Consider the following 85,945-nt stretch of genomic DNA (forward strand, 5'->3'; position numbering starts at 1 on the left):
GATCGTTCCGCCCGGCTTGAGCTTGCCGTCCTTTTCCGCATCTTCGACCATTGCGAGGCCGATACGATCCTTGATCGAGCCGCCCGGATTGGCACGCTCGCTCTTCACCCAGACCTCGTGGTCGGGGAACAGGCGAGCGAGGCGAATGTGCGGCGTACCGCCAATGGTTTCTAGGACTGACTGGGCTTTCATGGGATCTGCTCCTGCAGCTTTTCTTCGGGTGTCTGTTCTTGCAATTCTTCAGGCGGGTCGAAGGTCCTCGTGGTGCGAAGAACGGGAAAAATCTTTGTCCAAGCCGCCACCGTGATGATCGCACCCGCCCCGCCGCTCACGACCGCGGCTACCGGGCCTATCGCATATGCCAGGCTGCCGGAAAAGAAGTCGCCGAATTCATTCGAGGCGCTGATGGTCAACAGGCTCACCGAAGATACCCGCCCTCGCTTTTCGTCTGGCGTGTGCAATTGGATCAGCGACTGGCGGATGTACACGCTGAACATGTCGGCCGCGCCGACGATGAAGAGCATGGCGAGGCTAAGCGGCATCGAGGTCGAAATGCCGAAAATGATCGTTGCCACACCGAAAATAGCGACGGCCCAGAGCATCTTGGGCCCGACCTGTGTCCTGAGCGGGCGGAAGCTGAACCATAGCGCCGTGAGCGCAGCTCCGACAGCGGGCGCCATTGCCAATTGCGCTAGCCCGGTTTCTCCGACTTGTAGAATATCGCGGGCATAAACGGGAAACAACGCCGTCGCGCCTGCGAGGAATACTGCGAAGAGGTCCAGTGTAATTGCACCTAGAACCATCTTGTTGCGCACGACATAGCGCAGCCCTTCGACCATCGCGTGGATCGGGCGCTGATTCTGCGGACGGGGCGGCTGCGGAACCTTGCCGATAAAGGAAAGCGCGGTGATCGAGACCAGAAACAACCCGCCGGCGACTATGTAGGGCAGGGAAGGAAAGACGGCATAAAAATAGCCGCCGACCGCGGGACCGACAATCATGCCGACCTGCCATGAAATGCTCGAAAGGGCGATGGCATTGGGAAGAATCGCCTTGGGAACGAGATTCGGAGCGAGCGCCGACAGCGCGGGACCTGCAAATGCGCGGGCTATGCCAAGCAGGATTGCGACGCCGAAAATCCAGGGCAGAGCAATGGCATCGGTCCATGTCAGCCACGCCAGAATTGCTGCGCAAAGCAGTTGCAGGAGGACGGTCAGTCGCCCGAGGTTTCGGCGGTCGAAATGATCCGCTGCCCAACCGGAAAAGGGCGTCAGCAGGAACAAGGGGACGAATTGCAGCAGGCCGATCAAGGCCAATTGGCCGGAGGCTTCACCAACGGACATCCCGCCGTCGCGCGCAATGTTATAGGTCTGCCATCCGATGATCAGCATCATCGCATATTGCGCCAGCGTCATCGACAGGCGTGAAAGCCAGTAGGCGCGAAAATTGGCTATGCGAAGCGGCGATGTGTTGGGGGAGGCGATGTCTAACGTCACCCCAGACGCATGGCAGGCGCCCCTTCGCTTGTGAAGAGACGCCTGCTTGCTCGATTAAAAAGAGATGTTGGCGTTCAGCGCAGCTTGCGCAGGCGCGGGTTCGGCTGCAGCGTGTCGATCATCGACAGGAAATCGTCGACACGGATGATGCGTTCGAACTGGAATCCGGCACGGTTGTCGCGGCACCAGATGCAATAGGCTTCGATGCGGCCGATGACCGGCAGGCGCACGACGACACGCTCGCCCCGATTGATGGCATCGGCATCGTCGATCATGAAACCGTTGGCGGAAATGTTCGCGATATGCATCCGCATGTCGCCCTTGCCGAAATGCTCGGCGATGACCGGGTGGTCGACCGGGTGCCGCGCCATCCGGCGCTGGTCGGTTACGCTGAGTTGTGCTCCGGCGCTCATGCGGTGTGACCCTTTTGATGTTCTCGTGACCCGCACCTTATCGCTCAAAATGCCGAAGAAATAGTAAACCGAAAGGGCGATTTTCTAAAGGATTTGGTACCCGCAGGGCTGCTACTGTCTGATAATCGCGTGTCTCTTCTTTCCCAGTGACAGCTTGGCCTCTTTGCCTGCTGCAATCTCGACAAGATGCCCCGGATCGGTCACTGCGACACCATCGATCTTCACGGCGCCTTCGGCCAGCTTGCGCTTGGCTTCCTTGCCAGAGGCAACGAAATTCAGCGCAGTAAGCACCGCACCGATCCGCATTCCTTCAGTGCCGACAGTGATCGAAGGAAGGTCTTCGCCTGTTCCGCCGCCGGCGAAGGTCTCTGCTGCGGTTTTCTCTGCCGATACCGCTGCGTCCCGTCCGCGGACCAGTGCCGTGACTTCATTGGCGAGAACCGTCTTCGCCTCGTTGATTTCGGCTCCTTCGAGAGCTTCGAGTTGGGAAATCTCGTCAAGTGACAAGTCCGTAAACAGGCGCAGGAAACGGCCCACATCCCGGTCGTCCACATTGCGCCAGTATTGCCAGAAATCGTAGTTGGGGAGTTGGGCTTCGTTCAACCAGACCGCACCGGCAGCGGTCTTGCCCATCTTTGCTCCGTCCGCAGTGGTCAACAGCGGCGTGGTGAGGCCGAAAAGTTCGCTGCCGTCCATCCGGCGCGCCAGTTCCATACCGTTGACAATGTTGCCCCACTGATCGCTTCCGCCCATTTGCAGGCGGCAGTCATAACGCTGTGCGAGTTCTCGGTAGTCGTAGGCCTGGAGGATCATGTAGTTGAATTCGAGAAAGGTCAGCGGCTGCTCCCGATCGAGCCGTAACTTGACCGAATCGAATGTAAGCATGCGATTGATAGTGAAATGCGGTCCGACGCTCCGAAGAAGTTCGATGTAGCCGAGCTTGCTGAGCCACTCGTCGTTGTCGACCATAATTGCATCGGTCGGACCGTCGCCAAAGGTAAGCAGGCGTTCGAACACCTGCCGGATTCCGGCAACATTTTCAGCGATGATCTCGTCGGTCATCAGGCGCCGGCTTTCGTCGCGTCCGCTAGGATCACCGATCTTGCCCGTTCCACCGCCCATAACGACAATGGGCTTATGCCCGGCCTGCTGGAGCCTGCGCAGCATCATGATCTGCACGAGACTGCCGATGTGAAGCGACGGTGCGGTGGGATCGAATCCGATATACCCAGGAACGATCTGCCGTGCGGCAAGGGCGTCCAATCCCTCCGCATCGGTAATCTGGTGGATATAGCCGCGCTCTTCGAGCAGACGCAGGAGATCGGATTGGTAGGTGCTCATGATGGAGCGCCCGCTAGCATGGGGATTTGGCTTTGCAAACGCATGAACTCATCGCTCACGGGGCCTACCCGCCACTGGAGGTATCTGCCGTATCCGCGCGGGTCGTCTCGCTAGATGGCAACTGGTTGCGACTACGCTGGAGAATCGAGGGTTCAGGCAAGCTGATGGTGCCTCCCTTCGCGGGGAAGGGACGAGCTGACGAATTGTGGCGTACAACCTGCTTCGAACTGTTCCTGAAACCCGATGGCGGGGATGCCTATTGCGAGTTCAACCTTTCCCCATCTGAGCGTTGGGCGGCTTATGACTTCTCCTCGCCCAGGGAAGGCATGAAGGACAGGTCTTCTCCACGCGAACCGGAGTGTACCATGCGGCAGGGCAGCAGCTTTGCAATCTTCGACGCGGCGATACCTGCGGGCGCTCTGCCCGCAGGCGATTGTTTTGCCGGAATAACTTGCGTGCTGGAAGAAGAAGGCGGGATCAAGAGCTTCTGGGCGCTCGCACATTCACAGGACGAACCGGACTTCCATGATCACGCTTGCTTCACCGCTCGCCTTGTTGCACCCACGCCCGCATGAAATTCGGGATCGATCGCCTCATCACTGAAGACGAATTGCGTGCGCCCCTTGAAGGCAAACGCGTTTCGCTTGTCGCCCATCCAGCCTCGGTCACTGCTCAGCTCGAGCATTCGCTCGATGCGCTAATAGGCCGCGGGATCAACGTGACCTCTGCTTTCGGTCCGCAGCACGGCCTGAAGGGCGACAAGCAGGACAACATGGTCGAGACTGCGGATGAGACCGATCCGCGATATGGCATTCCCATCTTCAGCCTTTACGGCGAAGTGCGCCGGCCGACTGGCCAGATGATGTCGACCGCCGATGTCTTCCTTTTCGACCTTCAGGATCTTGGCTGTCGGATCTATACCTTTGTCACAACGCTGCTCTATCTGCTTGAGGAAGCTGCGAAAACGGGCAAGTCGGTCTGGGTGTTGGATAGGCCCAACCCGGCGGGAGGCCCCGTCGAAGGCACACTGCTTCTCCCCGGACAGGAAAGCTTCGTTGGCGCTGCGTCCATGACGATGCGCCACGGCATGACGATGGGAGAGATGGGCCACTGGTTCGTCGAGCATTTCAAGCTCGATGTCGATTACCGCGTCATAGAGATGGAAGGCTGGAAACCGGGCAAGGCGCCCGGCTTTGGCTGGCCCGACAACCGCGTGTGGATCAATCCGAGTCCCAACGCAGCAAATCTGAACATGGCTCGAGCCTATGCCGGTACGGTCATGCTCGAAGGCACGACGCTGAGCGAGGGCAGGGGGACGACCCGGCCACTCGAAGTGCTTTTCGGTGCGCCCGATATCGATGCCCATGCCGTGCTGGAGGAGATGAAGCGCGTTTCGCCCATGTGGCTGCGTGGATGCCGCCTACGCGAATGCTGGTTCGAACCGACCTTCCACAAGCACGCAGGCAACCTATGCAATGGCTTGATGATACACGCTGAAGCGCCGTTTTACGATCATCACGAATTCAAGCCTTGGCGCTTGCAGGCGCTGGCCTTCAAGGCGATCCGCACCCTATATCCGGATTACGAACTCTGGCGCGATTTCCCTTACGAGTACGAGTTTGATCGCCTTGCCATCGATGTGATCAACGGCGGTCCAGTCTTGCGCGAATGGGTCGACGATACCGAGGCCGAACCGGGCGATCTTGAAGAGATTGCCGGAACCGATGAGGAAAGCTGGCGCGAAACAATCGCGCCGCATCTGATCTACAGTTGACCCCCTATCGAGTGGGATCCGACTGCCTCTCAGCCTTGTTTTCGGCTGAGTTCGCGCATCGCATCGTCCAATCCGTCTAGTGTGAGGGGATACATCCGATCGTTGACGAGGTGCTTCATCACCTTGGTCGATTGCGAATAACCCCACTGTTTTTCCGGCACGGGATTGAGCCATACAGTTGCCGGATAGGTGTTTGTCACCCGCTGCATCCAGGCGGCGCCGGCTTCTTCGTTCATGTGTTCGACGCTGCCACCGGGATGGGTAATCTCGTAGGGGCTCATCGCGGCATCGCCGACGAAGACGACCTTGTAGTCGTGTCCGTACTTGTGGAGTATATCCCAGGTCTTGGTACGTTCTTGCCACCTGCGTCGGTTGTCCTTCCAGACGCCTTCGTAAAGGCAATTGTGGAAGTAGAAGAATTCGAGGTTCTTGAACTCGCTCGTAGCGGCGCTGAAAAGCTCCTCGGTAATCTTGACGAAAGGATCCATCGATCCTCCGACATCGAGGAAAAGCAGGAGCTTCACCGCATTATGCCGTTCTGGCCGCATGCGGATGTCGAGCCATCCCTGCTTGGCCGTGCCCTCGATCGTCGCATCGAGATCCAACTCGTCCGCCGCACCTTCGCGGGCGAAGCGGCGTAGGCGGCGCAGCGCCATCTTGATATTGCGCGTGCCCAGTTCCTTGGTGTTGTCGAGGTTTTTGAACTCTCGCTTGTCCCACACTTTGATCGCGCGCTTGTGCTTGCTTTCGCCCCCGATACGCACACCCTCGGGGTTATAGCCCGAATTGCCGAAGGGTGAGGTGCCTCCGGTGCCGATCCACTTATTGCCGCCCTGGTGACGCTCGTGTTGTTCTTCCAGCCGCTTCTTAAGCGTCTCCATGATTTCGTCCCAGTCTCCCAGGCTCTTGATCTTTTCCATCTCCTCTTCGGAAAGGAATTTCTCGGCGACTGCCTTCAGCCAGTCTTCCGGAATATCCACCGGATTCTGGCCGTAATCGGTCATGATTCCCTTGAAGACCTTGGAGAAAACCTGGTCGAACCGGTCGAGAAGGCCTTCATCCTTCACGAACGTCGCGCGGCTCAGATAATAGAAGCTTTCCGGGGATTGCCCGATCACTTCCCTGTCGAGCGCCTCGAGCAGGGTAAGGTGCTCCTTGAAACTCGCGGGAATGCCTGCTGCGCGCAGCTCGTCGACGAAATTGAAGAACATCGTTCTTTCCTAACCCGCACATCGCCGACGCGCCAGCCCCCGCCAGCCACCAATTCTTCGAATGTGCAGTTAGACTTAACGCTCCCCTAACCATTCGCCCCTAGAGTGCAGGGCGAACATTCCAAAACAGGGGTCACGACAGATGGAAGTGAGCGCAATCGATGCACGGGGAGCATCGGCCCTCGACCGCATTCCGGAAGCCTGCGGCAAGGTCACAGTCGGGTGCTCCGATGTCGCCGGTATCGTCCAGGCGGTTCTCGACAGTTCGGGTGTCCTGCGGGCAGAGCACATCGAGCTTCAGGGAACGGTCAAGGAGCTCGAAGCCGATCAGCGCAAGGTTTCCGAGGCCAGCGACGAGGCGCGACTGCTTTCGGCGCGGGCGATCGAGCGGCTCAACATGGGCACCAGTCAGATCCAGTCCTCGCTTCAGCAAATTACCAATCTGCTCGATCTCGTGGAAACGCTTGCCACCCATGTCACCGGTTTCGCTGCTGCGATGGATCAGGTGAAGCGATGCTCGCAGGATATCGAGCAGATCGCGGAGACGACCAACATCCTCGCGCTCAACGCCACTATCGAGGCTATGCGTGCGGGTGATGCGGGGCGTACCTTTGCGGTAGTTGCCAATGAGGTGAAGACCCTCGCCGGCGAGACACGCAAGGCGACCGACGAGATCAGCGACGTCATCGAAACGCTGGGAAGCGAAGCGGCAACCGTCATCGAAAGGATCGAAGCGGGTGCCAAGGCATCCAATGAAGCGAAGACTTCGGTTGCCAGCATCGACGCAACTATTTCTGGCGTTAGCCAGTTGGTCGAGGAAGTCGACCAGCAGAACGACCAGATTACTCGCGCCACCGGTATGATGACCGAACACGTCGACCGGGTATCCAGTGTGATCGATAGCTTCGACCGGGCTGCCAATGAAAACGAGCACCGGCTTGAAACCGCGCACGAGCGGATCGAGGAGCTCGAACTGACCGCCAGCGAAATGTTCGACCAGATCGTGAAGGCCGGCCTATCTCCGCAGGACAGTCAGATGGTTGAAAAAGCGCAGCACTTCGCTGCCGAAGTCATCGCGACCGCGGAAAAAGCCATTAACAGCGGCTCGCTGAGCATGGACCAGTTGTTCGACGACAACTACCGGCTCCTCGAAGGCACCAACCCGAAGCAGTATCGCACGGCGCTGAGCGATTGGGCCGATGCCCACTGGCGCCCGATCAACGACCGGGTCGTAGGCGAGGGTGGTCCGATCATGATGTGTTCGCAGGCCGACATGAAAGGCTTCCTGCCCACGCACATCACCGACCGGTGTCGCAAGCCGACCGGCGATCTGACACATGATACCACCTACTGCCGCAACGGGCGGATCATGCTCTACGCGATCGACAAGAAAGCGAAGCAGCAGAACGATGCCTATATGATGGCCGTCTATCGCCAGGAAGGCGACGGGAAGAATTATGTCGTCGTTCGCAACGTCTATGTGCCAATCGTAATCAACGGTCGCCGCTGGGGTGATTTCGAACTGGCGTATAGCTTCCGTTGATCAGAGCGGTGCTTTTCGAAATGAGCTGACAGCGCAACTTGTTCTCAATATGTTCTCATCGCGAGCGATTCGCGAAGGAGGACGATTGCGACAATGTTTGCCCGTACCGGGCCGCACGAATTGCGGTACCTGTTCATCGACTTCAATGCCTATTTTGCGAGTGTCGAACAGCATGACGAGCCTGCGTTGCGCGGCAGACCAGTCATCGTCACGCCGCTGAAGTCCGAGTATAGCGGTGCAATTGCGGCCAGTTACGAAGCCAAGGCATTGGGTATTTCCCGCGGCACTTCGGTGGCCGAGGCACGCCGTCTCTGTCCAGACATAGCCGTGCGTCCGGCACGCCATGATCGCTATGTCGCGATCCACAAAGAGCTGATGGTGGAAATCGAACGGCACATCCCGGTCGAACAAGTTTGCTCGATCGACGAATGCTTGTGCGAGCTGGACCGGACCGAGACGACGAGACTTGCTGCAGAGGCAAAGGCACGGGATATCAAGCGCGGGATCGCGCGCAATATCGGTCCGATGCTGAAGGCTTCCATCGGCCTGTCGACAAGCCCGCTCCTTGCCAAGCTCGCCAGCGAACTGGTCAAGCCGGATGGGCTGACACTGATCGACAATTCCATGCTGCCCGACGCGCTGGTGGATTTACCGCTGCGTGCCATTCCCGGTATCGGGGAAGGCGTCGAGACACGTCTCGCCCGAGCGGGAGTGAACGATTTCACGGGTCTGTGGAAGCTTCAGCCAAAACAGGCGCGCGCGCTATGGGGTTCGGTCGAAGGAGAGCGCTTTTATTACGGCCTGCATGGATACGACATTCGACGCGAGACGCCTGCCGCAAAACGGATGATCGGTCATAGTCGCGTCCTTTCGGGCGAATACCGACGGTCCGACGGTGCGCGGATCGTCGCCCGCGCGCTGATCCTCAAGGCGGCGAGCAGGTTGCGATATTACGACCTCCACGCAGGCGCCATGCATTTCACCGCCAAGCTCGCAAGCGGGATCGCGCTTGGCCATGAGGCTGTTTTCCGTCCAACGCAGAATAGCTGGCGTTTTCTGCGCGAACTTGACGCATTCTGGCCGCAAATAATGGATGTTGTGCGCAGTAGCGATGGCGCGAACGCGGAGCTCAAGCTGGTATCATGCTATCTTCACGATTTACGCGCGGAACCGCCGCCGCTCGACCTGTTTGTCTCGCGCGAAGAAGATGCCCGCGATGCCCGCCAGGCTGCGCTATGGTGCTGCATCGACGACCTCAACCGCCGCTATCGCAAACAAGCCGTGGTCCTGAGTTCACAATATGGACTCGATCTCAACTATCTCGGCGTGAAAATTGCCTTCAGCCGCGTGCCTGAGGCGGCGGAGTTTGAATGTTGATCGGCCTCAGGTCTGACGCCGGGCCATGAAGGCAAGCCGCTCGAACATCATCACGTCCTGCTCGTTCTTCAGCAATGCACCATGGAGTGGCGGGATGGCGCTGTTCGGATTGCTGTCCTGCAAGACTTCCAGCGGCATGTCCTCGTTCAGCAGTAGCTTGAGCCAGTCGAGTAGTTCACTGGTCGAAGGCTTTTTCTTGAGGCCGGGTACGTCGCGAAGTTCGTAGAAGATTTCCATCGCCTTGCTGACGAGGTTCTTCTGGATACCGGGGAAGTGGACCTCGATGATGTCACGCATCGTCTCGCGGTCTGGGAATTTGATGTAGTGGAAGAAACAGCGGCGCAGGAAAGCGTCGGGCAGCTCTTTCTCGTTGTTCGAGGTGATGACCACGATAGGCCGTTCTTTCGCCTCGATCCGCGTATGCGTCTCGTAGACATCGAAACTCATGCGGTCGAGCTCCTGCAGGAGGTCGTTAGGAAACTCGATGTCGGCCTTGTCGATCTCGTCGATCAATAGGACTGGCAGCTCGGGTGAAGTAAAGGCCTCCCACAGCTTGCCTTTCTTGATGTAATTCGAAATGTCGTGAACACGCTCGTCACCAAGCTGGCCGTCGCGCAAGCGAGCTACCGCGTCATATTCATAGAGGCCTTGCTGCGCCTTTGTCGTCGATTTGACGTTCCATTCGATCAGCGGAGCATCTAACGCTTTCGAAATTTCATGAGCCAGTACGGTCTTGCCCGTCCCCGGCTCCCCTTTGACCAATAGCGGACGACGAAGCGTAACGGCTGCATTGACGGCGACTTTCAGGTCTTCGGTGGCGATATAGGACTGCGTACCTTCGAAGCGGGTCGTTTCGGACATCGGTTTTCCCTTGCAACTTTACGGATGCGTTAGGGCGCTGGCACTTCAAGGGCAAGGGGGCGTTGTAGTGACAAGGCCAAGGAACGACGGAGGGATCATGCCGACGGAAAATATCACGATTACCACGGATGCGGGACACGACCTGACCGGTTCGCTTGAGCTTCCTACCGGACTGGTGCGAGGGGCTGCCCTTTTCGCCCATTGCTTCACCTGCACGAAGAACAGCAAAGCGGCAGTTGCCGTGGCAAGAGAGCTGGCTGGCCAGGGCATCGCCTGCTTGCGCTTCGACTTCACGGGGCTTGGAGGGAGTGGCGGCGATTTCGGAAGAGCGGGCTTTGCCGTCGACGTGTCAGATCTGGTGGCAGCCGCCCAGGAACTGATCGACAGATTCCCTCAGCCAATCCTGCTTGTGGGACACAGCCTCGGCGGTGCGGCAGTCCTTGCTGCTGCGGACGAACTCGGCTTCGACAAGGTCGCGGCGATTGCAACCATTGGGGCACCATCGGATGTGCCTCATGTCCTATCGAATATCGATGGTGATCTCGAAAGGATACGCGACAAGGGTGAGGGCGTGGTGAAAATTGGCGGCCGCGAATTTACTTTGGGCCGCGAGTTTATTGAAAAGGTCGAAAATACGGACCTGCTGGCCGAAGTCGGTCGCTTACGGAAGCCGCTCCTGTTTCTCCATTCCCCGACAGACGACATCGTCGGTATCGAACACGCTAGTGCACTGTTCCAGGCGGCCCGGCATCCGAAGAGCTTCATCAGCCTGGAAGGCGCAGACCATCTCCTCTTGAAAGAGCAAGACGCGAAATTCGCCGCGAGCGTCATCGCTGGCTGGGCCGGGCGCTATCTACCGCTTCGCGAGGACTGGCCGATGCCTGACAAAGGCGTGGTGACCTGTATGGGTCATGGCAAATTCGGCACGGAAATCCACACGACCAGCCACCGGTTCATCGCCGACGAGCCGAAATCCTACGGTGGCGACGATACCGGCCCCACGCCATACGATCTGTTGCTAGGCGCCTTGGGCGCGTGCACCTCGATGACCCTGGGGATGTACGCCGAGCGCAAGAAATGGCCGCTCGAGGGCGTTAAAATCAATCTGGTTCACTCGAGCAATCATGCCAAGGATTGCGAAGAATGCTTGGCGGAAGAAGAGGGAATGCCGCATCAGCTCATTACCCGTGAAATCGTTCTTAGCGGGAATGATCTCTCCGAGGAGCAGCGGACACGTTTACTCGAAATTGCCGACAAATGCCCGGTTCACAAGACCCTGGAAGGTAGGATTTACGTAAAGACGCGGCTTGCCGAATAACTAATTATTTCGGGCATACCCATACGGCCCTTCCGGATCACGGGTGTCAGGCATCAATCATTTCTCGGTCGAACTCGCCTGCATTGTTCTGGATGAAATTGAAACGGTGTTCGGGATTGCGGCCCATGAGTTGATCGACCAGTTCCTTAACCACTGCACGTTGCTCGAATTCGGCAGGCAGCGTGATGCGGATCAGGCTGCGCGTATCCGGGTCCATCGTGGTCTCGCGTAGTTGTTGAGGATTCATCTCGCCAAGACCCTTGAAGCGGCCGACGTCTACCTTCTTTCCCTTGAATACGGTTTCTTCGAGCTCCTTGCGATGTGCATCGTCACGCGCATAGCGGCTCTCCTTGCCTGATGTGAGACGGTAGAGCGGAGGCTGTGCGAGGTAGAGATGTCCGCCGCGTACCACTTCGGCCATTTCCTGAAAGAAATACGTCATAAGCAGCGTGGCGATATGCGCGCCGTCGACATCGGCGTCGGTCATGATGATGATGCGGTCGTAACGCAGGTTCTCCGGGTCGCAATCCTTGCGTGTGCCGCAGCCCATGGCGAGCGTCAGGTCGGCTATTTCACTATTGGCGCGGATCTTGTCGGCAGTGGCGCTGGCGACGTTGAGAATTTTGCCGCGGATAGGCAGGATCGCCTGTGTTTTGCGGTTGCGAGCCTGTTTGGCGCTGCCGCCTGCACTGTCGCCTTCGACAATGAACAGTTCGGTTTCTCCGTCGCCTTCGCCGGAGCAATCGGTAAGCTTTCCGGGCAGACGCAGTTTTTTGGCATTGGTTGCGGTCTTGCGCTTGATCTCGCGTTCCTGCTTGCGGCGCAGGCGCTCGTCCATCCGCTCCATAACCTGGCCCAGCAGAGCCTTGCCTCGGTCCATGTTGTCGGAAAGGAAGTGATCGAAATGATCGCGCACTGCGTTCTCTACCAGTCGAGCTGCCTCGGGTGATGTGAGGCGGTCTTTGGTCTGGCTCTGGAACTGCGGATCGCGGATGAAGACGCTGAGCATGACCTCGGCACCGACCATGATATCGTCAGCCGTGAGGTCCTTTGCCTTCTTCGTGCCGGTCAGTTCGCCGAACGCACGCAGCCCCTTGGTAAGGGCCGCACGGACACCTTGCTCGTGCGTACCGCCGTCGGGCGTGGGCACCGTGTTGCAGTACCAACTCGTCGAACCGTCAGAATAGAGTGGCCATGCAATCGCCCATTCGACGCGGCCCTGTTCCATGCCGTCCTGCTCGGGAAAGTCCTGCGATCCGGCGAATGGCTGGGCAGTGACGCATTCTCGTCCGCCGATCTGCTCGGCGAGGTGATCGGCCAGGCCACCTGGAAACTTGAAAATTGCCTCTGCAGGGACTTCTTCCGAAGCCAGACTTTCGGTGCATTTCCAGCGGATTTCCACGCCCGCGAACAGATAGGCCTTAGAGCGGGCGAGCTTGAATAGCCGTTTGGCGCTGAACTTGCGGTCACCGAAGATTTCGCTGTCGGGAACAAAAGTTACCGTTGTCCCGCGCCGATTTGGGGTAGGGCCAAGTTCTTGGATATCGCCCTTGGGCGCGCCCTTGGAGAATTCCTGCGCATACAGCGTCTTGTCGCGCGCTACCTCGACCCGTGTGTAGTCCGACAGAGCGTTGACCACGCTGACGCCCACGCCGTGGAGACCGCCGCTGGTAGCATAGGCCTTGCCCGAGAACTTGCCGCCCGAATGGAGCGTGGTGAGGATGACTTCCAGCGTCGACTTGCCCGGATACTTCGGATGCTCTGCCACCGGCATCCCGCGCCCGTTATCAGAGATGGTGATGCGGTTGCCTTCCTCGACCCGGACCTCGATCCGGCTGGCATGGCCGGCGACCGCCTCGTCCATCGAATTGTCGAGCACTTCGGCGACGAGATGGTGCAAAGCCCGGTCGTCAGTCCCGCCGATATACATGCCGGGGCGTCGGCGCACAGGCTCAAGGCCTTCGAGGACCTCGATGGAAGAAGCATCATAGTCGCCGGAAGATGTCGGCGTATTTTCGAACAGGTCGTCGGACATTGCCGCAGGCTATATCGCTCGCAGTGCTCGCCGCAAGCTGGACGGTAAGGTTATCCGCCTGTCAGAAGCCCTTGGGGGCAGCCGAGACAACCTCTACGTCGCCATTGGTTACCCGGCGTACTTCCATCGAGCGCTGAATCACGCCGTTCCGTTGAAAGCGAAAGGGGCCATCGATACCGTCGAATCCCCCCGACTGGAACAGAACATCGGTAGGAAATGGACGGCCGAAGCGCCATTCGCGTGCTGCCCGAAGCGTCAGCAGGACAGCGTCGTAACCAAGCGTCGCAACGCGATAAGGCTGTCCGCCGAACCGTTCCTGATAGCTACGCACAAAGCCGGCGTAGCGAGCATCGCTGACAGCGGAGAAGAGCGCGCCGCGCAGTGCGGAAGACCGTAGTAACGCACTGTCGCCGCTCCAACGTTCGGTCCCCAAAATCCGGAGGCCAGCAGACTTCACGGCTTCCGCACCCCGGATCGAATTGGCACCTCCGTCAGCGATCAGGATCGTGTCGAAGCCGCCGCGCTGCTTCAACCGGCCCGCGGCACTGACGACCGAAGTATTGCTGCGGGTATAGTTTTCGCTCGCGACGAGGTTCCCGCCGTATTCGGAAAGAGCCGAACGCAGCGCTGCGTCGGCGCGCACTCCATAATCACCGTCGGGCGCGAGTATGGCGAAACTGTCGGCTCCATTGTCGCGTGCATATTCCACACTGCGCGCAATCGATTGTTCGGGAATATGACCCATCACGAATACGCCAGGGCCGGCCACAGTCGCATCGTTGGAAAAGCTGATAATCGGCACGTTGGCTGGAGCGGCCTCGGCGCGGACCGAAACGACGTTGCTGCCCAGCAAGGGGCCTATTATCAGCTTGCTGCCGTCGGCAATCGCCTGCCTAGCCGCTGCCTGCGGACCTTCGGCAGTGTCATAGGTGGTAATGCGCAAGTTGCTCGCTTCAGTGTCGAGGATCGCCATGGTCGTTGCGTTGGCGATCGATTGTCCCACTTCGCCGTTCTGGCCGGAAAGGGGCACCAGCAGTGCAACTCGGTGCAGGTTCTCGTCCTGGGGAAGGGTGGTCGCGCTCGGCTCCGGTGTGGGGGTGCCCACGGTAGGGGCATCGCCGCCTTTCGGAATTATCGAACAGCCTGAAAGCAGGACTGCGCCTGCCGCCATCATTACGTTACGCCGGGTGACAAATGCGCGCTTCATTCTTGCCGCGTCCCTCTAAGGTAGTTCATGGGGAGAGAGTGAGCGATGCCGCCCAGCCTCTACAGGACCGCCTTACACCCGGTCTTTACCTTGTTGCCACCCCTATCGGCAATCTGGGCGATATCACCATGCGAGCCGTGGACATTCTGTCACGCTGCGACGCGGTTGCTTGCGAGGACACGCGGGTCACCGGCAAGCTTTTGAAGCATCTGGGTATTTCCAAACCGCTTTGGCGGTACGACGATCACAGCGAGCATCGCGACCGATCCCGCCTTGTCGAATCCGTCCGTACGCGCGCGGTCGCGCTGGTGAGCGACGCGGGGACACCGATGATCTCCGATCCAGGATACCGGTTGGTGAACGATTGCCGTGCGGAAGGCATTCCTATCACGAGCCTGCCCGGTGCATGCGCTGCGATCGTAGGGCTGACGCTTTCCGGCTTGCCGAACGACCGATTTCTCTTCGCCGGTTTCCTGCCGGTCAAGGACAAGGCCCGGCGCGAAACACTCGAGGAACTGTCTGCCACCAATGCGACACTGGTTTTTTACGAAACAGGGCCACGCCTGCTCAAATCGCTGAAGGTACTGGGCGAGGTCCTGCCCGAGCGGGAAATCGCAGTTGCGCGCGAACTCACCAAGTTGCACGAGGAGTGCCGCCGTGGACTGTCCGACGGATTGATCGCCTATTACGATGCTAATCCTCCGAAAGGAGAAATCGTGCTTCTCGTCGGACCGCCGCAAGATCATGCTCCCAGTGATGCGGATGCGGACCATATGCTCCGTGAAGCCATGCAGACGATGAAGGCAAGTCAGGCCGCCGGACAGGTCGCGAAGGCGACCGGTCTGGATCGCAAGGCGCTCTATGCTCGCGCGATGGAGTTGAAGTCCGAATGAACCGTCAGCAGGCCGAGCGCAGCGGTCGCGATGGCGAGACGCGTGCGGCGCTCTGGCTGCGGGCGAAGGGGTGGCAGATTCTCGACCGGCGCATCAAGACGCCGGCAGGAGAGATCGATCTCGTGGCGAAACGCGGCAGGCTGATCGCTTTCGTCGAGGTGAAATGGCTTAAGAAGCGCGAGGAACTAGACTACGCGATTGACCAGACGCGCTTGACCCGCGTTGCCGCAGCGACCGAGGCCGTGGCGCATCGATATGCACAGGAGGGGGAGGATATCCGTGTCGATGTAATCCTGCTTGCACCTGGTGCCTTCCCTCGCCACATCGCCAACGCCTGGCAGCCCTGATCCTGCGGCGGGCTCAGTATAACCGGAGTTTGAGATGACCCTACGTGTCGCCGTACAGATGGACCCGCTCGAAAGCATCAAGATCGCGGGAGACAGCAGCTTCGCTTTGATGCTCGCAGCGCAGGAGCGCGGGCATGAGGTCTGGCATTACGATGTCGCAAGTCTCGCCTGGCAAAGCGACGGTACGCCCGCGGGCCAAATCACAGCGCATGCCGCACCGGTCAAGGTTCAGCGGGTCGAAGGCGCTCACTTCACTGCCGGGGAACGCCGCCGTATCGATCTTGCAAGGGATATCGACGTCGTGTTGATGCGGCAGGATCCCCCGTTCCATCTTGGCTATATCAGTGCCGCTTTTCTGCTCGATCGGTTGAAGGGCACTACTCTGGTCGTAAATGATCCGCGCGAAGTGGTGAACGCGCCCGAGAAGATGTTCGTGCTCGATTATGCCAGGTTCATGCCACCGACCATGATCGCGCGGCATCTTGACGACCTCAAGACCTTCCAGCGTGAGCACGGTTCGGTGGTTGTAAAGCCGCTCCACGGCAATGGCGGCAAGGCGATTTTCCGCCTTGATGAGAGCGGTACAAACCTGTCGGCACTCAGCGAGGTATTCGACCTTACCTGGCCAGAGCCGCATATGTTGCAGCCATTTCTCCCGGAAGTGGCGGAAGGCGACAAGCGTATAGTCCTCGTCGATGGTGAATTTGCCGGGGCAATCAACCGCTTTCCCGGAGAAGGTGAGTTTCGTTCGAATCTGGCGCAAGGCGGTCATGCGGAGGCTGCGACATTGACCCCGCGTGAAGAGGAAATTTGTGCTGCAATGGGGCCCGAACTGAAGAAGCGCGGTCTGGTATTTGTCGGGATCGACGTGATTGGCGGGAAGTGGTTGACGGAAATCAACGTTACCTCGCCAACCGGAATCGTTGCAATCGACAGATTCAACGGTACCGACACGGCCAGCCTTATCTGGGAAGCGATCGAGCGCAGATACGCGGACCAATAACTCCGATCGGCCGTTAGACGCACTGTGAACGATTTCATCCTAAGTGCTATCGCCAGCGGCGGATATTTCGGCATCTTCATCCTGATGGCGCTGGAGAATATCTTTCCGCCCATGCCGTCGGAAATTATCATGGGCTATGGCGGTGTGCTGGTTGCACGCGAGCAGATGTCCTTCATGCCGCTTCTGATGATCGGCACGCTGGGCACGGTGGCGGGAAACTATTTCTGGTATTGGCTCGGTTATCGCTGGGATGAAGATCACCTCAAGAATTTCATCGAAAAGCGCGGGCGCTGGCTGACCTTCGAATGGGAAGAATTCGAAAAGGCGCGCCACATGTTCCGTCGCCACGGTGACTGGATCGTCTTCCTGCTGCGCTTCTCGCCGTTCCTTCGCACCATTATCTCTTTGCCTGCCGGGCTTGCCAGGATGAAGCTCTGGCGCTTCCTCCTCTTCACCTTCCTCGGATCGCTGATCTGGAATGGAGCGCTGATCCTTGGCGGCAGTGCTCTGTCCGGCCTGATCGACCGGTACGATGTCTATGCGAGCTGGGCGGTCGGCGGTTTCATTGCCATGGGTGTAGCCTGGTATGTGTACCGGGTGGCCACGTGGAAACCGGCGAGCAGAAAGTCCTAGTCCGTCTCTCGCGGGTGGGCGCTGCGGTAGGTATCCAGCAAGCTCGCCGCATCGACCTTCGTATAGATCTGGGTCGACCCGAGACTGGCATGGCCGAGCAGCTCCTGCAGGCTGCGTAGATCGGTCCCGGCGCCTAGCAAATGCGTTGCGAAACTATGTCTCAGCGCGTGAGGAGTGGCGGTATCGGGAAGGCCAAGCACACGCCGCGCACGGGCGGTGACTTTCTGCACCACGCCTTGTGAGAGCGGCCCGCCCTTGATGCCGCGAAAGAGCGGATCTTCGCCGGAAAGAGACCACGGGCATTGGCGCACATAGGCATCGACCGCCTCACGGATCAGTGGGACGAGCGGGACCATCCGCTGCTTGTTGCCCTTGCCGGTAACCGTGAGCGTTTCACCCAGCGGCAAGTCGCTGCCCTTGAGCGAAAGCGCCTCCGAAATGCGCATACCTGCGCCATAAAGCATCAACAGCACTGCCCGGTCGCGTGCGCCGACCCAGCCTTCGGCGGCGAGCGCTTCTACCGTTTCGGCCAGTCCGATCGCGTCGTCGGGGGTAACCGGGCGAGGCAAACCTTTTTTAAGGCGCGGTCCCCTGATGCGAGGGGATTCGGTCACCTCGTATCCCGCCTGCGCACGGGCAAAGCCGATGAAAGCTTTGAGCGCCGAGAGTTCGCGCGCGGCGGAGGCGTTGGACAGTCCGTCGACCCGCCGTGCAGCCAAGTGGGCGCGCAGTTTGGCAGTCGAAAGGCTGGCGATTTGTTCGAACCCGGTTATTTCGAGACTGGTCAGTAAGCGCTCGGCGGCCTTGTGATAGGCGCGCACGGTATGTGGTGACCGCCGCAGGCCGAGCGCAAGATGGTCATGCCACGCGCCAAGAACATCCTGCCTGCTCAACTGCTCACGAGCTCCTCGGGTACGAGTTCACCGAGAAGCCCATCTAGCAGCGGCATACCCGCTTCGGACACACCCAGCCGACCGTCCATGGTCCATATCAGTCCGAGATTTCGATAAAGAGCCAGCTTCTTTTCATCGATCAGGCCACCGCGGGAAATGCCGAAGCGGGATTCCAATTCGGCGAGGTCGATGCCATCGGCGAGGCGCAGGCCCATGAGTATGGCTTCCGAGGCCTGTTCGCGATTATCCAGAATTCTGTGCTCGGCGATACCGTCACCTTGCCTATCGATGGAGGCGAGGAAATTCTCGGGTTTCTTGTGGCGTGTCGTTCCAATACCGCCGCGCCGCCCATGCGCGCCCGGACCGATGCCGTGGTAGTCGCGGTATCGCCAGTAGGTGAGATTGTGACGGCTTTCCTCGCCCGGCTTCGCGTGGTTGCTGATTTCGTAAGCCGGGAGGCCAGCCTCGTCGGTCATGGCGCGGGTAAGGGCGAAGAGGTCGGCCGCCGGATCATCCTCCAACGGATTGAAACGCCCCAGTCTAACATCCGTGGCGAAGCGCGTCGTAGGCTCGATGGTCAATTGGTACAGTGACATATGCGACGTTCCCAGCGCCAGCGCCTCCGAGAGTTCCTGCCGCCATTCGTCCGGCGTCTGATCGGGCCGGGCATAGATCAGGTCGATCGAAACGCGGCTGAACAGTTTCTGCGCTGTTTCGAGCGCATCAAGCGCTTCATTCGCACCATGGAGCCTCCCCAGAAAGCGCAACACGTCGTCACGCAGGCTCTGTACACCAAGCGAGACACGGTTGATCCCCGCGCTAGCAAGATCGGCAAAGTTCGCGGCTTCCACCGATGAGGGATTTCCTTCGAGTGTAATCTCGATGTTCTCCGCAAAGCCCCACAGTTTTTCAGCTTCTCGCAGGAGAGACGCCACGAGGGCAGGCGGCATGAGCGAAGGTGTTCCTCCACCGAAAAAGATACTTAGAAGCGACTCTTCATTTTCTACCGAAGCAAACTCGGCGCGCATATCGGCCAGCAATGCAGCTTCCCATACGGCCATGTCGGTGCGTCCGCGAACGTGGCTGTTGAAGTCGCAATAGGGACATTTCGCCAAGCAGAATGGCCAGTGGATGTAGAGAGAACGGGCCAATTCTTGGCTTCACCTCAAATTAAGCAGGAATACGGTTATAGCATTGCCATGGACGGGTCTAAAATTCTGATTGCGGCAAGCGCCGCATTCGCTGCGCTATGTGCCACGGGCATCACGGTTGCCGCAAGCGCTAGCAACAGCGGCAATGGGTACCGAACCGGAACAGCTTACGACAATCGCATGGATGATAGGCTCGCCTTGCGCATGCTCGACGCGCATAATCGTGAGCGGCAGCGCCTCGGCTTGCCCAAGCTGAAATGGAACCGCGCGCTGGAGCGCGAGGCACAGCAATGGGGCCGCGAACTCGCCAGACGTGGACGGCTAGAACATGCCGACCGCCGCACGCGCAACAGCACGGGCGAGAATCTATGGATGGGTAGTCAGGGCCAATGGGACGTGCTTGTCGGGCTCGAAATGATGATCGATGAAAAGAGGCATTACAGGCACGGTAATTTTCCCGAAATTTCCTCGACGGGAAAGTGGGCCGACGTAGCGCATTATACCCAGATAGTCTGGCGCGACACCAAGGAAGTTGGCTGTTCGGTAGTCAACGACCGGGGCTGGGACGTGCTGGTGTGTCGCTACTGGCCCGCCGGCAATGTTTGGGGTCAGAAGGCTTACTGACCGAACTGTTCGTTTACGAGTTTGGCGAAGGCATCGGCGCGATGGCTGATCGCGTGTTTTTCTTCCGGTGCGATCTCTGCGAAAGTTTGCTCGCGTCCCTTGGGAACGAAAACCGGATCGTAGCCGAACCCCATTTCCCCGCGGGGCGGCCACGTCAACTTTCCGGGTGCCGTACCTTCATAGACGGCGTGCTCGCCATCGGGCCAGGCGATTGCAAGTACACAGTGGAACGCGCAGGAGCGATCGGCATCGGGGCCTTTCCGCTGGAGCATTCCCTCGACCTTGCCCATGGCCATGTACCAGTCGCGGCCCGGATTGCCCTCGAACCACTGCCGTTCCGCCCAGTCTGCGGTATAGACGCCGGGGCGTCCGTCCAGTGCATCGACCGAAAGACCGCTGTCGTCGGCAAGGGAAGGGAGGCCCGAGGCCTCGGCTGCTGCGCGCGCCTTTAGCAGAGCGTTCTGGACGAAAGTCGTCCCCGTTTCCGCCGGTTCGGGCAGGCCCAGAGAGCCTGCGGAGATGCACTTCACCCCATGCGGGGCGAGCAGCGCGGAAATCTCCTTGAGCTTGCCCGCATTATGCGTGGCGATCACCAGGCTGCCCGAACCGATGCGGCGTGTCATTTGCGCGTAGCCTCGTCCTGCGCCTTGAAGATTTCGGCACAGCCCATCTGGGCCAAACGGAGGAGCCGCAGGAAGGCTTCTTCGTCATAGGGCGCGCCCTCTGCGGTTGCCTGTGCTTCAGCGATCTTGCCGCCTTCGATTAGTACGAAATTGGCATCGGCATCTGCCGAGCTGTCTTCGGGATAATCGAGGTCGAGCACAGGTGTTCCCTTGTAGATTCCGCAGGATACCGCGGCAACCTTGGCAGTAATCGGATCCTCGACGATGTCGCCCGACTTCATCAGCGCATTCACGGCGAGGCGCAGGGCGATCCATGCGCCGGAGATCGAGGCTGTGCGTGTGCCGCCATCGGCCTGGATGACGTCGCAATCGAGTGTAATCTGACGTTCGCCAAGTTTCCTGTGGTCGACTACAGCACGCAAGCTACGACCAATAAGGCGCTGTATTTCCTGAGTTCTTCCACTCTGTTTTCCCTTGGCTGCCTCACGTTGGCCGCGAGTATGGGTTGCGCGTGGCAGCATTGAATATTCGCCGGTGACCCAGCCTTCGCCTTTGCCGCGAAGCCACGGCGGTATGCGTTCTTCGACGCTGGCGGTGCACAGCACCTTGGTATCGCCGAAACCGATCAGGCAGCTGCCCTCGGCATGTTTGGTGTAACCGGTCTCGATGGTAATGGCGCGCATTTCATCGGGCGCACGTCCTGAAGGTCGCATAAAATCTCCAATGCAGTCGAATCTCTCGGGCAGGCTTTGGCCGAAGCCCCTTGAGGCCGCAAGGGGAGCGGCTAGATAGGAACAATGAACTCGCCGCCTCTACCTGACATGTCCGACCGTGCTCGCGAGATATTTCGCCTCGTGGTCGAGGGATATCTCGAGAGCGGCTCGCCGGTCGGTTCGAAAGCTCTTTCGGGCGAGGGAGGTGTGAACCTCTCACCCGCGTCGATCCGGTCCGTTCTGGCGGAATTGGAACAGCGCGGGCTTCTTGCCGCTCCGCACACCAGCGCAGGCCGTATGCCGACGGACAGCGGACTTCGTCTCTTTGTCGATGCGATGATGCAGGTGGCCGAACCGACCGCGGAGGAACGCGCCGCCATCGAACAACGCATCGCACAGCCGGGTCCTATCGAACGTGCGTTGGAGCAGACCAGTGCCTTGCTTTCCGACCTTTCGGGTGCGGCGGGCATGGTCATGGTGCCGAGACGAGAGCCGCGCCTTGCGCAGGTCTCGCTTACCCCGCTCGATGCCGGCCGGATTCTCGCCGTGCTGGTTGGTGAGGACGGGCATGTTGAAAATCGTGTCTTGCCTATGCCGGTCGAAGCGCTCGGCACCTCGCTCGAACAGGCGAGTAATTTCCTTACAGCCCAGACTGCGGGCCGGACGTTGGCAGAGGCGGCACAGCTGATAGAACGCGAAATCGCCAGCGGTCGCAGTGCATTGGACGAAGCCAGTCGCGACCTGGTGGAGCGCGGTCTCGCCGTGTGGACCGAAGATGCCTCGAACCGTCCGGTCCTGATCGTGCGGGGGCAGGCTAACCTGCTCGACGAAAGTGCGCTGTCCGATATCGAAAGGGTCCGTTCGTTGCTGGACGACCTCGAAAACAAGCAGTCGGTTGCCTCGTTGCTGGAAAATGCGCGTGAAGCGGAAGCCATGCGAATTTTCATCGGTAGCGAGAATCGCTTGTTTTCGCTTTCGGGCTCGTCCGTCATCGCCGCGCCCTATCGCGACCGGGAGGGAAAAGTGGTCGGGGTACTCGGTGTCATCGGTCCAACTCGGTTGAATTACGCGCGTGTCGTCCCCATGGTGGATTTCACGGCCCGATCCTTGGGCAAGAGAATTGGCTGACAGGGTTTTCAAGTGAACAACGAGAACACGAACGAACCGCAGGAAAAGGCGGTCGACGATGAAGTGGCGCGCGAAATGGAAGGCGTGCCGGAACACCTGCGCGAAGGCGCGGACGAAGACAAAAGCGAAGGTGAAGACGCGGAGGAAGCGCTGGAAGATGCGCTCGCCAGCCTTCGCGGAGATCTTGAAGCAGCGAAGCAGGACGTACTTTATGCTCGCGCAGAGACACAGAATGTGCGTCGCCGCATGGAGAAGGATATTCAGGACGCCCGCAATTATGCTGCCACCGGTTTCGCGCGCGATGTGCTGAGTGTGGCAGACAACCTTGCGCGCGCACTCGATGCGATCCCGGACGAACAGCGGGAAGACGAGAAGCTCAAGGGTTTTATCGCGGGTATCGAGGCAACCCAACGCGAACTGGAGAAGGTTTTTTCGCAGAACGGCATTACGCGCATAGCCGCCAAGGGTATGCCGCTCGATCCGAACCAGCATCAGGCAATGATGGAAGTGCCAACCGACGAGGTCGAACCCGGCACGATCGTTCAGGAGATGCAGGCCGGCTACATGATCAAGGATCGTCTGCTGCGCCCGGCAATGGTCGGCGTAGCAAAGAAGCCGGACTGATCAGAACACTTTCGGGAGAGAATCGATGAGGACTGCCATTTTCGGAGCGGCGGTCCTCGCCGTCTCCGCTTTCGCTAGCCCGCTTGCAGCTCAGGACACAGCCGACGAGCGGCTCATGGCACTGGCCGACGAATATCATGACTTCCAGTTGGCGGAATATGGACTGACGGAACGGGACGACGGAGGCACCGAACAGGGCGACCGGCTATGGTCGGTGACTCCCGAAGCGCATCGCGCACGCGCGGCGCAATTCGCCCGCTACCTGGAACGTCTCGAAAACATCAATTCCTCGGACTTGTCGCCGGAAGCCCGCACCAATGCGATGGTCCTTCGCACACTTCTCGAAAGCGACATCGGCGATGCGCGCTTTGCCGAATGGGAAATGCCCTTCGACAGCGACAGCAACTTCTGGTCCTATCTCGCTGCGAGAAGTGCTTTCAATACAGTCGAGGATTATGAGAATTACATCGGGCGCATGCGCGATTTGCCGCGCTATTTCGATGAACAGATCGCCAATGCCGGTGCAGGGCTGGAACGAGGTTTCAGTGTTCCGCGCGTAACGCTCGAAGGTCGGGATGCTTCGATCGAGGCATATGTCGTCGATTCCCCCGAAGAGAGCCCGTTTTGGACGCCCTTCGAGAGCTTGCCCCAACGGTTCTCGGCCGAGGATCGCGCGCGGCTGGTGGCAGAAGGTCGCGCTGCGATCGAGGAAAGCGTCACGCCTGCCTATCGCGAGTTGCTGACGTTCTTCCGGGAGATCTATTTGCCCAACGCCCGCACCACATTGGGTGCTCGCGAGTTTCCAGATGGCGCGGCCTATTACGCGCAGCAGATACGGCAATATACCACGCTCGACCTGACCGCAGAGGAAATCCACCGTATCGGTCTGGGAGAGGTCGCTCGAATCACTTCGGAAATGGAGCAGGCAAAGGCGGATGCCAGTTTCGAAGGCACGCTGGCGGAGTTCATCTCTTTCCTGCGCACCGACGAACAATTCGTGGCCGATACGCCCGATGAGCTGATGGGCGTCGCCGCTTACACTGCCAAGCGTGTCGACGACAAACTGGATGAGTACTTCGGTTTCCTTCCGCGTTACCGTCATGGACTACGTCCGGTCGATCCCGCGATCGCACCTTTTTACACTGCAGGGCGGGGAGGGCTCGAATATTGCCAGATCAACACGCATGACCTGCCGTCGCGACCGGTGTACAACATCCCGGCGTTGACCATGCACGAATGCGCGCCGGGACATTCCTTCCAGGCTGCGATTGCGCTCGAGCGTGAGGATGCACCGCGCTTTCGCCGTCAGACCTATTTCTCAGGTTTCGGCGAGGGGTGGGGCCTGTACACGGAATATCTCGGCAATGAGATGGGCATCTATCGCGACCCCTATGAACGGTTCGGACAGCTGTCCTATGAAATGTGGCGCGCGGCACGGCTCGTGATCGACACCGGCATCCACCACTATGGCTGGACCCGTGAGCAGGCGGTCGAATATCTTTCCAGTCATACGGCGCTTTCGGATCGCGAAGTCGGGACCGAGATCGACCGCTATATAAGCTGGCCGGGACAGGCTCTGGCTTACAAGCTGGGCGAGATGACCATTCGGCGTGTGCGCCAGAAAGCGGAGAACGCGCTTGGGGAAGACTTCGACATCCGCAAGTTCCACGATGTCGTTCTATCGCTGGGCTCGGTCCCCCTGCCTGCGCTCGAAGCTCGCATCGACGCCTTTATCGCTGATGGTGGGCAAGGTTTGCCGGGGGTAAGCTACGACTGATCGGGAACGGTCTGGCCAACACTCCGTAGTTTGACCAACAGGGAAATTGACGGAGAAATGCCATGAGAAGCAAGATACTAATCGTGCCGACGCTCGCACTTTCGACACTCGGCCTTGGCGCTTGTGCGCAGAACTATGGCGTTGAAGGTGCGGTTGCCGGGGCAGCTGCCGGTGCGGGTCTGGCTGCAATCACCGATGGTGATATTGAGACCTATGCGCTTGCCGGTGCGGCAATCGGTGGAGTTGTCGGCTACGCTACGGACAAGAACGATCGGTGCGATGGCTACTATGGCAATGGTCGCTATGTGGACGACGATTGCCGTTATGATGACCGTTACGCACGTTATTGGTAGAACTGGTCAAGCTTTGAACAGGGCCGCTCCCAACGGAGCGGCCCCTTTTTGATTGATCAGACTACCTGAGCGCGGTTTTCGTCCCGATGCTTTTTGAGGTATTTCATGAAGGGCGTACCGCCCGTACCTACATCGGGGTCGTTACCCGCGATTGAGCCGGCCTGCTTGTTGATATAGCTCGCCGCATATTCGAGATGCCGTGTGCGGAAACGCGCCGACTGTTCAAGACAGGCGTTGAAGGCATCCTTCAGTTCCTGATTATCGCTGCCACTGACGAAGTCCCGCAGTGTCGACTGCCTGGCGAGATCCTCGATGAAGCGACGGTGTTCGACGGGGCGATACTGGTGGAGTTCGTCGAGGAACTGGCGCAGGGGATCGTCGCTGTGATCGACCTGGAAAAGCGCATCCATCGCCGGAACGATCGAGCTTTGCGAACCCGTTTGCCCGCGGAAAGCCTGCGGCTTGCCTTCGTAACGGTCCATCCCCTCGTAGATAAGACCGCCGCCTTCCAACGCGGGATTGTTCGCCCAGCCGTGGATATAGGGGCGCACCCGGTGGAAATAGATGTATGGGTCGCACTGTTCGGGCATGCGGGAAAAGTGCGCGTAGATGCCTTCCCATGCTTGGTCCATTTCCCTGAGTAGGCGTGTGGCCTCGGCTGCGTTGCCATCCTTGGCAACCGAGACCAGTTTCGCCGCATTATCCAGCAGCACGCCAGCTTCGGCCTCGATTGCGACATGGACCAGCACAAACCAGTTCTCATCGGCCCCGCCGAAGAAGTTCTGGTACATTGCGATATTGTCGAGTGTGATCGGCCCCGATTTGTCGAGCCGGTACCAATTGTCGAGTACATAGCCCGAATAGGGAAGAAGTGGCGCCTGGCCTAGGCGATCGGCAATCTCGCACATGGGGCGGCCGAGATTCGCGGGCAAATGCTTCGGTGGTTCTGGTTCTCCCCAAACATAGGCCTGCACGAGGAAGGAATAATGCACCATCGCAGTGCGTACTTCTTCTTCCGGCGCAGTCTTGACCCATTCGCCGATTAGCGGATCGGGCAGCGCGTCGAGCCAGTGACGAACGCGGCCGGTGGTCAGTAGTGCGGAGAGTTTGCCCGCAGCGTCCAGGATGGGAGCGAATTGCTCCGGAAGGGTGATTTCGTCGATTTCGTAATGCGAAAGATAGCCGCGTTCGCGGCTCATACCGTAATCTTTAAGCTCCATGTGATGACTCATCGCCGGGCGCGGGTTGGGCCGCCCGATCAATGCGCGCATTCGTATCCATCCGTGGCGATCTTCTCAAGCATCGGCGTGGAAAAGTTCCGAACGCCGTAACGTCAGGCAGCTTTTTCCGAAAATCTTACCAGCAATTCATATGCTTCGGCCGATGGGGCACCTGCAATCTTCACGCCATTGCGCAACCAGAAGGCGTGCTTCACGATTTCCGCCTGTTGCTCGATCCCATATTGCTCGAGCCGCCATCCAGGTTTGAGGGAATAATCATAACGCGCCCACGGCATTCGGTGGGTAACCAGGTACCAGTTACCTCTTGTCTGGGTTTGCCAGACATGGACCAGTTCGTGGATCAGCAGGCCTTGCCGGATCAGCCCTTCACGAGAGAAATCATCGCAATAATATTCAGATCGGGGGTGGAAATGCAGGTGCCCGCGCGGAGCCATGGTGACGCGGCGAGGTTGAAACGGAAACCACTTTCGTCGCCTTATGGTGACCCGGTCATAGTCGATGGCGTCACCGAAAACTGTCCGGGCCAAAGCAATTTCGCCTTTTGTCAGGCTGCGTTCCCCGCCCGCCGCGCATTGCGGCGGGAGAGGGTCATCGTGGCTTTCGACGCCAAGTTTGTCGCGCAGGTCGTTCAGCGATCGTCCCCGGCGGACCGTACAGTCGCCTCGAACGTGTGGCGCCTGTTTCCCGCGGCGATGAGAGTGACTTCGGTCGTAGCGCCTTCTGCGATATTCTCGGCAAGCTCGAAGACCATGATGTGCTTTCCGCCTGGTTCGAAGCTCACGGTACCGCCGCTTTCCACCAGGATCGGAGGCGCCTCTCCCATCACCATCTTTCCATCTTCCATGATCGTATCGTGTATTTCGGCGCGACCGGCATCGGCGACCTCGGCGTTGCGGAAAGCCAGGTTACGGTCGCCATTGTTGGCGAGGTCGAAATAGATAGCAGCAGGGTTGCCGGCAACGGGCGGAAGCACAAGCCGCGCATTCGTTATCTCGACCCCGGCTATCGCATTTTCATCGACAATTGCGGCGGGCTCCTCCGTCTCGTTGCCGCAGGATGCCAGCCCGAGAGATGTTCCGGCAAGGAGCAGGGCGGCGTAGATCGATTTGGTCATTGTATATCCCTCCTGTGAATTGGTCGAAAATCTAGCGGGACCCATCTCTTGTGCCAAGGAAAAGCGAACCTATATCGCCCCTGTAATACACCGTTTTAATGAGCCGCCGACCGGTTTTGCCAGTTCTGGGAAACCAGCTGTGCGGCGTCCAACGATTTGAAACAGATGGGGAATCCATGAGCAAAGTTATCGGTATCGACCTCGGCACCACGAATAGCTGCGTTGCCGTGATGGACGGCGGCAAGCCCAAGGTCATCGAGAATTCCGAAGGCGCGCGTACGACGCCCTCGATTGTAGCCTTCACCAAGGATGGCGAACGCCTGATCGGTCAGCCGGCCAAACGCCAGGCTGTCACCAATCCCGACAACACACTTTTCGCCATCAAGCGCTTGATCGGTCGCCGGTTCGACGATCCGATGACCAAGAAGGATATGGATCTCGTTCCCTATGACATCGTCAAGGGCAAGAACGGCGATGCCTGGGTCGAAGCTGGCGGCGAAGATTATTCGCCCAGCCAGATTTCCGCCTTCATCCTCCAGAAGATGAAGGAAACAGCCGAAAGTTATCTCGGCGAAACCGTGACGCAGGCGGTCATTACCGTGCCCGCATACTTCAACGACGCACAGCGCCAGGCGACGAAAGACGCGGGCCAGATCGCCGGCCTCGAAGTGCTGCGCATCATCAACGAGCCGACTGCGGCCGCGCTGGCCTATGGCATGGACAAGGACGACGGTAAGACCATTGCGGTCTATGACCTTGGCGGCGGTACTTTCGACGTTTCGATCCTCGAAATCGGGGACGGCGTATTCGAAGTGAAGTCGACCAATGGCGACACTTTCCTCGGTGGCGAAGACTTCGACAGCGCTATCGTCGAATATCTCGCGGACGAGTTCAAGAAGAAGGAGAACATGGATCTCCGGACGGACAAGCTCGCCCTGCAGCGTTTGAAGGAAGCAGCCGAAAAGGCCAAGATCGAGCTGTCGAGCTCGGCCCAGACCGAAGTCAATCTTCCCTTCATCACTGCGCGCATGGAAGGCGGCAGCTCGACCCCGCTGCACCTCGTGGAAACGCTGACGCGTTCGAAGCTCGAACAGCTTGTCGGCGACCTTGTGAAGCGCACGCTCGAGCCCTGCAAAAAAGCACTGGCAGATGCCGGCATCGACAAGGGCGGCGTTGACGAAGTCATCCTCGTCGGCGGTATGACCCGCATGCCCAAGGTGCGCGAAGTCGTGGAAGAATTCTTCGGCAAGAAGCCGCACACCGGCGTGAATCCAGATGAAGTCGTGGCCATGGGTGCCGCCATCCAGGCCGGCGTGCTTCAGGGCGACGTCAAGGACGTGCTGCTGCTCGACGTGACCCCGCTTTCGCTGGGTATCGAAACGCTTGGCGGGATCATGACGAAGATGATCGATCGCAACACGACGATCCCGACCAAGAAGAGCCAGACCTACTCCACTGCAGAGGACAACCAGCAGGCGGTGACCATCCGCGTGTTCCAGGGTGAGCGCGAGATGGCCGGCGACAACAAATTGCTCGGTCAGTTCGATTTGGTCGGTATCCCGCCCGCACCCCGCGGCGTGCCGCAGATCGAGGTCACCTTCGACATCGACGCCAACGGCATCGTCAACGTCTCGGCCAAGGACAAAGGCACCGGCAAGGAACAGCAGATCCGCATCCAGGCTTCGGGCGGGCTGTCGGATAGCGACATCGAACAGATGGTTCAGGACGCCGAGAAATTTGCCGACGAGGACAAGAAGCGCCGCGAAAGCGCCGAGGCTCGCAACCAGGCCGACAGTCTCGTCCACGCGACCGAAAAGCAGCTCGAAGAGCATGGCGACAAGATCGACGCTTCGTTGAAGAGCGAAGTTGAAGAGAAGGTTGCGGCGCTCAAGACGGCGCTCGAAGGCGACGACGCGACCGATATCAACGCCAAGGCCCAGGATTTGTCGCAGAGTGCGATGAAGATGGGCCAATCGATCTACGAGCAGGAGCAGGCGAAAGCCGCTTCCGACGCGCCGGAGGGCGGAGACGCCGCTTCCGACAGCAAGTCTGACGAAGAAGTGGTCGACGCCGAATTCTCCGAAGTCGACGAAGACGCCAAGAACTGAGACGCCTGATGGAAACACTGCCGCCACCGGTGCCGATATGCGCCGGTGGCGGCTGAGTTTTGGGCGGGGAAAGTAATGTCAGCTACCGAAATCGATTTCTACGAATTACTTGGTGTCAGCCGCGATGCGGATGGCGCTGCGATCAAGAGCGCCTACCGCAAACTCGCGATGAAGCATCATCCGGACCGCAATCCCGGCTGCAGCGAGAGTGAAGCCAAGTTCAAGGCGATCAGCGTCGCCTATGATTGCCTGAAAGACCCGCAGAAACGCGCTGCCTATGATCGCTATGGTCACGCTGCTTTCCAGAACGGCGGCGGTCCCGGGGGTGCGCACGGCAATGCCGATTTCGGAGATATTGGCGATATCTTCGAGACGATCTTTGGATCTGCTTTCGGCGGTGGCGGGGGTCGCCCACGGCCGCGGCGCGGCGCGGACCTTCGCTATGACATGCAGATCGGCCTCGAAGAGGCTTTTCACGGCAAATCGACAGAGATCGAGATCGAAGTCAGCAAGTCCTGCGACACATGTCACGGGTCAGGCGCCCAGCCGGGAACGCACGCGCGCACTTGCAACCTTTGTGGCGGACAGGGGAATGTTCGCGCAAAGCAGGGTTTCTTCGTTGTCGAACGACCCTGTCCGAATTGTCACGGTGCAGGCGAAGTCATCACGAGTCCCTGCCGCGATTGCCGAGGTGAAGGGCGGGTCGATGTACCGCAAAAGCTCCAGGTGGATATTCCGCCGGGCGTCGACACCGGCACACGCATTCGCCTGTCTGGCAAGGGCGAGGCCGGGCCCCGGGGCGCGCCTTCAGGCGATCTGTACATTTTCGTCCATGTGACGCCGCACGAGATATTCCAACGTGAGGGGACCACACTCGCCACCCGCGTGCCGATCAGCTTCACCAAGGCCGCTTTGGGCGGCTCGATCGAGATACCCGGCATCGATGGCGAAGAACTGACCCTGGAGATTCCAGCAGGCATCCAGTCGGGCAAGCAATTGCGCCAGCGCGGTGCAGGCATGCCCGTCCTCCAGGGCCGCGGCCGCGGAGACTTGGTGGTGGAGATCGCAGTCGAAACCCCGACGCGGCTCAGCAAGGAACAGCGGAGTCTGCTCGAACAGTTCCGCGAACTGGAAACGGGCGACGAATGCCCGCAGAGCCAAGGGTTCTTCGACAAGATACGAAGCGCTTTCGGAAGCTGACCGTCAGATCATCCTTGCAAGCACTTCGCTTCGGATCTGGTCAATCAGAGCCTCGTCGCAGCGCAGTATCTCGGCCTCTTCGTCGAGGATGGCGAGGAAAGCCCGACGCTTGAAGTCGCGCACTGCAGCGTCGTCGACTTTCCCTTCCAGCGTCGAAAAGACGAGGTCGATCATTCGCTCGGCCCCGTGGAGGCGGCCCCACAAATAATCGTTCTCACGATAAGCCCGGCTGAAAAAGGCCCCGAAATTGTAGAATTCGATCCCACGCAGGGTGGCCGGGGTGCCGCCTTCGCGAATGCTTTTGGCATCGTCAGGACTGATGCGGTCGACCTTGACCGGGTCGAATTCGGTCAACCCCTCATGGCGGAGCAATGGCAAGGTCGCGACATCGTAGAAGGGGAAACCGAGATAAGCGAACAATATGCGTCGCTTGAGGTTTGCGGGCATGGCCGAAAGCGCGTCCGCCAACAATTCTTCCGCGCGTTCGTCGATTTCTGGAAGGAGCCTCCTTGCCTCTACATGGTCAAGCAGCGCGCCCGGATTGTCCAATACCTGCCCGGCGATCTTCTGGAATTCGTCCCCTAGGGCTGGCAGGCCCTCCTTCTCGAAGTACATGGCCATGATCGTGAATATGGCATCGCGGCCGGCTTCCAGCGCCTCGTCGGGAATTTCCGGATCGGCTTCCCAGTCGCGTGCGAGCCGTCGGGCCAGAAGGCGTAGGCGGCGGATACGGAAACCAATGTCATGTTCGCGGAAGAAAAGGATCGCTTCGGGCGTCGCGCCGCCCTTGGGCGCGCCGAGGCTGTCGAGGCCGCGGCGCCGCAACTCTTCGCGCAAGATCTCGGAAATCGGCGCATGGTCCGAAAAATGAAGTGGCGGGGCGACCTCCCAGGCCAGCTTGGCAAGCCGGGTCACAATCCCGCTCAGCTTGCTCTGCGCATAAGAGTGGAAAGCGTAACCGGCTTGTTCGGCGGCGGCCTGTTGTGCCTTTTGCCGCCACGCCTTGAGCCGCTTGGGCGTGGGGTTGTCTAGGAACAGTGTGTAGCCGAACAGCCTCTCGACCGTCCGTTCGACTTCCGGGCGTAGCGCAGCGATTATCCTGCCGAGCCTTTCGGCCTCGCGGCTTTGTTGTTCAAGCTGTTCGAGATTGTCGCGTATTGGCTGCTCGCGGGGGATCGTCGAAAGCGATCCGAAGATTGCGGAAAAGAACCCGACTTCTGCTTGCCCTTGCGCATGGCGTTTGCTGAAGCGGTCGGGGCGCGGATCGACATAGACGAACCGCCGATCAACCTCACGCTGGGCAGGCCGCCCCCGCAAGGCGGCGATGGCCCCGGCAAAGGGTTTGTTCACGAGTACCGAACCGTCGATCAAGGACACATTTGAAACGGTGTCCCGCATCACGTGAACCGGCATTATCCGTTCGAGGAACTCTTCCCGCGAATCCCAGGACCGTCCCGACTCCGAAGAGAGCCTATCGATTTCCGTGACCTGCAAGGGAGGAAAGGCACCGGGAAAGCTCGCAGTCGCTCTTGCCGCGAATACGAGCTCAAGAGGGTTGGCTAGATCTTCGCCGCCAGCATAGGGCGTTTTCCTTCGGATCGAGATCGGCAATCGGTGTTCGCTGTCCTCCACCACCGGGGGGCTATGGAGATGCAGCAATTCCAGATAGCCATGGAAATCGGTGGTTGTGACATAGAGATCCAGCGGGTGACCCGGTGGTAGAAGCGGTGCTTCGGGCTCGGTTTCAGACATCGCCGTGAGCGCGCGTTCGAGTAGTTTGGAAAAGCCGAGCCCCGAGAATGGCGGCTCGAACCAGCGCCCGCGGATGAGGTGGGATACCTTGCGCCGGACCTCGTCACGGGTCTCCGGTGCCACTTCCGTCGCAATCTCGTTGCCCGGACGACTAAGCAACCAGTTTGCCAATGGCTGCGCCCAGATCTTGCTGCCCGACCAGCGCAGCTTTGCATCGGGGTGGGTCAGTTCATCGACATCCGCAACCTCCAGCCAGAGATCGGTCAGCGGTTCGAGGCTCTGGCCGGAAAACACGGCCTGGCCCAGGAAGACGGCGTTGATCCCGCCCGCGCTTGCGCCGCTCATGATATCGGGAATGACGCGCAGTTTGAGCTCGTGATGTTCCTGAATGTGTTCGAGGATATCCCGATAAACCGAATGGACGCCGCCGCGATCCGGACCGCCAGCGTGAAAATCGCGGCTGGCTCTGGCGAGTTGCCACAACTCGCGGGTTACCCCGTGCATATAGATGGCCAGACTGACCCCGCCGTAACAGACGAGCGCAATCCTGAGTTCCTTCTGCCGCATCGCTCTACCTTCTGCACAGCATCACTATCGAAGGCAATTGCGTTCCACAAATGTTCTGTTAGTGAATCCCTATGGCGAAACCCAAGAAACGCTATGTCTGTCAGGCCTGCGGGTCCGTATCTCACCGCTGGCAGGGGCAATGTGCCGACTGTGCGGAGTGGAATACGCTGGTCGAAGACGCACCGGCCACGGTCTTCTCACTGAAACACGACCTGTCGAGCGGGGGCAGGGCGGTCAAGTTCGTGGATCTCGACAAACCCGGCGCAATGCCTGTGCGCCAGAAAACTGGTCTCGCGGAATTCGACCGCGCTCTTGGTGGTGGTTTGGTGCCGGGTAGTGCGATTCTGATGGGTGGCGATCCGGGCATCGGAAAATCGACCTTGCTGTTGCAGGCAGCGGCCAAGGTAGCGCGGGAAGGGCATGGCGTAGTCTATGTCAGCGGCGAGGAGGCTGCCGGCCAGGTGCGCATGCGTGCCGCTCGGCTTGGCCTTTCGGACGCTCCGGTCAAACTCGCAGCTGCTACGGGCGTGCGCGATATCCTCACCACGCTCGGCGGGATGGATACGCCCAAATTGCTCGTTATCGATTCGATCCAGACCATGCATTCCGACACGATCGAAGGAGCTCCCGGCACCGTAAGTCAGGTTCGCGGGTGCGCATTCGAATTGATCCGCTATGCCAAGGAAACTGGCGCCACGCTGGTACTGGTCGGCCACGTCACGAAGGACGGAAATATCGCCGGTCCTCGTGTGCTCGAACATATGGTCGATGTGGTGATGAGCTTCGAGGGGGAACGCAGCCATCAGTATCGTATTCTCAGGGCGCTCAAGAACCGGTTCGGCGCGGTCGACGAAATCGGTGTCTTTGCCATGGAAGGTGACGGGCTGGAGGAAGTCGACAATCCTTCCCTGCTGTTTCTCTCGGGGCGCGAGCAGCCGATGGCGGGCAGCGCGGTATTTCCGGCAATGGAGGGCACGCGCCCCGTGTTGGTCGAGATACAGGCGCTGATCGTGCGCCTGCAATCGGGTGCCACCCCCCGCCGCGCGGTCGTGGGTTGGGACACCGGCAGGCTGGCGATGTTGCTGGCCGTACTTGAATCGCGTTGCGGACTGTCTTTCAGTTCGGCCGAGGTTTATCTCAACGTGGCCGGCGGATACCGTTTATCCGATCCGGCGGCAGATCTTGCCGTAGCAGCTGCGCTGGTGAGCGCGCTGGCCGACAAGGCTCTGCCTCAGCGGAGCGCATGGCTCGGCGAGGTAAGTCTGGCCGGAGAGGTCCGTCCGGTGGCCCATGGCGGCGTGCGATTGCGCGAAGCAGCCAAGCTCGGTTTCGACCGTGGCTTCGGCCCGCCCGATGCCAAGAACAGCTCGGCGGAACTGGAATATGTGGGCGTGGGACAACTGGCAAACCTCGTTGACCGCGTGATGAGCAGTTAATACACCTAAAACCCCTTGGGTTTATATGGGTTTTATGACGGGTTTCGATCTCATTGTTCTGCTCATCGTGGGTGTGGCAGCAGTAGGCGGCTTTTTGCGAGGTTTCGTGCAGGAAGTCCTGTCGCTGGGCGCGTGGATATTGGCTGCATTCGCAATCCGTTATCTCCATACACCGCTTACCTTGACGATGCAGGATTTTCTGGGTTCGGGCGTGACCACTTCTGTGCTCGCCTTTACCTTCCTTTTGCTCATTCCCTACGCCGCAATGAAGTTGATCGCGAACAACGTCGGTAAGGCCTCCCGCAATTCCGTCCTCGGTCCAATAGACCGCGTGCTTGGGTTCGGCTTCGGTTCGCTCAAGGGCCTGCTGATCGTCATCATCGCCTTTTCGGTGCTGGTGCTGGGTTACGATACGGTCTGGGACTATCGCGGCCGGCCGGTCTGGATAACAACCGCCCATAGTTACGAGCTGGTCGATGCCGGTTCGCGCTCGCTGGTCGAAGTGCTGGCGCAGCGTCGCGCGAAATTGCTGGGTGAGGAACCCGCGGCAATGGAACCCGTGGAAGCAGGGGCCGAGTGACCGGCAGTACTCGCGCCGCGCTTTATTCCCCGCAATTGCTCGCCCTTGCGGTGGAATTGGCCGACTACCCCTTCGATCCTTCAGCTCCCAGTTTGGGGGAGGCGAACTCGCGCACCTGCGGCAGCAGCATCCGCATGTCATTCGAAGGCGACATGAGAGATGTCGGGGTGAAAGTTTCGGCCTGTGCCGTCGGGCAGGCCAGCGCAGCAATCTTCGTGCGTCACTGCCTCGGCAAAAGCGAAGCAGAGTTGGCGGACTTCCTGGCACAGATCGAAAGCTGGCTCGAAGGAAATGCGAGTTTGCCGAATTGGCCCGATATTCATCTGATCCAACCGGCGCGTGATTATCCGGGACGGCATGGCGCGATCCTGTTGCCGTGGAAGGCCGCACTGGCCGCGCTTTCCAATGGCGCAGACCGGCGCTAAATCCGCCCAGGCGTACAGGAGAGGGGACTGGAAAAATGGCGGCTGCGGAGGGCATGCAGAGGGAACCGACCGAAAAGGAAATCCGACTGGTCATCGCCGCGAGCAGCGCGGGCACGATCTTCGAATGGTATGATTTCTTCATCTACGGCACACTTGCCGGGCTTATTGGTGCAGCCTTCTTCCCGAGTGGGAACGAAACGCTGCAGATCCTGCTCGTGTGGGCGGGTTTTGCGGTAGGTTTCGGCTTCCGTCCGCTTGGTGCGATTCTGTTCGGTTTCCTGGGTGACAGGCTGGGCCGCAAATACACCTTTCTCGTTACCGTCACTTTGATGGGTGTCGCCACGGCAGGCGTGGGCATGATCCCAAGCGCTGCGAGCATCGGTATCGCTGCGCCGATTATCGTTATCTGCCTGCGCATCCTTCAGGGCCTTGCGCTCGGCGGGGAATACGGCGGTGCGGCGATCTATGTCGCCGAACATGCTCCGCCCGAGAAGCGGGGATTCTACACCAGCTTCATCCAGGCCAGCGTGGTCGGCGGTTTCGTCCTGTCGATCCTCGTCGTGCTGGCGTGTCGCGCCATTATCCCGGCCGATGATTTTACCGAATGGGGCTGGCGCATACCCTTCCTGCTCTCGATCGCATTGCTGGGCATTTCGCTCTGGATGCGATTGAAGCTTTCCGAAAGCCCGGTCTTCCAGGCGATGAAGGAAGCCGGCGAAACGAGCGCAAATCCGTTCAAGGAAAGCCTGACCTATCCGGGCAACCCCAAGCGCATTTTTGTGGCACTGTTCGGCATCACCGGCGTGCTGACGACTATCTGGTATACCGCCTTCTTCTCATCGCTCAGCTTCCTGCGGCGCGATATGCGGGTGGATGAAAGCACGGTCGAATGGATTCTGCTGATCGCCGGATTCATCTCGATGAGTTTCTATGTGATCGTAGGCAAATGGTCCGACCGTGTGGGACGCAAGAAACCGATCATTATCGGTGCCGTGGCCGCGCTGGCGCTGCTTTTTCCGATCTTCTGGACGATGGGCAATCTCGCCAATCCGGGCCTGGCGCAGGCGGCTAGGGAGAATCCGGTAGTCGTTACGGGTCGGCAGTGCACTACCGATCCCTTCGCCGTACTGTTCGACAAGGAGCAGACCGATTGCGGAAAAGTGCTCGAAACGCTGACTGCGAGCGGCGTCGCCTATAGCGTCGAGCCGGGGGATGACCTTGGGCTGGCCGTTGGCGGAGAGCAAGTGGCAATCGATGCCGATTGGCTGGAGGATGCAACCGCCCGCCGCGATGGTATCCAGACAGCTCTCGCCGGGCGCGGTTTCGACTTTGCGAAGCAGACGCCGCCCATGGCCAATATTCTGGGTATCGGGGCGCTGATACTGGTGATGGGAATGCTGTCGGCCTTGACCTACGGTTCGGTCGCCGCACTGCTTTCCGAGATGTTCCCTGCCAAGATCCGCTACAGCTCGATGTCGATCCCTTACCATATCGGAGCCGGGTATCTTGGCGGGTTCCTGCCGCTTATCGCCGGTATCATCGTCGCGCGTACTGGCGATGTTTACGCGGGACTGTGGTATACGATGGCCGTAGTCGGCTTCGGCCTGCTCGTCGCCTGGTGGGGGCTTTCTGGCGGGCCGCCGCGTGACTTCGAGGAATCCGACGAGGCACCGCCCGTAGGCCCGGCTATTCCGTGACTGTCATTTGATTGTGCCACCGTCCCCCACTTTGCGGCTCGATATCGACCGTCAGGCACTCGCGCATAACTGGCGGGCGCTCGATCGCATGTCGGATAAGGCAAGAGCGGGAGCAGCCGTAAAGGCGAATTGCTATGGGCTCGGCGTCGATCAATGCGTGCCGGTGCTGCGCGATGCTGGCTGCCGGGATTTTTTCGTCGCCCACTGGAGCGAAGTCGAACCGGTTCTGAAGCATGTGCCTACGGACCAGTTGGCTGTCCTGCACGGCCCGCTCGATGCCGGCGAAGTTTCCTACGCCCGGCAGGCAGGTGTCCGGCCGGTCATCGATTCCGTTCGGCAGGCGAAGCTCTGGCTGGAGGGCGGAGGCGGGCCCTGCCATCTCATGGTCGATAGCGGTATCAACCGCCTCGGCATTTCTCCGCGTGAAATCTCCGATCCTTCGGTGCAGCAACTCGATGTTCAAATCCTGTTGAGCCATCTCGCCTGTGCCGACGAAGACAGCGTAATGAATGCGCGCCAACTCGAAATTTTTCGCGATGCCATTCAGCGCATCCGGCATAGTAAGACGAGTCTCGCTAACAGTGCAGGTATCGCGCTCGGTCCCGACTACCATTTCGATCTTACCCGGCCCGGGCTGTCACTCTACGGCGGCATACCGCGCGAAGAGCTGGAGGATGAAATCCGGCAGGTGGCTCGGCCACAAGCTGCGATCATCCAGACGCGGCAGCTTTCGGTGGGTGAGACCGTGGGATATAACGCCACCTTCACCGCACCGCAGGATATGCGGATCGGCGTAATCTCCCTCGGTTATGCGGACGGCATATTGCGCAGCTGGGGAGGGGCGGCCCTTCGCCATGGCGAAAAGGTGCTCCCCATTCTAGGCAAGGTCTCGATGGATATGATCGTGCTGGACCTCACCAATGCGCCCGAACTGGGGGAGGGCGATTGGGTGGAGCTACCGTACCACCTCCCCGATGCTGCGCGGCAAACCTCTGTTTCCCAATATGAACTGCTCACCGTGCTGGGCAATCGCTTCCAGCGCTGAGACGCGTGTTGCGCTGCACATTGTGCAAGTGCTAAGCCTGCTTGCATCGCACAATGGGGAGAGCGCGCATCATGGCTAAACGGACCGCCGAGGGCGAACCGATCATCATTAAGAAATATGCCAACCGGCGGCTCTATAATACCGACACATCGAGCTACATCACGCTCGATGATCTTGCCAAAATGGTCCGTGAGAATGTCGATTTCCAGGTGCTGGATGCCAAGACGGGCGAGGACATTACGCATACGATCCTCACCCAGATCATCGTGGAGGAAGAAAGCAGCGGCGCGCAGCAATTACTGCCGGTCAGTTTCCTGCGCGACCTGATCTCGATGTACGGCAATTCGATGCAGTCGATGATGCCAAGCTATCTCGAAGCCAGCATGGCGAACTTCCGCAAGAACCGCGAACAGCTGCAGACGGCTTTTGCCAAGGGTCTCGAGGCGAATCCGCTGGCCAAGATGGCCGAAGCCAATTTCAAGATGATGCAGAATGCGGCGGAAGCCTTCATCCCGGCCACCCGCAAATCTGCGGATGCTCCGAAGAAGGACGAGAAGGACGAACTCGCCCAGATGCGCGAGCAAATGGCGGCAATGCAGAAGAAGCTCGACGAGCTGAGCAAATGACCCAACCCCGGAAAAATCTCTGGTTCCGTGCGCCCTGAGCTTGTCGAAGGGTCATTGTTTTCTTTAAGGGCGGCGCCAGAAGTAAGGACGGTGCTTCGAAAGGCTCGGCACGATTGGGTTGCGAGCTTGTCGCCAGTGCCGAAAACAAGGCTCGTCTCTCAATGTCCAACATTCGCCATGCCCTCACCACCCGCCGTGCCGACGATTTCGCCGCTTGGTACCAGGAAGTCATCTCCGCCGCCGAAATGGCCGAGGAATCTGGCGTACGCGGCTGCATGGTGATCCGGCCATGGGGATATGGCATCTGGGAGCGGATGCAGCGCCTGCTGGACGATCGGATCAAGGCGACCGGGCATTCGAACGCCTATTTCCCGATCTTCATCCCGCTTTCCAACTTCGAGCGGGAGGCGGAACATGTCGAAGGTTTTGCCAAGGAAATGGCGGTTGTCACCCACCACCGCCTGATCGCGGGCAAGGATGGCGGCCTGATTCCCGATCCCGAAGCGAAGCTGGAAGAGCCGCTGGTCGTGCGTCCGACTTCGGAAACCATCATCGGCGATGCCATGGCGCGGTGGGTGCAGAGCTGGCGCGACCTGCCGCTCAAGCTCAACCAGTGGGCCAATGTCGTGCGCTGGGAAATGCGCACCCGCATGTTCCTGCGCACCAGCGAATTCCTCTGGCAGGAAGGGCATACTGCCCATGCGGAAGAGGCAGAGGCCAAGGAGCACACGCTGCGCATGCTCGAAGTCTATCGCGCCTTTGCCGATGAAGACCTCGCGCTGGCGGTAATTCCGGGTGAGAAGCCGGAAAACGAGCGTTTCCCGGGCGCGGTCGAGACATGGTCGATCGAGGCGATGATGCAGGATGGCAAGGCGTTGCAAGCCGGCACCAGCCACTATCTGGGCACCAATTTCGCCAAGGCTTCGGGCATCAAGTTCCAGAACCGCGAGGGCAGCGAAAGCCTCGCGCATACGACCAGCTGGGGTGTTTCGACCCGCATGGTCGGCGGCGTCATCATGACCCACGGTGACGATGACGGTTTGCGCCTTCCGCCCAAGATCGCACCGCAGCAGGTCGTGATCCTGCCCATGCTGCGCGAAAAGCCCGAAGACCAGGACCTGATCGACTATTGCGAGACCTTGCGCGCCACGCTTGCCAGCCAGCACGTCATGGGCGAACCGCTGCGCGTCCTGCTCGATACGCGTCCCGGCAAGGCAGCGCAGAAGCGCTGGGACTATGTCCGCAAGGGCGCGCCGATCATCATCGAGGTTGGTGGCCGTGACATGGAGAACGGTGTCGTTTCGATGCTGCGCCGCGATCGCCTTTGGGATGAAGAGACGGGCAAGCCTGCCTTCCAGACCCCGACGCGCGAAGTGGCCGGGCAAACCATTCCCGATGTCCTCGCGGACATGCAGAATGCCTTGCTGACGCAGACGCAGGAACGCCGCGATGCCAATATCACGCGGGGCGTGACCGAATTCACCGATGTCGAGAAACACTTTGCCGCTTCGCGCTATCCGGGCTGGATAGAGGTGCAGTGGTCGAAGCCGACCGGCGAGGCGCTCGAAAAGATCGTCGAGCGGCTCAAGGAACACAAGCTCACCATCCGTAATGTGCCGATGGATGCGGTCCCGGTGGACGGACCCTGTATTTTCACCGGTGAACCGGCGGTGGAGCGTGTGCTTCTGGCCAAGGCTTACTAGCTTGATCTGACGGCGTTTCTGTTCGACACAGGGGCAATGAGAAAACTCATCCCGCTTGTCGCCCTCGTCGCATTCCCGATCTCTGCGCAGGAAACGTCACCGTCGGATCCGGCTGCCGGCGTTTCACAGGAGAGATTGCGGGCCGATATCGATACGCTGGTGGGTTTCGGTACCCGCCATACATTGTCGGCACAGGACGATCCCGAACGCGGTATCGGGGCCGCAGTTGATTGGGGCCTGGCAGAGTTTGGCCGGATTTCCGAAGATTGCGGATCGTGCCTCGAAGTCCTCGCGCCCGAACGCACCGAACCTGAAGGCGGGCGCCTGCCCCGGCCGACCCGTATCCGCAACGCGGTGGCCATACAGAGAGGCACCGAACGCCCGGATGAGGTCATTATCGTCCAGGCGCATATCGACAGCCGGGTAAGCGACGTGATGGATTGGGAAAGCGATGCCCCGGGCGCGAACGATGATGGTTCGGGCACGGTGCTCGTGCTGGAGGCTGCCCGAAACCTTTCGCGTAACAGCTATCCTGTGACCATCGTCTATGCCCTGCTTTCGGGCGAGGAGCAGGGCCTGTTCGGCGGACGTCTGATGGCCGATTATGCCGAGGAACAGGGCTGGGACGTGAAGGCCGTGCTCAACAACGATGTCGTCGGCAACAGCTGCGGCAGCGATGGTTATTGCGACCCCGACCATGTCCGCGTCTTCTCCGAGGGGCCGCGCGCCGACCTGACCGATACCATTCGCGCAGCCCAGCGGCGCGAGGGCGGAGAGAACGACAGCCCGAGCCGCAATCTCTCGCGCTGGCTCGACAATCTAGCCAGTGAGACCGAAGGCGGGCTCGATGTGCGGCAGATCTGGCGGGTCGACCGGATGGGCCGCGGCGGCGACCAGATTCCCTTCATGGAAAAGGGCTATCCCGCAATCCGCATCGCGGTGGCGGTCGAGGATTACGAACATCAGCACCAGGATCTGCGGACCGAAGACGGGATCGTCTACGGAGACACTGCGGACGAAATGGACTTCGCCTATCTGGCCAAAGTGACGCAGTTCAACATCCGCGCGCTGGACAAGCTTGCCCGTTCCCCTGCGCCGCCAGCCACCAGTGCCCAAGCGGCCGTGCAGACTTATACCGACATCAGCTGGAGCGAAGTGCCCGGTGCGGTAAGCTATACCGTGTGGCAGCGCCGGACCGACGAGCCCTATTGGCGCGACGAGCCGGTTATCGAGAACGTGGTCGCCACCAACGCCAGGCTCGAAGGCGTTCGCGGGGATGACTGGATATTCGGGGTTAGCGCGACCGGCGAAAGCGGGGTTATGGGGCCCGTCTCCAGCGCAGTTCCTGCGGGTCAATTCGCGCCTCTTGCGGCGCCAGAGGATGACAGCGAGTAAGCGCGTCCCCATATGGCGGGGATGACAAGACAGAATAGAACCGGAAGGAAGCAGGGGCTTCCTTCCAAGACAGAAATACTCGAATTCATCCAGACCTCGGAAAAGCCGGCCGGAAAGCGGGAAATCGCCAAGGCTTTCGGCATCAAGGGGCAGGAAAAGATCGCGCTGAAGAAGCGCCTCAAGGACATGGCCGAAGAAGGCCTGATCGACGGCAGGAAGACCGCCTATCACCAGATGGGCGGCCTACCGAAGGTGACCGTGCTCAAGGTTCTCGAAATCGAGGACGGTGAGCCCATCGCCGTGCCCGAAAGCTGGGACCCCGACAGCAACGAGAAGCCGCCTCGTTTGACGGTCAAGGAAAGCAAGAAGGTTGCTGCGCTCAAGCGCGGCGACCGCTTCCTGGCGCGGACCGAAGAAAAACCGCGCGGGTGGATCGCCCACCCGATGAAGAAACTGCCGGCCCGCACCGAAGGCCTGATGGGCGTCGTTGAATTCGACGGCAGCGGCAAGCCGTGGCTCGCTCCGGTGGACAAGCGCGTGCGCAATTCCTCGCCCATTTCCGATCTCGGCGGTGCGGAAGAGGGCGAGCTGGTCCTTGCGGAAAAGGCCGGTAAGTCGGCCCGCTCTGCGGTAAAGGTGGTCGAGGTTATCGGCGATCCGCTGGCGCCCAAGAGCTTCAGCCTGATCGCCATCGCCAAGCACGGCATCCCGCACATCTTCCCCGAAGAGGCGCTGGCGGAAGCACAGGCCGTTTCGGAACTGCCGCTGAGCGAGGACAAGCGCGAAGATCTGCGCGGCGTGCCCATCGTGGCGATCGACCCTGCCGACGCGCGCGACCATGACGACGCGATCTGGGCCGAGCCGGACGGGGAAGGGGGCTACAAGGCCATCGTCGCGATTGCCGACGTCAGCTTCTACGTCCGCCCCGGCAGCCAGCTCGACCGTGAAGCGAGGAAGCGCGGCAACTCGGTCTATTTCCCAGACCGCGTCGTGCCGATGCTACCGGAAATCCTCAGCGCTGACGTCTGCTCGCTGGTCGAGGGCGAAGACCGCGCGGCGATGGCATGTCACCTGCGCATCGCGCCCGATGGCAAGATCACCAAGTGGCGCTTTACCCGCGCCATCGTGAAGCTCGCAGCGAATATCGCCTATGAGGACGCGCAGAAGGCCATCGATGATGGCAGCGCGGACGAAAACCTCAAGAACCTCTGGGGCGCCTGGGACCTGCTGTTCAAGGCCCGCAATGCCCGCGATCCGCTCGATCTCGAATTGCCGGAACGCCAGGTGCGCCTCAACGACGAGGGCGTGATCGAGGAAATCGCCGTGCGCGAACGCCTCGACGCGCACCGCGTGGTGGAGGATTTCATGATTGCCGCCAATGTCGCTGCGGCAAAGGCGCTGGAGGAAAAGGCCGCACCGGTGGTCTACCGTGTCCATGAAACGCCAAGCCGCGAGAAGCTGGTGGCGTTCAAGGAATACCTTGCGAGCCAGGGCCGGTCCTTCGCCATGGGGCAGGTAATTACCCCCGGTCTCTTCAACCGGATGCTCAAGGACATATCCGAACCCGCTGAAAAGGCGCTGATAATGGAGGCAGTTCTACGCAGCCAGACGCAGGCCTATTATGGCCCCGCCAATGCCGGGCACTTCGGCTTGGCGCTGGGCAGCTATGCGCATTTCACCTCGCCTATCCGCCGTTATGCCGACCTTCTGGTCCACCGTGCGCTGGTCGATGCCTACAAGCTCGAACAGCCGAAGCCGAAAGGCGATATTCCCGAGCACAGCGGTCTGTCGGACCGGGACCGCACGGCACTCAACCAGATTACCGATGCGATCAGCCAGACCGAGCGCCGCGCCATGGAGGCGGAGCGCGATACCATCGACCGTTATGTCGCCGCCTGGCTCTCCGGCCGCGTGGGCGAAGTGTTCGACACGCGCATTACCGGCGTTCAAGGATTCGGCTTCTTCGCGACCATCGAGCAATTGGGCGGTGACGGCCTCGTCCCCGTTTCGACCTTGGGCCGCGAGTATTTCCGCTATGACGAAGGTGCGCGCGAACTTGTCGGCGAAAGTACCGGCACGACTTATGCCGTAGGCGACAGGCTCAAGCTGAAGCTGGCCGAATCCAACCCGCTGACCGGTGCGCTCAAATTCGAGATACCCGACAGCGAGGGCGCACCGATCGAAAAGCGCGGTCATCGCCCGCCGCCCAAGAAAAAGCCGCTCCAGAAGGACAAGGGCGCCCCGCGTCAGAAGCATGCCCAGGGGCAACGCGGCAGGCCCAAGAACATCCGCCGTCAGGGCCGCGGGAAGAAGCGTTAGGCCAGCTCGTCCAGCTGTTCACGGGTAAGGTTGCCCGGCACGAGATAGAGCGGGCAGGGCAGGCTGGCGGCATGCGCGGCGAAATGCGCCACCAGCGGGTCTTTTCCGCCTTCCTTCGCAGTGCCGAGCACCAGCGCCGCGATGGAGCCGTGTTCCTCGAGATATTTCGCGATCACGTCGGCCGGCGATCCGGGGCGTACGGCGATCACCGGCATCTTGCCCATTTCGCCGAAGATGTTGCCCGCGGCGTTATTGGCCATGACCTCGGCCCGCTCGCGGGCTTCCTGCTCGATCGTGGCCTGCACGCCGCCGAAGGCATTGAAGGTCTGCTGCGGCACGAGCGCGAGGATATGGACCGAACCGCCCGTCTTCATCGCACGCATGGAGGCGAAGCGGAGCGCCTGCTTGGCCTCCTCCGTCTCGTCCATGACGACCAGATATATGCGCATGTCCCCGGCTCCCTTTCCGCGCACCGACTACAGGCTAATTCGTATTCTGTGCAAGGACCTTGCGGGCGCGCGGCAAATTGGCCAGAGACGCCCGGAACACTCTCCCCAGCGAGGACGTAACGTCAGAACATGCCCACGCCGATAAAGATGCCCGCCCTGTCGCCCACCATGGAAGAGGGCACGCTCGCCAAATGGCTGGTAAAGCCGGGCGATACCATTTCCGCCGGTGACATCATGGCCGAGATCGAAACCGACAAGGCGACGATGGAATTCGAAGCGGTGGACGAAGGAACGCTCGCTTCGATCGAGGTCGAGGAAGGCAGCGAAGGCGTGAAGGTCGGCACGGTCATCGCCATGCTCGCCGAAGAGGGTGAGGATGTGGAAGAGGCCGCCAAGGCTGCGCCTTCGGGTGATGCGAAGGCGGAAGAGAAACAGGACGCCGCCAAGCCGGAAGCGAAGTCCGAGCCGGCTAAGGCAGAACCTCGCGAAAGCGCTGAACCCGCGCGCGCCACCGAGGATGATGGCACCAAGGCTCCAGCCGCACCGAAAGACGACAGCGGCGCACGCATCAAGGCCTCGCCGCTCGCGCGGCGCATTGCCGAGCAGAAGGGCATCGATCTGAGCGCCGTCACCGGTTCCGGCCCGAATGGCCGTATCGTGAAGGCCGATGTCGAGAGCGCGAAGCCCGGCGAAGCTCCGGCGAAGGGTTCGGCAGAATCCGGCGCACCGGCTCCGGCCAAGGCTGCGACGCAGGGCGGCGATCTCGATGCGCCTTACGAAGCGCAGAAGCTCAACAATGTCCGCAAGGTCATCGCCAGGCGCCTGACCGAGGCGAAGCAGACCATCCCGCATATCTACCTCACCGTGGACGTGCGCCTCGATGCGCTGCTCAAGCTTCGCGGCGAACTCAACAAGAGCCTCGAGGCGGACGGTGTGAAGCTGTCGGTCAACGATTTGCTGATCAAGGCGCTCGCCCGCGCGCTGCAGCGTGTCCCGGCCTGCAATGTCAGCTTCCAGGGCGACGAATTGTACCAGTACACGCGCGAGGATATCTCGGTCGCGGTTGCCGCGCCTTCGGGCCTGATCACTCCGATCATCCGCGATGCGGGCAAGAAGGGTCTCGCCCAGATCAGCACCGAGATGAAGGAGCTGGCGGGCAAGGCCAAGGACGGCAAGCTGCAGCCGCATGAATACCAGGGCGGCACCGCCTCGCTCTCCAACCTCGGCATGTTCGGCACCAAGCAGTTCGACGCGGTGATCAACCCGCCGCAGGCGATGATCCTTGCAGTCGGCGCGGGTGAACAGCGTCCCCATGTGATCGACGGCGCTCTGGGCGTCGCCACCGTGATGAGCGCCACCGGCAGCTTCGACCACCGCGCGATCGACGGCGCCGACGGCGCGCAGCTGATGGAAGCGTTCAGGCAGCTTTGCGAGAACCCGATGGGACTGGTGGTTTGAGCTCGATCGATTGGGCTGCAACTGGCGCGATGATAGCGGGTCTCGGCACTTTTGCTGGTGCCGGGGCAATTTTGGTCGCAGCGCTTCTCGGAAAAAATGCACTTTCGGACTACCGAGCGCAACGCATCACGGACAACCAGATCGAGGTGGCAGATAGGGCTCTCACCGGCGCATATCGCGCGTTGGATGCGATCAGAGGAATGAGGGCGCGTTGGATGCCTGCCGCAGAATTGCATGCGACTGAGGAGCAACTGAAAGAGCTCGGAATGAAGCTAGACGGTATGCCCGACGAGCTAAAGTCGGCGCAGATCACAAAAGGTGTGGTCTATCGCCGGGCCGAATATTTTAAGGACGATTTTGACGCCGTATTCGCAGTAATCCCGTCTGTTCGTGCCTACTTTGGCAAAGAGTTGGTCGAGGCGATGGAAGCTTTTCCGAAGGCTCGCAATCGCATTCTAAGCAGTGCTGATATGCTTTACATGGTTGAGCGGCGAGGCAGAGACGAAGACGACAAGTTTTCAATCAATATCCGTAAAGATGTCTTCGGATCATGGGGAGAGGAAGACGAAGACTCCATCTCTACAAGCCTCAAGGACGCGATCTTAAAGCTAGAAAAAGTGCTTTTGCCAATCATCGGCCGCGAGCTCGAAAATGCCTGACCGCACCCCCCTCATTCGCGTCACGGCCATGCCTGCCGACACCAACCCCTATGGCGGGGTTTTCGGCGGGTGGCTGATGAGCCAGATGGCCCTCGGCGCAGGCTCGCTCGCCAGCCGGTTGGGGCAGGGTAAGGCGGTCGTCGTCTCGGCCAGCGATTTCGCCTTCCCCGGCGCAATGGCGGTGGGGGACGAACTCTCGGTCTTCGGCGAGGTCACGGCAACCGGAACCACTTCGATGACCGTGCAGGTCGAAGCCATTGCGCGCAAGCGGAACAGCGAGGTGACGACGCGCGTCGCCGAAGGGACGTTCAAGTTCGTCCTGCTCGACGAGGAAGATCGCCCGCGCCCGGTGCGCGAAGCCACGCTGTCGCGCCAGCGCGAGAACGACAATGGCTGATCGGCTGTCCTACACGGCGGGCCATCTGGCATGACTGCGGTGATGACCTGCGGATCCACCCCCTTGGCGACCGGCGCCAGTCGCTTTCGCCAAGCTGACACGGCAGTTTGCGAAGCCGACAGTCGCGGCCTGCAAACCGACATGCCTGCTCCGCAAGCCGACACCAATTCCCGGCAAGCCGACGCTGATGCGCGCAAGCCGACTTCTTTTGCCCTTGGAAGGTGTAACACCCGGTCCATGTCTCGGGCGAACACGCAACTGACAGGTACGAATCATGGCTGACACCCAATATGACGTTATCGTTCTCGGCTCCGGACCCGGCGGCTATGTCTCGGCGATCCGCTGCGCGCAGCTGGGGCTGAAGACCGCCATCGTCGAACGCGAACTGCTGGGCGGCATATGCCTCAACTGGGGCTGCATCCCGACCAAGGCCCTACTGCGCTCGGCAGAAATCCTGCACTATGCCCAGCACGCGAAGGATTACGGCCTCAAGATCGCGGGCGCGATCGAAGCCGACCTGGAAGCGGTGGTGAAGCGCAGCCGCGGCGTGGCCAAGCAATTGAACCAGGGCGTCACGCACCTGATGAAGAAGAACAAGATCGCGGTGCATATGGGGGAGGGCACGCTGACCGGCCCGACCAGCCTGACGGTGAAAGGCGAAAAGGGCGAGGAAAAGCTCACCGCCAAGCACGTGATCGTCGCCACCGGCGCGCGGGCGCGCGACCTGCCCTTCGCCAAAGCAGACGGCAAGCGCGTGTGGACCTATCGCCACGCGATGACGCCGAGCGAAATGCCCAAGAAGCTGCTGGTAATCGGCAGCGGCGCGATCGGGATCGAGTTCGCCAGCTTCTACAACGACATGGGGGTCGACGTGACCGTGGTCGAAATGCTCGACCGGATCGTTCCCGTGGAGGACAAGGACGTCTCGGCCTTCCTCGAAAAGAACCTGACCAAGCAGGGTATGACGATCATGACCGGCGCGGGCGTGGAAGACCTGAAAGTTTCGGACGGTGGCGTGAAGGCCAAGATCAAAGACGCGAAGGGCAAGACTTCGGAAACCGAGTTCAGCCACTGCATTGTCGCCATCGGCATCGTGCCGAACACCGAGAATATCGGCATCGACAAGCTGGCCGAAATGGACCGCGGCTTCATCCAGATCGACGATTACGGCCGCACGAAGTCCAAGGGCCTCTGGGCCATCGGCGATTGCACCCCCGGCCCCTGGCTGGCGCACAAGGCGAGCCATGAGGGCGTCACCACTGCCGAGGCGATTGCCAAGGAACTGGGCAACAAGGACGTCCACCCGCACCCGCTCGACCGCAACAACATCCCGGGCTGCACCTATTGCCACCCGCAGATCGCCAGCGTCGGCCTGACCGAAGCCAAGGCGAAGGAAGCTGGCCACGAAGTGAAGGCAGGCACTTTCCCCTTCATCGGCAATGGCAAGGCCATTGCGCTGGGCGAGGCGGAAGGCTTCGTGAAAACCGTGTTCGACGCGAAGACAGGCGAGTTGCTGGGCGCTCATATGGTCGGCGCGGAAGTGACCGAGATGATTCAGGGCTTCGTCGTCGGCAAGACGCTGGAGACCACCGAGGCGGAACTGATGCAGACGGTCTTCCCGCATCCAACCATCAGCGAAAGCATGCATGAAAGCGTGCTTGCGAGCTACGGCAGGGCGCTGCATATCTGAAGCCTGATCGGGTGAGGGCAAGACTAGAATGACCAGCTTCCTGACACTCGCCTTCGTCCTGCTCGTAGCAGGGGTGGTAGCGGTTCCGCTGGCCAGCCGCTTCGGACTCGGCTCGGTGCTCGGCTATCTCCTGGCCGGCATGGCGATCAGCCCGCTGCTCGGCGCTTTGCGTGTCGATGTGGAGGCGCTGCAGGTTTTTGCCGAATTCGGGGTGGTGATGATGCTGTTCATCATCGGGCTTGAAATGGAGCCTAAGCGCCTCTGGGCCATGCGCGGCAAGCTGCTGGGCCTTGGCGGGGGGCAGGTGCTGCTGACTACGCTGGCAATTACCGGGATTGCCCTGCTCGATGCGCAGCCCTGGCAGACGGCGCTGGCTATCGGCATGGTGTTGGCGCTGTCCTCCACGGCAATCATCATGCAGACGCTCACCGAGAAGAAGCTGCTGAAGAGCGAGGGCGGGGAGGCCAGCTTCTCCGTGCTGCTGGTGCAGGACGTGGCCGTCATCCCGATCCTGGCATTGCTGCCACTGCTCGCCATGCCCGATCTTTATGGTGGCGGGGCCGCACACGGGGGCGGAGGGCATGGTGGAATCGACCTGACCGAACCGATGCCCGTCTGGCTCGCCGCCGTATCGCGCATCGCCGCCGTCGCGGCAGTCATCGCCATCGGCATATTCGCGATCCGTCCGCTGTTCAGATATATTGCGGCTGCAAACCTGCGCGAACTCTTCACTGCGGCGGCCCTCGTGGTGGTGATCGGCATCGCGCTGCTCATGTCGCTGGTCGGCCTCTCGCCCGCACTCGGCGCCTTTGTGGCCGGTGTGGTCCTCGCGACGAGCGAGTACCGCCACGAACTCGAAAGCGATATCGATCCCTTCAAGGGCCTGCTTCTCGGGCTCTTCTTCATCACCGTGGGCGCGGGCATCGACTTCGCACTGGCCAGCGAGATGTGGGGCAGCGTGCTCTTCTGGGCCGCCGTCATCATTGCGGCAAAGTTCGCTGTCCTGCTCTCGGTAGGATGGCTATACGGTCTGCGCAGGCAGGCCCTCTGGCTCTTCGCCCTCAGTCTGCCCCAGGCAGGCGAATTCGCCTTCGTGCTGATTGCCTTCGCGGTGGGCAATGCCGTGTTCCCCGGTGCGCTTGCCGACCTCCTGCTGCTCGTCGTCGCGCTGACCATGCTGGTGACCCCGCTGCTCTTCATCCTGTACGATAAGGTCATCGCCCGCGCGCTGTGCGAAGGGGAAGGGCGAGAGGCCGATACGATCGAGGAGGAGAACCCCGTCATCATCGCGGGCCGCGGGCGCGTTGGAGGAATAGTCGACCGGATGCTGCAGGCGGCGGGCTATTCGACGACGGTGATCGATTACGACAGCAAGCAGCTGGAAATCGGTCGCAAGTTCGGTTTCCGCACCTATTTCGGGGATGCCACGCGGCCCGACCTGCTGCATTCGGCGGGGATCGATAAGGCCAGGTTACTGGTGGTAGCCCTCGACGAGCGCGAGCAGATCGACCGGCTTGTGAGGTACGTTATCCAGAACCACCCGCAGGTACATGTCACTGCGCGCGCCATCGACCGCAACCATGTCTACGAGCTATGGGCCTATGGTTGCCGCGACGTCATCCGTGAAACCTACGACAGCAGTCTGCGCATCGGGCGTTCCGCCTACGAGGCGCTGGGCATGACACGCCAGCAGGCCATGGCCGCCAAGGATGCATTCGAGGACATGGACCGGCAATCCATGCGGCAGGTCGCAGAGCTGTACCGGCTCGACATTCCCTATCACGAGAACGAGGAACTGATCGCCAAGGTGAAGGAACTGCGCAAGGACTGGGACCCGGTGCTGCGCGAACAGATGGATGCCATTCTCAGGCGCGAGGGCCACTAGCGGCCTGCGTGCAATTAGGCGCTGCCCGATAACGCCTGGTCGCAGTCTCTGGCGCCGTTCTCCCCGACAACCGTTTGGTTTTCGAGGAGTTAGAGCAATGGAATACGAAATTCTGGATGAACCGCAGGGCCTCGACGAGGACGACGAAGCAACGCGCGACGGCGGCCTGATCGAAGACCACATTGCGCTGAAGAATCAATCGAACGTGGGGCCGCAAGATTATCCCCGTCCGGATCGCCGCGATGGCTCACTCATCGTACCCAAGCAGGCGGAATAGCTGGCGGACAGGGTGGGATTCGAACCCACGAAGGGCTTGCACCCTTGCCGGTTTTCAAGACCGGTGCATTCAACCGCTCTGCCACCTGTCCGCGAGCGAAAGGCGGGCTAGCCAAATCGAATTGGAATGTCACCTGCGAATTGTCGGAACCCAGTTCTGCCTCCCAGCGTAAGGCTCTATGACATTTGCCATTCATCTAGGGCCTGCAAGAACACACTCATGAAATTTCGAAAGCTACTTACTCTCGCCAGTGCTGCGCTTCTCGGGCTGCCAGCTGCTCCCCTGGCCGCGCAGGACATGTCCTTCGACGCCTATTTACAGCTTTTGATGGCGCGGGCTCGGGCAGAGGGAGTAAGCGAAGCGACGATCCAGCGCATGACAGCGGGCCTTACGCCCAATCAGCGGGTGATCGAGCTGGATCAGACTCAGCCTGGCTCTTCCAGCGGTTCCGGCTATCCCCCCCTCGCGCCCTATATCGCAACCCATGTCGACAATGCGCGCATTAGCGGCGGGCGGCGCGAATTTGGCAATTGGCGCACCACCCTTTCCGCAATCGAGCGCGAGTATGGCGTGCCGGGCGAGATCATCGTCGCAATCTGGGGGCACGAAACCGCCTATGGCCGGGTCAAAGGCGGGTTCGATCTGTCGCGAGCCCTGGCGACCCTCGCCTGGGAAGGTCGCCGACGCGAGCTTTTCTCCTCCGAGTGGGTGGATCTCATGAAGGTGGCCGACAAGGGGTACTCGCGCAGAGAGCTGCAAGGAAGCTGGGCTGGCGCGTTCGGAAATCCGCAGTTCCTACCAAGCGTTTACCTTCGCCTTGCGACCGACGGCGATGGTGATGGCAGAGCCGACATCATGAACAACAGCGCCGACGCGCTGGCATCGATCGCGAATTATTTCCGCGATGCGGGTTGGCGCGAGGGACAGCCTTGGGGTGTAAGGGCCTACGTACCTTCCGGCTTCGATGTCGACCTGTATCGAACCGATCTGGTCGCTCCGGTCTGCCCCCGGGTTCACGAGCGACACAGCCAATACAAGACCGCAGCCGAATGGCGCTCTCTCGGTGTGCAGCCCCAGCGTCCGCTCGCGGACGATACGTTGGCGTCGCTTTTCCAGCCTGACGGACCCGGTACGCCCGCCTGGTTGCTGACGAGCAACTACCGCGTCATCCTCGAATACAACTGCTCGAATTACTATGCGATGAGCGTCGGACTGTTGGCTGATGAGATCGCGCGATAATCTGCTTCGGTGGAAACGCCTTAGGTGCGCTCGCCAAGGGGTGACAGGCTGGCTATAACAGCCCGCTATTGAAACTCTGATCAGGGAGGCGTCGTCGAAGAGCGGCGCCGCACACCGCTTGGGTCCGAAATTGCGAAAATTTTCTGCGCTCTGTCTTGCGATATCATTCGCCGTTGCACCGGTTTCCGCGCAGGAGGAGCCACTTCCTACTCCTCCGAATGCGAAGGAAGCGCCGATTGCGTTTCTTTTCGACGTGACCAGCGGCCAGGTGCTGTTCGAACGCGAAGCGGACCGGCGCTTCATGCCCGCATCGATCGCCAAGGTCATGACAACCTTTCTTGCATTCGAGTGGATGGAAGAGGGCAAGATTACGCCGCAGCAAAGCTTTTCGATCAGGCCGGAAGTCTGGAAGAAGTGGAATAACGTCGGATCCACCATGTTCCTGCCCCATGATGCACGGGTAACGGTGGATGATCTCGTTCACGGCGTTACCACTGTATCGGCCAACGACGGTGCCGCTGCCCTTGCGGACGGTGCCGCAGGCTCGATCGAGAAGTGGGTTTCCGCGATGAACGCAAAGGCCAGCGAAATCGGCATGCGTGATAGCCATTTCGGAACGGCAAACGGTTGGATGGATGAAGGTCGTACATTCACGACTGCACGGGATCTGACCACTTTGGCGACGGCCATGCTCCGGCGCCACCCGGCGAAATATCGCCATTTCGTGGGGCATCGCGAATATAGCTATAACGGGATCACCCAACCAAACCACGATCCGATCAGCGGCGTGGTAGAGGGCGCAGACGGGATCAAGACTGGTTTCACCAATCAGGCCGGGTTTGGCTTTCTGGGCTCTGCAGCGAGGAACGGGCGCAGGCTCGTCATGGTCGTTGCAGCAAGCCCTGACCCGCGTGATCGAACCCGTGCATCGCGCGATTTGATCGAATGGGGGTTTTCGAATTTCGAGCAGGTTCGCCTGTTTACCCCTGATACACCCGTTGCATCGGCGCAGGTCCAGGGTGGAAGCACGAGGGAGGTCGAGCTTGTTGCGGCGGATGGAGTATATGTCGATCTGCCGAAAAGCGCGTCGCGAGACGTCACATTGAGGCTCGTTTACGAGGGGCCACTACGCGCTCCGATCCGGAAGGGTGAGCGAGTCGCGGAGCTTGCGGTTTCGATCGACGGTATGCCCGATTATCGCGTGCCGCTGGTCGCCCGTGAGGAAGTGAACGAGGCTGGTTTCGCACGCCGGATGTTGAACGGCTTGCTGGGCTGGGTTTCCTGATGCGCGGTAAATTCATCGCGTTCGAAGGAGGGGAGGGCATGGGCAAATCCACCCAAGCACACCTGCTGCGCGACTATCTCGAGAAGCGCGGCATCGAGGTTGTGCTGACCCGCGAACCCGGCGGGACACCGGGCGCTGAGGCGATCCGTGATCTGCTGCTGCATCCTCCCGGCGAGGGCTGGGGACCGCAAGCTGAAGCCCTGCTTTTTGCCGCAGCACGTGCCGATCATGTTGCACGATTGATCCGCCCGGCGATCGAAGAGAAAAAGTGGGTCGTGTGCGACCGCTTCATCGACTCCAGCCGAGCCTATCAGGGAATTGCGGGTTCCCTCGGTGATCATACGATCCGCAAATTGCACGAGATCGGCAGCGACGCACTACTACCGGATTTGACGCTGCTCATCGGCGCTGACACGCGCGAGGTCGAAAAACGCCTTCGAGCGCGTGACGGCGGGTCTTCAGATGCAATAGGCGGGAGGGATGATTACTATCACGCTGCAGTAAACTCGGCTTTTGAAACTTTCGCCGAAAAGGAGCCGGGACGCTTCGTTCGGATCGACGGAAGCGGCACGATCGAGGAAGTACATTCCCGCGTGGTGGCAGCGATTTCGCCGCTTTTCGAAACTGCTGCCTCGTGATGTTACTTGGTCACGAGAAGGCCTGGGATGCATGGCGGAGTGCCATGGCTGGCGATCGTATGCATCACGCATGGCTTCTGGCGGGCAAGAAGGGGCTGGGCAAGGCGAATTTTGCACGAGCAGCTGCACGATTGCTCGTGGATGCGGACTGGGAAGGTGAGCACCCGGACATCCTGACGCTTACTTACGGCGCAAAGAACAAGGACGAAGCCAAGAAGCGGGACGATGGAAAACCTTTTGAATTGGCGCGCGGCATCAAGGTGGACCAGGTGCGCGATATCCAGCGCAGGCTTACTACGCGGCCCACGATGGGAACGAAGCGAGTCGTAATCATCGATCCCGCGGACGATATGGAAGTTTCGGCTTCCAACGCGCTGCTCAAGAGTCTCGAGGAACCACCTCGGGGGACCTATTTCATGCTTATCGCGCATAGCCCGGCACGGCTCCTGCCCACCATCCGCTCACGCTGTCGCACGGTGCGCTTTCCGGCTCTTGCGCACGAAGAAATGGATGGACTTTTACGCGAACTTGCTCCCGGCGCGGACATCGCCACCCGAGACGCCGCGATCGCGGCTGCAGCGGGATCTCCGGGAGCGGCGCTTTCCTTTGTCGACCTTCAACTCGGTAAAGCCGCGCAATTGATGCGCGCCATCGCAACGCATGGGGATCCCGATTTTGCCCTGCGGGGCGAACTCGCAGGCGTAATTGGCGCCAAGCAGGACATTCCGCGTCTCCAGGCCATACTCGACCTTGCCCGCGCGATCCTTGCGGAACGGATCGACGACTCTCATGATGATCCCCGCAAATTGATAGATACGCATACGGAACTGGTTCGTCTGACAAGAGAGCAACCGACCTACAATTTCGATCCAGGCCTGCTCGGCATGGAAATCGGGACCTTGCTCGCACAAGCGGGCGCGGCTAGCGAGCGCGGCAATGGCTGAACCTTACTATATCACCACCGCGATCCACTATCCCAATGGCAAGCCGCATATCGGGCATGCCTACGAAACTATCGCCGCCGACGTCATCGCGCGTTTCCAGCGCCTGATGGGCCGCGATGTGCGATTCCAGACCGGCACCGACGAACACGGGCTCAAGATGGCGCAGAAGGCGCGTGATCTGGGAAAAACCCCGCGGGAGTTGGCCGATGATATGTCGGGCGCGTTTCGGGATCTCTTCGACCGGCTCGATATCAGCTACGATCGGTTCATTCGCACGACGGATGAGCATCACCACAAGGCGAGCCGCGCCATCTGGGGAGCGATGGAAGCCAGGGGCGATCTTTATCTCGACCGCTATGAAGGCTGGTACTCAGTCCGCGACGAGGCCTATTACGACGAGAAGGAACTCGTCGAAGGGGAGGGGGGGCAGAAACTTTCCCCGCAAGGCACTCCGGTCGAATGGACCGAGGAAGAGACGTGGTTCTTTCGCCTGTCGAAATATGCCGAACCTCTGCTCGAACTGCTCAACAAACCCGGCTTTCTCGAACCGGCGAGCCGCCGTAACGAGATGATCGCTTTTGTCGAAGGCGGCCTAAAGGACCTCTCAGTAAGCCGCACAAGTTTCGACTGGGGCGTAAAGGTTCCCGGGCATGACAATCACGTGATGTATGTCTGGGTCGACGCTCTGACCAATTACATCACCGGCGTAGGTTACCCCGATGGCGGCGAGATGTGGCAGAAATACTGGCCTGCCAGCCTGCACCTGATCGGCAAGGATATTGTGCGCTTCCACACGATTTACTGGCCCGCCTTTCTGATGAGCGCGGGAATCCCGGTGCCGCAGCGGGTATTCGGCCACGGCTTCCTGCTCAATCGCGGCGTCAAGGAATCAAAGTCGGCTGGCAATGTCACCGATCCCAACGAGTTGATCGATCTGTTTGGGGTTGATTCCCTGCGCTACTTCCTGATGGCTGAGGTTGTCTTCGGAAAAGATGGAAGCTATTCGGCAGAAGCGCTTGTTAACAAGGTAAATGCCGAACTGGCCAACAGCTTCGGCAACCTTGTGCAGCGTACACTTTCGATGATCCACAAGAACATGGATGGCAAGCTCGAGGCGTTCGAGCCGACCGGCGACGACAAGGCGCTGCTCGCCACCGTACGCGATGCGTGCGGGGCGGTGCTTCCGTGCGAATTCGAGGCGCTCAACTTCAGCGTAGGGATCGAAGCCTGGCTGAAGGCGGTATTTGCCTGCAATGCCTACGTCGACGAGCAGGCTCCCTGGGCACTCAAGAAATCGGATCCTCAGCGGATGAAGGCAGTGCTGCAAACGCTGTTCCTCGCGATTCGGGATCTCGCCATCGCTATTCAGCCAGTCACTCCGACCAAAGCTGCGGTAGTCCTTGACCAGCTTGGCGTCACGACACGGCAGCGGACCTATGCCGATTTGTCGGATGAAAGCTGGTTCGCAGAATTGATCGCAGCCGGACACGTGATCGAGAAGCCGACACCTGCCTTCCCGCGCCTCGAACTGCCGGAAGCGGAGGCTGCCGCTTGATGCTGGTCGACAGTCACTGTCATCTCGAATACGAAGGACTGGTCGAGAGCCAGTCCGAGGTGCTTGGGCGAGCTCGTGAAGCAGGGGTTGGGGCCTTCCTCAATATCTCGACGAAACGGGCGGAATGGGACCAGGTCGTCGGGACGGCCAATACCGAGTCCGATGTCTGGGCCAGTGTGGGCATCCATCCCCACAACGCCGACGGTCATCCAGACCTGACCCGAGAAGAGCTGCTCGAAGCAACCCGGAATCAGCGGGTCGTTGGAATCGGCGAAACCGGGCTCGACTATTATTACGACCATTCCGATCGCGCCGAGCAGCAGCGATTGTTCCGCATCCATATCGAAGTTGCCCGCGAAACAGGGCTGCCTGTCATCATTCACACCCGCGATGCCGAAGACGATACGATCGTCATCCTCGAGGACGAGATGAAAAAGGGTGGCTTCCCAGCGCTGATCCACTGTTTCACTGCCTCCGCTTCTTTTGGGGAAAAGGTTCTCGATCTCGGTCTTTCGATCTCACTTTCGGGCATAGTGACTTTCAAGAATGCAGTGGATTTGCAGGAAGTTGCCAAAGCTATCCCGCAAGACCGGCTATTGGTCGAGACCGACAGTCCTTTCCTTGCTCCGGTCCCCCATCGTGGGAAGGCTTGCGAACCCGGTTACGTGCGCGACACCGCTACTTTTCTGGCAGAGCTGCGTGGCGAACCGCTGGACCAATTAGCCGAATACACGACCCGCAACTTCTACCGCTTGTTCAGCAAGGCCGCTTCGTGAAGCTCATAATGCTCGGCTCGGGCACGTCGACGGGCGTGCCGCGTGTTGGCAACGATTGGGGTGAATGCGATCCGCAGGAACCCAGGAACCGCCGCAGCCGCGTGTCCATCATCGTCCAAAACGGTGCAGGCCAGCGAATCCTTGTGGACACTTCGACAGATCTGCGCGCGCAATTGCTAGCGACCAACATTCCCAAGGTAGATGCCGTTTTCTGGACTCACGACCATGCCGACCATTGTCATGGTATCGATGACCTGCGCGTCATGCGGTATGATCGCTCCAACCCGCTTCCCGGTATAGCAAGCCGAGTTACCTGCGAACGATTGCGGCGGCGGTTCGATTACGTTTTCGAAGGTCAGTTCGGTTATCCGACGATCGTCGAACTCAGGGAATGTTCACAAGTTCAGCTGGTTGCAGGATTTTCTTTCGATAGCGTGGAAATGCCGCACGGTCCTGTGAAGAGCACGGGATTCCGCTTCGAAGCGGATGGAAAGTCGATAGTTTATGCTACCGATTTCAGCGAAATCACTCCCGCAATGATCCAATGCTTCAGATCTTGCGATTTGCTTGTGGTCGATTGTTTGCGCGAGCGACCTCATCCAACGCACGCCCATCTCGATATGGCGCTGGACCTCGCAAGACGATGCAAAGCGAAGCGTACAGTGCTGACGCATCTGGACAAGTCCATGGACTACGCCACTATCGGCGGGAAGATCCCGAAGGACGTAGCAGTCGGATTCGATGGGATGGAGGTGTCGCTATGAACGCGGACGGAGGAACGATCGCTTGGGCGGCATTAATGAGTGCCTTGGTTGTCGCTTATTTGTGGGGAATGAGGCGCGATTCCGGCTTGAACAGTAACCGGATGATCAAGATCGCGTTGATCTGGGTCGCCATAATCGGGGTCGCCTATATTCTCGTGAGAGCATTTACGGGAATGTATTGAGTCGAACGGTCAGCCATAAGGCAGACCAGCGCCCATCAAGACGGGATTGGCCGGATCAGGGCGCAAGCGGGCCTAATGCATCCTTGAGTGGATCGAGCCATTGCTCATAAGGCTTCCACGCGTCCTGTCCGCTGCGGTTGATTGGGCGTCGCACCTGTTCGCTGCTTGCCGTACGCACTGCGCGGTCTGTTTTGTGAAAGTCGAGGCAGGCTTCTTCGAAAGGCAAACGGCAATACTCGAGCATACGGCGCGTTTGGCCTTCTAGATCATCAAGAACGTCCTCATGGTTTACGCGCAGAACCTTTCCAGGCAGCACACGGTCCCAGTGATCCATCAGCGCGACGTAATCGGAATAATAGCGTCCGATCTCGGTTAGGCCGTAGGTAAACTCCTGCCCTTCGGCAAAGAGCTGCTTGAAGCCGGAAAAACAGCAGTCCATCGGTGCCCGGCGCGCATCGATGATCTTTGCATTAGGCAGGATTAAATGGATCAGGCCGATATGCCGAAAATTGTTGGGCATCTTGTCGATGAAGAAGCGTGCGCCCTGCCGATGAACGCGTGTGTCCTCGATATACTTCTCACCGAACTTCGCAAGTTGCTCTCGCGTCAGATCATGGAGTACCTGCGGATAGCGCGATTGCCCTGCCTTGCGACCACGCAGCCGATGGGCGAGGGCGAGAATATTGGGTAGCTCGAGGGTGCCATCGACTTGACTGTGGCTCGAGAGAATCTGTTCCAGCAGCGTCGAGCCGGCGCGCGGCAACCCAACGATGAAGATGGGGTCGGGCGACAAATGGCCAGCGCCTGAGTATCTTTCGAACAAATCGTGCGTGCAGCATTCCGCTTGCTTCGACAATTCATTCGTCATGGCGTCCGCACTATAGCGGGTTTGTGTACGCTTGAGAGTATTGCCTTCGTCGTAGAACCGGAATGATTCCGCGTTGTCGTGGCGATCTTCATAGGCCTTTCCCAGAGCGAAGCAGAGATTGACACGGTCGGTGAAACTCAGTTCGCTCCGTGCAACCTGCTCGCGCATTGCGGCAATCTCGTCGTCACGGAATTTGTAGGTCTTCAGATTGGCAAGCGCATAATAGGCGTCGCCATGATCAGGCTTGGCATCTATAGCGGCGCGGTAGCTGGCCACGGCTTCTTCCTGGCTGCCAATAGTCTTGAACGCGTGGCCTCGACTGGTCAAAGTGGCGGGATCCCCGGGAATTTTTTCCAGCACCGCGTCAAACAGCTCAAAGGCACTGTCGTAATCGCCGGTCTGCATGCTCTCGATAGCTAGGTGTGACTGAAAGAGTGGGTTTTCCGGATCGCGCATGTACAGCGCTTCTGCCTCATGCCTTGCTTTTTCGTATTTCTGGCGACGGCGCAGTGCATCTATGTAGTCGAGCCGCACCTGCACATTTTCGGGTTCGAACGTTGTCGCGCTCTCGAGCAGGAATTCGGCATCGTCGAGTATGCCCAGTTTGATGCCAATCTGCGCCAACAGACGCATGCCCTCAACGTTGCTTGGATTGGCACGCAGAAACTGACGGCAGATTTCCTCGGCGCGGAGAAGGCGGCTTTCATGCAGGTGGTTCGTAACGGCGACCAGTTCTCGCGGCAACGTTGCGATCCGTTGCGCCTGTGCGCGCGCAGCGCCGGCCTCTGCGGTCCGACCGGATTCTTCCAGCAAATCCGTCAATGCAACCCAACTTGCCTCGAGTGACGGGTTGAAGCGGGTTGCACGTGTATAAGCCGCGATCGCGATGTTACGCTGCCCGCGTGAACGCGCGAGATGACCGGCTTCCTGCCATGCCCGGCCATATTCCGGCATTGCCTGATGAAGTGCCTGCAAATGTCCTTGCGCCTCGTCGAACCGTTTGAGGTAACGCGCTGCGACTGCCGCCATGTATAACGCTTCGGCATCCTCGGGCGTCTCGGACAGCACATTCTCAGCCAACTGAGAGCCACGAGTGAAATCGCCCGACTGGAGTGCAGCCTGCGCAGCTTTCAAGGTCTCGTCGCGGGCGATCATGTCCACGTTCCTAACAAGCAAGAGTGGCGGAAGCGATGCTAAAGCCCGCTCCCGCCGCAAATACTTGCGCTTCCCGCTAGATCAGTAGTCGAAACCGACGCGCAGACCGACAGTCAGAGGACGGTTGGTGGCGATACGCTTGCGGTCGTTGACGAAATTGCCCGATATCTGGGCGCGTTCGTCGAAGATGTTGCTACCAAACAGCTCGAAGCTCCACTGTCTGCTTTGAATGCCGGTCGAGAAATCAAATATCGTGTAGCTGTCGAGTTCGAGCTTGTTGATCTCGACTACATCGGTGAACTTCGATGCCGAATGCGAGACCTGCGGTTGAACGAAGGCATCCCAATCGCCTGAAAGTGACCATTCATACCGGGCGCGCAGGTTGCCTTGGAACGAAGGAGCAAAGGCCAATTCCCCACCTTCGACGACGTCATTGGTAGGGATGAGCACATCGGTGATCTCGGTATCGAGGATGGAGAACGCGCCTGTCAGGGTCAGGCCGGGAAGGGCATAAGGCGCGAAAGTGAAGTCTGCCTCAACTCCCTTGATTTCTGCATCGGCCGCATTGGCCGAGAAGAACAGGTTGGTGATCGAAGGGTCGAAGATCGTTGTTTGCAGACGGCTGATATCGACAAAGAACGCACTGCCGTTGAAACGCAGTTGCCCGTCGACGAGTTCGGTTTTCCAGCCGAGTTCGTAGTTTTTCACCTCATCCGTATCGAGTTCGAAGGGAACCACAAAGCCTGCGCCATTCGTGGCGCCACCTGGACGGTTCAGCAGCCCAGGGCGGAAACCTTCAGAATAGGTCCCATAGAACATCAGATCAGGCGTCGGAGTGAGGGTTAAAGTACCTTTGTAGATTACGCCTTCGGCCTTGGCTTCGTCAGGTGCCCGGACCGCGTTGAATACCTGTTGCGCTTGCGAAGCGCTGAGGCCGGCTGCCTGAATGTCCTGCATACTATCGGCCCGCGTGAATGTCTGGCGTAAAGCGGGGTCGCACGATCCAATGAAGGTATACTGCCCGTCTCCGTCGTAAAGATCGGAAAGATTGGTTCCGAATGCATTCGCGTCTTCCGCTGCGCCGCTGTTACAGAAGCTGGCATTTGCGCTGCCTTCGAAATCCACCCTGACGTTGTAGTAGCGAATGCCGCCGGTGATAGTCAGCAGATCCGGTACGATGTCCACACTGGTTTCACCGAAGATACCGAACTGCTTGTCAGTGCGACGAATGTCGTTGCGGAAGATGGTTTCCGGCGCGAAAGGTCCCGGATCGGAGTTGAACCCGGGGAACGGGAAGTTCGGGGCGAAAGGTCCAAAGGGCTCCGCCTCGATATTGCCCGGATAATTGAAGTCGTTGCGCTCCTCCAATTCCAGGTCGGAGAAGAACAGCCCCCCCGTGGTACGGATCGGGGCATCGGCATCGGTGCTGAAGCGAAACTCGTTGGTGAAGACCTTGGTATCGCTGAACGAGGTAACGTTGAGGTTTGGTTCCTGGCAGGTCCCGCTGGGGGCGGCGTTACCCGGATAGGTCACACTGCCGTCACAGATATAATAAGGCAGATACTGGCCGACGAAGAGATAATCGGAATAGTCGATCCGCTGTTCGGTAGTACGGTCGGTATAGGCGCCGGTATAGACGATATCCAGCGCGGCAAGGCGGCCTTCGATCGTCCAGCTGGTGTTCGAGAATTCATCTTCGAGCGTATCTTCCTCGAATCGCTGGATTTCGAGATCGTCCAGTCCGTCGAGTTCTGGATCGGCGAAGAAAACGCCGTCGCTATCGACCTGCTGACGTGTATGCGCGACGGTCAGGTTCCAGTCTGGAGTAATTTCCCAAAGAGCGGTTCCGCGGAAACCCATATATTGCGTGTCGTTGAAATCGTCTTCGACGAGGGCGGCATTATCGGCATCGAGGAACGTCACATCCGAAAGGTCTGCTTCTGCCTGAAAGCCCGCCCGCAGAGAGTTCACCGGAACTCCGTTGTCGCGGACAGTCCCCTCGGGGCGGAAGCGCGCGCTTTCGCTGGCATCGCGCGTACCTGCGACATTGTCGATATAACCGCCCTGATGGTCGTAATAGGCGACCGCGCGCAGCGCGATCGTGTTCGCCACCGGCACGTTGACCATTGCCTCAGCCTTGTAGCTTGCCTCTCCGCCCTTGGTGAAGGAAAGACCTGCGTCCATGCTGGCATCGAAACCTGCCAATGATGGCTTGGCCGTGATTAATCGGACGACACCGGCCTGAGAGCTGGCTCCGAACAGTGTTCCCTGCGGACCGGAGAGAACCTCGATACGCTCCATATCCGCGGCGTAGACATCGAGATTACGGCCTGGTTGCGACAGTGGCTGCTCGTCCAGATAAAGCGCAACATTGGGGGCGAGACCCGCCACGCCGGCGGTAGTCAGGTTCGGCGTGGTCGATGCGAGCCCGCGAATATAGATCGTGCTTTGCCCGGGACCACTGCCGCCTGCGGTGACGGTGGGAAGCTGATCGAGATAGTCCTCGAATGTGTCGATGGCGAGTTCGTCGAGATCTTCTGCGCCTATGGCTGCAACAGAGACGGGTACGTCTTGCAGATCTTCGCTGCGCTTCTGCGCAGTCACGACGATTGTTTGAACGCCGCCTTGGCGTTGCTGGGCTGAAGACGAGGTAGTCTGCTGCGCTACAGCTGGCGTTGCGACGGCGATGGCGAGTGCGCTGGCCGACGCACCGCTGACGAAAATTCTCATGAGTGGAAATCCCCCAACCGGATCATTTGAAAAGCCCGCCGATGACTGGGCTAGTATTGACGACAAGATTCTTTGAAAAATCTCGTTCTTCGATCTTAATAAGTGGCAGACTATGGGGCATCCACCACGTCGTCGTCAATTTTGAAAAAGAATGGACGGGTGTTGCTTAACTACAACAAGAAGTAGAGATTGCTTAAATTACACAAATTAGATTCAGTTAAATTTAAATATATCCATATCTATATTATAGATAGTGGATTTTATAAATTAGTCTAATGGAATAATGATTTCAAGAATTCAAATACCTAATTCTTTTTTGGTTTTTTTGCTTCAGTATGACTGAAAACTATTGTGGAGATTTACTTCGTCTGCGGGCATTCTGAGCCGTCTGCGACAGTAACTGATTTTCCTGTCTCCAGCCTCAGTGGTTGAGTCCTTATAATTAACATAATATATATTATCAATCTAAAGGGGTTCTGCCAGAGGGAAAGAGCCATCTCCACCTACGTACCTAGGTAAAAACTTTAGCCTCTTTCCCCTTCGGGGATCGCTCTCTAAGCGTTCCGTATGTCTGAACAATTAGACCGCCTCCTTAAAATTATGGCACGCCTGCGTGACCCGGATCATGGTTGTGAGTGGGATACCGCGCAGAACTTCGCCACGATTGCGCCTTATACGATCGAGGAAGCTTACGAAGTGGCCGATGCGATCGAGCGCTCGGACATGGCCGATCTTGAAGGAGAACTTGGCGATCTACTTTTCCAAGTCGTCTTTCACGCCCGCATGGCAGAAGAGTCCGGACATTTTTCCTTTAGCGATGTCGCACGCAACATTGCGGACAAAATGGAGGCGCGTCACCCTCACATCTTTGGAAATGAAACCGGTGTGATGATGAAAAGCCGGTGGGAAGATCTCAAGGCCGCAGAACGCGAAGCTTCGGGAACGACTGGCGCGCTCGATGGTGTAGCATTGGCACTGCCAGCACTCTTGCGTGCGCAGAAGCTTCAGAAGCGTGCGGCGCGTCATGGATTTGACTGGCCCGACGTTGATGGACCGCGCAGTAAAGTTTTTGAAGAAATAAAGGAGCTTGACGAGGCTTCCGCAGATGAAGTCGAAGAGGAGGCTGGCGATTTCCTTTTTGCTGCAGTCAACCTTGTGAGAGCTTATGGCGTCGATGCCGAGGCTGCATTGAGGGCAGCAAACGCGAAGTTCGAACGCCGATTCCGTGCAATGGAAGATCTATCCGGCGGCGATTTTTCCGATAGGGATTTGGAAGCGCAGGAAAGACTTTGGCAGGAGGTCAAGCGGCGCGAGAAGTCCGCTTCATAAGGTCTCGAACTGGCCCAGTTCCTTGGGGTTGAGCCTGACGATAAAGCGCCGCTGCGGACCGGCCTTGCCCTCCCCCGCATCCTCTTCGACCAAGACTTCGCCATGTGCGTGGAGCCAGGCGATACGCCTCCCGTCGCTTGCGGAAAGCTCGAACTCGTGGATCGATGCTTTTACCGTAAGCATCTCCCCCAGTTTTTCCAGCAATTCGTCGATGCCTTCGCCACTGATGGCCGATACTGGCACAATATCGTCGCTGGAGGCTGCGTTATAGCTCAGTTCCTCGGCTCGATCTTCGTCCAGAAGGTCCCACTTGTTCCAGACTTCCAGGATCGGGATCGAACTCCCCCCGCCCTCATCCCCGATAACACCGAGCTCGGTAAGGACGCCCAGGACCTGCGCTTTTTGGGCTTCTGCAGAGGGGTTGGATATGTCGCGAACATGGCAGATCACGTCAGCAGCTGTCACTTCTTCCAGCGTCGCTCGGAAAGCCGCAACGAGTTGGGTCGGCAGATCGGATATAAAGCCGACTGTATCGGAGAGAATAGCTTTCTCCACACCCGGCAAGGAAATGGCCCGCATAGTCGGATCGAGTGTAGCGAAGAGTAGATCCTCGGCCATGACCTCGGCCCCAGTCAGCCGGTTGAATAGCGTGGACTTTCCAGCGTTTGTATAACCGACCAGGGCGATAACGGGCCATGGCGCGCGCTCGCGCCTCTCCCGGTGGAGGCCCCGAGTCTTACGAACCTGTTCCAGCTCCTTGCGTAAACGGCCCATCCTCTGACGGATCATTCGGCGGTCGGCTTCAATCTGTGTTTCGCCGGGGCCGCCTAGGAAGCCGAAGCCCCCGCGTTGGCGTTCAAGGTGAGTCCAGCTGCGGACCAGGCGGCTCTGTTGGTAGTCGAGATGCGCCAGTTCGACCTGCAATCGGCCTTCTGCGGTCGCTGCCCTCTCGCCAAAGATTTCGAGGATCAGGCCCGTGCGGTCGATGACCTTACGCGACAGCTTCTCTTCGAGATTACGTTGCTGGATCGGACTCAGCGCACCGTCGACAACAATCAGTTCGGCATCGTTCTGTTCGCAGGCAATCCGGATGTTTTCGACCTGTCCTGCCCCAAACAGGAGGTTCGGCCGAACTTCACGCACCGGAAGAACGAAGCTGTCCACGATCTCGATACCGATAGCGAGCGCCAGCCCCTCGGCCTCGCGCAGGCGGCTTTCGGCGTCGAGGTCATAGCTTTTTCCCCGAATATCGGGGCAAATGACAAGGGCCCGCGCACCGCGCGAAACCTCGCCGAGGAGATCGTCGTCGAAGCTCAGTTGTCGTCCTCGTCCCAATCTTCGGTCAGATCGACCGGAGTTGCAGGTTGAATGGTAGAAACAGCGTGCTTGTAAGCGAGTTGCACGAAACCGTCCCGCTCGAGCAACATGGAAAACAGGTCGTAGGCGGCGATCTTCCCCTGCAACATCACGCCATTGACGAGAAACATCGTCACCTGTGCCTCTGTCTCACGAACCCGGCTTAGAAAAACATCTTGGAGGAGCCGCTGTTTGGCACCTGAGCCCTGACTTGCGAATTGTTCGGCATCTATTGGCTGGCCAGGCATGATGGTGCTGACAGCGTGCTTATAAACCAGTTGGGACTGACCGTCTCTCCTGAGTAAAATCGAAAAATTGTCGAACCACGTCACAATCCCTTGGAGTTTCACGCCTTTCACAAGAAATACCGTCACCGGAGTCTTGTTCTTGCGAAGAAGGTTGAGAAATGCGTCCTGTAAACTCGGTTGCTTGCCATTCGAAGAAGCCGACTTGTTCGGCTTGGGGCGAGCGGAAAGCGTACGTTCGCCAGACATCTTGCGTGTCTCCTGTTGTTGGCGGCTATTGCTAAAGCCGCGGTCTGGACGCTCCCACCGCGTCCGGGCACCGGTTGTTTAGTCCGGATTTGAAACGCAATGTGGCGATTGCGGTGCCCGACCGCAATAAATAATTATTTCTGGGGGTTCCGAGCGAAATTGCTGGCGTGCTATTTGCGCTCACCGCCCTTGCGCTGGGCCATCCCAAGTAGTTTGAGTTTGCGATGCAAAGCTGAGCGTTCCATTCCGATGAAACTCGCGGTTTTCGAGATATTGCCCGAAAATCTCCGGATCTGGATCGCGAGGTATTCCCGCTCGAAACTCTCGCGCGCTTCGCGCAAAGGCGCGCCCATCAGTGCCGCCATACCACCATTGCCTGCTGCATTTCCGCCTGAAATCTCTTCGGAAAGCATTTCGGCTTCAACCGTTTCCAGCTGATCGCGGGGTGTGAGAATAATTGTACGTTCGACCACATTGCGCAGCTGGCGCACATTTCCAGGCCAATCATAGGCCTGGAGTGCAGCCATCGCTTCTTCGCTGATTGCGGGCGGGCGAATTCCCTGCTCTGCGGCATATCGAGCGAAAAAATATTCGGCGAGTGCCGGAATATCGTCCCGCCGCTCGGAAAGAGAAGGTATCTCGACCGGCACGACATTGAGCCGATAGAAGAGGTCTTCCCGGAAGTTCTTGGCTTCCATTTCGCCGGCAAGGTCACGTGCTGTAGACGACACCACCCTTACGTCTACGCCGATCTGCCGCGATCCCCCAACCCTCACGAAGCTCTGTTCGGTCAACACGCGTAGTATTCGCGCCTGTGTTGAGAGGGGCATGTCGGCAACCTCATCGAGGTAAAGTGTGCCGCCATCGGCGGTTTCGAGCAAGCCGGGCCGCACCAGCTTTCCATCCACTTCCTCGCCGAACAACTCTTCCTCGAAGCGTTCGGGAGTAATGCGTGCGGAATTCACGATGACAAACGGTTTGTCCGCCCTCGCCGACCAGCTGTGAAGCAAGCGCGCGGCGACTTCCTTTCCGGAGCCGGCAGGCCCGCTGATGAGGACGCGGCTACCTGTTTGCGCCACACGTTTGAGCGTGGCGCGTACCGTGTTGATTACGGCGGAATTGCCTGTGAATTCGCCCCCTTCTCCCAAACCTTCGCGTAAGCGTGTGTTCTCGCGCCGCAACCGCTCCGTTTCAGTGGCACGCTCGACGAGATGGAGCAGGCGTTCTGCTTCGAAGGGCTTTTCTATGAAGTCCATCGCCCCGCGACTGACGGCGCTGACTGCAGTATCGATGTTGCCGTGACCGGAGAAGATTATAACCGGAAGTTCGGGTTCGCGGGCCTTGATCGCGTCGAGCACTTCCAGGCCATCCATCTGGCTTCCATGCAGCCACACGTCGAGCAATACGAGGCTCGGACGCTTCTCATCCACGGCATCGAGAGCCGAAGCGCTGTCCGCCGCCGTCCGACACTCATAGCCCTCGTCGCTCAACACACCGGCTACAAGTTCGCGGATATCGCGTTCATCATCTACGATGAGAATGTCCAATGCCATTACTCAGCTTCCTGTTCTTGCATCGTTGGTTGCATCGGCGTCGGCTGCAGGGACACCATGGGGGTCCTTCGCAAAACGAAGGGTAACGCGAGTCCCACCGCCCTCGACCGAGGAAAAACTCATCTCTCCGCCGTGCTCTTCGACAATCTTGTTGACGATTGCGAGGCCCAGCCCGGTGCCCTTGTCACGCGTTGTCACATACGGCTCGAGAATACGCTCCCTATCCTGAGGGAGTCCAATTCCGTTATCGGTGATTGCGATCGCGATCGTATGTTCGTCCTCGCTCACATCCACCGCGATTTGTCCGCGATAGTCGGCATCTGCATGGGCAGTGCGCGCTTCGATCGCTTCCGCAGCGTTCTTGAGAATGTTGGTAACGGCCTGCCCTAATTGGTGGCGGTCCGCCTGGATCTTGAGGGGCCCTTCCAGCGTAGTGGACAGGCCATAATTGATTTCAGGATTGGCGACTTCCTGGAGAAAGATTGACTGTCGTATTAAATCCAGTGCGTCCTCCGGACGGAAAACCGGTTTGGGAAGACGCGCGAAACTGGAAAATTCATCGACCATTTTTCTCAAGTCGCCGACCTGTCGGACAATCGTGCTGGTCAATTCATCGAACAACTCCCCGTCCTGTTCTATTTGCTTGCGATAGCGGCGTTTGAGGCGCTCGGTCGCCAACTGGATGGGTGTGAGCGGATTCTTGATTTCGTGGGCGATGCGCCTTGCTACATCGGACCAGGCAGCCTGACGTTGATCGAGCAGTTGGCGCGTAATGTCTTCGAAGGTAATGACGTGACCATCGCCCTCTTTGACCAGCTTGACGGCGAGCGTCATCAGTTCCCCCTGCCGGCTATGACTGACAACACCCCGCTCGAGGTTCGCAGCAACCATTGCGGCAATTTGAGGTGCCATTTCGTCCAGGGTTTCTGGTTGATTACCTCCCTGCCCGCCTTCTAGCAGAGTAGCTTGCGCCGGCGCATTCATCAGCAAGACCCGGCGCTGGCCATCAACAGTAATGACCCCGGCACTGACTGACTCGAGAACGGCTTCGATAAAGCTACGACGATCCTCCAACTCGGCGTTGGCGGTAACAAGCGCGTCGGTCTGGCGCTCAAGCTGAGCTGTCATGCGGTTGAAGGCACGGTTCAGCAATCCGATTTCATCCGCGCCTGTGCGCCCTTCTACCCTCATACCGAAATTGCCCGCGCCGACTTTCCTCGCAGCGGCGACAAGGTCGGTGAGCGGCTCAACTTGTCGATCGGCAAAACGTAGAGCAAACCAGACGGCAATGCCTACAAGGGCAAGGCTTACGAAGAATAGCGCAAGATTGAAGCGGAGCTGGAGCGCGCGGGCACGAGAAGTCAATTCGTCATACGCACCTGAGATTGTGCGGGCCCGTTCCCAGCTACGAAAGCTCGCCCCTTCCGCATTTCGCGCTGTGTAAAGATAGATGCCTGCAACCCTGTCGATCGGTGCAATGGCCTCGATCCGCTCTGAGCTGCCCCGCACCGCCACCTGCTCGCCCCTGCGTAGGTCGCCGAGGCTTTCCTCGGTGAAGGCAACGGGATCGCTGCTCTCTGAAATATTGTACAATACTGCCGTACGTGCAGTGCCGTCCGGCATGGCTTGCAGGATTGCACTTTCGACTACATCTCGCGGCTGTGCCTGGTATTCATAAACCAGCATGAAATCGGGATCGGTAACGGAAATTCGCTGCAGATTGGCACGCATGTCCATCGCCATCGAAATCGTTTCCTGCGCAAGATCCAGCTGGTTATCCTCGTAATAGCTTTCCGCCAGCGCATTGGCGTTTTCCATCAATCCGCGGGAATTGTCGGAGAACCAGAAGTCGACTCCCGACTGGAATAATACAGCAGCGAAAGCGGCGACCAGCAATGTGGGCACGGCGGCGACCATTGAGAAGAAAAACACAAGACGGACATGGAGCCGCGCCGTGCTGCCCGCCGCACGTCTTAACGCGAGCCTTCGTCCCGCCAGAACCAAAAGGGCCATAGCCGGAATCAATGTGCCGATCAGAAGCACCGCCACCTGGCTGCTCGGGAGCAATTGGCCGTCTGGTGGTGCAGACGTGAATGCAGCCCACGTCATAACTACCATCCCGAGAAACGTGACCGCTGCAGCGATTTCTATCAGAGAGATCAAGTTCGCTCTGCGTGACGTCACGACGAACTTGCGCCACCAGCGTGGGGTCCGTCGGGTCTGAGGAGCGGCCTGCGTCGCCATCGTGGCGGCCTTACATCGCTACTGTTGCAGATTTGCAAGCATAAAAACGACGAACTGGGCGTCAAGTTCGCTGTGCGAAGCGCTGCGGCCGTATGTCCAGCTCGCCGAGCTTCTTGCGCAATGTATTGCGATTGATGCCCAAAAACTGCGCCGCACGCAGTTGATTGCCGTGAGTCTCCCGAAGCGCGTGCTCGATCAGGGGTTTTTCGAAAGCAGCCAGCGTCTGCTGGTAAACGGTCCCCTCTATGGGTTTTTCCCGTTCCAGCCATTCTGCCAGTGCGATTTCGAGAGCGATCTGAGTGTTGCCAGCATTGGCCAGTGTTTTTGGGGGTAGAAGTTCGTCAACAAGGCTCGCTTCGATTACGTCGTTGCGTGCCATGAGAGCCATCCGAAAGACGAAATTTCGCAATTCTCTGACGTTGCCGCGCCATTCGCATTCGGACAACCGGGAAATCGCATCATCACTGATGGTATGGAGCGAAAGTCCTTCGTCTCTAGCTTCTGCCAGAAAATGACGGGTAAGGGCGCCGATATCGTCTGTCCGTTCGCGAAGAGGCGGCAAGTGGATCGGAACCACGTTCAAACGGTAGAACAAGTCTTCCCGAAATAGCCCGCTCGCGATCATCGGTGCTAGATCGCGGTTTGTTGCTGCAACGATGCGCACTTCGACTGCAATTTCCTGGCGTCCGCCCACGCGGCGAATCCGGCCCGATTGCAACGCACGGAGCAGCCTCGTCTGTGCTTCGGCGGGCATGTCGCCGATCTCGTCGAGAAACAGCGTGCCACCATTCGCTTGCTCGAATTTTCCAATGGATTGAGATTGGGCACCCGTGAAAGCTCCCCGCTCATGCCCGAAAAGTTCGCTTTCGAGCAGGTCACGAGGGATTGCAGCCATGTTGACTGCCACGAATGGGCCTGTGCGGCGAGATCCCAACTGATGAATGGCCTCTGCTACCAGTTCCTTTCCCGTGCCGCTCTCTCCGGTCACAAGCACGGTGAGATCGTTCCGCAAGACGCGCGTGATCATGCGATAAACGTCCTGCATTGCGCGGCTGCGCCCGATTAATGGGAGTTCACTACCCACATCGTTGCGCTCTTCAACTTCGGTTCGGGGAATGCGCTCGGCCGCCTGCCGGACAGCGTGAGTCAGCTGATCGAGGTCGAAAGGTTTGGGAAAATATTCGAACGCTTGGCTATCGCTGGCGCGAATCGCGGTATCGAGCGTGTTCTGGGCGGACAGAACAATTATCGGCATATCAGGAGCGCATTTGTGTACACGATCGATGGTATCGAGACCGTCACCATCCTCCAGCATGATGTCGGTTAGCATAACATCATAGCTTTCCTTTGCGAGCAGTGCGTCCCGCTCAGCCACACTGGTGCATGCTGTCAGGTCGAATCCCTCATCGCGTAGCGCTTCGGTGATTACAGTAGCAATGGCACGGTCGTCCTCGACCAGCAGGACCTTACGGCTCATGACGATTTCCTGTCTGCGACGGGCAAGTTGATCCGAAAGTGGGTCAGGCCTGCGCGCTCGTCGCGCTCGTGGACGATGCGTCCGCCCATGTCGCGCAGCAATTTTCGGACGAGCGCAAGACCAAGCCCCTGCCCATTTTGTTTGCCAGATACGAATGGCTCGAACACATGATCGCGCAAGGCGGGCGGAAGCCCGGGTCCGGGGTCGGAGACCGTAATTTCGATCGGAAGCCGCGTCGCCTTGCCGAATCGGATAGCCGAGAAAACCAGTCCGCTGACGAAGCGCGTGCGTATCACGATCTGCGCCTTTTCCATTCCCGCGCAGGCATCGCACCCGTTCGCCAAGAGGTTAATCAACACCTGTTCAAGCGCCACTTGGTCCGCTTCTACCGCAGGAAGGGAAGGATCGAATTCCTCGACCAATTCACACCCGTCCTCGCGTCCTGCACGAACGGTCGCCATCGCGTTACGGATTGCTTGATGCAGGTTGCAAGGACCGGTTTCAATCCGATTGCGGCTACCAAGTTGTTGCATCCGATCGATCAGTCGAGCGATCCTGTCGACCTCACCTTCGATCATCGTGGCGAGCGGTCGGTCGCGTTCCGATGCACGTCGGGCTAGTAATTGACTAGCTCCGCGGATTGCGGAAAGCGGATTTTTGATTTCATGAGCAAGTACAGCAGGTGCACGCAGTTCGACCCGCTCGTCGTTTCCATTGTCGTCCTGTCCCTCTTGGCCCGCCTCGGATAGCGTTATGACACGCCACCCGGGATGCGCGTGCATAGGAGAGCTTGTTATATTGACGTGTCGAGCACCCTGCCCCGCCTGAACGGATATGCCACGGGCGATGACCTGCGTACCGCAATTTTGCAGGCTCTCGCGCACCCGCTCGTTGTCAATTCTGATAACTTCCTCGATGCGCGAACCCAACAATCTATGAGCGCTCTGCCCTAGTAGCTCTTCCGCAGCCGGGTTGGCCTCTGCAATATGATTACTATCATCGAGCAGCAATACGGCAAATATCAGCCCGGAGATCTGTGCAGCGGCATCGGGTGCGCCCGGGGTCTCGTTCATGCAGCCCGTCGACGAAGGAATGGTTCGTAGAAGCGCTCTAATTCCTCAACGACCTCAGCTGCTTTATCAATGAAGTTAACCCGATTGCGGAACTCGGCGGAACCGTGCATTCCCTTTGTGTACCAGCCGAGATGCTTGCGCGCGATCTTGACTCCGACCTGTTCGCCGTAAAGTTCGAGCATCTCTCGGTAGTGTTCGATCACGACCTCATACTGCTCATCGAAGCTGGGGGTTTCGAGCTTCTCACCCGTGCGCCACCAATGCATCACCTGTGCCAGCAGCCAAGGCTTGCCGTAAGCTCCGCGCCCGATCATCAGGCCGTCTGCACCTGACTGTTCGAGTGCATTCGCGGCATCTTCAATGGTGCAAATATCGCCGTTGACGATGACTGGAATGGAAACAGCGTCCTTGACCTTGCGCACAAATCCCCAGTCGGCGCTGCCTTTGTACATCTGGTTGCGTGTGCGTCCATGAACGGTGACCATCTTCACGCCAAGGTCTTCGGCAATCCGCGCTAATTCAGGCGCATTGAGGTCGCCGTGATCCCAACCCATGCGCATCTTGACGGTAACCGGCACATCTACCGCCTTGACCGTCGCTTCCATCAGCTTTGTTGCAAGGGCAACCTCCCGCATCAGGGCTGAACCTGCGAGCTGCCCTACGACCTTGCGCACCGGGCAACCGAAATTGATGTCGATGATATCTGCACCATTGCCTTGCTGGAGCTTGGCAGCTTCAGCCATGCTGAGAGGATCGCAACCGACCAATTGCATCGAGACAGGTTCCTCGATCGGGTCCCAAGCCGCTTTTTGTAACGATTGGCGTGTTTCGCGGATCGCAGCCTCGCTTGCGATCATCTCCGTGACGTTGAGTCCCGAACCGTATCTGCGCACGAGTTTCCGAAACGGGAGATCGGTCACGCCCGTCATCGGCGCGAGGATAACCGGCGTGTCGATAGACACGTTGCCGACGTGGATTGGCTTCGGCGGAGCCGGAGGAGAGGTTTGCGCGCCTATATTCATCAAAATGCCTAAATTTTGGGCAGCACATAGTGCGTTGCGGTGAAAACCTCAAGCCGCTAGCGCGAGGCATAGCTATGCTGGAAGCACCCCCTCCTTTCCCCTCCTTCGCAGCCATCGTGGTGGCGGCAGGCAAGGGACTGCGCGCGGGTCTGCCGCTTCCGAAACAATTCGCTATGTGGCGGGGCAAGCCCGTGGTCCGACACTCGGTCGAGGCTCTGCTAAACGCCGGGGCGGATCAGTTGATCGTGATGATCCCTGAAGGGGGCGAGGAGTCGATAAGAAAAGCGCTCTCCGGGCTTTCGAATTGGGAAGCGGTTGTTGGTGGCGAGACGCGTCAGGAATCCGTAGCACGAGGACTGGAGGCTCTTGAAACGGCGGAGAGGGTGTTAATCCATGATGCGGCGCGCCCAAACCTGCAGGATCATGTCATCCACTCGCTCCTGAAGGCCTTGGACGATTATCCCGGTGCCATCCCGGTCCTTCCGGTTGTCGACAGCCTCGCCGTAGGTGAAAATGGCGTAATGGCAGGCACTGCGGCGAGAGAGAAGCTGCGTAGGGTGCAGACGCCGCAGGCTTTTCGTTTTCAGGACATTCTCGAGGCCCACCGTGCGTGGACGGGCAGTTTGACGGCAGGTGACGATGCTCAGGTCCTTGACGCTGCAGGTGGCTCGATTGCTCTGGTCGATGGCGATGAGCGGCTGAATAAACTCACATTCGCGGAGGATTTCTTATCCGACCTACTTCCGGTTCGGATCGGTACCGGATTCGATGTGCATAAGCTGGTCACAGGGCAAGATCTCTGGCTGGGCGGCATCAGAATTGATCACGACAAGGGGCTTGCTGGCCATAGCGATGCCGATGTGGCGCTCCATGCGATTGTAGATGCCCTCCTCGGCGCCATTGGCAAAGGCGATATAGGCAGTCATTTCCCGCCTTCCGATCCCCAATGGAAAGGAGCAAATAGCAGTCAATTTCTTGCTCATGCCGCTGATTTGGTTGGAAAATCGGGCTATCGTACAGGCAATATCGACCTGACAATCATTTGTGAAGCACCCAAGATCGGCCCGCACCGGGATGCCATGCGGCATCGAATTGCAGAGCTGCTGGGCGTTGACATGGACGCGATATCGGTAAAGGCGACCACAACCGAAAGACTAGGATTTACCGGCCGAGGCGAAGGAATTGCCGCCCAGGCTGTCGCCACCGTAATCCGCAATTGATAAATTGGAGACGCGCATGACGCTCCAGAAACTCCTTCCCGACGAGATCGAAGCGCTCGCCCAACGCGTGGTTGACGAGAATAAAGCGGCTGGTCGCAAGATAGTGGTGGCGGAAAGTTGTACCGGGGGGCTGGTTTCGGCGGCACTTACCGAAATCCCTGGATCATCTTCCATTTTCGATCGTGGTTTCGTTACTTATTCGAATGAAGCTAAGATGGAAGCGCTCGGCGTCCCGCTGGATATCATCGAAACCTTTGGCGCGGTCTCAATCGCCTGTGCCTGGGCCATGGCGAAAGGCGCTCTTGCGGCGAGCAATGCGGATGTTGCAGTGGCAATCAGCGGCGTAGCCGGTCCTGGCGGCGGAACAGCGCTCAAACCTGTGGGAACAGTTGTGTTTGCGCGGGTGGTGCGAGGCCATGAGGGAGCACCGGAAGGCGAACTGAAGAAGTTCGAACCGACTTCGCGCGCTGACATTCGTAGCGAAGCCACCATATGTGCGCTGGAACTGCTGTTGCCCTAAAGATTGGCCGCCGCGTTTTCACGGCCGTAGAGTTCGTCCGCACGGTTTTCGAATGCCTCGACCATCTTACGGAATGCGCGATCGAAATATTGCCCGGCCAACGCTTCGAAGACGGCATTACGGAAGGTAAATTCCACGCAAAAGTCTATTTCGCAGCCACCGTCCGGTAAACTCTTGAAAACCCAGTTGTTATCGAGGTCCTTTAGCGGCCCATCCACGTAAAATACTTCGATGTGCTCGGGACGGTTCTTGATCACGCGAGAAGTGAAACGCTCACGGATTGCCTTGAAGCCGACCAGCATGTCGGCCTCCATCTCGGTTTCGCTATCGCTACGCACCCGTGTGGCGACGACCCAAGGCAGGAATTTGGGATAGTTCGCCACATCGGCAACGAGGTCGAACATTTGCTCGCGACTATAGGGAAGACGGCGCGTTTCGCGTATTCCAGGCATCAGGCCTTGGTCCTTGCCTGCTCCTTCGCCAGCCGCTCTTCACGTGCAGCTTTCATGACTGCAAAATCCTCGCCCGCATGATAGCTCGACCTCGTCAACGGGCTCGATGCGACTTGCAAAAAGCCTTTCGCCCGCGCGATCGACCCATATGCGGCGAAGGCTTTAGGGGTGACGAAATCCTCGACATTCGCATGTTTTGGTGTTGGCTGAAGATACTGCCCCATAGTTATGAAATCGACATCGGCACTGCGCATATCGTCCATGACCTGATGAACTTCGAGGCGTTGTTCGCCCAGTCCGAGCATGATCCCCGACTTGGTGAAGATCAGCGGATCATGCGCCTTCACTTCTTCCAACAACCTGAGAGAGGCATAATAGCGCGCTCCGGGCCGGATCGTGGGATAAAGGCGCGGCACCGTTTCGAGGTTGTGGTTGTAAACGTCTGGGCCTGCTTCGCAGATCTTTTCGACCGCCGTGCGCATCTTGCCGCGGAAATCGGGTGTAAGAATCTCGATAGTCGTTCCAGGAGTCTCACGGCGAAGCGCTTTGATAACCTTCACGAACTGGTCGGCGCCGCCATCCGGCAAATCGTCACGATCTACACTGGTTATGACGATATGATTGAGGCCCATCTGGCCAGCTGCAATGGCGACGTTCTCGGGCTCCATCGGATCGACCAGCCTCGGCATCCCTGTCTTCACGTTGCAGAAAGCACAGGCACGCGTACAGACATCGCCAAGTATCATCACCGTGGCATGCTTCTTGTCCCAACATTCGCCGATATTCGGACAGGCCGCTTCCTCGCACACGGTGTTGAGCGACAGGTCGCGCATCAACTTGCGCGTCTCGTGATATCCCTTGCTGACGGGTGCCTTTACACGGATCCAGTCAGGCTTGCGTTGCTTGCGAGGCTGTTCGCCTCCGCTATCAGCGGGATTGGGCGTAGAGGAGAGGTCATTCATTGCGCGGCCCATCTAGGCCTCATCCCCCTTTCCCGCAACCTTGGATCGCCTTGCCGAATTGGTATGGTCGGTCTTGCCACGCCCGACGAATTTGGGCAGCAGCGATCACATGAAAACATTCGAGCAGATGATCGAGGGCTATCGTAAATTTCGCGCTACCGAGTGGCGGGAAGAGCGGGAGCGTTGGAAAGCGCTTGCCGAAGGCCAGTCACCTCAGGTGATGGTGATTTCCTGTTCGGACAGCCGGGTAGATCCGGCGCAGATACTCGGCGTGGCTCCGGGCGAAATTTTCGTTGTACGGAATGTTGCTGCTCTGGTTCCGCCATTCGAGACGACACCTGGTCGGCACGGTGTTTCAGCTGCAGTCGAATTCGCTGTCCAGTTTCTCAAGGTACGAGAAATCGTTGTCATGGGTCACGGCTTGTGCGGCGGCTGCAAGGCAGCGCTGACACAAGACCTGCACGGAAACGAGATTGGCGAAGGCGGATTCGTCGCCCATTGGGTAGATATGCTCGACGAGGCTCGCGAACCGATTGCCGCCACTCTCGGAACGGAGGGCCGCGATGCGGAACTTGCGATGGAACTGGAGGCAGTGAAGGTCAGCTTGGCCAATCTTGTAACGTTCCCCTACGTGGCTGAGAAAGTGGATAGCGGTGAGCTAACTCTTCGCGGCGCACATTTTGCGATCTCAGACGGTATTCTGCGCGTGCTGGACAATCATACGGGCAAATTCGTTGCAGCGGATTGACTTGCCCTTGTCGTCACTGCTCGCCATGTGTTCGGCATGGCAGACAAAGACCTGAACAACATCGCCCTGCTGATCGACGCGGACAATACGACCCCTCGAGGGATCGATCCGGTCCTCACCGTTATGGCGGAACTGGGCCAAGTTAATATCAAACGCGCCTACGGCAATTTCGCGAAGAACAACCTCGCCAAATGGGATAAGATCACGCACAAGTATGGCATCCGTCCGCAGCAGCAATTCGATCTGACCGCGGGTAAAAATGCGACGGATATGGCGATGACTATCGACGCGATCGACCTGCTTTATCAGGGCAAGGTTGACGGGTTCGGTATCATGAGTTCCGACAGCGACTTCACCCCTCTAGCAACCAGGCTCAGACAGGATGGCCTTATCGTCTACGGCTTCGGCAGCAAGAACAAGACGCCGGACGCTTTCAAAAGCGCCTGCACACGCTTTATCGATATCGATGCGCTAATTGCGGGGGCATCGGACGAAGCCACCCCGTCCAGAGCACCGGGAGAAAAGGCCAAGGCTGCTATCGACGAGGAGCTGGTTGAGCTCCTAGGGACTGCGTGGAAGGCTGCAAACCGAGACGAGGATGGTTTCGCTCAAATGGGCGAAGTGGGAAGTCTCGCGGGAAATCGATCGAGCTTCGATGTTCGAAACTACGGATTTAAACGCCTGTCGGACCTTTTCCAGTCGATGGATCAATTCAAAGTCGAAAGGCGCGACAACACCCTATATGTAAAACGCCTTCGCTAGATGTGAATGCGGCGCGGATGCCTAATGGACACCGCGCCGCATACTTATCTGGTTTTCAATTGCGATTACGCGCCGGCTTTCTGCGCCGTATAGATTGCCCAGAGATTGGCGATATCCTTGCGTGCACCTTCCACCTTCTTGAAGGTTTCGATGGCTTCGGCATACTTGCCCTGGTCATACTGCGCGATGCCGAGGCGGGTCAGGATCAAAGGCGTTTCCACGCCGGTCATTCCTAGCGCCTTCGTGTAGAATTCCTCTGCCTCGCCTGGCTGGTCATAGCTAAGGAAAGTGTCGCCAGCGACCACCAGGGTCTTGAGAGTGGCTCCCGATGATCGAGCATCAGCGGCAAGGCTCGGCAAATCAGCACGATCGGTTTCGACGCGGCCTGCAGCCTCGCGGCGCGTTTCGGCTATGAAAGGATCGGACTTGTCGACTACGCCGAGCGCACTGCCTTCATCGATCACCGAGACAACTTCGCCAGGATAACGGCGGGGATCTAGGATTTCGACGTACTCTGACAGTACGCGCGCATCATTATAGGCCTTCGTACGTCGCGAAAGGCGCAGGAGGTCCAGAACTTCCGGATTCTGGTAATTGTTGGCGTTCAAGGTAACGATTACTGCGTCGCCCCAAACGACATCGCTGGGATAGTTTTCGGCGAGGAGGGCAACGTACTTCGGAGTTTGATCGTTGATCTCGTTTTCGTAGGCAACAGAAAGTCCCTTGCGAATCCAGCTTTCCGGAATTTTCTCACCAGCACTCCGGCGTTCATCGATCTGGGTCGACAGGTAGTTAAGCCCTTCAGCATAATTTTCCTGATCGAAATATAGGTCGGCAATCATGGTGCGCATGTCGTCCGCGCCAAAAGTTCGCTGGCTGCCGTCGGTCATGGTCGCTTCGAACGTATGATTCACTGCGATCGCCCGCTCGAGAGCCGTGCGCGCTGCCGCGATATTGTTCTGATCCCGGTAGGCTTGATAGGCCGCAAAGCTCAGCTGGCCCTCCAGATTGGGCTCCAGAATGCCACTATCGAGCATCATCTCGATACCCTGGAGACGAAGCCCGGCATCATCGGTTTCGTTGCCAAGATTAAGCATCACCCCGCCAGTAGCCCGCTTTTCGTCCGCACTTTGACTAGCGGCGACCAAAGCCGGGATCAGCGCTTTCGCCGCAGCGGGATCTGATGTTTCTGCTTTAAGAGCCGCGTCTACGGGCTGATAGGCAGCGATAAATTCCTTGGAATACTCGGGCTTGCGCTCTTCTTCCTTGTTCTGGGCGTGCGCAGGCTCCGCGATGGCTGTTATGCCTAGCGTGCCGGTGGCCGCTATAAGTGCCAGCGCGACTGCCGAGGCCGAACGCGAAGCATTGTTTTGGCGTGTGAAAATCATTCGAAAACTCCCAAGAGTGGATAGGGGTACGAGCGCAGCAGGCGCAAATCTCAAGAATGGATGCGGCCATTGCCGCTTCTGCGCTCTCATTGCAAATGGTGTAGCCGGAATGCGGTGAACGGTGTTTGAATGCAGACCTGTCCCTCGGTTAATCCTTTCTATCGGTGCAACAGGCACCCATATGTGGAAAAAGCGCACGAAACTGTGCTTCGGTTCCCGCAATCAGTGGCGCTACCGGGCCCCCTCCCCTAAGCTTCGTTGCCTGCACATCTGTCACTAACAGCACATGGATTACCCGAGTTTTGGCTGACGACATCGATCTGATCGATTCCCCCGTACCCAGCGGCGAAGAACACACCCGCATCGACATCGTCGAAGAGATGAAGACCAGCTATCTCGATTACGCAATGAGCGTGATCGTGAGCCGGGCTCTTCCCGACGTGCGCGATGGCTTGAAGCCGGTCCACCGTCGGATACTCTACGCCAGCAACGAAGGTGGGTTCGTTGCAGGGCGACCGTTCCGCAAGAGTGCCAAGATCGTCGGCGATGTGATGGGTAACTATCACCCGCACGGTGATGCTGCCATCTACGATGCCCTCGCCCGCATGACCCAGAGCTGGTCGCTCCGTGTACCTCTGATCGATGGTCAGGGAAACTTCGGCTCGATGGACCCGGATCCGCCCGCCTCGATGCGTTATACCGAAGCAAGGCTTGCCCGAGTGGCAAACTCGCTTCTGGACGACCTCGACAAGGATACCGTTGATTTCGCCGACAACTACGATGGTTCGCGACGGGAGCCTACAGTCCTTCCGGCGCGCTTTCCAAATCTGCTTGTAAATGGTGCGGGCGGTATCGCAGTCGGGATGGCAACCAATATTCCGCCTCATAATCTCGGCGAGGTTATCGATGGCTGTTTTGCCTATATGGACAATCCCGCGATCACGAACGAGGAACTGTTCGAGATCATTCCGGGCCCCGATTTTCCTACGGCCCCACTGATCCTCGGTAAATCGGGCGCACGCGCGGCCTACACGACAGGCCGCGGCTCGATCCTGCAGCGCGCGCGCCACGAAATCGAGGACAAGCGCGGCGACCGCAAATCGATCGTGCTGACTTCTATTCCTTTTCAGGTTGGCAAAAGCGGACTGGTCGAGAAGATCGCTGAGGCCGCAAAGGACAAGCGGATCGAGGGCATTTCCGACATCCGCGACGAATCCAGCCGTCGGGGTATGCGTGTGGTTGTGGATCTCAAGCGAGATGCCTCGCCAGAGGTCGTGCTCAACCAGATCTGGCGTTACACACCGGCACAGGCCAGCTTTCCGGCCAACATGCTGGCGATTAGTGGCGGTCGCCCCGAAGTCCTGACACTGCGTGAATTCATCCAGGCGTTCATCACTTTCCGCGAGGAAGTGATTACGCGTCGTACCAAATACGAATTGAACAAGGCGCGGGACCGGGCACATATTTTGCTTGGTCTTGTGGTCGCCGTCTCCAATCTCGACGAGGTGGTGGCGATGATCCGCAGTGCGCCCACCCCGGCCGAAGCGCGGGCACGCCTGCTAACCAAAGAATGGCCGATCGGGGATATTGCTCAATATATTGCTTTGGTCGAGGCAATCGAGCCGAGCGCGGAGCAGGACGGCGGGACCTACCGCCTGTCCGAACGTCAGGTTAAAGCCATTCTCGATCTGCGCTTGCACCGTCTGACTGCACTGGGACGTGACGAGATTGGTGATGAGCTCAAGCAACTCTCGCTTTCGATCGAGGAATATCTTTCGATCCTTGGCGATCGGGTGAAGCTTTATGGTGTGATGCGAGGTGAGCTGGAAGAGATCAAGGCGGCCTATGCTACACCGCGCGTCTCCGAAATTGCGCCCGCATGGGATGGTATCGATGACGAAGATCTGATCGAGCGTGAGGAGATGGTCGTCACCGTCACGCATGGCGGATATATCAAGCGCACTCCGCTGGATGCTTTCCGCGCTCAGGCACGTGGCGGCAAGGGCCGTAGCGGCATGGCGACGAAGGATGAGGATGCTGTCGTCGAAATGTTCGTAACTTCGACACACAACCCAGTGCTTTTCTTTACGAATACAGGTCGCGTTTACCGAATGAAGGTGTGGAAACTGCCTGAAGGTGGTCCCCAGACCAAGGGCCGCCCTATGGTCAACCTCCTACCGCTGGGAGACGAGGAGCGCGTTACCAATGTTCTGGCGCTGCCAGAGGATGAGAACGAGTGGTCCAAGCTCAACATCGTCTTCGCCACCGAACAGGGTATGGTGCGGCGCAACTCGATGGATGCCTTCACCAATGTTCCCAGCAACGGCAAGTATGCCATGGGTTTCGTGGAAGGGAGCGGTGATCGATTGATCGGCGTAGAGTTGCTGACCGAAGAGCAGGAAATCTTCCTTGCCTCGGATTCGGGCAAGGCGATCCGCTTCTCTGCAACAGATGCGCGCGAAACCAAGAGCCGTACCGGCATCGGTGTGCGCGGCATGAAGCTGAAGGAAGGCCAAAAAGTCGTGTCGATGGCGGTGCTCGACGCTGGCGAGCGCGACACGGAAACCCGTGAAAGTTATCTTCGCGCAGCCGACTGGAAGAATAACGACAATGAACCGACTCTCGATGCCGAGAAGGCAGCTGAACTCGCCGAGACTGAGGAATTCATCTTAACGCTGACCGCCAATGGCTATGGGAAGATTTCGTCATCCTACGAATATCGGACCATTGGACGCGGAGGCATGGGCCTGACGAACATCGGCGAACCTTCGAGCAATCCCGATCGCAATGGCCCGGTAGTCGCCAGCTTCCCGGTCAAGCACGGTTCGCAGCTGATGCTCGTGACCGATCAAGCCAAGTTGATCCGCTTGCCGATCCGTCTTCGTCATATGATTGAAGGCGGGTTCGAGAATCACGAAGGCTTCTCGATTTCAGGCCGTGGGTCTTCAGGAGTCCGCATCTTCAATGTCGCCAAGGGCGAGCATATCGTCGGGGCGGCGTTGATCGATGAATCCGAGGAACCGGAAAATCTGGCCGAAGAACTCGTTCAGGACGAGATTGCTGCACGTGGAGGAGGTTTGAATCCGACATCTCCGCACACAACTCCGCATTCGGACAAGAATATCGAAGGGGAGCCGGGCGGATAGGGCGAGAGGTCGGGTCAGACCTCTTCTTTGCGGATGGTCTGGATCACTCCCGTCGCGATCAGAAACTGGCCGCTGTAATACAGTGGCCAGACAAGCCAATCGGACAGATCACGCGAGATATGTCCTGCTTCTTGGGCGAAAAGAACCAAGTCGCTCACAACGAAGAGAAGTGCTCCAACCCCCACGCGATAACGCGGAAAGCGGCTTGTCCAGGCCGCTCCTGCCATAGCGCCTACAAGGGCCGCATAAAGCGCTGCGAGCCACCAATTATCGAGCGGATATGTAAGAGTTCCTGCCAGAACGGGTGTAATCACTAGCAACGCCACACCGGCCGCCTTTTGGCTACTGCTTGTGCGCTCACGGCGGTTCGAAACGTAGAGCCCGATAGCGACCATGTGGCCGATTGCAAAAATTGCGCCGCCGGCCAGGAAGCTGAACTGGATCGTCACATCGGCCAACGCGCAAAGGGTCATGACTATAGATATCAAAACGCCATCCCGACCCGGCCCGCGGTGAACAGCGTAAATCGCCAAGAAACCGACGCCTGCTCCCTTCCACAAAGCAAGCCAGCTGCCTCCGACCTTACCGTCCATCATGAAGAAATAGGTAATCGCGAACAGCAGGCTCAAGACCAGGTAAGGCCGATGTTCTATCAGTGCGTGCTTGGGCATATAGTCTTTTCCCCTCTCCCGGCTCCCGCTAGGCCTTGATAGAGGCCATGCGCAAGCACTAGGTGCACAGGCGCAATGACTCATGACATCCAGATCATCGGTGGCGGCCTCGCGGGAAGCGAGGCCGCCTGGCAACTCGCTCGACGAGGCTTCAAGGTTCGCCTGTCCGAAATGCGTGGGAGTGGCGATACGACGCCCGCTCATCAGACGAACGGTTTGGCTGAACTTGTCTGTTCGAACAGCTTTCGCTCCGATGATAGCGATAAGAATGCGGTTGGTTTGCTACATCACGAAATGCGCCGCCTCGACAGTCTTGTGATGTTCGCTGGTGAGAAAGCGCGTGTTCCCGCTGGTAGCGCGATGGCGGTGGATCGCGATGTGTTCTCTGCCGAGGTGCAGCGTGCGCTTGAAGATCATCCGAATGTTACTGTCATGCGCGAGCGCATCGACACACTTCCCGCCTCAGGCCCGACTATTGTCGCCACCGGTCCGCTCACAGCAAAAGCTCTGGCGGAGAGTATTGTCACGGTAACCGGTCAGGACCGGCTTGCCTTCTTCGATGCCATTGCGCCTATCGTACATCGCGACAGTATCGATATGGACATCTGCTGGATCCAGAGCCGTTGGAACAAGCGCAACGAAGCCTCGAACGAGGCGGGCGATTATATCAACTGCCCTATGACGAAAGAGCAGTATCTCGCCTTCCACCAGGGCTTGCTTGACGGCGAAAAGACCGAATTTCGCGAATGGGAGGCCGACACGCCTTATTTCGATGGCTGCATGCCGATCGAGGTGATGGCAGCGCGGGGCGTGGATACGCTGCGCTTCGGGCCGATGAAACCAGTCGGTCTTGATAACCCTCGTGACGCCACTCCCGAGTTCCCGCAAGGTCGCTGGCCCTACGCAGTCGTGCAGCTGCGACAGGACAACAAGCTGGGTACGCTTTGGAACATGGTGGGTTTTCAGACCAAGCTAAAATATGGTGCGCAAATTGAGCTGTTTCGCACCATCCCGGGGCTCGAGAACGCCGAATTCGCCCGCCTGGGTGGCCTTCACCGCAATACCTTTATCAACTCCCCGCTGGTGCTCGACAGGCAGTTGCGGTTGCGCGGCGGTGAGCATATCCGCTTCGCCGGCCAGATTACTGGCTGCGAAGGTTATGTCGAAAGTTCCGCTGTCGGTTTGATGGCAGGAATAATGGCGGCGTGTGAATTGGCGGGTCGTGACTGGTCCCCTCCCCCACGTAGCACGGCCTTAGGAGCGCTACTTTCGCACATCACGGGTGATGCCGAAGCCGAGACCTTCCAGCCTATGAATGTAAATTTCGGCCTCTTTCCGCCCCTTCATGATATCAAGAAGAAGCAGCGCAAAGAGGCTTACACCGCCCGCGCAAAGGAAGAGTTTGGTACCTGGTTGAAAGGACTAGAGGTGGTTCCGGCCTGATCAGCAAGCACAACGCCGCTTCTTGGAAGGCTTGGGCCTGGTCGTGGCGAATTCGCTGGGAGACAATTCACGATCGCCATTGGCATCCGCCCCTTCGAATTTTTCGACCGTAGTTACAGCCCATTCCTCGAAAGTGAGAAGATTATTGCCATCTTTATCAAGCTTTCTGAACCCATCGCTGCGAGAAGAAAGCATTTCGCTGCGCGTTATGCGCCAGTCCCGGTTGCGATCGTAACGGAAGAAACGCCGCTGCTCTTTCGTTAGTTCGCTCGCTTCCGGAGGAGCCGGCCCCTGCATTTCGCCAGGATCGGTGATGGGCAGCGCATCGGGATCGGCCATTTCCTCGGCCAGCGCAAGAGGGTCGGGCGGCGGCGCGGCCTTTTCCACCTCGGCTCGCCCCTGCCACCAGAAAAGCCCTACCCCCATGATCATGAGTGTCACGAGTGAACCGGTAACGAAGGCTTTCACTGGCATGCCTCTCCTCATCTATAGCCTCGACAAGCCTAATCTAGGCCCTGTTGACAAACTGATTGGTCCAGAGGCGGGCGGCGGCGATATGTATGAAGCCGAGATAGCTTGCTGAGGTTT

General features: G+C 59.0%; 76 protein-coding genes and 1 tRNA gene (1 of these 77 cut by a window edge). 45 read left to right on the plus strand and 32 right to left on the minus strand.

What is annotated here, in order from left to right:
- From cysK to tyrS, 4 genes are all read right to left on the minus strand, one after another.
- Positions 1-192 carry the 5' end (the start) of a cysteine synthase A gene (cysK, locus tag K3180_RS05630; RefSeq protein ID WP_221538880.1) on the minus strand. It extends 729 nt beyond the left edge of the window, so the window shows 192 of its 921 coding nt (coding positions 1-192); its start codon is at positions 190-192; its stop codon lies beyond the left edge, outside the window.
- Positions 189-1,496, minus strand: a complete 1,308-nt coding sequence (locus K3180_RS05635; protein ID WP_345719427.1) for an MFS transporter — start codon at positions 1,494-1,496, stop codon at positions 189-191. Before K3180_RS05635 ends, cysK begins: the two co-directional genes overlap by 4 nt.
- A 74-nt stretch (positions 1,497-1,570) precedes the next feature.
- Positions 1,571-1,909, minus strand: a complete 339-nt coding sequence (locus K3180_RS05640) for a PilZ domain-containing protein (protein ID WP_160727993.1) — start codon at positions 1,907-1,909, stop codon at positions 1,571-1,573.
- Positions 1,910-2,020: 111 nt separating this feature from the next.
- The gene (tyrS, locus tag K3180_RS05645) at positions 2,021-3,250 is read right to left on the minus strand and encodes a tyrosine--tRNA ligase (RefSeq protein WP_221538882.1); all 1,230 of its coding nucleotides are present in this window, start codon (positions 3,248-3,250) and stop codon (positions 2,021-2,023) included.
- A 164-nt stretch (positions 3,251-3,414) separates the two neighbouring features.
- On the opposite strand from tyrS, the gene K3180_RS05650 reads away from it, so the two are divergent.
- Both K3180_RS05650 and K3180_RS05655 read left to right on the plus strand, forming a co-directional pair.
- The gene (locus K3180_RS05650; RefSeq protein WP_345719428.1) at positions 3,415-3,825 is read left to right on the plus strand and encodes a DOMON-like domain-containing protein; all 411 of its coding nucleotides are present in this window, start codon (positions 3,415-3,417) and stop codon (positions 3,823-3,825) included.
- The gene (locus K3180_RS05655) at positions 3,822-5,024 is read left to right on the plus strand and encodes an exo-beta-N-acetylmuramidase NamZ family protein (protein ID WP_221538886.1); all 1,203 of its coding nucleotides are present in this window, start codon (positions 3,822-3,824) and stop codon (positions 5,022-5,024) included. The genes K3180_RS05650 and K3180_RS05655 overlap by 4 nt, the downstream gene beginning before the upstream one ends.
- A 29-nt stretch (positions 5,025-5,053) precedes the next feature.
- Here the strand turns inward: K3180_RS05655 and K3180_RS05660 are convergent, their stop codons facing one another.
- Positions 5,054-6,235 (minus strand): vWA domain-containing protein, encoded by a 1,182-nt coding sequence (locus K3180_RS05660; RefSeq protein ID WP_221538889.1) that lies wholly within the window; start codon positions 6,233-6,235, stop codon positions 5,054-5,056.
- Between the two features lie 142 nt (positions 6,236-6,377).
- Between K3180_RS05660 and K3180_RS05665 the strand changes: the two genes are divergently transcribed.
- Positions 6,378-7,778 (plus strand): methyl-accepting chemotaxis protein, encoded by a 1,401-nt coding sequence (locus tag K3180_RS05665; RefSeq protein ID WP_221538891.1) that lies wholly within the window; start codon positions 6,378-6,380, stop codon positions 7,776-7,778.
- A gap of 93 nt (positions 7,779-7,871) precedes the next feature.
- Positions 7,872-9,155, plus strand: a complete 1,284-nt coding sequence (locus K3180_RS05670) for a Y-family DNA polymerase (protein ID WP_221538893.1) — start codon at positions 7,872-7,874, stop codon at positions 9,153-9,155.
- Between the two features lie 6 nt (positions 9,156-9,161).
- Here the strand turns inward: K3180_RS05670 and K3180_RS05675 are convergent, their stop codons facing one another.
- The gene (locus K3180_RS05675) at positions 9,162-10,016 is read right to left on the minus strand and encodes an AAA family ATPase (protein WP_221538896.1); all 855 of its coding nucleotides are present in this window, start codon (positions 10,014-10,016) and stop codon (positions 9,162-9,164) included.
- Between the two features lie 97 nt (positions 10,017-10,113).
- Between K3180_RS05675 and K3180_RS05680 the strand changes: the two genes are divergently transcribed.
- Positions 10,114-11,334: a bifunctional alpha/beta hydrolase/OsmC family protein gene (locus tag K3180_RS05680; protein ID WP_221538897.1), complete on the plus strand. Its 1,221-nt coding sequence runs from the start codon at positions 10,114-10,116 to the stop codon at positions 11,332-11,334.
- 46 nt (positions 11,335-11,380) lie between these two features.
- Here K3180_RS05680 and parE read toward each other — a convergent pair whose 3' ends face one another.
- Positions 11,381-13,369 carry a DNA topoisomerase IV subunit B gene (gene parE, locus K3180_RS05685; protein WP_221538899.1) on the minus strand — a complete coding sequence of 663 codons (1,989 nt, stop codon included), beginning with the start codon at positions 13,367-13,369 and terminating at the stop codon, positions 11,381-11,383.
- 61 nt (positions 13,370-13,430) lie between these two features.
- Positions 13,431-14,576, minus strand: a complete 1,146-nt coding sequence (locus K3180_RS05690) for a penicillin-binding protein activator (RefSeq protein ID WP_221538901.1) — start codon at positions 14,574-14,576, stop codon at positions 13,431-13,433.
- Positions 14,577-14,614: 38 nt separating this feature from the next.
- Here K3180_RS05690 and rsmI point away from each other — a divergent pair, with 38 nt between their 5' ends.
- From rsmI to K3180_RS05710, 4 genes are read left to right on the plus strand one after another with little or no spacing between them, the layout of a single operon-like run.
- Positions 14,615-15,469, plus strand: a complete 855-nt coding sequence (gene rsmI / locus K3180_RS05695; RefSeq protein WP_345719429.1) for a 16S rRNA (cytidine(1402)-2'-O)-methyltransferase — start codon at positions 14,615-14,617, stop codon at positions 15,467-15,469.
- On the plus strand, positions 15,466-15,816 hold the full coding sequence (locus K3180_RS05700) for a YraN family protein (protein WP_221538906.1): 351 nt from the start codon (positions 15,466-15,468) through the stop codon (positions 15,814-15,816). Before rsmI ends, K3180_RS05700 begins: the two co-directional genes overlap by 4 nt.
- A 34-nt stretch (positions 15,817-15,850) precedes the next feature.
- The gene (gene gshB, locus K3180_RS05705) at positions 15,851-16,819 is read left to right on the plus strand and encodes a glutathione synthase (RefSeq protein WP_221538908.1); all 969 of its coding nucleotides are present in this window, start codon (positions 15,851-15,853) and stop codon (positions 16,817-16,819) included.
- Between the two features lie 24 nt (positions 16,820-16,843).
- Positions 16,844-17,452 carry a VTT domain-containing protein gene (locus K3180_RS05710; RefSeq protein WP_221538909.1) on the plus strand — a complete coding sequence of 203 codons (609 nt, stop codon included), beginning with the start codon at positions 16,844-16,846 and terminating at the stop codon, positions 17,450-17,452.
- Here K3180_RS05710 and K3180_RS05715 read toward each other — a convergent pair.
- Both K3180_RS05715 and hemW read right to left on the minus strand, forming a co-directional pair.
- Positions 17,449-18,345 (minus strand): tyrosine recombinase XerC, encoded by an 897-nt coding sequence (locus K3180_RS05715; RefSeq protein WP_221538911.1) that lies wholly within the window; start codon positions 18,343-18,345, stop codon positions 17,449-17,451. The two genes, K3180_RS05710 and K3180_RS05715, sit on opposite strands and share 4 nt — an antisense overlap.
- Complete coding sequence (gene hemW / locus K3180_RS05720) at positions 18,342-19,496, minus strand: radical SAM family heme chaperone HemW (protein ID WP_221538914.1); 1,155 nt, start codon at positions 19,494-19,496, stop codon at positions 18,342-18,344. Before hemW ends, K3180_RS05715 begins: the two co-directional genes overlap by 4 nt.
- A 180-nt stretch (positions 19,497-19,676) precedes the next feature.
- Between hemW and K3180_RS05725 the strand changes: the two genes are divergently transcribed.
- Complete coding sequence (locus K3180_RS05725) at positions 19,677-20,120, plus strand: CAP domain-containing protein (protein WP_247710342.1); 444 nt, start codon at positions 19,677-19,679, stop codon at positions 20,118-20,120.
- Here K3180_RS05725 and rdgB read toward each other — a convergent pair.
- Together rdgB and rph are read right to left on the minus strand one after the other, a co-directional pair.
- The gene (rdgB, locus tag K3180_RS05730) at positions 20,114-20,743 is read right to left on the minus strand and encodes an RdgB/HAM1 family non-canonical purine NTP pyrophosphatase (protein WP_221538918.1); all 630 of its coding nucleotides are present in this window, start codon (positions 20,741-20,743) and stop codon (positions 20,114-20,116) included. The genes K3180_RS05725 and rdgB overlap by 7 nt on opposite strands.
- Entirely contained in the window at positions 20,740-21,456 is a 717-nt protein-coding gene (gene rph, locus K3180_RS05735) for a ribonuclease PH (protein ID WP_221538920.1), read from the minus strand. Before rph ends, rdgB begins: the two co-directional genes overlap by 4 nt.
- A gap of 84 nt (positions 21,457-21,540) precedes the next feature.
- Between rph and hrcA the strand changes: the two genes are divergently transcribed.
- The 4 genes from hrcA to K3180_RS05755 all read left to right on the plus strand — a co-directional run bounded on the left by hrcA (position 21,541) and on the right by K3180_RS05755 (position 25,338).
- A complete protein-coding gene (gene hrcA, locus K3180_RS05740) occupies positions 21,541-22,584 on the plus strand; it encodes a heat-inducible transcriptional repressor HrcA (RefSeq protein WP_221538922.1) in 1,044 nt (347 codons plus the stop codon).
- 12 nt (positions 22,585-22,596) lie between these two features.
- Positions 22,597-23,208 carry a nucleotide exchange factor GrpE gene (gene grpE, locus K3180_RS05745; protein WP_221538924.1) on the plus strand — a complete coding sequence of 204 codons (612 nt, stop codon included), beginning with the start codon at positions 22,597-22,599 and terminating at the stop codon, positions 23,206-23,208.
- A 25-nt stretch (positions 23,209-23,233) separates the two neighbouring features.
- A complete protein-coding gene (locus tag K3180_RS05750; protein ID WP_221538926.1) occupies positions 23,234-24,985 on the plus strand; it encodes a DUF885 domain-containing protein in 1,752 nt (583 codons plus the stop codon).
- 62 nt (positions 24,986-25,047) lie between these two features.
- Positions 25,048-25,338: a glycine zipper domain-containing protein gene (locus K3180_RS05755; protein WP_221538928.1), complete on the plus strand. Its 291-nt coding sequence runs from the start codon at positions 25,048-25,050 to the stop codon at positions 25,336-25,338.
- A 56-nt stretch (positions 25,339-25,394) separates the two neighbouring features.
- On the opposite strand, the gene K3180_RS05760 is transcribed toward K3180_RS05755, so the two are convergent.
- The 3 genes from K3180_RS05760 to K3180_RS05770 all read right to left on the minus strand — a co-directional run bounded on the left by K3180_RS05760 (position 25,395) and on the right by K3180_RS05770 (position 27,693).
- Positions 25,395-26,609 carry an indoleamine 2,3-dioxygenase gene (locus K3180_RS05760; RefSeq protein ID WP_247710343.1) on the minus strand — a complete coding sequence of 405 codons (1,215 nt, stop codon included), beginning with the start codon at positions 26,607-26,609 and terminating at the stop codon, positions 25,395-25,397.
- 62 nt (positions 26,610-26,671) lie between these two features.
- Positions 26,672-27,106, minus strand: a complete 435-nt coding sequence (locus K3180_RS05765) for a vgr related protein (RefSeq protein WP_247710344.1) — start codon at positions 27,104-27,106, stop codon at positions 26,672-26,674.
- Between the two features lie 101 nt (positions 27,107-27,207).
- Positions 27,208-27,693: a copper chaperone PCu(A)C gene (locus K3180_RS05770; protein WP_221538930.1), complete on the minus strand. Its 486-nt coding sequence runs from the start codon at positions 27,691-27,693 to the stop codon at positions 27,208-27,210.
- 176 nt (positions 27,694-27,869) lie between these two features.
- On the opposite strand from K3180_RS05770, the gene dnaK reads away from it, so the two are divergent.
- Both dnaK and dnaJ read left to right on the plus strand, forming a co-directional pair.
- Positions 27,870-29,801 carry a molecular chaperone DnaK gene (gene dnaK / locus K3180_RS05775; protein WP_221538932.1) on the plus strand — a complete coding sequence of 644 codons (1,932 nt, stop codon included), beginning with the start codon at positions 27,870-27,872 and terminating at the stop codon, positions 29,799-29,801.
- 75 nt (positions 29,802-29,876) lie between these two features.
- Positions 29,877-31,001 (plus strand): molecular chaperone DnaJ, encoded by a 1,125-nt coding sequence (gene dnaJ / locus K3180_RS05780; protein ID WP_221538934.1) that lies wholly within the window; start codon positions 29,877-29,879, stop codon positions 30,999-31,001.
- A gap of 3 nt (positions 31,002-31,004) precedes the next feature.
- Here dnaJ and K3180_RS05785 read toward each other — a convergent pair whose 3' ends face one another.
- Complete coding sequence (locus K3180_RS05785) at positions 31,005-33,320, minus strand: patatin-like protein (RefSeq protein ID WP_221538936.1); 2,316 nt, start codon at positions 33,318-33,320, stop codon at positions 31,005-31,007.
- A 71-nt stretch (positions 33,321-33,391) separates the two neighbouring features.
- On the opposite strand from K3180_RS05785, the gene radA reads away from it, so the two are divergent.
- The 9 genes from radA to rnr all read left to right on the plus strand — a co-directional run bounded on the left by radA (position 33,392) and on the right by rnr (position 44,546).
- Positions 33,392-34,756 carry a DNA repair protein RadA gene (gene radA, locus K3180_RS05790; protein WP_221538938.1) on the plus strand — a complete coding sequence of 455 codons (1,365 nt, stop codon included), beginning with the start codon at positions 33,392-33,394 and terminating at the stop codon, positions 34,754-34,756.
- Between the two features lie 34 nt (positions 34,757-34,790).
- Positions 34,791-35,336, plus strand: a complete 546-nt coding sequence (locus K3180_RS05795; protein ID WP_221539013.1) for a CvpA family protein — start codon at positions 34,791-34,793, stop codon at positions 35,334-35,336.
- Complete coding sequence (locus K3180_RS05800) at positions 35,333-35,761, plus strand: iron-sulfur cluster assembly scaffold protein (protein ID WP_221538940.1); 429 nt, start codon at positions 35,333-35,335, stop codon at positions 35,759-35,761. Before K3180_RS05795 ends, K3180_RS05800 begins: the two co-directional genes overlap by 4 nt.
- Before the next feature lie 53 nt (positions 35,762-35,814).
- Complete coding sequence (locus tag K3180_RS05805) at positions 35,815-37,458, plus strand: MFS transporter (protein WP_425594517.1); 1,644 nt, start codon at positions 35,815-35,817, stop codon at positions 37,456-37,458.
- Positions 37,459-37,489: 31 nt separating this feature from the next.
- On the plus strand, positions 37,490-38,503 hold the full coding sequence (gene alr, locus K3180_RS05810; RefSeq protein WP_247710345.1) for an alanine racemase: 1,014 nt from the start codon (positions 37,490-37,492) through the stop codon (positions 38,501-38,503).
- Positions 38,504-38,574: 71 nt separating this feature from the next.
- Positions 38,575-39,129, plus strand: a complete 555-nt coding sequence (gene phaR / locus K3180_RS05815) for a polyhydroxyalkanoate synthesis repressor PhaR (RefSeq protein WP_221538944.1) — start codon at positions 38,575-38,577, stop codon at positions 39,127-39,129.
- A 161-nt stretch (positions 39,130-39,290) separates the two neighbouring features.
- Positions 39,291-40,832 carry a proline--tRNA ligase gene (gene proS, locus K3180_RS05820; protein ID WP_221538945.1) on the plus strand — a complete coding sequence of 514 codons (1,542 nt, stop codon included), beginning with the start codon at positions 39,291-39,293 and terminating at the stop codon, positions 40,830-40,832.
- A gap of 36 nt (positions 40,833-40,868) precedes the next feature.
- On the plus strand, positions 40,869-42,227 hold the full coding sequence (locus K3180_RS05825) for a M20/M25/M40 family metallo-hydrolase (RefSeq protein ID WP_221538947.1): 1,359 nt from the start codon (positions 40,869-40,871) through the stop codon (positions 42,225-42,227).
- Positions 42,228-42,248: 21 nt separating this feature from the next.
- Positions 42,249-44,546, plus strand: a complete 2,298-nt coding sequence (gene rnr, locus K3180_RS05830; protein WP_425594518.1) for a ribonuclease R — start codon at positions 42,249-42,251, stop codon at positions 44,544-44,546.
- Here the strand turns inward: rnr and K3180_RS05835 are convergent.
- On the minus strand, positions 44,543-44,995 hold the full coding sequence (locus K3180_RS05835; protein WP_160728033.1) for a universal stress protein: 453 nt from the start codon (positions 44,993-44,995) through the stop codon (positions 44,543-44,545). The two genes, rnr and K3180_RS05835, sit on opposite strands and share 4 nt — an antisense overlap.
- A gap of 129 nt (positions 44,996-45,124) precedes the next feature.
- Here K3180_RS05835 and K3180_RS05840 point away from each other — a divergent pair, with 129 nt between their 5' ends.
- The 6 genes from K3180_RS05840 to K3180_RS05865 all read left to right on the plus strand — a co-directional run bounded on the left by K3180_RS05840 (position 45,125) and on the right by K3180_RS05865 (position 51,361).
- A complete protein-coding gene (locus K3180_RS05840; RefSeq protein ID WP_221538951.1) occupies positions 45,125-46,453 on the plus strand; it encodes a pyruvate dehydrogenase complex dihydrolipoamide acetyltransferase in 1,329 nt (442 codons plus the stop codon).
- Complete coding sequence (locus K3180_RS05845) at positions 46,450-47,112, plus strand: hypothetical protein (RefSeq protein ID WP_221538953.1); 663 nt, start codon at positions 46,450-46,452, stop codon at positions 47,110-47,112. The genes K3180_RS05840 and K3180_RS05845 overlap by 4 nt, the downstream gene beginning before the upstream one ends.
- Positions 47,105-47,509: an acyl-CoA thioesterase gene (locus K3180_RS05850; protein ID WP_221538955.1), complete on the plus strand. Its 405-nt coding sequence runs from the start codon at positions 47,105-47,107 to the stop codon at positions 47,507-47,509. Before K3180_RS05845 ends, K3180_RS05850 begins: the two co-directional genes overlap by 8 nt.
- A 274-nt stretch (positions 47,510-47,783) precedes the next feature.
- On the plus strand, positions 47,784-49,199 hold the full coding sequence (gene lpdA, locus K3180_RS05855; protein ID WP_221538957.1) for a dihydrolipoyl dehydrogenase: 1,416 nt from the start codon (positions 47,784-47,786) through the stop codon (positions 49,197-49,199).
- Positions 49,200-49,227: 28 nt separating this feature from the next.
- Positions 49,228-51,084 (plus strand): cation:proton antiporter domain-containing protein, encoded by a 1,857-nt coding sequence (locus K3180_RS05860; RefSeq protein ID WP_221538959.1) that lies wholly within the window; start codon positions 49,228-49,230, stop codon positions 51,082-51,084.
- Between the two features lie 97 nt (positions 51,085-51,181).
- Positions 51,182-51,361 carry a hypothetical protein gene (locus tag K3180_RS05865; RefSeq protein ID WP_221538961.1) on the plus strand — a complete coding sequence of 60 codons (180 nt, stop codon included), beginning with the start codon at positions 51,182-51,184 and terminating at the stop codon, positions 51,359-51,361.
- 1 nt (position 51,362) lies between these two features.
- Here K3180_RS05865 and K3180_RS05870 read toward each other — a convergent pair.
- Positions 51,363-51,452: transfer RNA gene (locus tag K3180_RS05870), tRNA-Ser, on the minus strand.
- 128 nt (positions 51,453-51,580) lie between these two features.
- Between K3180_RS05870 and K3180_RS05875 the strand changes: the two genes are divergently transcribed.
- The 7 genes from K3180_RS05875 (at position 51,581) to K3180_RS05905 (ending at position 58,562) form a co-directional block, all read left to right on the plus strand.
- Positions 51,581-52,600 carry a lytic murein transglycosylase gene (locus K3180_RS05875; protein ID WP_221538963.1) on the plus strand — a complete coding sequence of 340 codons (1,020 nt, stop codon included), beginning with the start codon at positions 51,581-51,583 and terminating at the stop codon, positions 52,598-52,600.
- Between the two features lie 130 nt (positions 52,601-52,730).
- Positions 52,731-53,885, plus strand: coding sequence for a D-alanyl-D-alanine carboxypeptidase family protein (locus K3180_RS05880; RefSeq protein WP_247710346.1), 1,155 nt, complete (start codon positions 52,731-52,733; stop codon positions 53,883-53,885).
- Positions 53,882-54,523, plus strand: coding sequence for a dTMP kinase (gene tmk / locus K3180_RS05885; protein ID WP_221539015.1), 642 nt, complete (start codon positions 53,882-53,884; stop codon positions 54,521-54,523). Before K3180_RS05880 ends, tmk begins: the two co-directional genes overlap by 4 nt.
- On the plus strand, positions 54,523-55,467 hold the full coding sequence (locus tag K3180_RS05890; RefSeq protein ID WP_221539017.1) for an AAA family ATPase: 945 nt from the start codon (positions 54,523-54,525) through the stop codon (positions 55,465-55,467). The genes tmk and K3180_RS05890 overlap by 1 nt, the downstream gene beginning before the upstream one ends.
- Positions 55,460-57,022: a methionine--tRNA ligase gene (gene metG, locus K3180_RS05895; RefSeq protein WP_247710348.1), complete on the plus strand. Its 1,563-nt coding sequence runs from the start codon at positions 55,460-55,462 to the stop codon at positions 57,020-57,022. The genes K3180_RS05890 and metG overlap by 8 nt, the downstream gene beginning before the upstream one ends.
- On the plus strand, positions 57,022-57,798 hold the full coding sequence (locus K3180_RS05900) for a TatD family hydrolase (RefSeq protein WP_221538967.1): 777 nt from the start codon (positions 57,022-57,024) through the stop codon (positions 57,796-57,798). Before metG ends, K3180_RS05900 begins: the two co-directional genes overlap by 1 nt.
- Positions 57,795-58,562, plus strand: coding sequence for an MBL fold metallo-hydrolase (locus K3180_RS05905; protein WP_221538969.1), 768 nt, complete (start codon positions 57,795-57,797; stop codon positions 58,560-58,562). Before K3180_RS05900 ends, K3180_RS05905 begins: the two co-directional genes overlap by 4 nt.
- Positions 58,563-58,799: 237 nt before the next feature.
- On the opposite strand, the gene K3180_RS05910 is transcribed toward K3180_RS05905, so the two are convergent.
- Positions 58,800-60,767, minus strand: a complete 1,968-nt coding sequence (locus K3180_RS05910) for a tetratricopeptide repeat-containing sulfotransferase family protein (RefSeq protein ID WP_221538971.1) — start codon at positions 60,765-60,767, stop codon at positions 58,800-58,802.
- 81 nt (positions 60,768-60,848) lie between these two features.
- A complete protein-coding gene (locus K3180_RS05915; RefSeq protein WP_221538973.1) occupies positions 60,849-63,497 on the minus strand; it encodes a TonB-dependent receptor in 2,649 nt (882 codons plus the stop codon).
- A gap of 567 nt (positions 63,498-64,064) precedes the next feature.
- On the opposite strand from K3180_RS05915, the gene mazG reads away from it, so the two are divergent.
- Positions 64,065-64,826, plus strand: a complete 762-nt coding sequence (mazG, locus tag K3180_RS05920; RefSeq protein ID WP_221538975.1) for a nucleoside triphosphate pyrophosphohydrolase — start codon at positions 64,065-64,067, stop codon at positions 64,824-64,826.
- Here mazG and hflX read toward each other — a convergent pair.
- The 7 genes from hflX to dusB all read right to left on the minus strand — a co-directional run bounded on the left by hflX (position 64,821) and on the right by dusB (position 74,045).
- Positions 64,821-66,161, minus strand: coding sequence for a GTPase HflX (gene hflX / locus K3180_RS05925; protein WP_247710349.1), 1,341 nt, complete (start codon positions 66,159-66,161; stop codon positions 64,821-64,823). The two genes, mazG and hflX, sit on opposite strands and share 6 nt — an antisense overlap.
- Entirely contained in the window at positions 66,140-66,676 is a 537-nt protein-coding gene (gene hfq, locus K3180_RS05930) for an RNA chaperone Hfq (RefSeq protein WP_221538977.1), read from the minus strand. Before hfq ends, hflX begins: the two co-directional genes overlap by 22 nt.
- A gap of 170 nt (positions 66,677-66,846) precedes the next feature.
- On the minus strand, positions 66,847-68,229 hold the full coding sequence (gene ntrX / locus K3180_RS05935; RefSeq protein ID WP_221538979.1) for a nitrogen assimilation response regulator NtrX: 1,383 nt from the start codon (positions 68,227-68,229) through the stop codon (positions 66,847-66,849).
- Between the two features lie 3 nt (positions 68,230-68,232).
- Complete coding sequence (locus K3180_RS05940) at positions 68,233-70,473, minus strand: sensor histidine kinase (RefSeq protein WP_221538981.1); 2,241 nt, start codon at positions 70,471-70,473, stop codon at positions 68,233-68,235.
- A gap of 61 nt (positions 70,474-70,534) precedes the next feature.
- Positions 70,535-71,950, minus strand: coding sequence for a sigma-54-dependent transcriptional regulator (locus K3180_RS05945; RefSeq protein ID WP_221538983.1), 1,416 nt, complete (start codon positions 71,948-71,950; stop codon positions 70,535-70,537).
- On the minus strand, positions 71,947-73,023 hold the full coding sequence (locus tag K3180_RS05950) for a two-component system sensor histidine kinase NtrB (RefSeq protein ID WP_221538985.1): 1,077 nt from the start codon (positions 73,021-73,023) through the stop codon (positions 71,947-71,949). Before K3180_RS05950 ends, K3180_RS05945 begins: the two co-directional genes overlap by 4 nt.
- Positions 73,020-74,045 (minus strand): tRNA dihydrouridine synthase DusB, encoded by a 1,026-nt coding sequence (gene dusB / locus K3180_RS05955; RefSeq protein WP_221538987.1) that lies wholly within the window; start codon positions 74,043-74,045, stop codon positions 73,020-73,022. Before dusB ends, K3180_RS05950 begins: the two co-directional genes overlap by 4 nt.
- A gap of 74 nt (positions 74,046-74,119) precedes the next feature.
- Between dusB and K3180_RS05960 the strand changes: the two genes are divergently transcribed.
- Complete coding sequence (locus tag K3180_RS05960) at positions 74,120-75,265, plus strand: bifunctional 2-C-methyl-D-erythritol 4-phosphate cytidylyltransferase/2-C-methyl-D-erythritol 2,4-cyclodiphosphate synthase (protein WP_221539019.1); 1,146 nt, start codon at positions 74,120-74,122, stop codon at positions 75,263-75,265.
- A 16-nt stretch (positions 75,266-75,281) separates the two neighbouring features.
- On the plus strand, positions 75,282-75,785 hold the full coding sequence (locus tag K3180_RS05965; protein WP_221538989.1) for a CinA family protein: 504 nt from the start codon (positions 75,282-75,284) through the stop codon (positions 75,783-75,785).
- Here the strand turns inward: K3180_RS05965 and K3180_RS05970 are convergent.
- A complete protein-coding gene (locus K3180_RS05970) occupies positions 75,782-76,237 on the minus strand; it encodes a type II toxin-antitoxin system RatA family toxin (protein WP_221538991.1) in 456 nt (151 codons plus the stop codon). The genes K3180_RS05965 and K3180_RS05970 overlap by 4 nt on opposite strands.
- On the minus strand, positions 76,237-77,199 hold the full coding sequence (gene lipA / locus K3180_RS05975) for a lipoyl synthase (RefSeq protein ID WP_221538992.1): 963 nt from the start codon (positions 77,197-77,199) through the stop codon (positions 76,237-76,239). The genes K3180_RS05970 and lipA overlap by 1 nt, the downstream gene beginning before the upstream one ends.
- Positions 77,200-77,308: 109 nt before the next feature.
- Here lipA and K3180_RS05980 point away from each other — a divergent pair, with 109 nt between their 5' ends.
- Together K3180_RS05980 and K3180_RS05985 are read left to right on the plus strand one after the other, a co-directional pair.
- Complete coding sequence (locus K3180_RS05980; RefSeq protein ID WP_221538994.1) at positions 77,309-77,947, plus strand: carbonic anhydrase; 639 nt, start codon at positions 77,309-77,311, stop codon at positions 77,945-77,947.
- Positions 77,948-77,983: 36 nt separating this feature from the next.
- Entirely contained in the window at positions 77,984-78,709 is a 726-nt protein-coding gene (locus tag K3180_RS05985; protein ID WP_221538995.1) for an NYN domain-containing protein, read from the plus strand.
- Between the two features lie 65 nt (positions 78,710-78,774).
- On the opposite strand, the gene K3180_RS05990 is transcribed toward K3180_RS05985, so the two are convergent.
- Entirely contained in the window at positions 78,775-80,097 is a 1,323-nt protein-coding gene (locus tag K3180_RS05990; RefSeq protein WP_221538997.1) for a hypothetical protein, read from the minus strand.
- 302 nt (positions 80,098-80,399) lie between these two features.
- Between K3180_RS05990 and gyrA the strand changes: the two genes are divergently transcribed.
- Positions 80,400-83,243 carry a DNA gyrase subunit A gene (gyrA, locus tag K3180_RS05995; RefSeq protein ID WP_221538999.1) on the plus strand — a complete coding sequence of 948 codons (2,844 nt, stop codon included), beginning with the start codon at positions 80,400-80,402 and terminating at the stop codon, positions 83,241-83,243.
- A 14-nt stretch (positions 83,244-83,257) separates the two neighbouring features.
- Here the strand turns inward: gyrA and K3180_RS06000 are convergent, their stop codons facing one another.
- Positions 83,258-83,914, minus strand: coding sequence for a lysoplasmalogenase (locus K3180_RS06000; RefSeq protein WP_221539001.1), 657 nt, complete (start codon positions 83,912-83,914; stop codon positions 83,258-83,260).
- A 75-nt stretch (positions 83,915-83,989) separates the two neighbouring features.
- On the opposite strand from K3180_RS06000, the gene trmFO reads away from it, so the two are divergent.
- Positions 83,990-85,357 carry a methylenetetrahydrofolate--tRNA-(uracil(54)-C(5))-methyltransferase (FADH(2)-oxidizing) TrmFO gene (gene trmFO, locus K3180_RS06005; protein ID WP_221539002.1) on the plus strand — a complete coding sequence of 456 codons (1,368 nt, stop codon included), beginning with the start codon at positions 83,990-83,992 and terminating at the stop codon, positions 85,355-85,357.
- Here trmFO and K3180_RS06010 read toward each other — a convergent pair whose 3' ends face one another.
- A complete protein-coding gene (locus tag K3180_RS06010) occupies positions 85,358-85,825 on the minus strand; it encodes an EF-hand domain-containing protein (RefSeq protein WP_221539021.1) in 468 nt (155 codons plus the stop codon).
- Positions 85,826-85,945: the final 120 nt, after the last annotated feature.

Origin of the sequence: Qipengyuania huizhouensis (genome assembly GCF_019711635.1) — a bacterium.
Lineage (GTDB): Bacteria > Pseudomonadota > Alphaproteobacteria > Sphingomonadales > Sphingomonadaceae > Qipengyuania > Qipengyuania huizhouensis.

Bases quoted from the DNA above. Each gene is read 5' to 3' on its own strand.
- K3180_RS05640 (WP_160727993.1), bottom strand. From the start codon at position 1,909: ATGAGCGCCGGAGCACAACTCAGCGTAACCGACCAGCGCCGGATGGCG.
- tyrS (WP_221538882.1), bottom strand. From the start codon at position 3,250: ATGAGCACCTACCAATCCGATCTCCTGCGTCTGCTCGAAGAGCGCGGC.
- K3180_RS05650 (WP_345719428.1), top strand. From the start codon at position 3,415: ATGGTGCCTCCCTTCGCGGGGAAGGGACGAGCTGACGAATTGTGGCGT.
- K3180_RS05655 (WP_221538886.1), top strand. From the start codon at position 3,822: ATGAAATTCGGGATCGATCGCCTCATCACTGAAGACGAATTGCGTGCG.
- K3180_RS05660 (WP_221538889.1), bottom strand. From the start codon at position 6,235: ATGTTCTTCAATTTCGTCGACGAGCTGCGCGCAGCAGGCATTCCCGCG.
- K3180_RS05665 (WP_221538891.1), top strand. From the start codon at position 6,378: ATGGAAGTGAGCGCAATCGATGCACGGGGAGCATCGGCCCTCGACCGC.
- K3180_RS05670 (WP_221538893.1), top strand. From the start codon at position 7,872: ATGTTTGCCCGTACCGGGCCGCACGAATTGCGGTACCTGTTCATCGAC.
- K3180_RS05675 (WP_221538896.1), bottom strand. From the start codon at position 10,016: ATGTCCGAAACGACCCGCTTCGAAGGTACGCAGTCCTATATCGCCACC.
- K3180_RS05680 (WP_221538897.1), top strand. From the start codon at position 10,114: ATGCCGACGGAAAATATCACGATTACCACGGATGCGGGACACGACCTG.
- parE (WP_221538899.1), bottom strand. From the start codon at position 13,369: ATGTCCGACGACCTGTTCGAAAATACGCCGACATCTTCCGGCGACTAT.
- K3180_RS05690 (WP_221538901.1), bottom strand. From the start codon at position 14,576: ATGAAGCGCGCATTTGTCACCCGGCGTAACGTAATGATGGCGGCAGGC.
- K3180_RS05700 (WP_221538906.1), top strand. From the start codon at position 15,466: ATGAACCGTCAGCAGGCCGAGCGCAGCGGTCGCGATGGCGAGACGCGT.
- gshB (WP_221538908.1), top strand. From the start codon at position 15,851: ATGACCCTACGTGTCGCCGTACAGATGGACCCGCTCGAAAGCATCAAG.
- K3180_RS05725 (WP_247710342.1), top strand. From the start codon at position 19,677: ATGGATGATAGGCTCGCCTTGCGCATGCTCGACGCGCATAATCGTGAG.
- rdgB (WP_221538918.1), bottom strand. From the start codon at position 20,743: ATGACACGCCGCATCGGTTCGGGCAGCCTGGTGATCGCCACGCATAAT.
- rph (WP_221538920.1), bottom strand. From the start codon at position 21,456: ATGCGACCTTCAGGACGTGCGCCCGATGAAATGCGCGCCATTACCATC.
- hrcA (WP_221538922.1), top strand. From the start codon at position 21,541: ATGAACTCGCCGCCTCTACCTGACATGTCCGACCGTGCTCGCGAGATA.
- K3180_RS05750 (WP_221538926.1), top strand. From the start codon at position 23,234: ATGAGGACTGCCATTTTCGGAGCGGCGGTCCTCGCCGTCTCCGCTTTC.
- K3180_RS05755 (WP_221538928.1), top strand. From the start codon at position 25,048: ATGAGAAGCAAGATACTAATCGTGCCGACGCTCGCACTTTCGACACTC.
- K3180_RS05760 (WP_247710343.1), bottom strand. From the start codon at position 26,609: ATGCGCGCATTGATCGGGCGGCCCAACCCGCGCCCGGCGATGAGTCAT.
- K3180_RS05770 (WP_221538930.1), bottom strand. From the start codon at position 27,693: ATGACCAAATCGATCTACGCCGCCCTGCTCCTTGCCGGAACATCTCTC.
- dnaK (WP_221538932.1), top strand. From the start codon at position 27,870: ATGAGCAAAGTTATCGGTATCGACCTCGGCACCACGAATAGCTGCGTT.
- dnaJ (WP_221538934.1), top strand. From the start codon at position 29,877: ATGTCAGCTACCGAAATCGATTTCTACGAATTACTTGGTGTCAGCCGC.
- K3180_RS05785 (WP_221538936.1), bottom strand. From the start codon at position 33,320: ATGCGGCAGAAGGAACTCAGGATTGCGCTCGTCTGTTACGGCGGGGTC.
- radA (WP_221538938.1), top strand. From the start codon at position 33,392: ATGGCGAAACCCAAGAAACGCTATGTCTGTCAGGCCTGCGGGTCCGTA.
- K3180_RS05795 (WP_221539013.1), top strand. From the start codon at position 34,791: ATGACGGGTTTCGATCTCATTGTTCTGCTCATCGTGGGTGTGGCAGCA.
- K3180_RS05805 (WP_425594517.1), top strand. From the start codon at position 35,815: ATGCAGAGGGAACCGACCGAAAAGGAAATCCGACTGGTCATCGCCGCG.
- phaR (WP_221538944.1), top strand. From the start codon at position 38,575: ATGGCTAAACGGACCGCCGAGGGCGAACCGATCATCATTAAGAAATAT.
- proS (WP_221538945.1), top strand. From the start codon at position 39,291: ATGTCCAACATTCGCCATGCCCTCACCACCCGCCGTGCCGACGATTTC.
- K3180_RS05825 (WP_221538947.1), top strand. From the start codon at position 40,869: ATGAGAAAACTCATCCCGCTTGTCGCCCTCGTCGCATTCCCGATCTCT.
- rnr (WP_425594518.1), top strand. From the start codon at position 42,249: ATGACAAGACAGAATAGAACCGGAAGGAAGCAGGGGCTTCCTTCCAAG.
- K3180_RS05835 (WP_160728033.1), bottom strand. From the start codon at position 44,995: ATGCGCATATATCTGGTCGTCATGGACGAGACGGAGGAGGCCAAGCAG.
- K3180_RS05840 (WP_221538951.1), top strand. From the start codon at position 45,125: ATGCCCACGCCGATAAAGATGCCCGCCCTGTCGCCCACCATGGAAGAG.
- K3180_RS05850 (WP_221538955.1), top strand. From the start codon at position 47,105: ATGCCTGACCGCACCCCCCTCATTCGCGTCACGGCCATGCCTGCCGAC.
- lpdA (WP_221538957.1), top strand. From the start codon at position 47,784: ATGGCTGACACCCAATATGACGTTATCGTTCTCGGCTCCGGACCCGGC.
- K3180_RS05860 (WP_221538959.1), top strand. From the start codon at position 49,228: ATGACCAGCTTCCTGACACTCGCCTTCGTCCTGCTCGTAGCAGGGGTG.
- K3180_RS05865 (WP_221538961.1), top strand. From the start codon at position 51,182: ATGGAATACGAAATTCTGGATGAACCGCAGGGCCTCGACGAGGACGAC.
- K3180_RS05875 (WP_221538963.1), top strand. From the start codon at position 51,581: ATGAAATTTCGAAAGCTACTTACTCTCGCCAGTGCTGCGCTTCTCGGG.
- K3180_RS05890 (WP_221539017.1), top strand. From the start codon at position 54,523: ATGTTACTTGGTCACGAGAAGGCCTGGGATGCATGGCGGAGTGCCATG.
- metG (WP_247710348.1), top strand. From the start codon at position 55,460: ATGGCTGAACCTTACTATATCACCACCGCGATCCACTATCCCAATGGC.
- K3180_RS05900 (WP_221538967.1), top strand. From the start codon at position 57,022: ATGCTGGTCGACAGTCACTGTCATCTCGAATACGAAGGACTGGTCGAG.
- K3180_RS05910 (WP_221538971.1), bottom strand. From the start codon at position 60,767: ATGATCGCCCGCGACGAGACCTTGAAAGCTGCGCAGGCTGCACTCCAG.
- K3180_RS05915 (WP_221538973.1), bottom strand. From the start codon at position 63,497: ATGAGAATTTTCGTCAGCGGTGCGTCGGCCAGCGCACTCGCCATCGCC.
- mazG (WP_221538975.1), top strand. From the start codon at position 64,065: ATGTCTGAACAATTAGACCGCCTCCTTAAAATTATGGCACGCCTGCGT.
- hfq (WP_221538977.1), bottom strand. From the start codon at position 66,676: ATGTCTGGCGAACGTACGCTTTCCGCTCGCCCCAAGCCGAACAAGTCG.
- ntrX (WP_221538979.1), bottom strand. From the start codon at position 68,229: ATGGCATTGGACATTCTCATCGTAGATGATGAACGCGATATCCGCGAA.
- K3180_RS05940 (WP_221538981.1), bottom strand. From the start codon at position 70,473: ATGGCGACGCAGGCCGCTCCTCAGACCCGACGGACCCCACGCTGGTGG.
- K3180_RS05945 (WP_221538983.1), bottom strand. From the start codon at position 71,950: ATGAGCCGTAAGGTCCTGCTGGTCGAGGACGACCGTGCCATTGCTACT.
- K3180_RS05950 (WP_221538985.1), bottom strand. From the start codon at position 73,023: ATGAACGAGACCCCGGGCGCACCCGATGCCGCTGCACAGATCTCCGGG.
- dusB (WP_221538987.1), bottom strand. From the start codon at position 74,045: ATGAATATAGGCGCGCAAACCTCTCCTCCGGCTCCGCCGAAGCCAATC.
- K3180_RS05960 (WP_221539019.1), top strand. From the start codon at position 74,120: ATGCTGGAAGCACCCCCTCCTTTCCCCTCCTTCGCAGCCATCGTGGTG.
- K3180_RS05965 (WP_221538989.1), top strand. From the start codon at position 75,282: ATGACGCTCCAGAAACTCCTTCCCGACGAGATCGAAGCGCTCGCCCAA.
- K3180_RS05970 (WP_221538991.1), bottom strand. From the start codon at position 76,237: ATGCCTGGAATACGCGAAACGCGCCGTCTTCCCTATAGTCGCGAGCAA.
- lipA (WP_221538992.1), bottom strand. From the start codon at position 77,199: ATGAATGACCTCTCCTCTACGCCCAATCCCGCTGATAGCGGAGGCGAA.
- K3180_RS05980 (WP_221538994.1), top strand. From the start codon at position 77,309: ATGAAAACATTCGAGCAGATGATCGAGGGCTATCGTAAATTTCGCGCT.
- K3180_RS05985 (WP_221538995.1), top strand. From the start codon at position 77,984: ATGGCAGACAAAGACCTGAACAACATCGCCCTGCTGATCGACGCGGAC.
- K3180_RS05990 (WP_221538997.1), bottom strand. From the start codon at position 80,097: ATGATTTTCACACGCCAAAACAATGCTTCGCGTTCGGCCTCGGCAGTC.
- K3180_RS06000 (WP_221539001.1), bottom strand. From the start codon at position 83,914: ATGCCCAAGCACGCACTGATAGAACATCGGCCTTACCTGGTCTTGAGC.
- trmFO (WP_221539002.1), top strand. From the start codon at position 83,990: ATGACTCATGACATCCAGATCATCGGTGGCGGCCTCGCGGGAAGCGAG.